At 67.9% G+C, this 111,731-nt stretch carries 100 protein-coding genes and 1 pseudogene (2 of these 101 only partly in view); 54 read left to right on the forward strand and 47 right to left on the reverse strand.

Annotated elements, in window-relative coordinates; genetic code table 11:
• Positions 1–856: the 5' end (the start) of a CapA family protein gene (locus tag ACSFA5_RS15920; RefSeq protein WP_435445008.1), read on the reverse strand. It extends 3,932 nt beyond the left edge of the window; the window shows 856 of its 4,788 coding nt (coding positions 1–856); the start codon lies at positions 854–856; its stop codon lies beyond the left edge, outside the window.
• Between the two features lie 148 nt (positions 857–1,004).
• Positions 1,005–1,886, reverse strand: a complete 882-nt coding sequence (locus tag ACSFA5_RS15925; protein WP_435445009.1) for a LysR family transcriptional regulator — start codon at positions 1,884–1,886, stop codon at positions 1,005–1,007.
• 135 nt (positions 1,887–2,021) lie between these two features.
• On the opposite strand from ACSFA5_RS15925, the gene ACSFA5_RS15930 reads away from it, so the two are divergent.
• Both ACSFA5_RS15930 and ACSFA5_RS15935 read left to right on the forward strand, forming a co-directional pair.
• On the forward strand, positions 2,022–3,005 hold the full coding sequence (locus ACSFA5_RS15930; RefSeq protein WP_435445010.1) for a DMT family transporter: 984 nt from the start codon (positions 2,022–2,024) through the stop codon (positions 3,003–3,005).
• A complete protein-coding gene (locus ACSFA5_RS15935) occupies positions 3,002–4,135 on the forward strand; it encodes an NADH:flavin oxidoreductase/NADH oxidase (RefSeq protein WP_435445011.1) in 1,134 nt (377 codons plus the stop codon). The genes ACSFA5_RS15930 and ACSFA5_RS15935 overlap by 4 nt, the downstream gene beginning before the upstream one ends.
• 6 nt (positions 4,136–4,141) lie before the next feature.
• Here the strand turns inward: ACSFA5_RS15935 and ACSFA5_RS15940 are convergent, their stop codons facing one another.
• From ACSFA5_RS15940 to ACSFA5_RS15950, 3 genes are read right to left on the reverse strand one after another with little or no spacing between them, the layout of a single operon-like run.
• Entirely contained in the window at positions 4,142–4,684 is a 543-nt protein-coding gene (locus tag ACSFA5_RS15940) for a GNAT family N-acetyltransferase (protein WP_435445012.1), read from the reverse strand.
• A complete protein-coding gene (locus ACSFA5_RS15945; RefSeq protein WP_435445013.1) occupies positions 4,681–5,292 on the reverse strand; it encodes a helix-turn-helix domain-containing protein in 612 nt (203 codons plus the stop codon). The genes ACSFA5_RS15940 and ACSFA5_RS15945 overlap by 4 nt, the downstream gene beginning before the upstream one ends.
• A 56-nt stretch (positions 5,293–5,348) precedes the next feature.
• Positions 5,349–6,386: a hypothetical protein gene (locus tag ACSFA5_RS15950; protein WP_435445014.1), complete on the reverse strand. Its 1,038-nt coding sequence runs from the start codon at positions 6,384–6,386 to the stop codon at positions 5,349–5,351.
• Between the two features lie 156 nt (positions 6,387–6,542).
• Here ACSFA5_RS15950 and putA point away from each other — a divergent pair, with 156 nt between their 5' ends.
• Entirely contained in the window at positions 6,543–10,280 is a 3,738-nt protein-coding gene (putA, locus tag ACSFA5_RS15955) for a trifunctional transcriptional regulator/proline dehydrogenase/L-glutamate gamma-semialdehyde dehydrogenase (RefSeq protein WP_435445015.1), read from the forward strand.
• 21 nt (positions 10,281–10,301) lie between these two features.
• On the opposite strand, the gene ACSFA5_RS15960 is transcribed toward putA, so the two are convergent.
• Positions 10,302–10,694: a carboxymuconolactone decarboxylase family protein gene (locus ACSFA5_RS15960; protein WP_435445016.1), complete on the reverse strand. Its 393-nt coding sequence runs from the start codon at positions 10,692–10,694 to the stop codon at positions 10,302–10,304.
• A 234-nt stretch (positions 10,695–10,928) separates the two neighbouring features.
• Here ACSFA5_RS15960 and ACSFA5_RS15965 point away from each other — a divergent pair, with 234 nt between their 5' ends.
• Positions 10,929–12,311: an NHL repeat-containing protein gene (locus tag ACSFA5_RS15965; protein ID WP_435445017.1), complete on the forward strand. Its 1,383-nt coding sequence runs from the start codon at positions 10,929–10,931 to the stop codon at positions 12,309–12,311.
• 351 nt (positions 12,312–12,662) lie between these two features.
• On the opposite strand, the gene ACSFA5_RS15970 is transcribed toward ACSFA5_RS15965, so the two are convergent.
• A complete protein-coding gene (locus ACSFA5_RS15970) occupies positions 12,663–13,595 on the reverse strand; it encodes a beta-1,6-N-acetylglucosaminyltransferase (RefSeq protein ID WP_435445018.1) in 933 nt (310 codons plus the stop codon).
• Between the two features lie 873 nt (positions 13,596–14,468).
• On the opposite strand from ACSFA5_RS15970, the gene ACSFA5_RS15975 reads away from it, so the two are divergent.
• Complete coding sequence (locus ACSFA5_RS15975; protein ID WP_435445019.1) at positions 14,469–15,107, forward strand: RNA polymerase sigma factor; 639 nt, start codon at positions 14,469–14,471, stop codon at positions 15,105–15,107.
• On the opposite strand, the gene ACSFA5_RS15980 is transcribed toward ACSFA5_RS15975, so the two are convergent.
• Positions 15,084–15,905, reverse strand: coding sequence for an alpha/beta fold hydrolase (locus ACSFA5_RS15980; RefSeq protein WP_435445020.1), 822 nt, complete (start codon positions 15,903–15,905; stop codon positions 15,084–15,086). The two genes, ACSFA5_RS15975 and ACSFA5_RS15980, sit on opposite strands and share 24 nt — an antisense overlap.
• A 101-nt stretch (positions 15,906–16,006) precedes the next feature.
• Positions 16,007–17,113, reverse strand: a complete 1,107-nt coding sequence (locus ACSFA5_RS15985; RefSeq protein ID WP_435445021.1) for an alpha/beta hydrolase — start codon at positions 17,111–17,113, stop codon at positions 16,007–16,009.
• A gap of 251 nt (positions 17,114–17,364) precedes the next feature.
• Here ACSFA5_RS15985 and ACSFA5_RS15990 point away from each other — a divergent pair, with 251 nt between their 5' ends.
• A complete protein-coding gene (locus ACSFA5_RS15990) occupies positions 17,365–17,700 on the forward strand; it encodes a proteophosphoglycan ppg4 (RefSeq protein ID WP_435445022.1) in 336 nt (111 codons plus the stop codon).
• 9 nt (positions 17,701–17,709) lie between these two features.
• The gene (locus ACSFA5_RS15995) at positions 17,710–18,327 is read left to right on the forward strand and encodes a L,D-transpeptidase (RefSeq protein ID WP_435445023.1); all 618 of its coding nucleotides are present in this window, start codon (positions 17,710–17,712) and stop codon (positions 18,325–18,327) included.
• Positions 18,328–18,427: 100 nt separating this feature from the next.
• Here ACSFA5_RS15995 and ACSFA5_RS16000 read toward each other — a convergent pair whose 3' ends face one another.
• Entirely contained in the window at positions 18,428–20,863 is a 2,436-nt protein-coding gene (locus ACSFA5_RS16000; RefSeq protein WP_435445024.1) for a catalase, read from the reverse strand.
• Between the two features lie 150 nt (positions 20,864–21,013).
• Between ACSFA5_RS16000 and ACSFA5_RS16005 the strand changes: the two genes are divergently transcribed.
• Positions 21,014–21,334 carry a DUF2934 domain-containing protein gene (locus tag ACSFA5_RS16005; RefSeq protein WP_435445025.1) on the forward strand — a complete coding sequence of 107 codons (321 nt, stop codon included), beginning with the start codon at positions 21,014–21,016 and terminating at the stop codon, positions 21,332–21,334.
• Positions 21,335–21,373: 39 nt separating this feature from the next.
• Here ACSFA5_RS16005 and ACSFA5_RS16010 read toward each other — a convergent pair whose 3' ends face one another.
• The gene (locus tag ACSFA5_RS16010) at positions 21,374–23,677 is read right to left on the reverse strand and encodes an FdhF/YdeP family oxidoreductase (RefSeq protein WP_435445026.1); all 2,304 of its coding nucleotides are present in this window, start codon (positions 23,675–23,677) and stop codon (positions 21,374–21,376) included.
• A gap of 138 nt (positions 23,678–23,815) precedes the next feature.
• Between ACSFA5_RS16010 and ACSFA5_RS16015 the strand changes: the two are divergent.
• A pseudogene (locus tag ACSFA5_RS16015) lies at positions 23,816–23,947 on the forward strand (DUF72 domain-containing protein); the annotation flags it as partial.
• A gap of 153 nt (positions 23,948–24,100) precedes the next feature.
• Here ACSFA5_RS16015 and glmS read toward each other — a convergent pair.
• Complete coding sequence (glmS, locus tag ACSFA5_RS16020; RefSeq protein ID WP_435445027.1) at positions 24,101–25,990, reverse strand: glutamine--fructose-6-phosphate transaminase (isomerizing); 1,890 nt, start codon at positions 25,988–25,990, stop codon at positions 24,101–24,103.
• Positions 25,991–26,128: 138 nt separating this feature from the next.
• On the opposite strand from glmS, the gene ACSFA5_RS16025 reads away from it, so the two are divergent.
• Positions 26,129–26,620, forward strand: coding sequence for an Lrp/AsnC family transcriptional regulator (locus tag ACSFA5_RS16025; protein WP_435445028.1), 492 nt, complete (start codon positions 26,129–26,131; stop codon positions 26,618–26,620).
• Positions 26,621–26,630: 10 nt separating this feature from the next.
• On the opposite strand, the gene glmU is transcribed toward ACSFA5_RS16025, so the two are convergent.
• Positions 26,631–28,085 carry a bifunctional UDP-N-acetylglucosamine diphosphorylase/glucosamine-1-phosphate N-acetyltransferase GlmU gene (gene glmU, locus ACSFA5_RS16030; RefSeq protein WP_435445029.1) on the reverse strand — a complete coding sequence of 485 codons (1,455 nt, stop codon included), beginning with the start codon at positions 28,083–28,085 and terminating at the stop codon, positions 26,631–26,633.
• Positions 28,086–28,116: 31 nt separating this feature from the next.
• Here glmU and ACSFA5_RS16035 point away from each other — a divergent pair, with 31 nt between their 5' ends.
• Positions 28,117–28,974, forward strand: coding sequence for a DUF6279 family lipoprotein (locus tag ACSFA5_RS16035; RefSeq protein WP_435445030.1), 858 nt, complete (start codon positions 28,117–28,119; stop codon positions 28,972–28,974).
• A 19-nt stretch (positions 28,975–28,993) separates the two neighbouring features.
• Here the strand turns inward: ACSFA5_RS16035 and ACSFA5_RS16040 are convergent, their stop codons facing one another.
• Positions 28,994–29,764 carry a Crp/Fnr family transcriptional regulator gene (locus tag ACSFA5_RS16040; RefSeq protein WP_435445031.1) on the reverse strand — a complete coding sequence of 257 codons (771 nt, stop codon included), beginning with the start codon at positions 29,762–29,764 and terminating at the stop codon, positions 28,994–28,996.
• Between the two features lie 88 nt (positions 29,765–29,852).
• On the opposite strand from ACSFA5_RS16040, the gene ACSFA5_RS16045 reads away from it, so the two are divergent.
• Complete coding sequence (locus tag ACSFA5_RS16045; RefSeq protein ID WP_435445032.1) at positions 29,853–30,257, forward strand: BLUF domain-containing protein; 405 nt, start codon at positions 29,853–29,855, stop codon at positions 30,255–30,257.
• A gap of 83 nt (positions 30,258–30,340) precedes the next feature.
• Here the strand turns inward: ACSFA5_RS16045 and ACSFA5_RS16050 are convergent, their stop codons facing one another.
• Positions 30,341–30,661: a DUF2917 domain-containing protein gene (locus ACSFA5_RS16050; RefSeq protein ID WP_435445033.1), complete on the reverse strand. Its 321-nt coding sequence runs from the start codon at positions 30,659–30,661 to the stop codon at positions 30,341–30,343.
• 183 nt (positions 30,662–30,844) lie between these two features.
• Here ACSFA5_RS16050 and ACSFA5_RS16055 point away from each other — a divergent pair, with 183 nt between their 5' ends.
• On the forward strand, positions 30,845–31,828 hold the full coding sequence (locus tag ACSFA5_RS16055) for a LysR substrate-binding domain-containing protein (protein WP_435445034.1): 984 nt from the start codon (positions 30,845–30,847) through the stop codon (positions 31,826–31,828).
• Positions 31,829–31,937: 109 nt separating this feature from the next.
• Here the strand turns inward: ACSFA5_RS16055 and ACSFA5_RS16060 are convergent, their stop codons facing one another.
• Positions 31,938–32,555, reverse strand: coding sequence for a 5-formyltetrahydrofolate cyclo-ligase (locus ACSFA5_RS16060; protein WP_435445035.1), 618 nt, complete (start codon positions 32,553–32,555; stop codon positions 31,938–31,940).
• Between the two features lie 9 nt (positions 32,556–32,564).
• Here ACSFA5_RS16060 and ACSFA5_RS16065 point away from each other — a divergent pair, with 9 nt between their 5' ends.
• From ACSFA5_RS16065 to ACSFA5_RS16075, 3 genes are all read left to right on the forward strand, one after another.
• Complete coding sequence (locus ACSFA5_RS16065; RefSeq protein WP_435445036.1) at positions 32,565–34,607, forward strand: lytic transglycosylase domain-containing protein; 2,043 nt, start codon at positions 32,565–32,567, stop codon at positions 34,605–34,607.
• On the forward strand, positions 34,604–35,170 hold the full coding sequence (locus tag ACSFA5_RS16070; protein WP_435445355.1) for an MgtC/SapB family protein: 567 nt from the start codon (positions 34,604–34,606) through the stop codon (positions 35,168–35,170). Before ACSFA5_RS16065 ends, ACSFA5_RS16070 begins: the two co-directional genes overlap by 4 nt.
• A 104-nt stretch (positions 35,171–35,274) precedes the next feature.
• On the forward strand, positions 35,275–35,958 hold the full coding sequence (locus ACSFA5_RS16075; protein WP_435445037.1) for a glutathione S-transferase family protein: 684 nt from the start codon (positions 35,275–35,277) through the stop codon (positions 35,956–35,958).
• A gap of 28 nt (positions 35,959–35,986) precedes the next feature.
• On the opposite strand, the gene ACSFA5_RS16080 is transcribed toward ACSFA5_RS16075, so the two are convergent.
• Positions 35,987–36,712, reverse strand: coding sequence for an OmpW/AlkL family protein (locus tag ACSFA5_RS16080; protein ID WP_435445038.1), 726 nt, complete (start codon positions 36,710–36,712; stop codon positions 35,987–35,989).
• A 163-nt stretch (positions 36,713–36,875) separates the two neighbouring features.
• Here ACSFA5_RS16080 and ACSFA5_RS16085 point away from each other — a divergent pair, with 163 nt between their 5' ends.
• The 4 genes from ACSFA5_RS16085 to otsA all read left to right on the forward strand — a co-directional run bounded on the left by ACSFA5_RS16085 (position 36,876) and on the right by otsA (position 42,349).
• Positions 36,876–38,057, forward strand: coding sequence for a multifunctional CCA addition/repair protein (locus ACSFA5_RS16085; protein ID WP_435445039.1), 1,182 nt, complete (start codon positions 36,876–36,878; stop codon positions 38,055–38,057).
• A 208-nt stretch (positions 38,058–38,265) separates the two neighbouring features.
• The gene (gene otsB, locus ACSFA5_RS16090; RefSeq protein WP_435445040.1) at positions 38,266–39,081 is read left to right on the forward strand and encodes a trehalose-phosphatase; all 816 of its coding nucleotides are present in this window, start codon (positions 38,266–38,268) and stop codon (positions 39,079–39,081) included.
• The gene (locus tag ACSFA5_RS16095; RefSeq protein WP_435445041.1) at positions 39,078–40,967 is read left to right on the forward strand and encodes a glycoside hydrolase family 15 protein; all 1,890 of its coding nucleotides are present in this window, start codon (positions 39,078–39,080) and stop codon (positions 40,965–40,967) included. The genes otsB and ACSFA5_RS16095 overlap by 4 nt, the downstream gene beginning before the upstream one ends.
• Complete coding sequence (gene otsA, locus ACSFA5_RS16100; RefSeq protein WP_435445042.1) at positions 40,964–42,349, forward strand: alpha,alpha-trehalose-phosphate synthase (UDP-forming); 1,386 nt, start codon at positions 40,964–40,966, stop codon at positions 42,347–42,349. The genes ACSFA5_RS16095 and otsA overlap by 4 nt, the downstream gene beginning before the upstream one ends.
• A gap of 40 nt (positions 42,350–42,389) precedes the next feature.
• Here the strand turns inward: otsA and ACSFA5_RS16105 are convergent, their stop codons facing one another.
• Entirely contained in the window at positions 42,390–42,728 is a 339-nt protein-coding gene (locus tag ACSFA5_RS16105; protein WP_435445043.1) for a hypothetical protein, read from the reverse strand.
• A gap of 171 nt (positions 42,729–42,899) precedes the next feature.
• Between ACSFA5_RS16105 and ACSFA5_RS16110 the strand changes: the two genes are divergently transcribed.
• Positions 42,900–44,345, forward strand: a complete 1,446-nt coding sequence (locus tag ACSFA5_RS16110) for an aminotransferase-like domain-containing protein (RefSeq protein WP_435445044.1) — start codon at positions 42,900–42,902, stop codon at positions 44,343–44,345.
• A 9-nt stretch (positions 44,346–44,354) separates the two neighbouring features.
• Here ACSFA5_RS16110 and ACSFA5_RS16115 read toward each other — a convergent pair whose 3' ends face one another.
• From ACSFA5_RS16115 to hisN, 5 genes are read right to left on the reverse strand one after another with little or no spacing between them, the layout of a single operon-like run.
• Positions 44,355–44,801, reverse strand: coding sequence for a DUF1877 family protein (locus tag ACSFA5_RS16115; RefSeq protein WP_435445045.1), 447 nt, complete (start codon positions 44,799–44,801; stop codon positions 44,355–44,357).
• Positions 44,798–46,306 (reverse strand): tetratricopeptide repeat protein, encoded by a 1,509-nt coding sequence (locus ACSFA5_RS16120; protein WP_435445046.1) that lies wholly within the window; start codon positions 46,304–46,306, stop codon positions 44,798–44,800. Before ACSFA5_RS16120 ends, ACSFA5_RS16115 begins: the two co-directional genes overlap by 4 nt.
• Before the next feature lie 35 nt (positions 46,307–46,341).
• Positions 46,342–47,268: an ROK family protein gene (locus ACSFA5_RS16125; RefSeq protein WP_435445047.1), complete on the reverse strand. Its 927-nt coding sequence runs from the start codon at positions 47,266–47,268 to the stop codon at positions 46,342–46,344.
• 16 nt (positions 47,269–47,284) lie between these two features.
• A complete protein-coding gene (locus ACSFA5_RS16130; RefSeq protein WP_435441313.1) occupies positions 47,285–47,479 on the reverse strand; it encodes a DUF2905 domain-containing protein in 195 nt (64 codons plus the stop codon).
• Positions 47,480–47,489: 10 nt separating this feature from the next.
• On the reverse strand, positions 47,490–48,293 hold the full coding sequence (gene hisN, locus ACSFA5_RS16135; protein ID WP_435445048.1) for a histidinol-phosphatase: 804 nt from the start codon (positions 48,291–48,293) through the stop codon (positions 47,490–47,492).
• Between the two features lie 113 nt (positions 48,294–48,406).
• Between hisN and ACSFA5_RS16140 the strand changes: the two genes are divergently transcribed.
• Positions 48,407–48,802: a DUF5329 family protein gene (locus tag ACSFA5_RS16140; protein ID WP_435445049.1), complete on the forward strand. Its 396-nt coding sequence runs from the start codon at positions 48,407–48,409 to the stop codon at positions 48,800–48,802.
• Positions 48,803–48,827: 25 nt separating this feature from the next.
• Here the strand turns inward: ACSFA5_RS16140 and ACSFA5_RS16145 are convergent, their stop codons facing one another.
• The 5 genes from ACSFA5_RS16145 to ACSFA5_RS16165 all read right to left on the reverse strand — a co-directional run bounded on the left by ACSFA5_RS16145 (position 48,828) and on the right by ACSFA5_RS16165 (position 53,901).
• On the reverse strand, positions 48,828–49,697 hold the full coding sequence (locus ACSFA5_RS16145; protein WP_435445050.1) for an ABC transporter permease: 870 nt from the start codon (positions 49,695–49,697) through the stop codon (positions 48,828–48,830).
• Positions 49,698–49,830: 133 nt separating this feature from the next.
• Positions 49,831–50,601, reverse strand: coding sequence for an ABC transporter ATP-binding protein (locus ACSFA5_RS16150; protein ID WP_435445356.1), 771 nt, complete (start codon positions 50,599–50,601; stop codon positions 49,831–49,833).
• Between the two features lie 150 nt (positions 50,602–50,751).
• Positions 50,752–51,762 carry an ABC transporter substrate-binding protein gene (locus ACSFA5_RS16155; RefSeq protein ID WP_435445051.1) on the reverse strand — a complete coding sequence of 337 codons (1,011 nt, stop codon included), beginning with the start codon at positions 51,760–51,762 and terminating at the stop codon, positions 50,752–50,754.
• 19 nt (positions 51,763–51,781) lie between these two features.
• Positions 51,782–52,678 carry a TauD/TfdA dioxygenase family protein gene (locus tag ACSFA5_RS16160; RefSeq protein ID WP_435445052.1) on the reverse strand — a complete coding sequence of 299 codons (897 nt, stop codon included), beginning with the start codon at positions 52,676–52,678 and terminating at the stop codon, positions 51,782–51,784.
• A gap of 107 nt (positions 52,679–52,785) precedes the next feature.
• Positions 52,786–53,901, reverse strand: a complete 1,116-nt coding sequence (locus ACSFA5_RS16165) for a class I SAM-dependent methyltransferase (protein ID WP_435445053.1) — start codon at positions 53,899–53,901, stop codon at positions 52,786–52,788.
• Between the two features lie 66 nt (positions 53,902–53,967).
• Here ACSFA5_RS16165 and ACSFA5_RS16170 point away from each other — a divergent pair, with 66 nt between their 5' ends.
• Positions 53,968–54,744, forward strand: a complete 777-nt coding sequence (locus ACSFA5_RS16170; protein ID WP_435445054.1) for an SDR family oxidoreductase — start codon at positions 53,968–53,970, stop codon at positions 54,742–54,744.
• Positions 54,745–54,752: 8 nt separating this feature from the next.
• Positions 54,753–55,142, forward strand: coding sequence for a dihydroneopterin aldolase (locus tag ACSFA5_RS16175; RefSeq protein WP_435441305.1), 390 nt, complete (start codon positions 54,753–54,755; stop codon positions 55,140–55,142).
• Between the two features lie 22 nt (positions 55,143–55,164).
• On the opposite strand, the gene ACSFA5_RS16180 is transcribed toward ACSFA5_RS16175, so the two are convergent.
• Positions 55,165–56,388 carry an MFS transporter gene (locus tag ACSFA5_RS16180; RefSeq protein WP_435445055.1) on the reverse strand — a complete coding sequence of 408 codons (1,224 nt, stop codon included), beginning with the start codon at positions 56,386–56,388 and terminating at the stop codon, positions 55,165–55,167.
• A gap of 100 nt (positions 56,389–56,488) precedes the next feature.
• Here ACSFA5_RS16180 and ACSFA5_RS16185 point away from each other — a divergent pair, with 100 nt between their 5' ends.
• The 5 genes from ACSFA5_RS16185 to ACSFA5_RS16205 all read left to right on the forward strand — a co-directional run bounded on the left by ACSFA5_RS16185 (position 56,489) and on the right by ACSFA5_RS16205 (position 60,507).
• The gene (locus ACSFA5_RS16185) at positions 56,489–57,421 is read left to right on the forward strand and encodes a LysR family transcriptional regulator (protein WP_435445056.1); all 933 of its coding nucleotides are present in this window, start codon (positions 56,489–56,491) and stop codon (positions 57,419–57,421) included.
• An 82-nt stretch (positions 57,422–57,503) separates the two neighbouring features.
• Positions 57,504–58,433 (forward strand): tRNA 2-thiocytidine(32) synthetase TtcA, encoded by a 930-nt coding sequence (ttcA, locus tag ACSFA5_RS16190; RefSeq protein ID WP_435445057.1) that lies wholly within the window; start codon positions 57,504–57,506, stop codon positions 58,431–58,433.
• A gap of 46 nt (positions 58,434–58,479) precedes the next feature.
• Positions 58,480–59,097: a DUF4136 domain-containing protein gene (locus ACSFA5_RS16195; protein ID WP_435445058.1), complete on the forward strand. Its 618-nt coding sequence runs from the start codon at positions 58,480–58,482 to the stop codon at positions 59,095–59,097.
• 19 nt (positions 59,098–59,116) lie between these two features.
• Complete coding sequence (locus ACSFA5_RS16200) at positions 59,117–59,761, forward strand: histidine phosphatase family protein (protein ID WP_435445059.1); 645 nt, start codon at positions 59,117–59,119, stop codon at positions 59,759–59,761.
• A gap of 53 nt (positions 59,762–59,814) precedes the next feature.
• Positions 59,815–60,507, forward strand: coding sequence for a Crp/Fnr family transcriptional regulator (locus ACSFA5_RS16205; protein WP_435445060.1), 693 nt, complete (start codon positions 59,815–59,817; stop codon positions 60,505–60,507).
• Between the two features lie 235 nt (positions 60,508–60,742).
• On the opposite strand, the gene ACSFA5_RS16210 is transcribed toward ACSFA5_RS16205, so the two are convergent.
• Both ACSFA5_RS16210 and ACSFA5_RS16215 read right to left on the reverse strand, forming a co-directional pair.
• Positions 60,743–63,907 (reverse strand): efflux RND transporter permease subunit, encoded by a 3,165-nt coding sequence (locus ACSFA5_RS16210; RefSeq protein ID WP_435445061.1) that lies wholly within the window; start codon positions 63,905–63,907, stop codon positions 60,743–60,745.
• A 55-nt stretch (positions 63,908–63,962) separates the two neighbouring features.
• Entirely contained in the window at positions 63,963–65,210 is a 1,248-nt protein-coding gene (locus ACSFA5_RS16215; protein WP_435445062.1) for an efflux RND transporter periplasmic adaptor subunit, read from the reverse strand.
• Positions 65,211–65,406: 196 nt separating this feature from the next.
• On the opposite strand from ACSFA5_RS16215, the gene ACSFA5_RS16220 reads away from it, so the two are divergent.
• The 7 genes from ACSFA5_RS16220 to mdoH all read left to right on the forward strand — a co-directional run bounded on the left by ACSFA5_RS16220 (position 65,407) and on the right by mdoH (position 73,304).
• Positions 65,407–65,865, forward strand: a complete 459-nt coding sequence (locus tag ACSFA5_RS16220; RefSeq protein ID WP_435445063.1) for a hypothetical protein — start codon at positions 65,407–65,409, stop codon at positions 65,863–65,865.
• Positions 65,866–65,937: 72 nt separating this feature from the next.
• Positions 65,938–67,323, forward strand: coding sequence for a tRNA (N6-isopentenyl adenosine(37)-C2)-methylthiotransferase MiaB (gene miaB, locus ACSFA5_RS16225; protein ID WP_435445064.1), 1,386 nt, complete (start codon positions 65,938–65,940; stop codon positions 67,321–67,323).
• Entirely contained in the window at positions 67,323–68,750 is a 1,428-nt protein-coding gene (locus tag ACSFA5_RS16230) for a sensor histidine kinase (RefSeq protein ID WP_435445065.1), read from the forward strand. The genes miaB and ACSFA5_RS16230 overlap by 1 nt, the downstream gene beginning before the upstream one ends.
• A gap of 108 nt (positions 68,751–68,858) precedes the next feature.
• Positions 68,859–69,488, forward strand: a complete 630-nt coding sequence (locus ACSFA5_RS16235; RefSeq protein ID WP_435445066.1) for a hypothetical protein — start codon at positions 68,859–68,861, stop codon at positions 69,486–69,488.
• Entirely contained in the window at positions 69,485–70,873 is a 1,389-nt protein-coding gene (locus ACSFA5_RS16240; RefSeq protein ID WP_435445067.1) for a sigma 54-interacting transcriptional regulator, read from the forward strand. Before ACSFA5_RS16235 ends, ACSFA5_RS16240 begins: the two co-directional genes overlap by 4 nt.
• A 193-nt stretch (positions 70,874–71,066) precedes the next feature.
• Complete coding sequence (locus ACSFA5_RS16245; RefSeq protein ID WP_056509013.1) at positions 71,067–71,270, forward strand: hypothetical protein; 204 nt, start codon at positions 71,067–71,069, stop codon at positions 71,268–71,270.
• Positions 71,271–71,276: 6 nt separating this feature from the next.
• Positions 71,277–73,304, forward strand: a complete 2,028-nt coding sequence (gene mdoH / locus ACSFA5_RS16250) for a glucans biosynthesis glucosyltransferase MdoH (protein ID WP_435445068.1) — start codon at positions 71,277–71,279, stop codon at positions 73,302–73,304.
• 180 nt (positions 73,305–73,484) lie between these two features.
• Here mdoH and ffh read toward each other — a convergent pair whose 3' ends face one another.
• Positions 73,485–74,864, reverse strand: coding sequence for a signal recognition particle protein (ffh, locus tag ACSFA5_RS16255; protein WP_435445069.1), 1,380 nt, complete (start codon positions 74,862–74,864; stop codon positions 73,485–73,487).
• A 115-nt stretch (positions 74,865–74,979) separates the two neighbouring features.
• Between ffh and ACSFA5_RS16260 the strand changes: the two genes are divergently transcribed.
• The 8 genes from ACSFA5_RS16260 to ACSFA5_RS16295 all read left to right on the forward strand — a co-directional run bounded on the left by ACSFA5_RS16260 (position 74,980) and on the right by ACSFA5_RS16295 (position 85,396).
• A complete protein-coding gene (locus ACSFA5_RS16260; RefSeq protein WP_435445070.1) occupies positions 74,980–75,792 on the forward strand; it encodes a cytochrome C assembly family protein in 813 nt (270 codons plus the stop codon).
• Positions 75,789–76,049, forward strand: coding sequence for a PP0621 family protein (locus ACSFA5_RS16265; protein ID WP_435445071.1), 261 nt, complete (start codon positions 75,789–75,791; stop codon positions 76,047–76,049). Before ACSFA5_RS16260 ends, ACSFA5_RS16265 begins: the two co-directional genes overlap by 4 nt.
• Positions 76,046–77,743 (forward strand): two-component system sensor histidine kinase NtrB, encoded by a 1,698-nt coding sequence (locus ACSFA5_RS16270; RefSeq protein ID WP_435445072.1) that lies wholly within the window; start codon positions 76,046–76,048, stop codon positions 77,741–77,743. The genes ACSFA5_RS16265 and ACSFA5_RS16270 overlap by 4 nt, the downstream gene beginning before the upstream one ends.
• Before the next feature lie 4 nt (positions 77,744–77,747).
• Positions 77,748–79,301, forward strand: a complete 1,554-nt coding sequence (locus tag ACSFA5_RS16275; RefSeq protein ID WP_435445073.1) for a sigma-54-dependent transcriptional regulator — start codon at positions 77,748–77,750, stop codon at positions 79,299–79,301.
• The gene (gene ampD / locus ACSFA5_RS16280; protein WP_435445074.1) at positions 79,288–79,902 is read left to right on the forward strand and encodes a 1,6-anhydro-N-acetylmuramyl-L-alanine amidase AmpD; all 615 of its coding nucleotides are present in this window, start codon (positions 79,288–79,290) and stop codon (positions 79,900–79,902) included. The genes ACSFA5_RS16275 and ampD overlap by 14 nt, the downstream gene beginning before the upstream one ends.
• Before the next feature lie 349 nt (positions 79,903–80,251).
• A complete protein-coding gene (locus tag ACSFA5_RS16285; protein ID WP_435445075.1) occupies positions 80,252–83,167 on the forward strand; it encodes a ribonucleoside-diphosphate reductase subunit alpha in 2,916 nt (971 codons plus the stop codon).
• A gap of 223 nt (positions 83,168–83,390) precedes the next feature.
• Entirely contained in the window at positions 83,391–84,617 is a 1,227-nt protein-coding gene (locus ACSFA5_RS16290; RefSeq protein ID WP_435445076.1) for a ribonucleotide-diphosphate reductase subunit beta, read from the forward strand.
• Between the two features lie 197 nt (positions 84,618–84,814).
• Positions 84,815–85,396: a histone H1-like DNA-binding protein gene (locus ACSFA5_RS16295; RefSeq protein ID WP_435445077.1), complete on the forward strand. Its 582-nt coding sequence runs from the start codon at positions 84,815–84,817 to the stop codon at positions 85,394–85,396.
• Between the two features lie 113 nt (positions 85,397–85,509).
• Here ACSFA5_RS16295 and ACSFA5_RS16300 read toward each other — a convergent pair whose 3' ends face one another.
• The 7 genes from ACSFA5_RS16300 to ACSFA5_RS16330 all read right to left on the reverse strand — a co-directional run bounded on the left by ACSFA5_RS16300 (position 85,510) and on the right by ACSFA5_RS16330 (position 91,908).
• The gene (locus ACSFA5_RS16300) at positions 85,510–86,412 is read right to left on the reverse strand and encodes a carbohydrate kinase family protein (RefSeq protein ID WP_435445078.1); all 903 of its coding nucleotides are present in this window, start codon (positions 86,410–86,412) and stop codon (positions 85,510–85,512) included.
• Positions 86,413–86,477: 65 nt separating this feature from the next.
• The gene (locus ACSFA5_RS16305; protein WP_435445079.1) at positions 86,478–87,878 is read right to left on the reverse strand and encodes a zinc-ribbon and DUF3426 domain-containing protein; all 1,401 of its coding nucleotides are present in this window, start codon (positions 87,876–87,878) and stop codon (positions 86,478–86,480) included.
• An 84-nt stretch (positions 87,879–87,962) separates the two neighbouring features.
• Entirely contained in the window at positions 87,963–88,847 is an 885-nt protein-coding gene (gene prmA, locus ACSFA5_RS16310) for a 50S ribosomal protein L11 methyltransferase (RefSeq protein WP_435445080.1), read from the reverse strand.
• Between the two features lie 15 nt (positions 88,848–88,862).
• The gene (gene accC / locus ACSFA5_RS16315) at positions 88,863–90,212 is read right to left on the reverse strand and encodes an acetyl-CoA carboxylase biotin carboxylase subunit (protein ID WP_435445081.1); all 1,350 of its coding nucleotides are present in this window, start codon (positions 90,210–90,212) and stop codon (positions 88,863–88,865) included.
• A 2-nt stretch (positions 90,213–90,214) separates the two neighbouring features.
• Complete coding sequence (gene accB / locus ACSFA5_RS16320; RefSeq protein WP_435445082.1) at positions 90,215–90,664, reverse strand: acetyl-CoA carboxylase biotin carboxyl carrier protein; 450 nt, start codon at positions 90,662–90,664, stop codon at positions 90,215–90,217.
• 101 nt (positions 90,665–90,765) lie between these two features.
• Positions 90,766–91,311: a TlpA family protein disulfide reductase gene (locus tag ACSFA5_RS16325; RefSeq protein ID WP_435445083.1), complete on the reverse strand. Its 546-nt coding sequence runs from the start codon at positions 91,309–91,311 to the stop codon at positions 90,766–90,768.
• Positions 91,312–91,908 (reverse strand): hypothetical protein, encoded by a 597-nt coding sequence (locus tag ACSFA5_RS16330; protein WP_435445084.1) that lies wholly within the window; start codon positions 91,906–91,908, stop codon positions 91,312–91,314.
• A 111-nt stretch (positions 91,909–92,019) separates the two neighbouring features.
• Here ACSFA5_RS16330 and mpl point away from each other — a divergent pair, with 111 nt between their 5' ends.
• Together mpl and ACSFA5_RS16340 are read left to right on the forward strand one after the other, a co-directional pair.
• On the forward strand, positions 92,020–93,432 hold the full coding sequence (gene mpl, locus ACSFA5_RS16335; RefSeq protein WP_435445085.1) for a UDP-N-acetylmuramate:L-alanyl-gamma-D-glutamyl-meso-diaminopimelate ligase: 1,413 nt from the start codon (positions 92,020–92,022) through the stop codon (positions 93,430–93,432).
• A 5-nt stretch (positions 93,433–93,437) separates the two neighbouring features.
• Positions 93,438–93,947, forward strand: coding sequence for a cupin domain-containing protein (locus tag ACSFA5_RS16340; protein WP_435445357.1), 510 nt, complete (start codon positions 93,438–93,440; stop codon positions 93,945–93,947).
• A gap of 19 nt (positions 93,948–93,966) precedes the next feature.
• On the opposite strand, the gene ACSFA5_RS16345 is transcribed toward ACSFA5_RS16340, so the two are convergent.
• From ACSFA5_RS16345 to ACSFA5_RS16370, 6 genes are all read right to left on the reverse strand, one after another.
• Positions 93,967–95,085, reverse strand: coding sequence for a 3-deoxy-7-phosphoheptulonate synthase (locus tag ACSFA5_RS16345; protein ID WP_435445086.1), 1,119 nt, complete (start codon positions 95,083–95,085; stop codon positions 93,967–93,969).
• Positions 95,086–95,317: 232 nt separating this feature from the next.
• Positions 95,318–95,851: a hypothetical protein gene (locus tag ACSFA5_RS16350; RefSeq protein ID WP_435445087.1), complete on the reverse strand. Its 534-nt coding sequence runs from the start codon at positions 95,849–95,851 to the stop codon at positions 95,318–95,320.
• A gap of 58 nt (positions 95,852–95,909) precedes the next feature.
• Positions 95,910–97,370, reverse strand: coding sequence for a metalloprotease TldD (gene tldD / locus ACSFA5_RS16355; RefSeq protein WP_435445088.1), 1,461 nt, complete (start codon positions 97,368–97,370; stop codon positions 95,910–95,912).
• 62 nt (positions 97,371–97,432) lie between these two features.
• Complete coding sequence (gene rodA / locus ACSFA5_RS16360; protein WP_435445089.1) at positions 97,433–98,587, reverse strand: rod shape-determining protein RodA; 1,155 nt, start codon at positions 98,585–98,587, stop codon at positions 97,433–97,435.
• Between the two features lie 32 nt (positions 98,588–98,619).
• Positions 98,620–100,467 carry a sensor histidine kinase gene (locus ACSFA5_RS16365; RefSeq protein WP_435445090.1) on the reverse strand — a complete coding sequence of 616 codons (1,848 nt, stop codon included), beginning with the start codon at positions 100,465–100,467 and terminating at the stop codon, positions 98,620–98,622.
• Positions 100,468–100,473: 6 nt separating this feature from the next.
• Entirely contained in the window at positions 100,474–101,229 is a 756-nt protein-coding gene (locus ACSFA5_RS16370) for a response regulator (RefSeq protein ID WP_435445091.1), read from the reverse strand.
• A gap of 406 nt (positions 101,230–101,635) precedes the next feature.
• Here ACSFA5_RS16370 and ACSFA5_RS16375 point away from each other — a divergent pair, with 406 nt between their 5' ends.
• Genes ACSFA5_RS16375 through ACSFA5_RS16395 form a run of 5 tightly spaced genes read left to right on the forward strand, consistent with a single transcriptional unit; the run spans position 101,636 to position 106,899 of the window.
• Positions 101,636–102,229: a YqiA/YcfP family alpha/beta fold hydrolase gene (locus ACSFA5_RS16375; protein ID WP_435445092.1), complete on the forward strand. Its 594-nt coding sequence runs from the start codon at positions 101,636–101,638 to the stop codon at positions 102,227–102,229.
• Positions 102,230–102,275: 46 nt separating this feature from the next.
• Positions 102,276–104,342, forward strand: coding sequence for a ribonuclease catalytic domain-containing protein (locus tag ACSFA5_RS16380; RefSeq protein WP_435445093.1), 2,067 nt, complete (start codon positions 102,276–102,278; stop codon positions 104,340–104,342).
• 49 nt (positions 104,343–104,391) lie between these two features.
• Positions 104,392–105,243, forward strand: coding sequence for an energy transducer TonB (locus ACSFA5_RS16385; protein WP_435445094.1), 852 nt, complete (start codon positions 104,392–104,394; stop codon positions 105,241–105,243).
• A gap of 49 nt (positions 105,244–105,292) precedes the next feature.
• The gene (gene aroE / locus ACSFA5_RS16390; protein WP_435445095.1) at positions 105,293–106,159 is read left to right on the forward strand and encodes a shikimate dehydrogenase; all 867 of its coding nucleotides are present in this window, start codon (positions 105,293–105,295) and stop codon (positions 106,157–106,159) included.
• Positions 106,156–106,899 carry a transglycosylase domain-containing protein gene (locus tag ACSFA5_RS16395; protein WP_435445096.1) on the forward strand — a complete coding sequence of 248 codons (744 nt, stop codon included), beginning with the start codon at positions 106,156–106,158 and terminating at the stop codon, positions 106,897–106,899. Before aroE ends, ACSFA5_RS16395 begins: the two co-directional genes overlap by 4 nt.
• Here the strand turns inward: ACSFA5_RS16395 and ACSFA5_RS16400 are convergent.
• Positions 106,865–107,281 carry a ribosomal maturation YjgA family protein gene (locus ACSFA5_RS16400; protein WP_435445358.1) on the reverse strand — a complete coding sequence of 139 codons (417 nt, stop codon included), beginning with the start codon at positions 107,279–107,281 and terminating at the stop codon, positions 106,865–106,867. The genes ACSFA5_RS16395 and ACSFA5_RS16400 overlap by 35 nt on opposite strands.
• A gap of 9 nt (positions 107,282–107,290) precedes the next feature.
• Here ACSFA5_RS16400 and ACSFA5_RS16405 point away from each other — a divergent pair, with 9 nt between their 5' ends.
• Positions 107,291–108,166, forward strand: a complete 876-nt coding sequence (locus ACSFA5_RS16405) for a 1-acyl-sn-glycerol-3-phosphate acyltransferase (protein ID WP_435445097.1) — start codon at positions 107,291–107,293, stop codon at positions 108,164–108,166.
• 1 nt (position 108,167) lies between these two features.
• Positions 108,168–109,157 carry a phosphatidate cytidylyltransferase gene (locus ACSFA5_RS16410; RefSeq protein ID WP_435445098.1) on the forward strand — a complete coding sequence of 330 codons (990 nt, stop codon included), beginning with the start codon at positions 108,168–108,170 and terminating at the stop codon, positions 109,155–109,157.
• A gap of 18 nt (positions 109,158–109,175) precedes the next feature.
• Here ACSFA5_RS16410 and ACSFA5_RS16415 read toward each other — a convergent pair whose 3' ends face one another.
• Positions 109,176–111,248 (reverse strand): ATP-binding protein, encoded by a 2,073-nt coding sequence (locus tag ACSFA5_RS16415; protein WP_435445099.1) that lies wholly within the window; start codon positions 111,246–111,248, stop codon positions 109,176–109,178.
• A 150-nt stretch (positions 111,249–111,398) separates the two neighbouring features.
• Here ACSFA5_RS16415 and ruvC point away from each other — a divergent pair, with 150 nt between their 5' ends.
• Positions 111,399–111,731 carry the 5' portion of a crossover junction endodeoxyribonuclease RuvC gene (gene ruvC, locus ACSFA5_RS16420; RefSeq protein ID WP_435445100.1) on the forward strand. The gene runs 216 nt beyond the window's last position, so only the first 333 of its 549 coding nucleotides appear in the window; it begins with the start codon at positions 111,399–111,401; the stop codon falls past the right edge of the window.

Genomic DNA, 111,731 nt, shown 5'->3' on the forward strand with positions numbered 1-111,731 from the left:
TGGCGGCCTTGAGCTTGTCTTGCGGCCCGTCTTGCTTCGGGTCTTTGCGCGTGAGCTCCCAGGCCTCCAGCATCGCGTAGGTCGAACTCGCGTGGCGCAGCGTGTTGTAGGTGGGAATGGTGCGGTCGAAGCAGGGAAACCAGCCGTAGTGGAACTCGCCGTTGGGCTTGACCTGCTCGGCCAGGTAGGCGCTGGCGTGGTCGACCAGTGCGTGGATCTGCGGCGCATGCCAGTCGCGCAGTTCGCGAAAGCCGGCGGCCTGCCCTTCGGCGGTGATCGGCCAGGCGCCCCGGGCGTCGACGTACACGGCGCGCGTGGTGAAGCACCACACGGGCGCGGCGTCGTCCGCCGGAAAGTCGATCTCGCGGCCGAAGCGGCGCTTGCAGTGCAGCCTGAGGTTGCCGGCGTTGGGCTCGGCATGGTCCACGTCGCCGTTGTAGAGGATGGCGCTGCCGTGCATTTCCTGCGCGAGCAGCGCCACCTCGAAGCCGGCGTCGAGCGCGATGCCCTGGTTGAAATAGTTGCGCTTGGTGCTCGCCAGCTTCGCTTTCAGCGCACCCCAGGTCATGGGCGTGACCTGGTCGACCAGTTCGGCGCGCAGGCGCTGCGGCCTGCCTTGCGCGCGCTGCACCTGGGCCGCCGCGGCATCGGTGGCACGGCGCCAGGCCGCGTCGATGTCGCTGCCGTGGCCCGAGACCACGCGGGCCCGGCTGCCGTCCTCGCCGAGGGCCAGGAACACGACGCAGCCCGAAGCCTCGGTGGCCGGCGGTACACGGGGCAGCCCACCCGATGGGTCCGACAGGGCTTGCCTGGCGCGGTTCGACAGATCGGAGAGAGGGTTCGGGTCTGGGTTCATGCAGCGGCGAATGATGACAGCGCATGCGGGGCCTTGTCACCCCGTAAACCCAGGGTTCTGGGGCCCCGTGGCTTCGGGGTGCGCCGTTCGTCGCTGGTCAGGGTGGGGTCAGTTTTTTGGCCGCCCACGACGCACCCTGGCGCGCACCTCAGGCCCAGGCCTCCATCACAGCGCTGCGAACAGCTTCGACCGCCACCGGCCGCTGCTTGCCCTCGGCCGGCGCAACCCAGCACAGCCAGGTGTGCGAACGCCAGCCCTTCCAGATGGCCAGTTCGCCGTTGCGCTCGCCCTGCTCCGCATAGTCGCTGCGCAGCAGGCCCGCGCCCATGCCGCTGGCGACCATGCTGCGGATGGCGCTCTCGCCGTCGGCGGTGCGGCCCGGGCGGTACTCGCGGCCCGCGCCGGCGAACAGTTTCTCCAGGTGCACGCGCAGGATGCACGAGGGCGGCGTGCCGACCCACGGCATGTCGGCGAGTTGTTCGAGCGACAGGTCGGGCTGCGCATCGGCCACCGACTTCGGCAGCGTCACCACCAGGTCCACCGCGCTCAGCCGCACCACCTCCAGCCCCTCGATCTGCGGGCTGTCGCTGAGCACATAGGCGCAGTCGAGTTCGCCGCGCTGCACGCCCGCAAGCGTTTCGTACGACAACCCCTGCTTGAGCTGCAGCGTCACCTGCGGATGCCGCTCGGCCAGCGTCACCAGCACCTCGCCCAGGCGCAGCGCCACCGGGTCGACCACCGTGCCGAAGCGCACCACGCCCTGCGCCGCGCCGCGCAGCTGCTCGGCCGCCGAGCGCATGCGCATGGCGGAGGCCAGCGTGCGTTCGGCCTCTTCCAGCAGGCTGACGCCCGCCTCGGTCGGCGACATGCCGCGCGGCGTGCGCTCGAACAGCTTCACGCCGAGTTCGTCTTCCAGCGCCTTGAGCTGCGCGCTGACCGCCGGCGCGCTGGTGAACACCCGCTCGGCCGCCCGGGTCAGGCTGCCTTCGCGGGCGATGGCGACGAAGGTCTTGAGTTGGTAGAGCTCCATGGGAGCGGATTGTGAGCGCGACGGGCGTTTCGGTCTGTTCGCTTTTTTGGAGGCCCCCGTCCAAAGAAGCGAATGGCATTCGCAGCCCCCAGCCCCGATTCTCGGGACATCGATTCATTGCAAGAGGCTTGTTCCATGTTCCATCGCCAACGTCTGCTCGGCATCGCCGCGCTGCTGCTCGCCACCTCCGGGTGGGGTGGCATGTTCCTGGTCAGCAAGGGCGTGCTGCACCACGTCGAGCCGGCGTGGTTCACGCTCATTCGCTACAGCATGTCCGCGCTGCTGTTCGTGCTGCTCATTCTTCCGCGCGGCGCCGCACCGTGGCGCAAGCTGCGCCGGCATGCCGGGCCGCTGGCGCTGCGCGGGTTCGCGGGCTTCGGCATCTTCAGCGTGATGCTGCTGGCGGGCCTGGCGCACTCGGTGCCCTCGCACGGCGCGGTCATCATGGCCACCACGCCCATGACCACGCAGCTGCTGCGCTGGGCGCTCGACGGCGTGCGGCCGACCCGCTCGACGCTGATGGTCACTGCGCTGTCGCTGCTGGGCGTGGCCATCGTTTCGGGGCTGGTGTTCGGCACGCCGCAGGCCGGCGAATCGACGCTCTTCGGCGACGCGGTGGCCTTTGTCGGCACGCTGGGCTGGGTCTGGTACACGCGGGGCACCACGCGCTTTCCGGAGCTCGACGTGATCGAGTACACCGCGCTCACGGTACTGGCCTCGTGGCCGCTGCTGCTGGGCGTGGCGGTCATCGGCACGCTGCTGGGCTGGACGCATGCGCCGAGCATGGAAGGCCTGCGCCTGTCGTGGCAGGCGCTGCTGTATGTCGGGCTGGTGTCTTCGGCCATCGCGGTGCTGGCTTTCAACTACGGCGTGCGCACGCTGGGCGCGGTGACGGGCACGGCCTTCATCAACTTCGTGCCGGTGTCGGCGCTGCTCATGAGCGCGGCGATGGGGCGGCTGCCCACGCTGAACGAAGCGGTGGGCATGGCGATGGTGGTCGGCGCGCTGCTGATCCATACCGCCCTGAGCCGCAAGGCTTCCGCGCCGGCCCCGGCACGGATCGCGCAGACCCCGCAGAATCCGCGCAACTACAGCACCTGCGGAGCCGCATCGTCATGAGCAACAGCGCCAGCAAGCCCCTTCTGTTCGAGCCCCTGCGGCTCGGCAACCTGCAGATCGACAACCGCATCGTCATCGCGCCGATGTGCCAGTACTCCGCCACCGAGGGCACGCCGGGCGACTGGCACCTGATTCACCTCGGCAGCCTGGCGCTCTCGGGCGCGGGGCTGCTCATCGTCGAGGCGACGGCGGTGGAGGCCGAAGGGCGCATCTCGCCCGGCGACCTGGGCCTGTATTCCGACGCGAACGAACAAGGCCTGGCGCGCGTGCTGCATGCGATGCGCGCGCATTCGCCCATCAAGATCGCCATGCAGCTGGGCCACGCGGGGCGCAAGGCATCCAGCCGCGCGCCGTGGAACGGTGGCAAGCAGATTCCCCTGACCGAGGCGGGCAGCTGGCAGTCTTTCGCCCCCTCGGCCGTGCCGCATTCGCCCGGCGAAGACCCGCCCACCGCGCTCGATGCGGCCGGCCTCGCCCGTGTGCGCAATGCCTTCGTGGCGGCGGCTAAGCGTGCGGCGCGGCTGGGGCTGGACGGCCTGGAGATCCACGCGGCGCACGGCTACCTGCTGCACCAGTTCCTGTCGCCCATCGCCAACCACCGCACCGACGCGTACGGCGGCAGCCTGGAGAACCGCCTGCGCTTTCCGCTCGAGGTGTTCGACGCGGTGCGCGAGGTGTTCCCGGCCGACAGGCCCGTGTGGGTGCGCGTGTCGGCCAGCGACTGGGTGCCCGGCGGCTGGGACCTCGACAGCACGGTGGCGTTCGGGCTGGCGCTCAAGGCGCGCGGCTGCGCGGCCATCCATGTGTCCAGCGGCGGGGTGTCGCCGCAGCAGGCCATTCCGCTGGGCGCGGGCTACCAGGTGCCGTTCGCCGAACGCGTGAAGGCCGAGGTCGGGCTGCCGACCATCGCCGTGGGACTGATCACCGAACCGGCGCACGCCGAAGCCATCCTCGCCAACGCACAGGCCGACGCGGTGTCGCTGGCCCGCGCGATGCTCTACGACCCGCGCTGGCCATGGCATGCGGCCGCAGAACTGGGCGCGCACGTGGCCGCGCCGCCGCAGTACTGGCGCTCGCAGCCGCGCGAGTTCAAGGACCTGTTCGAGAACGCGAGCTTCGGGGCGCGCTGAAGCGGTTCACCGCCCGGCGGCCAGCGCGCGATAGAAGAAGGTGGTGGCGCACGGCCCGCCTTCGGGCAGCAACGCGAAGCCGGGCACCGTGCCCACGCGCGTCCACCCGCTGCGCACATACAACCGCTCGGCCTCGGCGCTCGAGGTGTCGAGCACCAGCAGCGTCTTGCCGCGCTCGCGCGCCGCGGCTTCGGCGGCCTGCATCAGCAGCGCGCCGATGCCCCGGCGCCGCGCGCGGCGGTGCACCAGCATCTTGGAGACGTCGGCGCGGTGCGGCTGGTTCTCGGGCTGCGCCAGCACCACCTGCACGGTGCCCACGATGCCTTCTTCGTCCTCGGCCACCAGCAATGCACGCTCGCCGAGCGCCACGCCGCCGGCCACCTGGCGCCAGAACGCGAGCGCGCGGTCATTCGCCAGCGGCAGCATGAAGCTGACCGAGGCGCCGCCCTCGACGCAGTCTTTCAGCACATCGGCCAGGCCTTGCATTTGCGCATCCGTCACGCTTTGCAGAAGGTGGATGCGGGGGGTATCGGTCGTCGTCATGTTCATCTCGCTGGGTAAGAAAGTGCTGTCGCCACCGTCGCGATCACGACGGCGTAGCGCGTGGTCTTGCGCGAAGGGTTGTAGTAGCTCGTGGGGCGGTCGAGCACCATCGCCAGGCAGTCGCCCGTGGCAAGGCGGTGGCGCTCTTCGCCCACGGTGAGTTCGATGACGCCGTCGAGCACCCACACCTGCTGGTGGATGACGGGCTCGCGCGCCGCCGTTTCGTAGGCCACGCGGGCCTTGGGCGGAAACAGCACCTCGACGACCTGGATCGGCGACGCGAAGCCGCCGGGCGAGACGTTCCTTCGCACATAGCCGGAATGCGGGTCGCGCCACTGCAACTGGTCGGCAGCTCGGGAGACGGGTTCGGGCGCGGCTGCGGGCGCCGGTGCGTCGAACAGCGAGGCCAGCGACACGCCCAGGCCGGTGGCCAGCTTCTCCAGCAGCACGGCGGTGGGGCTGCTTTCGCCGCGCTCGATCAGCGAGATCATCGAGCGGCTCACGCCGCAGTGCGTGGCCAGTGCGTCGAGCGACAGGCCGCGCGCGGCACGCAGGTCGCGCACGCGCTGCGCGATGCGGTCGTTCAGGGAGGGTGGCGTTTCTATTTCTGTCATATTGGATGGAATATCCAATACAACGGAAATAGAGTCAAGCGGTCAGTGATGCGCCTTCAGCGCGAAGGGCCGAGCAAGGCGGCGCGCGCCGCCTCCGACGGAAACACGCAGGCCACGTCGTGCGCGCAGCCCGGCACCACCACGACCTCGCGCCGCTTGTCGGGTGCGAGCATCGTGCGGTCGTACTGCGCATAGGCCAGGCCGCGCTGCATGCGGTACGGGCCCTGCGCGGCGGCCGCGCACGACTTGTCGAGGATGCCGTAGTACGTGCCCTTGGCCTCGCTGCTGTCGAGCGCGCCTTCGAGGTAGCCGATGTCGGCGGCGGCATAGCGCTGGCGCGCCTGCGCGGCGCTGCGCCCGAGGTCGGCGGGCAACCCGTCGGTGCCGTACTTCCAGCGGTTCACGCCGGGGCAGGTGCCGTCGGCCGGCGGTTGCGGGCGCCAGGCGTCGAAGTAGAGCCAGGTGCCGGGGTCGGCGACCACATAGCGCACCGCGACCGAGGCCGCGCCGGCGCGCTCCTGGTCTGCGAAGCCGATGTAGTGCTGCACCATCTGCGCCCCGGCCGAGAAGCCCGCGATGGTGACGGTGCGCAGGCTGGGCCAGCGCCGCGCGAGCTCGGCCACCAGCGCGTCCATGGCCGCGAAGGAGGTGATGCGCGCGCCGTTGTCCGCGCGGCCGCCTTCGAGCCACGAGGCGCAGGTCCACAGCAGGTCGCCGGCCTGCGCCGCCGGCACGCCCGGCGCGCTGCACTTCGCGGCCTTGTCCGCGGCGACCTGGAACACCGGCGCGACGACCAGCGTGTCGGCGAGCGCGCCGGCGTTGCGCACGGCCTGCAGCGCCGCATCGAAGGTCTTGGCGGCATCGCGCGGATGGCCGTGCAGGGCGATGAGCGCCTGGGTGGGCCCGGCCGCATTGCCCGGTACGGGTGCGGGCACCAGCGACGCGAAGTAGTTCAGCGTGCCTTCGGCGCCGGGCGGCTGGAAGGCGCGGTAGCAATCGGGCTTGGCCGACGCGGCGCAACCGGAGGGCTCGGCCGCCGCATGCGCCGCCCCCAGCGCAAGGCACGCAGCCACCAGGCAAGACCATCTGTTCATCAAGAACTCCCCTGACATTGGCGTTCGCACGGTGAAAGCTGGATTCTCCCGCGCAACCGGAGCTGGTTTTTTATTCTGTGATGAGCCGAATCTTCGAACACAAATTCAGCAACAAGACGCAGATCATTCAGCATCTCACCAGCCCGAGCCCCTCTCATGAGCACTTTCAGCGCCGACCCCCTGCCCTCTTCCTTCACGGCGTTCGCGGACGGCCTGGCCGAGCCCTCGGCGCTGCGCGCCGCCATCACCGCCGCCTGCCGGCGCGCCGAGCCCGAGGCGCTGTCGCCGCTGCTCGCGCAGGCCCGCCTGCCGGCCGACCTGGCCGCGCAGGCGCACGCGCTTGCGCACCGCATTGCCGCGCAGCTGCGCAACCGCAAGAACGCGAGCGGACGCGCCGGCCTCGTGCAGGGCCTGCTGCAGGAATACGCGCTGTCGTCGCAGGAAGGCGTGGCGCTGATGTGCCTGGCCGAGGCGCTGCTGCGCATTCCCGACGCCGAAACGCGCAACGCGCTCATCCGCGACAAGATCGCGCACGGCCAGTGGCAGTCGCATGCGGGGCGCAGCCCCTCGGTTTTCGTCAACGCCGCCACCTGGGGCCTGCTGCTGACCGGCAAGCTGGTGGCGACGCACAGCGAAACGGGCTTGTCGAGCGTGCTCACGCGCCTCATCGGCAAGGGCGGCGAGCCGCTGATCCGCAAGGGCGTGGACATGGCGATGCGCATGATGGGCGAGCAGTTCGTCACCGGAGAAACCATTGCGCAGGCGCTGGGCCATGCGCGCGAACTCGAGGCGCAGGGCTTTCGCTACTCGTACGACATGCTGGGCGAAGCGGCGCTCACCGCGCACGACGCCAGGCGCTATCGCGTGGCCTACGAAGACGCCATCCACGCCATCGGCAAGGCCTCGGCGGGGCGCGGCGTGTACGAAGGCCCGGGCATCTCGATCAAGCTCTCGGCGCTGCACCCGCGCTACAGCCGCGCGCAACATGCGCGCGTGATGGCCGAGCTGTACCCGGTGCTGCGCGAACTCACGCTGCTGGCACAGCAGTACGACATCGGCCTGAACATCGACGCGGAAGAAGCCGACCGGCTCGAACTCTCGCTCGACCTGCTGGAGCGTCTGTGCTTCGAGCCGGCGCTGGCGGGCTGGAACGGCATCGGCTTCGTGATCCAGGCGTACCAGAAGCGCTGCCCGCACGTGATCGACTTCGTGGTCGACCTGGCACGGCGCAGCCGGCACCGGCTGATGGTGCGGCTGGTGAAGGGCGCCTACTGGGACAGCGAGATCAAGCGCGCGCAGGTCGACGGGCTGGACGGCTACCCGGTCTACACCCGCAAGGCCTACACCGACGTGTCGTACCTGGCCTGCGCCCGCCGACTGCTGGCCGCGCCCGAAGCGGTGTACCCGCAGTTCGCCACGCACAACGCGCACACGCTCGCTGCGATCTACACGATGGCCGACCCTGCGCGCTACGTGCCGGGGCAGTACGAGTTCCAGTGCCTGCACGGCATGGGCGAGCCGCTGTACGAGCAGGTGGTGGGGCCGCTGGGCCGGCCGTGCCGCATCTACGCGCCCGTGGGCACGCACGAGACGCTGCTGGCCTACCTGGTGCGCCGGCTGCTGGAGAACGGCGCCAACACCTCGTTCGTGAACCGCATCGCGGACCCGACGATTTCGCTCGATGTGCTGGTGGAAGACCCCGTGGCGACGGTGGAGCGCATGGGCGCGCTCGAAGGCGCCATCGGCCTGCCGCACCCGGCCATTGCGCTGCCGGTGGCGCTGTACGGCGCGCAGCGCGACAACTCGCGCGGGCTCGACCTGGCGAACGACGACAGCTTGCGTGCGCTGGGCCAGGCGTTGAGCGACAGCGCCGATGCGCGCTGGCACGCCTCGCCCCTTCTCGCCGAACCTGGCATCCGCCCGGACGACGCTCGCGACGGGGCCGAAGTGCTGAACCCGGCGGACCATCGCGACGTGGTGGGCCGCGTGCAGGAAGCCACGCTCGCCGATGTCGAACGCGCCATCGCGCAGGCGCAAGGCATCGCCGCTTCATGGGCCGCAACGCCGCCCACGGAACGCGCCGCCCTGCTCGACCGCGCGGCGGGCCTGCTCGAACAACGCATGCCCCGCCTGCTCGGCCTGCTGGCGCGCGAGGCCGGAAAGACCTTTGCCAACGCCATCGCCGAGGTGCGCGAGGCGGTCGACTTCCTGCGCTTCTATGCGGCGCAGGCGCGCGACGATTTCTCCAACGACACGCACTGCGCGCTCGGCCCGATGGTGTGCATCAGCCCGTGGAACTTTCCGCTGGCGATCTTCACCGGCCAGGTGGCCGCCGCGCTCGCGGCCGGCAACCCGGTGCTGGCCAAGCCTGCGGAGCAGACACCGCTGGTGGCGGCCGAGGCGGTGCGCGTGCTGTGGGAGGCCGGCGTGCCGCGCGCCGCGGTGCAACTGCTGCCCGGCCGGGGCGAGACCGTGGGGGCAGCGCTGGTGGCGGACGCGCGCGTGCAGGGCGTGATGTTCACCGGCTCGACGGAAGTCGCTCGCCTGCTGCAGAAGACGCTCTCGCAGCGCCTGGGTGCGCACGGCGCGCCCGTGCCGCTCATCGCCGAGACCGGCGGGCAGAACGCGATGGTCGTGGACTCGTCCGCGCTGGTGGAACAGGTCGTCATCGACGTCATGGCGTCGGCCTTCGACAGCGCCGGCCAGCGCTGCTCGGCGCTGCGCGTGCTGTGCGTGCAGGAAGAGGCGGCCGACCGGCTGGTGGAAATGCTCGAGGGCGCGATGGCCGAAGCCTGCATCGGCAACCCCGCGCGGCTGGCGGTGGACGTGGGGCCGGTGATCGACGCCGAAGCACGCGACGGCATCGAGCGCCACATCGAAGCCATGCGCGAGAAAGGCCACAAGGTCTTTCGCCAGGGCCGCGAGTACGCGCACGACATGCGCCACGGCACCTACGTGATGCCCACGCTGATCGAGCTGAACAGCATCGCCGAACTGCAGCGCGAGGTGTTCGGCCCGGTGCTGCACCTGGTGCGCTACCGCCGCCGCGACCTGGGCGCGCTGATCGGGCAGATCAACGGCACGGGCTACGGGCTCACGCTGGGCGTTCACACGCGCATCGACGAGACCATCACGCAGGTCGTCGAACACGCGAAGGCGGGCAACGTGTACGTGAACCGCAACATCGTCGGCGCGGTGGTGGGCGTGCAGCCCTTCGGCGGCGAAGGGCTGTCGGGCACGGGGCCGAAGGCCGGCGGGCCGCTGTACATGCTGCGCATGCTGTCGACACGGCCGAGCGATGCGATGGCGCACGCGGTGCCGGGCGACGCGCCTGCGCCGAGGGCTGCGTTGGCCGCGCTTTCTCGCTGGGCGGATGCGAACGATCGCACCGCGCTGGCCGCGCAGTGCGCGCGCTTTGCGGGGCAGTCGCGCGCGGGCAGTTCGCGCACGCTGACCAGCCCGACCGGCGAGCGCAACGTCTACACGCTGGTGCCGCGCGAGGCGGTGCTGTGCCTGGCCGGCGACGAGGCGGACCGGTTGACGCAACTGGCTGCCGTGCTGTCGGTGGGCAGCAGCGCGATCTGGCCCGCCGATGTGGGTGCCACGCAGGGCCTGCTCGCCTCGCTGCCGGCCGAGGTGCGGCAGTGCGTGGCCGTTGCGAACGACTGGACGTCGGACACGGTGGTGTTCGACGCCGCGCTGTACCACGGCGGCGCGCAAGGCCTGTCGGTCGTGATGCAGCGCCTAGCCGCGCGGCCGGGGCCCATCGTGGGCGTGCGCGCCTTCGCACCGGGCGACACCGGCATTCCGCTCGAAAGCCTGGTGGTGGAGCGCGCGCTGAGCATCAACACCGCGGCGGCCGGCGGCAACGCGAGCCTGATGACGATCGGCTGAGCGCCGGGCCGGCTTTGACCGTTATTTGTCGAACGCCGGATCGATCGGCACGCGGTAGCCGTTGACGAGCCGGTTGGTCTCGTTGGCCATGCCGACCACGCCCATCAGCTCGGCGAACATGGCCGGCGTCATGCCGGCCTTTTCCGCGCCCGCGTGGTGGCTGGCGATGCAGTAGCCGCAGTTGTTGGTCACGCTCACGGCGAGGTAGACCATTTCCTTCACGACCGGGTCGAGCGCGCCGGGCGCCATCACCTCCTTCAGGCTGGCCCAGGTGCGCCTGAGCGTGGCCGGGTCGTTGGCCAAGTACTTCCAGAAGTTGTTGACGTCGGGCACGTTGCGCGCGGTCTTGATGTCGTCGAAGACGGCCTTGACTTCGTCGGAGGCGGCCGCGTACTCGATGGGTTGGGGCTTCACTGAAGGTCTCCTTTGAGCTGCGATGTCCGATTGTCCGGCGCGGGCGCGCTCAGGCCGTGTCGCCCGACGGCGCGGGCGACAGGTCGATGTTCATGTCCGACCGCGAAAAATACCGAATTCTGGGGATACCGATGACACGATTGTTAACAACAATCGACATTTAGAAACCCCCTGCACGCCTGTCGGCTGGGGGTTTCTTTTTGTCGGGTCATACAACCATAAAGAGGGGTCAAGATGTTTCTCAGTCAAGCAAGTTCGGTCGCGCGAATGGGCGCCGTGGCCGGCGCGGTCATTTTGGTGGCGTCGTGCGGCGGGGGTGGAGGGGGGGGTGGTTTTCTGCCGGTGGTCGCAGCGAACCCTCCGGCCACCGTCCCGCCGGTCGTGAATCACTCCATTGGCGGCACGGTCACCGGCCTTGCCGGCCATCTGGTGCTGCAAAACAATGCCGGCGACGACCTCAAGCTGTCGGCCGATGGCAAGTTCACCTTTGCAACGACCCTGGTCGAGGGCTCGGGCTACAAGGTCAGCGTCCGTACGCAACCCCTGTGGCAGTTCTGCACCGTCACCAAGGACACCGGCACGGCCTCGGCCGACGTGAGCGACGTGACGGTGGCCTGCTCGGCCGCGGCGGCCAAGGTCGAGACGCTCGCCGGCACCGGCTCCTCTGGCACCACCGACGGCAAGGGTACGGCCGCATCGTTTTTCCTGCCTTACGGCATCGCCCTCACCAAGGATGGTGGCCTGCTCATCGGTGACTGGGGAAACAATATCGTGCGCAAGATTTCGCCCGACGCCGACGTCACCACGTTTGCCGGCGACGGAGGCTTTGCGACGGTGAACGCCAACGGCACAAAAGCATCGTTCGAAGACCTCGCCAGCCTCACCGTGGACGCGACCGGCAACGCCTTCGTCGCGGACGCCGGAGGCCATCGAATCCGCAAGATCACACCGGCGGCCGATGTGACCACGGTGGCGGGCAATGGCACGAACAGCACGACCGATGGCAACGGAATCGGCGCCACCTTCAGCAAGCCCGTGTCGGTGGCCGTGGATGCTGCCGGCAATCTGTACGTTCTGGAGTATGGCGGCGGCGTCGTTCGCAAGATCAACCCGGCCGGCGATGTCATCACGCTGGCCGGCAGCAGCCCGCAGGGCTTTGCCAACGGCACGGGAACCGCCGCGAAATTCGGGAGCGGCTACAACATTGCCATCGATGCGTCGGGCAACCTCTACGTCGCCGACAGCAGCAACCATCGAATTCGCAAGATCACCCCCACCGGGGTGGTCACGACCCTTGCAGGGACGGGGACGGCCGGTGCCGCCGATGGACCCGGGAGCTCCGCGACTTTCTCCGATCCCCGTGGCGTGGCTGTCGATGCGGACGGCAATGTCTACGTGGCCGATTTCGGGACCAGCCTGTTGCGCAGGATCACACCGGCAGGGGTGGTCTCCACGCTCGCCGGCCAAAAGGGTGTTATGGGTGGGCAGGACGGCATCGGCGCGGCTGCCACGTTCAATCAGCCGCAAGGGCTCACGATCAACGCAGCGGGCACGCTGTATGTCGCCGACACCTACGGCAATTTGATCCGCAAGGTCACGCCGGTTCAGGCGCCCTGATGCGTGCTGCGGCGCGCTGCGGCGACGTGCGCCGAGCGCGTCGCCGCGTGCAGGAAGCGCAGGCGGCCGCGCCGGCAAAGAAACCCGCGGCAAGACCACCGGCGAAAAAAACCGCACCGGTGCGCCGCGGTCGACCGCGAGGCCATCACATCGATGCCGGACCATGCCGGCTGGCACCTTGCGCGCGCGTCGATGGTGTTCCTTGCCATCAATGTCGCAGACAAGCTCACTCCATGAAAACGCTGCTGGCCAAGTAGAAGGGGCCGCAAGATGCGAGGCCTCCAGTGACCTGCATCAAGGTTCCACGCGCTCGGCGCCATAGGAGCCTGCGTTGATGTTGGAACGACAGGATCAGGTCGACGACGCGGCGTGTACCTGCGGCGTCATACGCGCGCTTCCGAGCCGTTGATCCAGGTCTTGGATGACGTCGAGTCGATCACACAGCTCGCTGGACATCGTTGTGCCAACTTTGCGAACAAACCAGCGGCCGGAATTCACGATTTCGTCGTAGTCCCATGCCTGAAACCAGCGGGACAACGAGGGGTCGATCAGATGCAGATTCGATGCGTCCCAGACACCCTCACCGCTTACAGACTCGGCGCCACGCTGAAGCGGCGAATTGGCAATCAAAGTGTGGAAGTAGATTTCGTCCGGCGCTTTCGAGTACCGGAGAAACCGCTTTACGACCGCCTCGTGCGGGTAGCTGGCGAGATAGTCGACTGCAGCAGGGGTCAACGCCCACCACTGCGAGCCGAAATACCACCGCGGAAATAGAGCGAACGAACGGCGTCCCAGCTTTCCCGCGAATTGCAACAAACCGCGCAAAAGGCGCGTCAACGACACCTTCCGGCCATCAACCGGGAGGTCTTCATAAAACCAAAAATGGCGCGTTCGCTGGCTCAGCTTGCGCGTGCCTGCCAAAGGGATGGTTTTGATGAAATTGGTAGACGAGTTCGACTGTGAGAACGAGCGAAATTCCTCGAGTGCTCGCACGGGATAGCAACTTCCCGAAAGGAGCACGAAGTGACTGACGCTTGCTGCCTCAAAGCGACGGAGCGCAGTGCGCATCAGGCTCAGCGTGCCATCGACCTGTGAGATGGCGCCCCAGCGCACATCAACCCGGTCCTCCACGTAAACGACATTCGGACTCTCGACCTTGAAAGCGAACTCGTCGACCTTGGCGTCCACATGCACCACGCACCGGCCAACCGACAGGAGCAGTCGGAGCAATCGCTTGACGTGCGTGGGGTCGCTGTGGACCAGCAAAAGGAAGACTGGGGTCATTTTTCGCCCTAAGGTCGCAGCGCAACTGCATTTCTCGTCTCACCCGCGCAGCTTGGCGTCGCGATCACGCGTGCGCTCAAACCTGCCCCCATGCGTCGTCCTCGAACAGATGCAAATTCCGTATGCGAAAACAGCCCCCTGTGGCCTGTGCGTGGATTTGCAACATTGGAAACTCATCTTCCTTTTTCATGGAGCGCGCACCAATGGCGCAGCCGTGCCTCGATAACTTCTGCTGCTGCACCCCGCTCGTTCAAACAGCGCAGCAACTCCAACGCAAACGCTCGAGTGCCATGCCACTCCTAGTTTCGGAAATAAAAGTATCTCGCCAGTGGCGCCCTTTAACAAGAGGGGCGGGTACCCCATTGCGAACTGCACCATTCCCAGCCGCTCTATCTGAAATCGATGCACTTGCAAAGTGGAGCGCCACGTAACAGGGGAAAAGACTACGCCTCGGCATGCAAACCGCTTACAAGCCGACTGCCTTCCAAGCGTAATTTGCGGATGCAGTTTTACTGATCAGACAAACGCTTTGAATCGGTTCGCAATACGCATCCAGCCGGTGCTGCGAGCGGTTGGGCGAGGCCGGGCGGCTCGCCAATCAAGCCACCGACATCGTGGTTTGACTTGGACTCATCAGCCTCCACGAATTGGGGGGCGATTCAGGTATGCCGACTGGATGACGACGACTCCCGACAACGTAACTCCCACTATCTCCGGAGATTCAAATGAAGACGATAGCCAAGCGAGCTCGGTACCGGAACTCCGCTGGCATTGGACCGAATCCTGTGAGCGCGAGTACGTCATGCCTGGGCGGGTGAACGCATTGACGCCACGCGCAGACTCGACCTCGTGGCCTGAGTCGAAGCTCATCGCATGAACGAGTCCGACCCGAACGCCGGCCTGATCGACCTGCTCCTGCGCATCGGTGACAAGGAGGAACTGGCTTTTCGACTTCTTTACGAGCGCACATCCTCCAAGCTCTTCGCTCTTGCCATGCGCGTTGTTCGGCAGCGCGAGTCGGCAGAAGACGCACTACAGGAGTGTTTCATCACCATCTGGAAAACCGCCGCAAGCTATCAAAGCTGCATGAGTCCGCCCTCCGCCTGGCTGGCGATGATTGTGAAAAGCCGGGCGCTTGATGCAATGCGCAAGCACACGTCCAAACGAGGCCCTCTGACTGACGAGTTCGATGAGTTGACGCCGTCTGAAGAATGCCAGACCAACTCGACAGACCCCATGGATGCGGCTGAGATCCGCGAAGAGGTGCTTGCTCTTCACGAGAGTCTGACTCGCTTGCCTCAAAGGCAGCGCAGCTTGATTTTCTTGGCCTTCTTGCAGGGTTTGACACACGCCGAAATTGCACGAATGCATGAGTTGCCCGTCGGGACAGTGAAATCCTCCATCCGGCATGGCCTTGCGAAACTCCGGCTGGACATGAATGAAGGCGGCGGGTCGCCAGCGGTTGTCGGCCGCGCCGATGCGCATGGCCTAACCCGACGTCATGGTCGTTGACGAAGCCACCTGCCGTGAGAACGTGTCGAGAATGAGCTGCGCGGTTTCATGCGGAGCATCCCAATGCGGGAAGTGGCCGCATCGTTCGAACCAGTGCATTTGCGCATCGGGAAACAGGGACAGTGCACGCTTCGCCTGGCGTGGCAAACAGACCTTGTCCTGGCGGCCCCAGCCGATCACGAGCGGTGCATCGATGCTGCCGCGGGGAGCGCCTTCCTGTTCTTCGCCATAAGCCAGGTGACGCAGCAACTCGTCAAAGGAGAGTGCGCGCGCATAGCTGCGCATTTCGTCAAGGACGACGGCGGGATCGAGCGCCCAAGGCCTTCTGGAAAACTGCGCCAGCAGCAGGGTGCGTGCAACCTTGTTGGCGGCGATGGCCGGCATGAGCGGCTGCAACATGCGCACGGCGCGAATCGAGAGCCAGATCGAGGAGAAGAAGGCGTGGCGCTCCCAGCCGCGCCAGAAGCCTCCGGGATCGAGGGAAACGACAGATCCCAGTACGCCGCCGCGGCGCGCCAACTCGAGCACGAGCCGGGCGCCCATCGAACTGCCGACTGCGTCCACGCCGCGCAGGCCCTGCATGTCGATGAACGAAGTGACTGCATCGCACAGCGAGCGAATCGAAGTTTCACCGCGCAAGGCTGGCGTGGCGCCGAAGCCGGGCAAGTCGACGGCAATGACGTCGTGGCGTGCAGCGAGTGGTTCCCAGATGGTGGACCAGGATCGGGCGCTGCCGCCCAGCCCGTGGATGAGCAACAGCGGCTTGCCTGTGCCCGACCGCAGATGATTCATCTTCATGGAATAAACCTTCTGTTGGAACCAAATCGCGAACTTGTCCGGATGCGCAGTGCTGACACGCAGCCGTGGGAAACCTGGCGGCTCCGATGACCGAGCTCAAGTCACTTCTTGAATGAAGCTTGCAGCGCTTTGCCGCCCATCTTCTCGGCGTCCCTGGCCTTCATGACGACCGCGCCCATCCCAAAGAATTCGTGCGTCACGCCGGAGTAGATCTTGCGGTCGACCTTCACCCCGGCCTTCTTGAGCGCGCTTTGCAACATGGCACCGTCCTCGCGCAACGGGTCGATTTGCGCATTGATGATCGTCACCGGCGGCAGACCCTTCAGGTCGGCATGCACGATGTCCAGGCGTGGGTTCGCCTTGTCTTCAGGCTTGGCCAGAAGCTTGTCAACGAACCAGCCGATCATCGGCTTGTTGAGCGGTTTGGCGGTTGCGCTGTCGACATAGGACTTGGTGTTGAGATCGCCAGTTTGAGCGACCGGGTACACGGCGAGCACGTGAGTAGGCATTTGCAGGCCGGCATCGCGCACAGCGACGGCCGTCGACACCGCGAGATTGCCGCCCGCGCTTTCACCGGCCAGCGCCATGCGCTTCGGGTCGCCCTTCATGGAGGCGGCGTTCTCGGACACCCACTTGTACGAGGCGAGCGCGTCGTCCCACGCAGCAGGAAATTTCGCTTCGGGCGATAGGCGGTAATCGACCGAGACCACGATCGCATTGGCCTGCTTGGCCAGGGCACGCGCGCCGCCGTCGTACACCTGCTTGTCGGCAATCACCCAGCCGCCGCCGTGAAAATACACGACGACCGGGAACGGGCCCGCACCATCGGGCGTGTAGACGCGCGCCGGCAGCTTGCCCACGGCACCTCCAACTTCGGTGTCGATGCTTGTGACGCCAGGCACCAGCGCGGTCGGTGACGTGTCCTTGCCCTGCTTCTTGAGCACGGCCATTACCGCATCCGTCGGCGTGGGCTGCTTGCGAGCTTCTTCAGGGGTCAGCGTCTCGATCGGTTTGCCTCCGAGGCCTGCCAACTCGGTCAGCACCATCTGCATGTCGCCGTCTGCCTTGAACTTGGTGCCGGTCGTACTCATGGTGTCGGCAGCCTGCGCAAGCGGTACGAATGCAGAAACGGAAATCGCCACGGCGCACGCAGCCGCTGCCTGCAGGGAGGGCCGACGCGGCGAGACGGAAAGGAAGATTTTGCTCATGACCAGATCCTGAAGGTGTTGTTGATCGATTCATTCCATTGGGGTTGATGACGCCAAGCTGACCGGACTTGTCCGGACCATGTGTAGGAACATGCCATGTGATGGACATCTCATGCTCTCCTACGAGGTGGCCCGCCAACCACCCACGCGAACCCGTTGGGCCCAGCCGAAAGGTGCGGAACCGGTCGGGTTTCGGCCGGCATCGCGGAAGCATCGAAGCATCCGTCCCTCGACCCTTCAGGAGATTCAGCATGATCAAGACATCCACCCTCATCGCCGCACTGGCACTCGCCGCTTCCGGCGCCGCTTTGGCACAGGGCACGCCGCCCAACACGTCCTCGCCGAACCCCGCCACCGCGGCCGGCACGCAGAACCCCACCGGCGGCCCCATGGGCACAACCGGCACGACGACGCAGAACAACTCGGGCTCGAGCATGAGCGGTGGCACGCAAGGCTCCGGCAACTCGGGCATGAGCAGTTCGAACAGCTCGGGTAGCTCTGGCAGCATGAGCACCGGCAGCACCAACGACACGAACGCCATGGCGTCCACCCAGTCGATGCGTCCGGCGCGCGCCGACCGCAACTGACCGACGCGCATGAGCCGAGGCGCGTCGATGTACGCCCGCGCTGCATGGTGCACCGCCCTGGCCGGTGTGCTGCTGGCTCCCCTGGCCAGCGGCGCGGCCCAGGGCGATGCGCAGCGGCTCGCCCACGCGGCGGTGGCCGCCAACGACAACAGGTCGGGGCCGTTCGCGGTCGTCGACAAGCAACTGGCGCGCGTGTTCGTGTTCAAGGGCGACGGTGTGCTGCTGGGTTCGTCGCCGGTGTTGCTGGGCCTGGCACACGGCGATGCATCGGTGCCGGGCATCGGTGAGCGAAAGATGTCCGAGATCCGGCCCGACGAACGCACCACGCCGGCGGGCCGCTTCGCCAGCGAGCCCGGGCGCAACCTGTCTGGCGAAGACATCGTGTGGGTCGACTACGACGCGGCCGTGTCGATGCACCGCGTGCGCCCCAACGTGAAGGCCGAACGTCGGCTGGAGCGCCTTGCCACCCCCACGCCCGACGACAACCGGATTACCTTCGGCTGCATCAACGTGCCGGCGGCTTTTTACGATGCCTATGTGAAGCCGGCGCTGGGCCATCGACAGGGTGTGGTCTATGTACTGCCCGAGACGACCACGGCGGGCAAGCCGCTTTTCAACTTCCCGTGATCGCCGCTCGGGCGGGTCGAAAAAAAGCAGCGGGTTCACCGCTGCAAAGACCATCGAATCGTTGACGGCACGCCGCGCGAGGCGGCGTTCCCTTCGTACCTCAGGCCTGGGGCGGATCGTTCTCGCGACCGAAGTGCCGATGGGCGCCCATGGCCGCGATGAAGGCCTCGATGGCTTCACCGGCGCCACCGGCATCGGCCAGGATGAGCCCCGGGTCCGCCGAACCGTCCGGCATCGTCATCGGGATCTGCGCCTCGGCCAGCAGTGCTTCCGAAGCGCCCAGTGCCAGGATGGTCTTGCAGTGCCAGTACTGGTCGCGCAAGAACTCCATCGTGTGCGCGTCGGCGTCGAGCGCCTCCACCGCCTGCGCGCCATCGGGCAGCACCAGCGCATCGAACAGGAAGCCGGGCGAATTCTCCATCGTCGCATCGACCGCGAATTTCTCGCCGCCCGCGCCAACGCACGTACCGAGCCGCGCACCGACCAGCCGCGGCACCGCACCCTCGGCCACCAGCGCCGACACCAGCTTCTGCAACGACGTGCCTTCGACACCGTTGGCCACCAGCACGGCCACCTTGCGCGTGCGGATGCCGCCGTCGCCGGGCCGGGCCATCAGCGACAGCGCTGGCGATTGCTCGACCTCCGGTGCCGCCGGTGTCTCCAGTGCCTTGGGCAGCGGAGCAGGCAGTTCCATGCCCAGGTCCTGCGCCAGCCGCTGCGCCAGTTCGGGCGACGCATTCAGCAAGCTGGCCACCACGCGCTCGCGAATGGCCGGCACCGTGACCTTGGAGAGCTCGAAGCGAAACGCGTTGCCGATATGCGCCTGTTCCACCGTGGTCTGGCTCTCGAAGAAGAGCCGGGCCTGCGTGTAGTGGTCGGCGAACTTCTCGGGCTTGATGCGCACCTTGTCCGCGCTTTCCTTGGCGTCGAGCCGCCTCGCGATGCTGGTGAAGCCCTGCGCCGCACCGGCTTGAAACGGGCAGCCGCCGGCCAGCGAATTCGGCTCGTAGGCCACGCGGCCCCGGTTGATCGCCTGGCGGTGCATGCCGTCGCGCTGGTTGTTGTGCACCTGCGCAATAGGCGCGTTGATCGGCAGCTCGTGAAAGTTCGGCCCGCCCAGGCGGCTGATCTGCGTGTCGACGTACGAATGAATGCGCCCTGCCAGCAACGGGTCGTTGGTGAAGTCGAGCCCCGGCACGATGTGCGCGGTGCAGAAGGCCACCTGCTCCGTTTCGGCGAAGAAGTTGTCGGGGTTGCGGTTGAGCACCATGCGCCCCACGATCTGCACCGGCACCAGTTCTTCGGGAATGAGCTTGGTCGCGTCGAGGATGTCGAAGCTGAACTGCTCGGCCTGCTCTTCAGTGAAAATCTGCAGCCCCAGCTCCCATTCGGGGTATTCGCCCGCATCGATGGCTTCCCACAGGTCGCGACGGTGGTAGTCCGGATCGGCGCCCGAAATCTTCACCGCCTCTTCCCACACCAGCGAGTGCGTGCCCAGCTTGGGCTGCCAATGGAACTTGACCAGAAAGCTCTCGCCCGCCTCGTTGACCAGGCGGAAGGTGTGCACGCCGAAGCCCTGCATCATGCGGTAGCTGCGCGGAATGGCACGGTCCGACATCTGCCACATGAGCATGTGGGTCGACTCGGGCATCAGCGACACGAAGTCCCAGAAAGTGTCGTGCGCGCTGGCGGCCTGCGGCATCTGGTGATGGGGCTCCGGCTTCACCGCGTGCACGAGGTCGGGGAACTTGATGGCGTCCTGAATGAAGAACACCGGCATGTTGTTGCCCACCAGGTCCCAGTTGCCTTCGTCGGTGTAGAACTTGACAGCGAAGCCGCGCACGTCGCGCGCAGTGTCCTTCGAGCCTCGCTCACCGGCCACGGTGGAAAAGCGCACGAACACCGGCGTGATCTTGCCGGCTTCCTTAAAGGGCGCGGCCTTGGTGTACTTCGTGAGCGGTTCGTAGGCCTCGAAGAAGCCGTGCGCGCCCGAGCCGCGCGCGTGCACGATGCGCTCTGGAATGCGCTCATGGTCGAAGTGCGTGATCTTCTCGCGCAGCACGAAGTCCTCGAGCAGCGCGGGGCCGCGCGCACCGGCCTTCAGCGAATTCTGGTTGTCGGCAACAGCCACGCCCTGGTTGGTGGTGAGCACCTGCCCGCTCGAGTCCACGCGCACGCGGTCGAGCGTGCCGATGGTGGCATTGACGCCCTCGGGTGCCACCGTGCCTGTTTTCTCGGAGCTGTTCTGTTCCGACAGCGTGCTCGCACCGGGCAGCCGCGACGGCGGCGTCACGGTCACGCCGGCCGGCGTGGCGCCTGCGTTGGCCTCGCCGTACTCCAACGGTTTGTTGTCGTTCGCCGGCATGCCGCTGGCGAGCGCCTGGGTGTCGATGGCTTTCTGCGCGGGTGCGTCGCCTTTGCCTGCGTCCGCAGGTGCGGGACTCGCCGGCCCGCTGTCGGTGTTGCGTGCGGCGGCGCGCGCCGCATCGATGCCGGCTGCGCTGGATGCCGCGATAGCAGGAGTCTTTTTGGCCATGGTGCCCTCTTGAAGTAAGCCGGCGATGCTGTGTACGGCACTGTGCCGTCGCTGTAGGAGGCCACCGCATGACGCAGCGCATGTGCGCTGACGTGCCGCCTTCCGCACGTTGTCCAGTCTGGCCCGATCAGAATCTTTCAAGGAGCCCCCATGAAGCAGAGCGCAAGCCGCAAGCAGATGTCACCGGTCAACATCGACCAGAACCGGGCAGTCGGTCAGGACAGCTTTGCCGAAGGCAGCGGCATGGGGCGCGAGACCAACAAGGCGCATGGCTTCCCCGGCGAAGCCGAGCAGAAGGCACATGTGGCTGAGGCCGCCGACGCTGCCGAATCGGCCAAGACACCGTCGCGCGAAGAAGCGATTCGCCATGCCGCGTACCAGGCCTACCAGCGCCGCGGCGGCGCGCCCGGCAGCGCGGCGGACGACTGGCTCGAAGCCGAGGCCGAGGTCGATCGGCAGCGCGGCTCCTGAACTTCTACGGCTGCTGCAGTCTTTGCGTCAGGCAGGAGATCAAGCCGACGTCGAGGGGCGCAAGCGAATCGGTATGGCCTTGGCCGCCGGCACCTTGCTTTTTTCGGCATGGTGCGCGAGCGGAATCAACGGGTTGCATTCGGGGTAGTAACCGCCTGCACACCCGGGCGGAATGTCGTAGCCCGTCACGCGCAGCGCCCGCACGCTGCGCGCGTGCCCGTCGTCGACAGCGGCGCTCACATCCACGTCGTCCCCCTCGGTCAAGCCCATGCGCTCGATGTCGTCGCGGTTCATCAGCAGCACACGGCGTGTGCCGTAGACACCGCGAAAGCGGTCGTCCAGGCTGTAGATGGTGGTGTTGAACTGGTCGTCGCTGCGCAGCGTCATCAGGCGCAGCACGTCGGGGCCTGTCTCGGGCGTGTCGGGGTCGGCGCGCAGGTTGCCGTAGCCCTTGAAATTCGCCTTGCCGTTCGGCGTCTTCCACACCCGCTCGCGGGCCGGCAACGGACGCGGAAATCCGCCGGGTGTCTTCAGGCGCTCGTTGAAGTCGTGAAAGATCTCGGGGAAGGCCTGCGCGATGTGGTCGCGCACCAGCGCGTAGTCCCCCACCCAGGCGTCCCACGGCACCTTCGCGTTCGGCGCCAGCGTGGCCTTTGCGATGCCCGCGACGATGGCGGGCTCCGACAGCAGCGTGTCCGCCGCGGGCTCGGCCACGCCGCGCGAGGCGTGCATGACGCCGGTCGAATCTTCCACGGCCACGGTCTGCTCGCCGCTGGCCTGGCGGTCGATCTCGATGCGGCCCTTGCAGGGCAGCAGGTACGACACCTTCCCATGCACGAGGTGGCTGCGATTGAGCTTGGTGGCGATGTGCACGGTCAGCTGCAGCTCGCGCCAGGCGGGCTCGAGCCGGTCGGAATCGGGCACGGCGCGCACGAAGTTGCCGCCGAAGCCGACGAACGCGCGCACGCGGCCCGCCAGCACGCCCTCGCAGGTCTCCACCGTGTTCAGGCCCTTCTCGCGCGGCGGCTCGAAGCCGTACAGCGCGGCGAGCTTGTCCAGCGGCGCAAGCTCGGGCTTCTCGGTGATGCCCACGGTGCGCTGGCCCTGCACGTTCGAGTGTCCGCGCACGGGGCAGATGCCGGCGCCCGGCTTGCCGATGTGGCCGCCGAGCAGCAGCAGGTTGCAGACCATCTGCACGTTCTCGACGCCCTTGCGATGCTGCGTGAGCCCCATGCCGTAGATGCCGATCACGGCCTTCGCCTTCGCGAACGTGGCCGCGGCGGTTTCAAGCTGCTCGCGCGTGAGGCCCGATTCGGACTCGATCGCTTCCCACGCGGTCTCGCGCAGCGAAGCAGCGAAGCCCTCGAAGCCTTCGGTGTGCTCGGCGATGAACGCCGTGTCGAGCACGCGGGCGCGGCCTTCGGCGCGCGCACTGTCGTCGGCGGCAACAAGCGCCTTGCACATGCCCGTGAGCGCGCCCAGGTCGCCGCCGTTCTTCACCTGCAGGTACTGGGTGCTGATTTGCGTGTGCGCGGGCGTGAGCATCTCGGTGGGCGACTGCGGGTTGACGAACTCGACCAGCCCGCGCTCGCGCAGCGGGTTGAAGGTGACGATCGGAACGCCGCGCTTGCGGGCGTCCTGCAGCTGGTGCAGCATGCGCGGGCTGTTCACGCCCGTGTTCTGGCCGAAGATGAAGATGGCGTCGCACAGCTCGAAGTCGTCCAGCCGCACGGTACCGACCGGCGTGCCGATGGTCTCGGGAAGCGCCACCGACGTGCTCTCGTGGCACATGTTCGAGCTGTCGGGCAGGTTGTTGTTGCCATACAGGCGTGCCAGCAACTGGTACATGTAGCTGGACTCCAGCGAGGCCCGGCCCGACGCATAGAACACCACCGAGGCGGGGTCCTGCGCGGCCAGCGAGCGCAGCTGCGCGCCGATGCCGGCAAACGCCTCGTCCCAGCCGACTTCGATGTAGCGGTCGCACTCCGCGTCCCACTTCATCGGCACTGTGAGCCGCCCGCCCTCTTCCAGCGCGTGGTCGCTCCAGCCGAGCAGCTCGGTCACGGTGTGTTCGAGAAAGAAGGCCGCGGGCAGGCGCTTGGCCGTCAGCTCCCACGCCGTGGCCTTGGCGCCGTTCTCGCAGAACTCCGCAGCGTGCGGGTGCTCCGGCTTGGCCCAGGCGCAACTCACGCAGGCGAAGCCGTCGGGCTTGTTCTGCTTCCAGAGCGCCTGCGCGCCGACGATGGGAATGCGCTCGCGCAGCAGGTAGCTGCCGACGGCTTTCAGCGAGCCCCAGCCACCGGCCGAGTGGGTGTACGGCTCGAATCGCGTTGTGTCGCTCACGTGGTGCTCCGGCTTTGTGATGTGAAGGCAAGGTAGGCCTTCGGCGAAGCAGGCCTGTAGGCCGCTGCCGAGCCGCGGCGTCGGACGCACGGGCTTCGGCGCAACCGCGGCAGCGTTCGCACTGGCACGCGCTGGGCGCTGCCCGCCGATTGGCTGGCATCGCCGGTGCCTGCGCGGCCGGGTCCACGCGACGTGTTTTGCTACTTCGACAACGATGCGAAGGTGCATGCCCCGGGCGACGCGATCCGGCTGGCGAGGCGCCTGGGCGTGGCCGTCGCTGGGTGAGTGCTTGGGGCTCTCGGCCACTCGCGTAGCCCGCCGTTCGAGCGCCGCGCCCCTCTTGCACTCAGGGGCGTTTACGCCTCTATTTAACGTTTACGACTTTATCGAGCGAGATCAGCTGCAAACCTCGCATTGTCGAGCTCACTCCACCGTCACGCTCTTGGCCAGGTTGCGCGGCTTGTCCACGTCGGTGCCGCGCGCCACTGCGGTGTGATACGCCAGCAGCTGCAGCGGCACCACGTGCAGGATCGGCGAGAGCGCGCCGTAGTGCTCGGGCATGCGGATCACGTGCAGCCCCTCGCTGCTCTTGATCTGCGTGTCGCCGTCGGCGAGCACATACAGCACACCGCCGCGCGCGCGCACTTCCTGCAGGTTGCTCTTGAGCTTTTCGAGCAGCGCGTCGTTGGGCGCCACGGCCACCACGGGCATCTCGCTCGTCACCAGCGCGAGCGGGCCGTGCTTGAGCTCGCCGGCGGCGTAGGCCTCGGCGTGGATGTAGGTCACTTCCTTGAGCTTGAGCGCGCCTTCGAGCGCAATCGGGTAGTGCAGGCCGCGCCCCAGGAACAGCGCGTTTTCCTTGCGCGCGAAGTCCTCGGCCCAGCCGATGATCTGCGGCTCGAGCGCCAGCACCGACTGCAGCGCGACCGGCAGGTGGCGCATTTCCTTCAGGTAGCGCGCCTCGTCGGCATCGCTCAAATGGCCCTTGGCCTGCGCGACGGCGAGCGTGAGCAGAAAGAGGCCCGCCAGCTGCGTGGTGAAGGCCTTGGTCGACGCCACGCCGATTTCCACGCCGGCGCGCGTGATGTACGCCAGCTTGCACTCGCGCACCATCGCGCTGGTGGCCACGTTGCAGATGGTCAGCGTCTGCTCCATGCCGAGCGAGCGGGCGTGCTTCAGCGCGGCCAGCGTGTCGGCGGTTTCGCCCGACTGGCTGATGGTGACCACCAGCATCTTGGGGTCGGGCACGGAGTCGCGGTAGCGGTACTCGCTGGCGATCTCGACCTGGGTGGAGATCTTGGCGATGCCTTCGAGCCAGTACTTGGCGGTGCAGCCGCTGTAGTAGCTGGTGCCGCAGGCCAGGATGAGGATCTTGTCGATGTCCTGGAACACGCGGTGCGCGCTCGCCCCCGTGGCACCGTCCTGCCCGATGCCGTCGAACAGCTCGGGCACGATGCCCTCCACGCCTTCGAGCGTGTCGCCGATGGCGCGCGGCTGCTCGAAGATTTCCTTCTGCATGTAGTGCCGGTAGGGGCCCAGTTCGGCGGCGCCGCTGTGGGCGTGCACGGTGCGCACCGGGCGCTGTTCTGCGGACAGGGGCTTGTGGTTCTTGTCGACGATCCAGTACTTGCCCGGCTGCAGGTCGACCACGTCGCCCTCTTCCAGGTAGACGATCTGGTCGGTCACGCCGGCCAGGGCCATGGCGTCGCTGGCGAGGAAGTTCTCGCCTCCGTCCTTGCCCGCGCCCAGGATCAGCGGCGAGCCGGCGCGCGCACCGACCACGCGCTGGGGCTCGTCGCGGCAGATCACGGCAATGGCGTAGGCGCCGTGCAGTTGCAGCACGGCGGCCTTCACGGCGTCGAACAGGTCGCCGTCGTAGAGGCTGTCGACCAGGTGGGCGATGACCTCGGTGTCGGTCTGGCTCTCGAACACGTAGCCCTTGGCTTCGAGCGCGGCACGCAATGTTTCGTGGTTCTCGATGATGCCGTTGTGCACGAGCGCGATGCGCCCGGGGCGCGCGCCTTGCGCATCGACGCCGGGGCCGTGGCTGAAGTGCGGGTGCGCGTTGTGCACGGCCGGCGCGCCGTGCGTGGCCCAGCGCGTGTGGGCGATGCCGGTGAGGCCTTCGACCTTGTCGTCGTGCACCTGCGTCACGAGGTCCGCCACGCGCGAGGTGGTGCGCGCGCGCGTCAGGCCGCCGGCATGCACCGCCACGCCGCACGAGTCATACCCACGGTATTCGAGCCGCTGAAGACCCTGGACCAGGACCGGAACGATGTTGCGATGGGACGCTGCCCCGACGATGCCGCACATGGTGAGCTGCCTTTGAATGAAGAAGAGACCGAATGGTAGGGAGACGCGAAAGAAATATGTTTTCTAAGTTCGATTGATTTCGGACTTTTATTTCTTCATTTCTCTCATTTGGATTTTTATTCCATAATTTATCAATATATGGAATTAATATCCCTCGATTCAACAGACCTGCGCCTGCTCGATGCGCTGCAGCGCGATGCTTCGCACACCAACCAGCGCCTCGCCTCGGACATCGGCATCTCGCCCCCGACCTGCCTGCGCCGCGTGCAGCGCCTGCGTGAACTCGGGTTGATCGAGCGCCAGGTGGCGCTGCTGTCGCCCGACCGGCTCGCCGCGGTGCTGGGCCACGGTTTGCAGGCGGTGGTCGAAATCTCGCTGGACCGGCAGGACGCGGCCTCGCTCGACGCCTTCGAAACCCGCGTGATCGCCGACGACGCGGTGCAGCAGTGCTGGCGTGTGTCGCCGGGGCCGGACTTCGTGCTGGTGGTCGCGGCGCGCGACATGCCGGACTACGGGGCGCTCACGCAGCGCCTGTTCACGGCGGACGCGAACGTGCGCAATGTGAAGGCCTTCTTCAGCCTCAAGCGGGCGAAGTTCGAGCCTCGGGTGCCGCTGTCGCCCGCCGCCTGAGGAGACTCGCTCAGGCCTTGGGCTTTTTCTGAGGCCGCTTCCAGTTGGCGAAGCTCACCTGCTTGCCCCGCGCCACGGTCAGCGCGCCCGGCTCGGTCGACTTGTTGACGGTCGACCCACCGCCGATGGTGCCGCCCGCACCGATGGTGATCGGGGCCACCAGCACGCAGTTGCTGCCCACGTGCACGTCGTCGCCGATCACGGTGCGGTGCTTGTTGGCGCCGTCGTAGTTGGCGGTGATGCTGCCCGCGCCGTAGTTCACGCGCTCGCCCACGGTCGCGTCGCCCAGGTAGGCCAGGTGGTTGGCCTTGGCGCCGGCGGCCAGCGTCGAATTCTTCACCTCGACGAAATTGCCGATGTGCACCTCGGCACCCAGTTGCGCGCCCGGCCGCAGCCGTGCGAACGGGCCGATGAGCGAGCCCGCGCCCACGCTCACGCCGGCCTTCTCGCCTTCGATGTGGGTGAACGGATGGATCACCGCGCCCGCCTCGATGCGCGCATTGGCAATGACGCAGTTCGCGCCGATGCGCACACCCTCGCCCAGCGACACCGCGCCTTCGAAGATGCAGTTGACGTCGATCTCCACGTCGGTGCCGCACGCGAGCGTGCCGCGCAGGTCGAATCGTGCCGGGTCGGCCAGGCGCACGCCCTGCGCCATCAGCGCGTCGGCCTGGCGAAGTTGCCAGGCGCGCTCGAGCGCCGCGAGCTGGGCCGGGCTGTTGATGCCGGCCACCTGCAAGGCATCGGTGGTGATGTGCGCGACCACGGGCACGCCGTCGGCGGCGGCGAACTTCACCACGTCGGTCAGGTAGTACTCGCCCTGCGCGTTCTTGTTGTCCAGCCGCGCGAGCCAGCCCTTGAGCAGCCGCGCGGGCACGGCCATCACGCCGCTGTAGATCTCGCGCACGGCGCGCTGGGCGTCGGTGGCGTCCTTGTGCTCGACGACGGCGGTCACTTCGCCCCCGGCGGCCGAACGGATCACGCGGCCGTAGCCGCTCGGGTCGTCGAATTCGATGGTCAGCAGCGCCAGGCACCCGCCGGCACTGCCTGAACTGCCGGCGCTGGCCGCGATGAGCGCGCGCAGCGTGTCTTCGCCGATCAGCGGCACGTCGCCCGACAGCACGACCACCGTGCCGTCGTCCGCCAGCAGCGGCGCGGCCTGCTGCACCGCGTGGCCGGTGCCCAGTTGAGGCTCCTGGCGCACGAAGCGTTGTGTCGCGCCCGGCATGCCCCCTGCGAAAGCGGCCATGGCGGCTTCCACTTCGGCCGCGCCGTGCCCGGTCACGAACACCACGTTGCGCGCGCCGATGCGCGCGGCGGTGCCGGCCACATGGGCCAGCAATGCGCGCCCGCCCAATCGATGCAACACTTTGGGCAGCTTGCTCTTCATGCGCGTGCCCTTGCCGGCCGCCATGATGACGACGTCGACCGGCCCCTGGTTGTCTTGATGCGGAGTCTGATTCATGCGTTTTTCTTCCCGATTTCGTTGCGCTGCGGTGGCGCGAATTATCGGCGTGCTGCTGCTGGCCGCGGCCCTGGGCGCCTGCAGCGCGATCAAGCTGGCCTACAACAACCTGCCCACGGTGAGCTACTGGTGGCTCGACGGCTACCTGGATTTCGACAGCGAACAAAGCCCCAGGGTGCGCGACGAGCTGGCGCAACTGCTGGCCTGGCACCGCCAGAACGAGCTGCCGCGCCTGGGCGCGCTGCTGCAGGACGCGCAGGCGCTGGCACCCGGCGAGGTGACGCCCGAGCAGGTCTGCGCCACGGCAGAGCGCATTCGCGAGCGCCTGCTGGCCGTGACCGAACGCGCCGAGCCCGCCGGCACCGAGCTGGCGCTGAGCCTGACCGGTGCCCAGCTGCAGCAGCTGGAGCGCAAGTACGCCAAGAACAACGCCGACTACCGCAAGGACTGGCTGGACCGCACCCCGGCGCAGGTGCACGAGAAGCGCTACGACCAGTTCCTGGACCGCGCCGAGGACTTCTACGGGCGGCTGACCCCGGAGCAGCGCGACCTGCTGAAGGCGCAGGTGGCGCAGTCGGTGTTCGACCCGCGCCTGGCGGACGCCGAGCGCCGCAAGCGCCAGCAGGAGGCGCTGGTGCTGCTGCGCGGCTTCGTCGCCGGCAAGCCCGCACTTGGCGAGGCGCGCGCCGCGCTGCACGCCTACATCCAGCGCATCGCCGAACCGCCGCCCGGGCCCTGGCGCGACCAGCAGCAGGCCCTGATTCAGGAAGGCTGCCGCAACACGGCCGCGTTGCACAACGGCACCACCGCGAGCCAGCGCGCACAGGCGGTGCGCCGGCTGCAGGCCTACCAGGACGACCTGCGGCAACTGGTGGCGGCGGCGCGCTGAGCCGCCCGGGGCGCCGGAGTCAGATGAGGGGAGTCGGGCGCATCGGGCGCTCGAAGTAGTCGCCCAGCGTTTCGAGCGCGTGCGGCTCCAGGATGCGCAGCCAGCCCGTGTCGATCTTGTAGAGGCCCAGGCGCTGCAGCCGCCGCAGCGTCTTGTTGGTGTGCACCAGCGAAAGCCCCAGCGCGTCGGCGATGTGCTGCTGGTTGAACGGAAACTCCACCCAGCCGTCGCGCACCAGGCCCACGCGCTCGGCGCGGCGGTAGAGCTGCATCAGCAGCATGGCCACGCGCTCGCTGGCATTGCGCCGGCCGGTGGTGACGAGGTTGTCGTCCATCATCTTTTCCTCGCGCGCGGCGAGCCAGGTGATGTCGTAGCCGAGCTTGGGCTGGGCGTGGAACAGGCCCCAGAGCCGGTCACGCGAAAAAGCGCACAGCGTGACGTCGGTCACGGCCTCGACGCCGTGCGTCTGGCCGTCGGCAAATTCGTCCTGCAGGCCGATGAAGTCGCCGGGCAACAAAAAACTCAATATCTGCCGCCGGCCGTCGCTCAGCGTCTTGTAGCGGAAGGCCCAGCCCGAGTAGATCGTGAACAGCTGCGGGCTGCGGCGGTGCTCGTCGACGATCGAGCCGCCCGATTCGATGCGCCGGGCGCCGACGCGAAACGACTGGATGGTCTTGAGTTCTTCCTCGGAAGACGGAAGAAAAGCTTCCAGCTTGCGCAACGCGCAGTCGTCGCACGGATTGACGCCCTGGGGCGGCGGGGCAGCAGCGGGGTAGTCCTCGAATTTCACGCGCCACTATAGGCGTTTCGGCTGTGTCTTTTTACATTTCGCCGTGCCGCAGGGGTGCCTAAACTGCGCTCCGATTCCCCAAAGACGCATGACAGAAGCCCAACCGTTCTACGAAGTCCTCTACTGCAGCACGCTCGCAGCGGACCTGCCCCCGACCACCGTGGGCGCCATCGCCACCCGTGCCCGCGCCCGCAATGCCGAGCGCGGCATCACGGGCTTGCTGGTGTTCGACGGCATGCGCTTCTGCCAGCACCTGGAAGGCCCGCACGAGGCGGTCGATGCGCTGATGCAGCACATCGGGGACGACCCGCGCCACACCGACATCCGCGTGGTGTACGAGGCGCCGCTGTCGGTGCGCCGCTACACCGGCTTCGGCATGGGCCTGGCCGAGAGCGAAGGCCCCGACCTCATGGCCGGCGTGCACGCGCTGGACGGCGAGGTGGCCTTGCGGCACTTCCTGGCGCTGCTGCCGAGCTTCGACATCAACGGCTGAACGGCACCGGCCGTTCGCTGGAAGAAGCTTCAAAAAGAAAAAGGCGGCCGAGGCCGCCGTTTGAGCTGCTGGAAGCCGAACAATCAGGCGTTGTCCCAGCTGTAGGTCGCGCCGTAGCCGTCCCACGCCTCCATCACGATGCGCTGGCCCGCAGCCACCGCCAGCGATTCGCCCGGTGCGAGCACCAGGTCTTCGCTGGGGTTGGCGAGCGTGGCGTCGGGCGTGATCCATACCCGGCCCTGCTTCACGCGCAACACGCTGGCCGCGCGCGCCTTCAGGCTCATCGCCTCGCCGGGCGCGATCTGCCAGGCGCCGCGGCGAACGGCCGGCGGAATGGCGGCGGTGGTGCGGGCGGTGGCGGACAGGGGCGAGAGCGATTCGGTGGTGCAGACGGCGGTGGACATGTTGAAACTCCTTGGGGCTCCGGAAGCGCCGGCCGGTCAGACAGAGACGGAGGCAATAGCGCAGTTCGGGAATGAATGATCGTTTCCAAGGCGCCTTGAGTCCAATGAAAACGAGGTAGGCTACTGATGCGATTCCCGCATCAATGGACCAGAACGCGGATTCGCCCACTCCAAGTCACACCCATGCAACATTCGCAAACCCATCTGCGCTCCCGCCCGATCTCGGCCGGCCACCTGCGCGCCTTCGAGGCCGTGGCCCGGCACCTGAATTTCCGCGCCGCCGCCGAGGAGATGGCGCTGACCCAGTCGGCCGTGAGCCGCCAGATCCAGTCGCTCGAGGAAGAGGTGGGCGTGGGGCTGTTCCTGCGCCACACGCGGGCCGTGGAGCTCACCAGCGCCGGGGCGCTGCTGCTGCTGGCGGTGCAGCAGTCGCTGCCGCGCATCGACACGGCGGTGCGCCAGATCCGCCAGAGCGCGGGACGCCAGAGCGTGTCGCTGACCACCTTTGCGTCGTTCGCCTCGATGTGGCTCATTCCGCGGCTGGAGGCCTTCCAGCGCGACAACCCCGAGATCGACATCCGCATCGACGCCAGCGACGTGGCGGTCGACCTCGAAGTGGCCGACGTGGACATCGCGCTGCGCTACGGCCCGCGCGAGTCCATGCCGGCCGCCGCCGTGCGCCTGTTCGGCGAAACGCTGACGCCGGTGGCCAGCCCGTGGCTGCTGAAGAGCAACCCGCCCATCAAGACGCCCGCCGACATCACCCGCTTCACGCTGATCGAGGCCGGCGACGCCCACCGCACCCACCTGGAATGGCTGACCTGGCGGCGCTGGTTCGAGGTGAACGGACTGGAGCGGGCGCAACCCAAGCGCTGGCTCTACTTCAACTACGCCTACCAGATGGTGCAGGCCGCGCTGACCGGCCAGGGCATCACGCTGGCGCGCAGCTCGCTGATTGCCGAGAGCCTGGCCAACGGCGACCTGGTGGAGGTGCTGCCGCAGCACCGCATGGATTCGCCGATGGCCTACTGGCTCATCGCAGGGCCGCGCAATGCGCTGCGGCCCGAGATCCGGGCTTTCTGGGACTGGCTGCAGCTGCAGGCCGTCACCACCCGCGAGACCATCGGCGAGGTGCCCGACCCGGACACGGTCGACGACATCGACTGACTATGCCAACCTCAGGAACACCGCGGAACCGGCTTTGCCGGGCCGCAGGTGTTGCCCCCGGCGAGGGGGGAGGAGAAGCGACACGAAGTGCGCGAAGCCTGGGGGAGTGTCAAGCGAAGGGCCAGACGACGCCGTTGTCGTTGAGGATGGCGTCCAGCGGCAGGTCGTGCGCCTCGGGCTCGAAGTCTTCCAGGAAGCCGTGGGTGAACCCTAGCCCCACCGTGAACGGCCGCGGCTCCAGGGCCGCCAGCGTGCGGTCGTAGAAGCCGCCGCCGTAGCCCAGCCGGTAGCCGCCGGCGCTGTAGCCCACGCAGGGCACGAACAGCAGGGTCGGCACGATGAGCTCGGTGTCCTTGGGCTTGGGAATGCCGTAGGCGTCTTCTTCCATCTGGCAGCCCGGGTACCAGGCATGGAAGGTCAGCGTCTTGTGAACTTTGTTGATTACCGGCAGTCCGATGCGGCGCCGCTGGGTTTCTTCCATGAGCTCGCCGTCTTCCTTCCAACGATGCAACGCAGGCAGCGGATCGAACTCGCCCTTGATCGGCCAGTAGGCGCCGATGACGGTGTCGGGCCGCCCGACCAGCCAGATCCGCATGACGCGCTGCAGCAGGTCCGCGCGTGTCAGCCGGTCCGGCATTGCCAGGCGTTGTTCGATCAATGCCTTGCGCAGTTGATCCTTCAGAAAACTCGCCGTCGCCGAGGTGTCGGCATCCTTTGACTTGTCCATAATCCCCCGATGCAGTTCCCAAGCATTTTGGCACCCCAGCGCACCAGCCACCGCACTCACCAGCGCAGCGCAGCACCGGCACTGGTTTTTTCCGCCGTCCTGGCCTTCGCCGCGTTGCTTTCACAGCAACCCGCCGCCGCACAGAACAACACCAACGACGACGTGCTCGTCCAGATGAAGCAGGCCTTCCAGCGCGGCGACAAGGCCCGCCTGAGCGGCCTGCTGCCGCAAGCACGCGGCCATGCCCTCGAACCTTGGGCCGCCTACTGGGAACTCAAGGCGCGGCTGCAGGAAGCCGCCCCCACCGAAGTGCAAGACTTTTTTGCGCGCTACCCCGGCACCTACCAGGAAGACCGCCTGCGCAACGACTGGCTGCTTCTCACGGGCCAGCGCCGCGACTGGGACAACTTCTCCGCCGCCGTGGCCGGCTTTCGCATGGGCGACGACGCGCAGGTGCGCTGCTACGCCGTGCTGGCCGACACGCTGCGCACCGGCACCGCCACGCAGGCCCAGGCCGACCAGGTGCGCCGCGACTGGCTCGGCCAGAAGGACGCCGACGACGGCTGCCTCACCGCCGCCGACCGCATGTTCGCGGCCCGCCTGCTGGCCCCCAACGACGTCTGGAAGAAGGCGCGCCTGGCCATCGAGGCCAACCGCCCGCAGGCCGCGCGCGCCGCCGTCACCATCGCCGCGCCCGACGCGCTGCCGCTGTTCGAGGAAATGAACGCCAGCTCGGCCAAGTTCCTGACCGGGCGCGCCTTCGTGGCCGCCAAGTCGCGCAAGGAGCTGGTGGTGCTGGCGCTCGTCAAGGTCGCCATCGCCGACCCCGAGCAGGCCGCCACGCAGCTCGACAGCAAGTGGGGCCCGATGCTCTCGGCCGAAGAGCGCAACTGGCTCTGGGGCACCATCGGGCGCGCCGCCGCGCTCAAGCTCTGGCCGCAGGCCGGCACCTACTTCGGCAACGTCACCAAGAACAGCGACCTGTCCGACGACATGCTCGGCTGGCGCGTGCGCGCCGCCCTGCGCGCCGGCCAGTGGAAAGAGGTGGCGCCCGCCATCAATGCCATGAGCGACACCGCCCAGCTCGACCCCACCTGGGTCTACTGGAAGGCCCGCGCGCTGGCCACCGAGCGCAGCGAAGAGCGCCGCGCCCAGGCGCGCGAGCTCTACCAGAGCATTGCCGGCTCGCGCGGCTTCTACGAGATGCTGGCGCTCGAAGAACTGGGCCAGCGCACCGCGGTCGCCACCCGCCCCGCGCCGCTCACGCCCGAGGAAAAGGCCGCCGCGCGCGCCAACCCGGGGCTGGCACGCGGCCTGTACGCCATTGCCATCGGCCTGCGCTCCGAAGGCACGCGCGAGTGGAACTACGCCACCAACCTGCACGACAAGGGCGGCATGGACGACCGCGCCCTGCTGGCCGCGGCCGACTTCGCCTGCCAGCGCGAGGTGTGGGACCGCTGCATCAACACCAGCGAGCGCACCAAGGGCGTGGTCGACGTCGATCAGCGCTTCCCCATGCCCTTTCACGACACGGTGCTGCGCAAGGCGCAGGACATCGGCCTGGACCCGGCCTACGTGTACGGCCTGATCCGCCAGGAAAGCCGCTTCATCATGGACGCGCGCTCCGGAGTGGGCGCCTCGGGCCTGATGCAGGTCATGCCCGCCACCGCGCGCTGGACCGCCCGCAAGATCGGCCTGGCCGACTTCACGCCCGGCCAGATCAACGACCGCGAGACCAACATCACCATCGGCACCAACTACCTGAAGCTGGCGCTCGACGACTTCGACGGTTCCATGGCGCTGGCCGCCGCGGCCTACAACGCCGGCCCCGGCCGCCCGCGCAGCTGGCGCAACGGCCCGGTCGTCGAGGCCGCCATCTGGGCGGAGAACGTGCCCTTCAACGAGACGCGCGACTACGTGAAGAAGGTGCTGGCCAACACCACCAACTACGCCGCCATCATCAGCGGCAAGCCGCAGTCGCTGAAGGAGCGACTGGGCCGCGTGGGGCCGCGCGACGCGGCCGAGCCGGAACCGAACAAGGACCTGCCCTGAGCTGGCGCGACGAAGTCCTGGACACCATCGCGTCCGAGTTCTCGGACGTGACCGACGTCGCGCAGCTCACGCGCATCGTGCTGCGCCTGACGCTGGCCGCGGTGCTGGGCTTCGTGCTCGGCTTCGAGCGCGAGCAGCAGGGCAAGGCAGCCGGCGTGCGCACGCACATGCTGGTGGCCATCGGCTCGGCGATGTTCGTGCTGATTCCGCAGCAGACCGGCATCGTGCCGGCCGACATGAGCCGCGTGATCCAGGGGCTGGTGGCGGGCGTGGGCTTCCTGTGCGCCGGCACCATCCTGAAGCAGGGCAAGGACGAGACGCATGTGCAGGGCCTGACCACCGCGGCCGGCCTGTGGATGACCGCCGCCATCGGCATGGCCTGCGGACTCGGCCGCGAGACCACCGCGGTGCTGAGCGCGCTGCTGGCGCTGGCAGTGCTGTCGCTGGTGCCGCGCCTGGTGGGCGTGATCGAGCGCACGTTCGGCAACGGCAACCAGGCCGACGACGCAGCCAGGTCGACCGCCCGGGTCATCGCCTCGCCGGACGACGCCCCCCGCCGCTGAGCGCGGGCGCATCAATGCGCGCTGCGTTGGGCATCAATGGCGCACCGGCGCACGGCTAGCATCCAAGGCTTTGTTTCACCCGCAACGAACCCGAGGCCCCTCTCATGCGCAAGCTCTACATCGGCAACAAGAATTACTCGTCATGGTCGATGCGCCCCTGGGTGCTCATGAAGCAGGCCGGCATCGACTTCGAAGAGGTGATGGTGCGCTTCGACTCCTTCGAGGCCGACTCGACGTTCAAGAGCGTCATCGCGCCCCTCAACCCGGTGGCCAAGGTGCCATTGCTGGTCGACGGCGACCTCGTCGTGTGGGACACGCTGGCCATTGCCGAATACCTGGCCGAGACCTTCCCCGGCAAGCAACTCTGGCCCGCGGCGGCCGCCGACCGGGCACGCGCGCGCAGCGTCTGCGCCGAGATGCATTCGGGCTTCGGCGGCCTGCGCGGCCATTGCGGCATGAACATCGAGGCCTCGCTGCCTGAAGTGGGCGCCCGGTTGCTGAAGGAACAGCCCGCGGTCGCCGCCGACCTCGCGCGCATCGTGCAGATGTGGAGCGGCCTGCTCGACGCGCACGGGGGCCCGATGCTGTTCGGCGACTTCAGCATTGCCGACGCCTACTTCACGCCCATCGGCACGCGCATCAAGACCTTCGGGCTGCCGGTGCCGCCGCAGCTCACGGCCTACATCGAGCGCGTGCAGGCGCTGCCTGGCGTCAAGGCCTGGATCGACGGCGCACTGGCGGAAAAGGATTTCCTGCAGTTCGAAGAGCCCTACCGCACGGGGCGGTAAGGCTTTCGCTCTTTCGAACGGGAGGGGGTCAGAACCTGTAGGTCGCCGCCACGTACGTGACGATCGGGTTCAGCTTCAGGCTGGCCTCGCTCGTGGCCACGGGTGTGCCGTAGATCGAGGTGGTCGTCAGCTTGGCCTTGGTCTTCAGCGGGATGTAGGACACCGAGAACGACACGCCCCAGTGCTTGTCGAACTGGTAGGCCGCGCCCACGTTGATGACCGGTGCGAACGAGCTGTCGAGCTTGGCCGTGGTGTTCACCGCGAGCGGCGACTGGCGGAACTGGCTGGCCAGCGCGCCCTGCAGGTTCGAGGTCAGCTTGACGTCGCTGTACCAGACATAGGTCGCGCCCAGCCCGACGAAGGGACGGAAGGCGTCGGTGCCCTCGTTGAAGAAATACTTGCCCAGGATGGTCGGGCTCCACTGGCGCGCCTGGCCCAGCTCGCCCACGCGGCCCAGCGTGCCGGTGCCGTTGAGCTTGAACTTGGGCGGCACGCCGAACACCCCTTCCACGGCCCAATGGCTGTCCAGGAAGTACGTGGCGTTCAGGCCCAGGGTGTCGGAGTCGCTCACGCTCGCGCCGGAGCCGGCGAGCACCGCGGGGAACGGCGAGGTCACGGTCAGCGGCTTGCTGGAATCCTGAGGTGACAGATGAAACCAGCCTGCGCCAACGACCAGGTCGCCGGCCTGCTGCGCCACGGCGCTTCCGGACGCGAGCGCGCCCAGAGCCGCCAGCGCAATCATTGTTTTCTTCATGATGTGAATTGCTCCTTTGGTTGAAAGACTCCCTGCGAATTCGGGCGATGGCTTGTGATTGCCGCTTGAAACCCTTCGTTCGACGAACGATTGCCCGGTTCGCGGCGCGATTATCGAACGACCGTTCTTTTTTACGAGTGCGGACTATCCCTACACTGCGCCGATGCATATTTTTCTCGTCGGCGGCGCACTGCGCGACCGCCTGCTGGGGCGCCCCGTTTCCGACCACGACTGGCTGGTGGTGGGCGCCACGCCCGAAGAAATGACGGCCCGCGGCTACCTGCCGGTGGGGCGCGACTTTCCGGTGTTCCTGCATCCGCGCACGCGCGAGGAATACGCGCTGGCCCGCACCGAGCGCAAGAGCGCGCCTGGCTACCGCGGCTTCACCGTGCACGCCGCGCCCGACGTCACGCTCGAGCAAGACCTGGCCCGCCGCGACCTCACCGTCAACGCCATTGCGCTGCCGGCCGAACACGTGAGTGCCGACGGCCGCTTCGACCCCACGCCCGAGCACCTGGCCGACCCCTTCCACGGCCAGCGCGACCTGCGCGACAAGGTGCTGCGCCACGTGACCGACGCCTTCCGCGAAGACCCGGTGCGCATCCTGCGCGTGGCGCGTTTCGCCGCCCGCTTCGACGACTTCACCGTGGCGCCCGAGACCCTGGCGCTGATGCGCGAGATGGTGGCGGCCGGCGAGGTCGACGCGCTGGTGCCCGAGCGCGTGTGGCAGGAGCTGTCGCGCGGGCTGATGGAAACACGCCCCTCGCGCATGCTCGAGGTGCTGCGCGACTGCGGCGCGCTGGCCGTGCTGCTGCCGGAGATCGACACCGGCGCGCACCTGATGGCGGTGGTCGACACCGGCGCGCGGCTGCAGGGCTCGCTGGCCGTGCGCTTCGCCTGCCTGGTGAACGACCTCGGCAAGGGCGCCGCACCGGACTTTCAGCCGCTGCACGCGGTGTGCGACCGATGGCGGGTGCCGGTGGACATCCGCGAACTGGCCGAGGCGGTGGCGCGCGAGCAGGCGCACATCCACGGCAGCGACACGCTCGACGCCACGGGGCTGGTGCGCCTGCTGGAGCGCTGCGACGCGTTCCGAAAGCCCGCGCGTTTCGCCGAAGTGCTGCTGGCCTGCGAGTGCGATGCGCGCGGCCGTCTCGGCGTCGAACCCACCGCACTCACCGCATACAGGCCGCGCCCTCGGCTGTTGGCCGTGTTGGCAACGGCCGCGGCCGTGCCCACCGACGTGGTGGCGCGCGCGGCCCAGCAGGCCGGTGCGACGGGGCCGAAGATCGGCGAGGCGATCCACCGGGCGCGCGTGGACGCCGTGGCTGTGTCACTGGCCTGAGGCTTCAGGTCTTGCTCCTTCCCCTCCCGGGGGAAGGCTGGGATGGGGGCAGGCCTTCGATCAGGCGCCGCTTGTTTTTTGAGAGGCCGTCGTGCCCCCACCCCAACCCTCCCCCGGGAGGGGAGGGAGCAATGCAATGGCTGCAAAGCGCAGCTTCCGGTCTTGGCCGACATGCAATTCCAACGACGCGTGTTATGGTTTTTCCCCAATGCCAAAGTCCACCAGCAACCTGCAGTTGCCTCCTCCGTTGGGCCGGGATGCAGCCCTCTTTCTCGACTTCGACGGAACGCTCGTCGGCCTTGCGCCCACGCCCGAAGCCATCGAGATTCCCCCTGCCCTTGTCGCCCTCCTCAGCGATCTGAGCGACCTGCTCGGCGGCGCGCTCGCCGTGGTGTCGGGTCGCCAGATCGATTCCATCGACCGCTTCCTTGCGCCGCTGCGCCTGCCCGCCGCCGGGGAGCACGGCGTGCAGCGTCGCGACGCCAAGGGCCATACGCAGGAACAGCGCGCGCCCGACCTCGTGCCCATCCTCGAGGTGGCCAACGAGCTCGCGCGCGTGCACGAAGGCCTGCTGGTGGAGCGCAAGCACGCCGCCATCGCCCTGCACTACCGCCTGGCACCACAGCTCGAGGCGGTGTGCCGCGACGCGATGTCGCGTGCCATTGCCCACGACCCGCAGTTCGAATTGATGCACGGCAAATTCGTGTTCGAGGTGAAGCCCGCGGGCATCAACAAGGGCATCGCCATCGATGCCTTCATGACCGAGGCCCCGTTCGCCGGGCGCACCCCGGTCTTCCTGGGCGACGACACCACCGACGAAAGCGGCTTTGCCGTGGTGCAGCCGCGCGGCGGCATCGCCGTGAAGGTGGGTTCCGGGCCCAGCCTGGCGCTGCACCGCCTCGAATCGCCGCGCGCCGTCTACGAATGGCTGGTGCAGGCGCGCGACCAGCTGGCGGGCCCGAAGACAGCGCAGACAGAGCCAGAACCGCCCCCCGCCACAGAATCACCGAGGAGCCCCGAATGAGCGAAGAACAACTGGCGACGGCTACCGAAGACCGCGCAGCAGCCGACGCATCCATGCATGCCAAGGCCGCCGCCCCCGGCGCACGCGGCTTCGCGCCGCCGGCCGAACCCTCGCTCAATGTCGGCGTGATCGGCAACTGCGCCTACAGCGCGCTCATCGATGCGCGCGGGCGCGCCGTGTGGTGCTGCCTGCCGCGCTTCGACGGCGACCCGATCTTCAACGCCCTGCTGCACCCCGGCGAAGAAGCGGGCGCCTGGGCCATCGAGATCGAGGACTTCGCGCAAGCCAAGCAGTGGTACGAGCCGAACACCGCCGTGCTGCGCACCCAGCTGTTCGACAGCGCGGGCCAGGGCATCGAGATCACCGACTTCGCGCCGCGCTTTTTCAGCCGCTCGCGCTACTTCCGCCCGCTGATGATGGTGCGCCGCGTGCGCCCCATTGCCGGCGCGCCGCGCGTTCGCGTGTCGCTGGACCCGCGCTTCCAGTGGGGCGCCTCGGCGCCGGTGGAGGTGACGCGCGGCAGCAACCACATCCGCTACGTCGGGCCCGACGTCACGCTGCGGCTGAACACCGACGCGTCCATTTCGCACATCCTTTCGCGCCAGCCCTTCGTGCTCTCGCGCGAATACAACTTCATGTTCGGCGTGGACGAGACGCTGAGCGACGGCATTGCCGACACCGCGCGCAAGTTCGAGCAGGAGACCCTCTCCTACTGGCGCACCTGGAGCAAGCGCCTGGCGATTCCCTTCGAGTACCAGGAAGCGGTGATCCGCGCGGCCATCACGCTGAAGCTCTCGCTGTACGAGGACACCGGCGCCATCGTCGCGGCCATGACCACCAGCATCCCCGAGGCGCCGGGCAGCCAGCGCAACTGGGACTACCGCTACTGCTGGCTGCGCGACGCCTTCTTCGTGGTGCGCGCGCTCAATTCGCTGAGCGAAGTGGGCACCATGGAAGACTACCTGCGCTGGCTGGGCAACGTGGTGATCGGCTCGCACGGCGAGCACATCCAGCCGCTGTACGGCATCGGCCTGGAGCGCGACCTGCCCGAGTCCTTCGTCGAAGGCCTGCCCGGCTACCGCGGCATGGGGCCGGTGCGCGTGGGCAACCAGGCGCAGGAGCATTTTCAGCACGACGTGTACGGCAACATCGTGCTCGGCGCGGCGCAGGCTTTCCATGACCACCGGCTGCTGAGCCGCGCGGGCGTGGCGGAGTTTCCGCATCTCGAAGCGGTGGGCGAGCAGGCGGTGCGCGTCTACGGCACGCCCGACGCCGGCATGTGGGAGCTGCGCACGCGCGCACGCGTGCACACCAGTTCGGCGCTGATGAGCTGGGCCGCCTGCGACCGGCTTTCCAAGATCGCGCGCACGCTGGAGTTGCCTGATCGCGCCGCCTACTGGCACGGCCATGCCGCGCGCATGAAGGAAGAAATTCTCGCCAAGTCGTGGTGCGAAGAGCGCCAGGCCTTTGCCGAAAGCTTCGGCGGCCACGAGCTCGACGCGAGCATCCTGCTGATGGTCGAGGTGGGGCTGATCGACGCGCGCGACCCGCGCTTCATCTCCACCGTGGACGCGATGGAAAAGTCGCTGTGCGACGGCCCCTACATGCGCCGCTACGAAGCAGCCGACGACTTCGGCAAGCCCGAGACCGCCTTCAACATCTGCACCTTCTGGCGCATCGACGCGCTCGCCAAGATCGGCCGCAAGGCCGAGGCGCGCCAGATCTTCGAGACCATGCTGGCGGCGCGCAATCCGCTGGGCCTGCTGTCGGAAGACACGCACCCCGAGACGGGCGAGATGTGGGGCAACTTTCCGCAGACCTATTCGATGGTCGGCATCATCAACGCGGCCGTGCGCCTGTCCGCTCCCTGGGATTCGGCGATATGAGCCGCCTCGTCGTCGTTTCCAACCGCGTGGCCGATCCACGCAAGCCCGCAGCCGGCGGCCTGGCCGTGGCACTCGGTGAATCGCTGCAGCAGACGGGCGGCCTGTGGTTCGGCTGGAGCGGCCATGTCGTCGAGGGCGGCCCCACGGGCGAAGGCGAGCTGCACAAGCAGCAGGCCGGCAAGGTGACGCTGGCCACCATCGACCTGAGCCGCGAGGACCACGACAGCTACTACCTGGGCTACAGCAACGACGTGCTGTGGCCGGTGTTCCACAACCGCCTGGACCTGGCGCATTTCGAGGCCGGCTTCATCGGCGGCTACCGGCGCGTGAACCAGCTGTTCGCGCGCAAGCTGATGCCGATGCTGAAGGACGACGACATCATCTGGATCCACGACTACCACCTGATGCCGCTGGCCGCCGAGCTGCGCGCCATGGGCTGCAAGCAGCGCATCGGCTTCTTCCTGCACATTCCGCTGCCGCCGCAGATCATCATCGCGGCCATTCCGCAGCACGAGTGGCTGATGCGCTCGCTGTTCGCCTACGACCTGATCGGCTTCCAGGCCCAGCAGGACGTGCAGCACTTCGAGCACTACGTGCGCAACGAGGCGCGCGGCGAGTACCTGGGCAACGACATGTACCGCGCCTACGGGCAGACGGTGCGCTGCAGCGCCTTCCCGATCGGCATCGACGTGGACGAGTTCTCGGCGCTCACGCATGCCAAGGAAGCGCGCGACATGTACGACACGATGAAGCGCGAGTACTCGAGCCGCCGGCTGCTGCTGGGCATCGACCGGCTCGACTACTCCAAGGGCATTCCGCAGCGCGTGCGGGCGTTCCGCGAGCTGCTGGCCAACTACCCGGAGAACCGGCGCAGCGCCACGCTGATCCAGATCGCCTCGCCCACGCGCGAGACGGTGGACGCGTACGGCGACATCCGGCGCGAGCTGGAGTCGCTGTGCGGCGCCATCAACGGCGACTACGGCGAGCTCGACTGGATGCCGGTGCGCTACATCCACCGCATGGTGGCGCGCAAGCGCGTGCCAGGCTTGTGCCGCGCGGCGGCCGTGGGGCTGGTGACGCCCTTGCGCGACGGCATGAACCTGGTCGCCAAGGAATACATCGCGGCGCAAGACCCGGCGGACCCGGGCGTGCTGGTGCTGTCGCGCTTCGCCGGTGCGGCGGAGCAGCTGAAAGAAGCGCTGCTGGTGAACCCGTACGACACGCACGGCACGGCAGAGACGGTGCAACAGGCACTGCACATGCCGCTGGAAGAGCGGCGCGAGCGGCACCAGAAGCTGCTGTCGCGCATTCGCGAGCAGGACATCCATTGGTGGCGGCGCAGCTTTCTGGATGCGTTGCGTGAGGCTGCCAGCGAGCGCTGAGTTCCTTCGGGCCGAGCGCGCGCTGTTGTCCAGGGCGCGCTCACCATCCGGTGAGCAGGCGCACGAAGCGCATCACAGGCCGTGCCTCGACGGGCGCAACGGCCCTCGAAGGCGCGGCCAGCGGCGCATGCAGTCGCAAATGCACCGGCGTCAGCGCGTGCACCTCGATCCAGCCACCGTGCGGCAGCCGATGCACATCGCCTTCGCCGAGCAGCGTTTCCTTCATGAACACCGTCTCGCCCAACCAGCCGGGTGGGGACACCATGCGGGCGCGCCCCTCGGCCACCTGAATCCAGGACCCGGCTTCGACCGAGGTACGCAGCGACTGGCCGGGTTCGAGAACGATGGAATCGGGCGCTTGGGAGAGGGTAGTGAGCATGGCGAACCTCAGGTGAATGAGGCTTCATCGTAGGAATTCCGCCGCCCAAAAAACAGGCACACACCGTGGCTATTGCGACCGGAACAGGCGGGCCGCAAAGGCATCTGTTATGGTCTTTTTCCCGACCAACTGCATCTGTTTTCAGATGCCCGATGCGGGGAACATCGACCCATGGACTCGCTACCGCTCTACCGCCAGATCTCCGCGCACTACGTGGACGCGATCCACACCGGCTCGCTCAAGCAGGGCGACAAGCTGCCCTCGCTGCGCACCCTGATGCGGCTGCACGACATCAGCCTGTCGACCGCGCTGCAGGTCTGCCGCGCCATGGAAAGCGACGGCTGGGTCGAGGCGCGGGACCGCTCGGGCTACTTCGTGCGCCGGCCGCAGCGCCTGACCATTGCGCCCATGGAAGAACCGCTGGCCGACGTGCCGCCCGACCCGGCGCAGCTCGTGAGCATGCGCACGCGCATGGCCAACTTCATGGCGCGCGGGCGGCACACGGGCGTGAAGCTCAACTTCGCCATTGCCCGCGCCGCCCCCGAGCTCTACCCCGCCGAGGCCCTGCGCAACTCGATGACCCGCGCGCTGCGCCAGCGGCCCGAGCTGCTGACCACCTCCTCGTCGCAACGCGGCCACGAACAATTCCGCGAGGCCTTGGCGCAACGCAACCTGCGCATCGGCATGACGGTGGCGCCCGACGACGTGCTGGTCACCAACGGCTGCATCGAGGCGCTGAACCTCGCGCTGCGCGCCGTCGCCAAGCCCGGCGACACCGTGGCCGTGGAGTCGCCCACCTTCTACGGCCTGCTGCAGGTGCTCGAAAGCCTGGGCCTGCGCGCGCTGGAAATTCCGACCAGCCCGCAGACCGGCATGTCGCTGGAGGCGCTCGACCTGGCCATCCACACCTACGACGACATCAAGGCCGTGGTGGTGGTGCCCCACCTGCAGAACCCCATCGGCAGCGTGATGCCCGACGCCCACAAGCAGCGCCTGGTGCACCTGTGCGAGAGCCACGGCATCGCACTGGTCGAAGACGACACCTACAGCGACCTGGTGGAAGCCGACACGCCGCTGCGCGCCATGAAGTCGTGGGACCGCACGGGCAACGTGATCTATTGCGCCTCGCTGCACAAGGTGCTGGCGCCCGGGCTGCGGCTGGGCTGGATCACCGCCGGGCGCTGGCATGCGCAGGTCGAAATGCTCAAGTACGCGCAGACCCGCAACAACGAGGCGCTGGCGCAGATTGCCGCGGGCGAGTTCATCGCCAGCGGCGGCTACGACCGGCACCTGCGCCGGCTGCGCGAGCGGCTGCACGTGCAGCGCGACCAGACGGCCGACGCCATCGCCAGGTACTTTCCGCCGGGCACGCGGCTGAACCTGCCGCGCGGCGGGCTGCAGCTGTGGGTGGAGCTGCCCGAACAGCGCTCGTCGGTGAAGGTGTTCGAGGCCGCGCTGCGCGAGCACATGCTGGTGGCACCGGGCGCGCAGTTCTCCAACTCGGGGCGCTTCGACAACTACATGCGCCTGAACTGCGGCTGGCCGTATTCGAAGGCCGTCGATGCGGGGTTGCAGCGGCTGGGCGAGATCGTGGCGGCCGTGCGGCCACCGGGTTAGCCCGAGCCTTCAGGCGATGTAGAAGACGACGGCGTCGCGCCGCTCGGCAGCGCCCGCGAAGAAGCGCTTCACGCCTTCCAGGAACCCCGTGAGTTCCTTTGCACCGTCTTGCCACACCTGGGCCCAGTACAGCCCGGCGAACATCGCCGGCTGGCCGGTGAAGCGGGCCACCAGCGCCTGCACGTCGCACTGTGCGAGCCGCGCCGCCGCGCGCTCGACATGGGCCGCCGTGAGGTAGATGCAGCCCAGCCCGTCGGTGCCGTCCAGCGTCTCGCCGTCCACCGCCTCGGGCAGCAGCGCGCGCACCACGTCCCAGGCCTGCTCGACCGTCTGGCTTTCGTGCGGCCCGCCTTGCGTGGCCGGCGAATTCACGAAGCCCGAGACCGTCGACGGATCGATCACCAGCGCGCGCAGGCGGTAGCGGTCCAGCGCGTGGAAGGCCGCGCCGATGCTCATGTGCTGGGCTCCATGCGCGCGGCGCGGGCGACGGTGGCCAGCACCATGCTCACGCTGTCGATGCTGCGCTGCGCGCTGTCGATGTTCTTGAAGTGATCGGGCGTGCAGATCTGGTTGAGCAGCAGCGTGCGCTTGAAGTGCATCAACGCCTGGCGCAGGTCGCCCTCGTCCTGGGCGATCAGGCCCAGGTCGTTGTGGGCGTTGGCCGCGGCGGTCGAAATGCCGCGACAGCTGCGTTGCTGGATGGCCAGCGAGCGCTCGTACAGCGGCCGCGCGCGGTCGAAGTCGCGCCGCGCCATCAGCAGGGCGGCGAAGTTGTTCAGCATGTGCGAGTGCAGTTCGGCGTCGCCCTCGCTGCCTGCGCCGCCCTGGCCCTGGCTCAGCTTGTCCAGATGCACCAGCGCGCGGGCGTAGCAGAGCTCGGCCTTCTCGCCCTGGCCCGACCCGGCATACAGGAACGCCAGGTTGTTGAAGGCGCGCAGCACGCTGTCGCTGGAGCCGCCCCTGGCTTCGGCGACGGCCATGGCAATGGTCTTCTTGTAGAGCGCCTCCGCCTCGCCGGCCCGCCCGGCCGCGGCATGCAGCAGCGCCAGCGTGTTGGTCGGCCCGCGCCGCCAGCCGTCGTCCAGCCCGAGCTGCCCGGCCATGGCCAGGGCCTCGTGGGCCGAGGCCTCGGCCTTGTCGTTCCACTGCAGCCGGCGGCACAGCTCCGCGTAGGCGGCGAGCTGGCGCACCGCGGCCTTGCCCGGGCCGCCGCACAGGTCGCGGGCGGCGGCCACGGCCTCGGCGCCGAAGCGTTCGGCGCGCGGCAGGTCGCCCTGGGCCAGCGCGGCGTGGCAGCGCAGTTCGCGGTCTTCGAGCAGGTTCATCAGCACGGCGTCCCGGTCGGATGCGGCGCCGCGTGCGTTGCGCTCGCCGATGGCCGACAGCGTGAGGGACAGCGCCTTGCGGGTGATGTCCATGTCTTCCGCCGGCATGCCGGTCTTCAGGCCGATGGCCAGGCTTTCCTCGAGCGCCGGCAGGGCCCTGTCGAGCGCCTTGAGCTGGTAGCAGGCCTGGCCGAACATGCACAGCGACATCGCCAGGTTGGGGTGCGGGCCCTTGAAGACGCCGCGCGCGGTGACGACGATCTGCTCGCCGGTGGCAACGGCGCTGGCCCAGTCCTGTGCCTCGGCGGCAGCGAAGAATTGCGCCTGCAACCGGTTGGCCTCGGCCAGGTCGGCGGGGTCGTAAGTTCCGGCATCCGCGCCGCCTGCGGCCGGTGCGGGGGGCGGGCGAACACTGCGGGTTCGACGCTGCACCCAGTAGATGTCGAACAGCAACCATGCCAGCAGCGCCCCCAGGCCGAGCCTCGACCCCGGGTAGCCGCTGAGCCCGAACAGCAGCAGCGCCAATTGCGCCGCGCCGCCCACGTAGCTGCCGAGGTAGAAGCGGTGCGCACCGAGCCAGCCGCCCACGAGCAGCAGCAGGTAGGCGAAACCGGGGCGGCGGGGCGACGCGTTCATGGTGCGCCGTGTTGTGGCGGGGGTGGCGCGCCTGCTCAGTCGAGCAGCGCCAGCGCGGCGTAGTCGCCGACCTTGTCGCCCAGGCCCGCGGGCACCAGTTGCACGCCGCGCGTGAGCGGCGGCAGCTTGCCGTCGATGTGCGATTGCAGGCGCGGCAGCACGAAATCGCGGTGGTGCCAGAACACGCTGCCGCCCAGGCTGATGCGCTCCAGGTCGAGCGTGATCACCAGGTTGTAGAGCATGCGGCCCAGCACGCGGCACAGGGCCTCGGCGGTTTCGAGCGCTTTGGGTTCACCCGCGGCCGCAGCGGTGAAAAGATCGGCCGCGGATTGGCCGAAGCGGTGGCCGATGGAATTGCCTCCCACCAGCGCTTCCACGTCGCCGTGGTTGCCGCAACCGCACAGCGCACCGCTGGCGTCGTCGACCACGAAGCTGTGGCCCGCATGGCCCGCGTTGCCGTTCTTGCCGCGCAAGGCCCGCCCGTCGACGCACAGGCCCACGCCCACGCCGGTGCTCCAGGTGGCGTAGGCACAGTTGTCGAAGCCTTTCAGGGCACCCCAGTGGCGCTCGGCCTCCAGCGCGGCAACGGCGTCGTTCTCGACACGCACGCTGCCGAAGCGCTTGGCCAGCGGCGCCTCGATCACGGCCGTCATCCAGGAATTGGGCAGGCCGCGCGAGGGGCCTGCGATACCGCCGCAGATATTGGGCGTGGCCAGCTCGACCAGGCCCTCGCGCAATTCGAACGGCCCGGTCGACGACACGCCCACGCGGTCGATGGTGGATGCGTCCACGCCCTGCTCGGCGCAGACCTCGTCGATCATCCGCAGGATCTGCACCGCCACGGCGTCGTTGTCGCCGGTCTTGGCCGTGGGCTCGCTGCGCCGGCCGACGAGCGGCGTATCGCTCGAAGCGGAAAGGCTCACGGCCACCTTGGTGCCACCGATGTCTACGCAGGCTCTCATTGCGGATTTTTCTTTTCTACAAAAGGCGTGCGACCAGCGCCGCGATCATGCTCAGCAGCACCGTGCTGGCAATCGGCAACTGCCATTCGCGGCCGAAGGCGCGGAACTCGAAATCGCCGGGCAGCCGTCCGAAGCCGAAGCGGCGCAGCCAGGCGGTCAGCCCGCTCATGAGCACCAGGGCAAGGACAACGACGATCAGCCAGCGGAACATGAGCGACAGTCTAGGCCGAGAGCACGGCCATCGCTTGTCGGTGAAGTTCGTGCGTTGCGGCGGCAATCACCCGTCCGTCGGACTTCAGGCCCAGCGGCTGGCCCTGCCAGTCGGTGATGACGCCGCCGGCGGCCTCGATCAGCCCGGCCGGGCCCAGGTAGTCGTAGGGTTGCAGGCCGGTCTCGACCACGAGGTCGATGGTGCCGCCCGCCAGCTGGGCATAGCCGTAGCAGTCGCCACCGAAGCGGCGCATGGCGCACTGGCGGCTCAGCCGGTCGAAGGCCTGCCAGTCGGCGGGCGCGAAGATGTCGGGCGAGGTGGTGACGATGCGGGCCTTGGCCACCTCGGTACAGCCGCTCACGCGCACGGGCTGGCCGTCGCGCGTGGCGAGCCGGCCCTCGGCGGTGTTCAGGCCGATCCAGCGTTCCTTGAGCACCGGCATGTCGACCATGCCCAGCACCACGCGACCGCCCTGCAGCACGCCGATGAGCGTGCCCCACAGCGGCGAGCCGGTGATGAAGCTGCGCGTGCCGTCGATCGGGTCGAGCACCCAGACGCGTTCGGCCTCGAGCCGCTCGGGGCCGTGCTCCTCGCCGTAGATGCCGTCGGCGGGGACCCGCGCGCCGAGGATCTCGCGCATGGCCGTCTCGGCGGCGCGGTCGGCCAGCGTGACGGGGCTTTCGTCGGCCTTGGTGATGATGTCCAGCGGCGTGCGGAAATAGTGCATCGACTTCGCGGCGGCGGCATCGGCCAGGGCCTGGGCGATCGAGGAGAGGTCGGAGATCGCGGGGGCGACGAGAGGAGAAGAGCTCATGGAGAGAGGAGAACGCGTGCCAAAACCTGCAATTAGACCCGAGCCGGGCCGGGTTTGACAGGGCATGGCCCGGGGGCCTAGCATGGCCCGGAAATTGCCAGCAAACACGAACCATGGCTCACTTCAAACCCTTGCGCGCCGCGCTGCTGACCGTCGTGCTCGGCGCGTCGGCCCTGCTGGCCCACGCCACCCCTTCGGCCACCGAGGACAGGCTGATCGACACGCTGATCCAGCGCGTGGCGAAGATGTCGTCGATGGTCTTCCTGCGCAACGGCAGCGAATACAAGGCCGCCGACGCCGCCAAGCACATGCAGGCGAAGTACGACCACTTCAAAAAGGAACTGGTCACGGCCGAAGACTTCATCGCGCGCTGCGCATCGCGCTCGGAGATGACCGGACAGGCCTACAAGGTGAAGCTGGACGATGGTGCGGTGCGCGACGCCGGCGAGTTCCTCAACGGCGAATTGCGCGCGCTGCGCCAGAACTCGCAGAAGCCGTCGAACGGCTGATGCGCCCTCGCCTTTTTCATCGCTGCTACCGCTGCTGCCCCCAGCGCCGCACCGTCAGCCGCTCCAGCGTCTTGAAGCCCAGGCTCTCGACCAGCAGGCCGATCAGCACCACCATCGCCAGGCCTGCGAACACACGGTCGGTGTAGAGCTCGTTGCGGTTCTGGAAGATGTACCAGCCCAGCCCTCCCTTGCCCGACGACGCACCGAACACCAGCTCGGCCGCGATCAGCGTGCGCCACGCGAAGGCCCAGCCGATCTTCAGCCCCGACAAAATCGACGGCAGCGCGGCCGGCACCAGAATCTGCAGCACGTAGCGCAGGCCCTTGAGCCCGTAGTTGCGCCCCGCCATGCGCAGTGTTTCAGGCACGCCCTGAAAGCCGGCGTAGGTGTTGAGCGCCAGCGGCCACAGCACCGAATGGATCAGCACGAACACCAGGCTGCCCCGGCCCAGCCCGAACCACAGCAGCGCCAGCGGCAGCAGCGCGATGGCGGGCAGCGGGTTGAACATGGAGGTGAGCGTGTCCAGCAGGTCGCGCCCGATCTGCGTGGACACCGCCAGCGTGGTGAGCGCAAAGGCCAGCACCACGCCGGCGATGTAGCCCTGCAGCAGCACGGCCAGCGAGATGCGCACCTTCTCGACCAGCTCGCCGCTGGCCAGCCCTTCGACCAGCGCGCGCGCGGTGGCGGTGAAGGTGGGCAGCAGCAGGTCGTTGTCCTGCCAGCGCGCCGCGAGCTCCCACAGCACGGCGATGACGACGAGGATCAGGCCCTTGCGCAGCCAGGCCTGCGACCAGATGCGCGTGCCCAGCGGGAGCGTGCGTTCGACGGGCAGCTCGGTGAAGGGCTCGAGCGTGCGTTCGTACTCGGGGCGGATGGGGGGCGTGAGGGTGCTCATGGGGTATGGCTCCTTCCCCTTCCGGGGGAAGGCTGGGATGGGGGCAAGCGGCGGTGGATGGGCCGGCAACGATGGATGCGCCGCGAGCCCCCACCCCTGCCCTCCCCCAGAGGGGGAGGGAGAAAGACCGGGGTCATGGCACCGGCGCCGCTTCGGGCTCTTCCTCGAACAGCATGTCGTGAATGCGCTGCGCCGTGCCCTGGAACTCCGCACCGCCCAGGCTCGCCATCGAGAAGCCGTGGCTGTTGATCTCCGCCCGCATGCGCCCCGGGTGCGGCGACAGCAGCGCGATGCGGTTGCCCACCACCAGCGCCTCTTCGATCGAGTGCGTGACGAACAGCAGCGTGAAGCGCACCTCGTCCCAAAGTTCGAGCAGCTCCTGCTGCATCTTGCGGCGCGTGAGCGCGTCCAGCGCGGCGAAGGGCTCGTCCATCAGCAACACCCGCGGCTGCATCGCGAGCGCACGCGCAATCGCCACGCGCTGCTTCATGCCGCCCGAGAGCTGGTGCGGATGCACGTCGGCGAACTTGGCCAGGCCCACCTTGTCGAGGTAGTGCAGCGCGCGCTCGGCCGCTTCCTTTCTGCCGAGCGTGCGCGAGGCCAGCAGCGGGAACATGACGTTCTGCTTGACCGTTTTCCACGGCGGCAGCTGGTCGAACTCCTGGAACACGACGATGCGATCCGGACCGGGCTGCGTCACGCGCCGGCCGTCGAGGCGAATCTCGCCTTCGACCGGTGGAATGAAACCCGCCACCGCCTTCAGCAGCGTGGACTTGCCGCAGCCCGAGGGGCCCAGCAGCACGAAGCGGTCGGCAGCGTGCACGTCGAAGCTCACGCGGTGCGTGGCGCGCACGACGCGCTCGGGGGTGCGGTATTCGAGGCTGACGGCGTCGACTTGCAGCAGCGGCGCGCTGTTGTATTGCCCCCTCTCCCGCTCGCGGGAGAGGGTTGGGGTGAGGGCTGGTGACGATGCCAGAGGCTCCCCCCTCACCCCCGCCCTCTCCCGATGGGAGAGGGAGTCAATCCCTGAAGGCAAGACGACCGCGTTGGTCACTCAGTTCCCCGACGTGTTCTGCGCATCGTCGAAGAAGTAATCCTTCACCGAAGCCGGCTTGTTCTTGATCGCGCCCACCCGGTGCATGAACTCCGCCAGCGGGTACGTGTTCTGCGGCGTGATCTTGAACTGCACCTCGGGGTTCTTGATGATCTTCAGCAGCAGCTCGCGGTCGAGCTTGGCGTTGCTCACCTTCAGGTAGATGTCGGCCGCCTTCTCGGGGTTGGCCGTGACGAACTTCGCCGCTTCGTCGAGCGCATCGACGAAGGCCTTGTAGGTCTTGGGGTTCTCGTTGCGGAATTTCTCGGTGGCGTAGAGCACCGTGGCAGACGACGGCCCGCCCAGCACCTGGTAGGAGTTCAGCACGATGTGCGCATTCGGATTGCCCGCGAGCTCCTGCTCCTGGAACGGCGGGTTGCCGAAGTGGCCCGTGATCTCGGTGCCGCCCTTGATGATGGCCGCGGCCGCGTCGGGGTGCGGCAGCGCCACGCTGATCTTGTCGAGCCGGTTGAATTCCTTGTCGCCCCACAGCTTGGCCGAGGCGAACTGCAGCACGCGCGACTGCACCGACACGCCCACGGCGGGCAGTGCGATGCGGTCCTTCTCGGTGAAGTCGGCAATGGTCTTCACGTTCGGTTTGTTGCTTACCAGGTAGTACGGAAAGTTGCCCAGCGAGGCCACGCCCTTCACGTTCTGCTTGCCCTTGGTGCGGTCCCACAGCGTGAGCAGCGGACCCACGCCGGCGCCCGCGATCTCGATGTTGCCGGACAGCAGCGCGTCGTTCACCGCCGAGCCGCCCGAAAGCTTGATCCACTCGACCTTGGCGTCGACGCCCGCGGCCTTGGCGTGTTTCTCGACGAGCTTCTGCTCCTGCGCCACGTTGAGCAGCAGGTAGACGATGCCGAACTGCTCGGCGATGCGGATCTGGCCTTCGGCATGCGCAGCGAGGCTGCCGGCCAGGAGGCCGAAGCCGGTGACGAGGGCGGCGGCTGTGCGGGAGAAACGGTTCATGGGGTGTCCGGAAGAAAGATCAGAAAGGCGTGTCGCCCACGACGGTGGTGCGGTTCAGGCGGCGGCGAAGTTCGTCGGGCGTACCGGCCGCCAGATGCATCAGCGAACGGTTGTCCCAGAACACCAGGTCGTGCGGTGCCCATGTGTGTCGGTACACGAACTCGGGCTTCACGCTGTGCGCGAACAGCTCGGCCAGCAGCGCGTCGCTTTCGTCCTGCGGCAGGCCGACGATGCGCGTCGTGAAATGCTCGCTGACGAACAGCGCCTTGCGGCCGGTTTCGGGGTGCGTGCGCACCACCGGCTGCACGGCGGGCGCGACCTGGTCGATCTGCGCCTGCGACAGCTTGGGACGCCAGGGGTTCTTCGAACGCAGCTCCTCGTACTTGGCGAGGTAGCTGTGCTCGGCCTTCAGCGGCAGCACGCGCTGCTGCAGTTCGGGGCTCAGCGATTCCCAGGCGAGGTGCTGGTCGGCGAAGAGCGTGTCGCCACCTTCGCTGGGCAGCTCCTGCGCATGCAGCAGCGAGCCGAGGCTGGGCTTGGGCTTGTAAGAGATGTCGGAGTGCCAGTAGACGCCCGCGTCGCCCAGGCCGATGGGCTCGCCGTTCTCCTTGATGTTGGAAACGATGAGGATCTCGGGGTGGTTCTTCAGCTGGAACTGGTGCAGCACGTGGATTTCGAGCGGGCCGAAGCGGCGGCTGAAATCGATGTGGGCTTGAGGGGTGACCTGCTGGTCGCGGAACACCACCACATGGTGGTCGAGGTGCGCCTTGTGGATGCGCCGGAAGTCTTCGGCGTTGATCGGCTTGGAGATGTCGAGGCCGACGATTTCTGCGCCGACCGGCGCGGCGAAGGGACGTACTTCGAAGTGTTGCGGTGGCGCTTCGGCCTCTGGCGCGTGGGAAAGAACGGCTGTCATGCCCGGAATGTAGGGGCGGGTATGCGGTTCCCCAACGAACTCTTAGTTGCTAGCTTATGCCTTCTCTTTCGGAGGCCCCGGCTGCGGGAAGCCGACCCGCCAGCGGCTCACAGCGTGTGGCTGCGATCGCCTTCGGCAAAGCCCATCGCATCCCAGGCCTCGCCGACGGTGAAGCCCACGACCTTGAACAGCTCGCCCATTTCGTGCTCATGAACGAGCCGCGCCGCCATTGCCCGCTCGGCGACAGACCCGGCCTCCATGCGCGCCAGCAGGCCGCAATTCAGCAGAAAGCGCGCCTGGCTCGTGTAGCCCAGCACCTCGAGCCCCGCATCCTGCCCCGCCAGCGCGATGCCGGTGAAGTCCACATGCGCGGTGATGTCCTTGTAGCCCACGTCGGACAACGGATCGCCGTCGGCCTGGTGCGCGCGGTGGCACATCACGGTGCCCATGTGGCGCTGCGGGTGGTAGTACTCGCCTTCGGGGAAGCCGTAGTCGACGAGAAAGACCGCGCCCTTCTTCAGCCGGTCCGCCAGCGTGGCGATGAAAGCCCGTGCCTGCGGATGAATCTCCGTCAGGTAGTCATGCGCGCCGAGCACTTCCGCCGGCGGCCGAAGTTCGGTCGCGCGGTCGGCCCAGGTCCAGCCGTCGTTGCCGGCGTTGCGCACCACGCCGCGCTCGAACCACTGCCCGCCCACGCGCGCCAGCAGTTGCACCGGCATGGCATCGAGCACCTCGTTGCCGACCACCACGCCCTCCATCGATTCGGGCAATTCGTCGAGCCATTCGACACGGTCCGCATAGCGCACCAGCGCCTGCTGCTGCCGCTCGCGCAGCGTGCCCGACAGGTCGACGATGCGGTAGCGCACGCCGGTGCGGCCCATCTCGTCGAGCGCATGCAGCAACTGCACCGCCAGCGCCCCCGAGCCCGCGCCGAATTCCCACACCGTGTCGGTGCCCGTCTTCTCCAGCGCCTGCGCCACCTGCGCGGCCAGCGTCTGGCCGAACATCGGCGTCAATTCAGGGGCGGTGACGAAGTCGCTGCCCGAAGACGGCATGTGCCCGAACTTGGCGGACGTGTTGGCGTAATAGCCCAGGCCGGGCGCATACAGCGCGAGCGCCATGAAGCGGTCGAACCCGATCCATCCGCCCGCGCGTTCGACGGAACGCGCGATGAGGTGGTCGAGGGCGGTGGGTAAACTGCTGGGGGTGGTCTGGGTCGTCACCACGCAATTGTCTCTCTCCTCCCCCTTTCCTCCCTTTCCTCCCTTTCCTCCCTCCCCTCCTTTCGCATGAGCACCGCATCCCCCTCCCGCGCCCCTCGCACCGTTCTCGTCACGGGCGCGGGCCGCCGGCTGGGCCGCGAGATCGCGCTGGGCCTGGCCGCGGGCGGCTGGCAGGTGGCGGTGCACTACCGCAGTTCGCGCGCCGAGGCCGAGCAGACGGTGGCCGACTGCGCGGCGCTCTCGGGCGATTCGGCGCTCTTCGCGGCCGACCTGGAAGACGAGGCCGCCACGCGCGCGCTGCTGCCCCGCGTGGTCGCGCGCTTTCGCGGCATCGACGCCGTGGTGCACAGCGCGGCCCTGTTCGAGCACGACGAGGCCGCCACCTTCAGCTATGCGCTCATGGAACGCCATGCGCGCAGCAACACCGGCGCGGCCATCCTGCTGGCGCAGGCGCTGCACGAGCACCTGGCCGCGCGCGACGCGCACGGCGCAGTGGTGCACCTGCTCGACCAGAAGCTGTGGAACCCGAACCCCGACTTCCTGAGCTACACGCTGTCGAAGGCCGCCCTGGAAGCCGCCACGCCCATGCTGGCGCTGGCATTGGCCCCGCGCGTGCGCGTGGTCGGCGTGGCGCCCGGCCTCACGCTGGCGAGCCACATGCTGGACGACGACACCTTCGCGCGGCTGCACAAGCTGTCGCCGCTGGGCCGTTCTTCCACCCCGGCCGACGTGGTCGTCGCGGTGAAGTTCGCGTTGGAAAACAGCTCGATCACCGGCACCACGCTGCTGGTGGACGGCGGCCAGCACCTGATGAAATTCGAGCGCGATTTCTCGCTCATGTGAGCAGCACCATGTCTACCCCCTCCACGCCCTCGCCCACCCAGGGCCGCCAGACCCTCACCCTGCAGGGCCTGCGCTTCGACGCCAACCTGGGCATCCTCGACCACGAGAAGACGGCGCCGCAACCCATCCTGGTGGACGCCGAACTCAGCCTGGGCCCGCAGCCGCTGCTGCCGCAGGACGACGACATCTTTCACGTGCTCGACTACCGCAAGGTGCGCCGCATCATCATCGAGGAGTGCACGGCCGAGCACGTCAACCTGCTGGAGAGCCTGATCGGCAAGCTGGTGCAGCGCCTGCTGCAACTGCCCGGCGTGGTGGGCGTGCGCGTGAAAATCGCCAAGCTCGAGATCTTCGACGATTGCGAGGTGGCGATCCGCATGGAAGCCGGCGAATGGTGAGAGGCTGAGGCTCACGCCAGATTCACGCCGCTGAACCGCAGGCCACGGCGGGCTCGGCGCCTGCCGGCCACAGCCGCACACCGAGCGCACCCAGGGCCGACAACGCAGCCGTCAGCGCCACGCCCGACCAGCCCCACTGCGCGAGCACCAGGGCACCGAGCGCCGAGCCCGTCGCCATGCCGACGAACACGCCCGTGAAGAACACTGCATTGAGCCGGCTGCGCGCACCGGGGTCGATGCCGTAGACCACCGTCTGGTGCGCGATCAGCGCGGCCTGCAGGCCGAAGTCGAAGCCGATCGCACTGGCCACGATGAGCCCCAGCCGCGCGGCGGGCGCCATCAGCGGCGCGAACAGCATCGCGGCGAAAGACACCACCACCAGCGCCGCCCCCATGCGGATCACCAGTTCGGGCCCGCGACGGTCGGCCAGCCGCCCGGCGATGGGAGCGGCCAGCGCACCGGCCGCTCCGGCCAGGCCGAAGGCACCAGCCGCCGCGCTGCCCAGGTGAAACGGCGCGCCGTGCAGCATGACCGCCAGCGTCGACCAGAAGGCGCTGAAACCGACCGACAGCAAGGCCTGCGCGAGCGTGGCGCGGCGCAGCGCACCGTGGCGCCGCCACAGCTTGCCGAGCGAGCCCAGCAAGGCGCCGTAGCCCAGTTGCGTGGTCGGGCGCAGGTGCGGCAGGCCGCGCGCCGCGGCAACGCCGATGAGCGCGATGCTGGCGGCCGCCACCACGAACATCGCGCGCCAGCCGAAGTGCTCGGCCACGAAGCCGCTCAGCACGCGCGACAGCAAAATGCCCAGCAGCAGCCCGGTCATCACCGTGCCGACGATCTTGCCGCGGTGCGCCTCGGGCGCCAGCGCGGCGGCGGCCGGCACCACGTCCTGCGCCAGGGTGGCGGCCAGGCCGATGACGAGGCTGGCCACGAGCAGCGGGCCGACCGACGGCGAGAACGCCGCGCCGAGCAGCGCCAGCACCAGCACCGTGGCCTTCGCCAGGATGATGCGGCGCCGGTCGAAGCGGTCGCCCAGCGGCGCCAGCAGCAGGATGCCGAGCGCGTAGCCCAGTTGCGTGAGCGTGGGCACGAAGCCCACCGAGCGGGCCGAGGCGCCGATGTCCGGGCCCAGCACGCCCAGCATGGGCTGGCTGTAGTAGAGCGCGGCCACGCCGAAACCCGCGCTGGCGGCCAGCAGCAGGATCAGCGAGTTCGGCAGCCTCTCATGCGTTGATTGAATGGAAGACATGGTGTTTACCCTTGGATGCGAAGACAGGGGCTGGAGTTTGCGCGCCGCAGCCAGGTCGAAGGTAGCCCCGTGCCTCGAACAATTGATATACGCTGAACGTATGGCCACACCGCTTCCATCCACTGCTTCCGCCGACCGCATCGAGTTGATGCAGACCTTCGTTCGCATCGTCGAGTCCGGCAGCCTGTCGGCCGCGGCCGCGCAGATGGGCACCACCCAGCCCACCGTGAGCCGCCGCCTGCAGGCGCTGGAGCGTTCGCTGGGCGTGCGCCTGCTGCAGCGCTCCACCCACGCGATGAAGCTCACCGAGGACGGCGAGCGCTGCTTCGAGCGCGCCCGGGAGCTGATCCTGAGCTGGAACGCCTTCGAGGCCGAGGTGCGCGGCGCGGTCGACCAGCCCGAGGGGCGGCTGCGCGTGGTGGCGCCGCATGTGTTCGGCCAGCAACTGCTGGTCGGGCCGCTGGCCGCCTACCTGCACGCCTACCCGCAGATGACCGTCGAATGGCTGTTGCACGACGGCCCGCAGGACCGCACGCCCGACTTCATCGCCGAGGGCGTGGACTGCGCGATTCGCGTGGGCGAAGTGACCGACCCTTCGGTGGTGGCCATCCGGCTCTCAGAGGTGCCGCGCATCGCGGTGGGCGCGCCCTCGCTGTTCACGCACGCGTCGCTGCCCGTGCACGCCCGCGACCTGGAGGCGCTGCCCTGGCTGGCCGCGAAGAACTTCTACCGCACCGAGGTCGCGCTGACCCACGAAACCAGCGGCGAGGTGTACCGCGTGCAGATTCGCCCGCGCATGATCACCGACAGCCTGAACGCGCTGCGCAGCGCGGCCGTGCTGGGCGTGGGCGTGGGGGTGCTGTCGACCTGGATGCTGGCCGAGGCGCTGGAGGCCGGGCAGCTGGTGCACCTGGCGCCGCAGTGGCAGGCAGCCCATGCGCCGGTGTACGTCGTGTACCCGTACGCGCGCTTCTACCCGGCCAAGCTGCGCCGCTTCGTCGACGCGATGCGCACGGCGTTTCCGGCGGCATGACCCGCAAAAAACGCCGGGATGGCAGGCCAAAGGATGTTCGGGGACAATCGCACCCTCCCCCGACTCCCCGAAGTAGCCCGCCATGAACGCCGTCTGGATCGACGAGGCGCCCGCCGCCGCCGACGCCACCCACTCCCTGAAGATCGAACGCGAAACCCACAAGCTCGAAAAGCGCCTGTGCCGCCAGGTCGGGCAGGCCATCGTCGACTACAACATGATCGAAGAGGGCGACAAGGTCATGGTGTGCGTCTCGGGCGGCAAGGACAGCTACGCGCTGCTCGACATCCTGCTCAAGATGAAGGCGCGCGCGCCCATCCACTTCGACATCGTGGCGGTCAACCTCGACCAGAAGCAGCCGGGCTTCCCCGAAGACGTGCTGCCCAGGTACCTGAGCGACCTGGGGGTGGACTTCCACATCGAGAACCAGGACACCTACAGCATCGTCAAGCGCGTGATCCCCGAGGGCAAGACCACCTGCGGCCTGTGCAGCCGGCTGCGGCGCGGCATCCTGTACCGCGTGGCCGACGAGCTGGGTGCCACCAAGGTCGCGCTGGGCCACCACCGCGACGACATGCTGCAGACCTTCTTCCTCAACATGTTCTTCGCCGGCAAGTTGAAGAGCATGCCGCCCAAGCTGGTGAGCGACGACGGCAAGCACGTGGTGATCCGCCCGCTGGCCTACGTGGCCGAAAAGGACACCGTGCGCTGGGCGCAGCATCGCGAGTTCCCGATCATTCCGTGCACGCTGTGCGGCAGCCAGGAAAACCTGCAGCGCAAGCAGGTCGGCGAAATGCTGCGCGAGTGGGACAAGAAATACCCCGGCCGCGTGGAGAACATGTTCACCGCCATGCAGAACGTGGTGCCGTCCCACCTGCTGGACGGAACGCTGCACGACTTCAAGGGTCTCAAGGCGACGGGCGTGGCGGACGAGAACGGCGACACCGCCTTCGACACGCCCTCCTTCGACCTGCTCTCCCAGGCACCCTCGGCCCTGCGCATCGTCCAGGGCTGACCGGGCAACCCAGGGGAATTTGGGGCTTTTCAGCCCGGAGACCCTTATGAAACGTGCGTTTCCCGCTCTCTTTCTGATAGCAAGCCTGACCGGCTGCGCCACCTCCTGGGTGGTCGACAGCAACGTGAACAGCTTCGCCTCGCCCGGCACCGTGGCGCCCGGCGCCACCTACCGCTTCGAGCGCCTGCCTTCGCAGCAGGCCGACGGCGCCCGGCAGGCATCGCTCGAAGCCATGGCAGGCGCGGCGCTCGACAAGGCCGGACTGCGCCGCGACGACACCCAGCCCCGGTACACCGCGCAGATCGGCGCGCGCGTCTCGGCCGGGCTGTCGCCGTGGGCCGATCCGTGGCTCTACAACGGCCCCTGGGGTTACGGTTACGGCGGCTACGGCTACTACGGCCGGCGCTGGCATGGCGGCGGCTGGTACGGCGGCCCGGCGTTCGCGCCGCCGGCCAACCCCTGGTACGAGCGCGAGGTGAGCATCGTGCTGCGCGAGGCAGGCTCCAACCGCGTGGTCTACGAGACCCGCGCGCGCAACGACGGGCCCTACACCTCGAGCGCGGCGATCCTGCCGGTGATGTTCGAGGCCGCCCTGCAGGGCTTTCCCGATCCGCCGCAGGGCGAGCGCCGGGTGGACATCGCGTTGCCGACGGCGCAAAAGTAGCGCTTCTAGAATCCCGCGGATGGAAGAACCCACCCGCCTGATCGCCGTTCGCCACGGAGAAACCGCCTGGAACGTCGACACCCGCATCCAGGGCCAGCTCGACATCGGGCTCAACGCCACCGGCGTCTGGCAAGCGCAGCGCGCCGGCGGGGCGCTGGCGGAAGAGCCCGTCGGCGTCGTCTACGCCAGCGACCTGTCGCGTGCCTGGCAGACCGCCGAGGAAATCGCCAGGCCCCACGGCCTGCCCGTACAGCCCGAGCCGCGCCTGCGCGAGCGGGCCTTCGGCACCTTCGAGGGCATGAGCTTCGCCGAGATCGAGGCCACGCTGCCCGAGCAGGCCAAGCGCTGGCGCGAGCGCGACCCGGAGTTCGAGCCCGAAGGCGGCGAAAGCCTGCTGGTGTTCCGCGACCGCGTGACGGGCGTCGCCGCCGAACTGGCGGCGCGCCATCCGGGCGAGCTGGTGGTGCTGGTCGCGCACGGCGGGGTGATGGACGTGCTGTACCGCGCCGCCACCCGGCAGGCGCTGCAGGCGCCGCGCACCTGGCAGCTGGGCAATGCGGCCATCAACCGCATGCTGTGGACGCCCGAGGGCTTCAGCCTCGTGGGCTGGAGCGACACCGCCCACCTGGCGGCGGACACGCCGCTCGATGAGCCCACGACCTAGCGCGACGGCACGATGGGCCGCTTGCCTTTCTCCGATCCGGGCAAGACGCTGCCATGAAAAGAACAAATTCGCCTCCCTCGGCGTACGCCAGCTGGGATGCATCCCAGACGCTGTCTGCGCCGTGGACCGACGCCACGCATCTGGGAAGCTTCGTCACCCTGGAGGCCGGCGACACCATCGCGCGCGAGGGCGAACGGCACGGCTACTTCTATCTTTTGCGATCGGGGTTCGTTCACTCCACGATCCAGCGAAGCAACGGCTCGGAGTTCCTGCTCGAGATCTTCGGACCGGGTGCGATTTTTGGCGAAGGCCCGGCGTTCGCCGACAGTCCCCGGCCCACGACGACCAAGGCGGTCGCGCCGGCGATTCTCAGCCGATATCGCCCGGCAGATGTCGCGCGGCAATTTTCGGAGCTTCCCGAGCTCGCGACCTCGCTGATCCAGCTGCTCGGCTTCAAGAATCACATGATCGTCGCCAAGCTTGCCGGGGTGGCCTCGGCGGCGCCCAAGGAGCGGATCATCGATTTGCTGCTGCGTGTGGCACGCCTGCCATCGGCGCAGGCATCGAAACAACTCACCGTCGATCTGACGCATGAGCAGATCGGCGCCATGACGGCATTGAGCCGCGTCACCGTCACCCGCACGTTGAATGCGCTGGCGGGACACGGGCTCATTGAAACGCGGGCCCGGCAGGTCGGCATTCCGAATGCGCCGGCCTTGCGGCGTTTCCGCGATGCGTCACCGTAAGAAAAAAGCCCGCTTCGTGTATCGCTGGATACCGTCGAGACCTTCACCCATCGCCATCATTCATCCCGTCACACACATGGATGGGAAGAGCGGAGGAGGGAACGGGAGGAGCCGTTGAAGAAGAGGCCCGCCTTCGGTCGGCGACGGCCCGGGTGTGACGTTTCGCAGGACTGCCGAAGTCCTTTCCGGCCGGGTGGCTCGCGCTCATGGCCATCCGGCATCTTTTGGATCGCCGTCAGGCGTGCGAGGCGGCGTGACCGCCCGCCGCAGCTTCGTCCTTGGCCTCCCCCGGCAGATCGACCATCGGCCCGGTGCCGCTGTAGCGGTCCAGCGCCAGGTAGATGGCAGGCGTGATGTACAGCGTGATCACCTGCGAGAAGATCAGCCCGCCCACCACCGCCACGCCCAGCGGCTGACGCAGCTCGGCGCCGGCGCCCAGGCCCAGTGCCAGCGGCAGCGCGCCCATCAGCGCGGCCAGCGTGGTCATCAGGATCGGGCGGAAGCGCAGCCGGCAGGCCTCGCGAATCGCGTCCACCGGCTTCATGCCCTCGGTGCGCTGCGCGTCCAGCGCGAAGTCGATCAGCATGATCGCGTTCTTCTTCACGATGCCGATCAGCAGCAGGATGCCGATGGTGGCGATCAGCGTCAGGTCGAAGCCGAAGATCTTCAGCGACAGCAGCGCGCCCACCGCCGCCGAGGGCAGCCCGGCCAGGATGGTCAGCGGGTGGATGTAGCTCTCGTACAGCACGCCCAGCAACACGTAAATGACCAGCACCGCCAGCACCAGCAGCACCGCCTGGCTCGACTGCGAACTCTGGAACACCGCCGCATCGCCGCCGTAGGTGGTGATGATCGACTGCGGCATCTTCAGCTCGTCCTTGAACCGGTCGATCTTCGCGGTCGCGTTGCCCAGCGGCACGTCGGGCCCGAGGTTGAACGACACCGTCACCGCCTGCAGTTGCCCCTGGTGGTTCACCGAGGTCGGCCCGACGGTGCGGTTGATGGTGGAGAAGGCCGACAGCGGCACCAGCCGGCCGGTGGTGCTGCGCACCGACAGGCGCGACACGTCGTCCTCGAACTGGCGGTCGCTGTCGGCGGCCGACAAGATCACCTGGTAGGTGTTGCTCGCCGCGTAGATGCTGCCGATCTGCCGGTCGCCGTAGGCGTTGTAGAGCGCGGTGCGCAGGTCGCCCACCGCCACGCCGAGCACGCCGGCCTTGTCGCGGTCGATGTCGAGCGTGGCCTGCAGGCCGCGGTTCTGCGAGTCGCTGGTCACGTCGCGGAACGCAGGGTCGGCGCGCATGCGCTCCATGAGCTTGGTGGCCCACGGCACCATCTCGCCCGCGTTCACGCTCTGCAGCGTGTACTGGAAGCGCGCCTTGCTCTGGCGCCCGCCCAGGCGCAGGTTCTGCACCGGCTGCATGTAGACGGCCACGCCCGGAATCTCGCGAAAGCGCTGGCGCAGCGACTCCAGCACCTTGGCCATCTGCGGGCGCTCGCTGCGCGACTTGAGCACCGCGAACAGCCGGCCGGAATTCTGCGTGGCGGTCGGGCCGCCCACGCCGACGAAGGAGCTCACGTAGTCCACGCTCGGGTCGGCCTGAATGGCGTCGGACACGCGCGCCTGCAGCGCCTTCATGGCGGTGAACGAAATGTCTTCGGCCGCCTCGGTGGTGATCTGGATCTGGCCGATGTCTTCCTCGGGGAAGAAGCCCTTGGGAATGGTGGCGAACAGCCAGCCGGTGACCACGAAGGTCAGGCCCGCGATCGCCAGCATCACCTTGCGGTGCCCCAGCGTCCAGTCGAGCGAGCGCATGTAGCCGCCGTGCACCGCGCGGTAGCCGCGCTCGAAGGCACGCCCGATGGCGGTGCCGGGTTCGGGGTGCTGCTCTTCATGGTCCATCGCGCCCTCGGGCCGCGGCACGTGCTTGAGCAGCCGGCTCGCCAGCATCGGCACCAGCGTGAGCGACACCACGGCCGACACCAGCACCGCCAGCGCCACCACCACCGCGAACTCGTGGAACAGCAGGCCGATCACGCCCGGCATGAAGAAGATCGGAATGAACACCGCCACCAGCGAGATGGAGATCGACACGATGGTGAAGCCCACCTCGCGCGCCCCGCGCAGCGCCGCCGCGTAAGGCTCCATGCCCTTCTCGACGTAGCGCATGATGTTCTCGAGCACCACGATGGCGTCGTCCACCACCAGGCCCACGGCCAGCGTGATGCCCAGCAGCGACACGTTGTCCAGGCTATAGCCGAAGGCGTAGAGCAGCGCCACCGCGCCGATCAGCGAAATGGGGATGGTGGCCGCCGGAATCAGCGTGGCCACCAGCCGGTGCAGGAACAGGAAGATCACCAGCACCACCAGCGCGATGGTGCCCAGCAGCGTGAGCTGCACGTCGTGCACGGCCTCGCGAATCGACAGCGAGCGGTCGTTCACCATCTGGATCTCGACCGACTGCGGCAACTCCGCCTTGAAGCGCGGAATGAGCGCGCGCACCGCGTCCACCACCTGCACGGTGTTGGCATTGGGCTGGCGCTGCACGGCCAGCGAAATGGAGTCCTGCCCGTTGAAGCTGCTCGACGTCTTGACCGACTCGAAGCTGTCCTCGATGGTGGCCACCTCGTCGAGCCGCACCGGTGCGCCGTTGCGCTGGCCGATGATGAGTTTCGCGAAATCGGCCGCCTTCACGAGCTGGCGGTTGGCCTGGATCGTGAGCGTCTGGCGCGGGCCGTCGAGCACGCCGACCGGCGTGTTGGCGTTGGCCGAGTTCACCGCCTTGGCGAGCTCGTCGAGCGTGATGTTGCGCGCGTTGAGCAGGTCGGCGTTGGCCTTGATGCGCACCGCGAAGGCCTTGCGCCCGTACACACCCACCTGCGCCACGCCGTCGATGGTCGAGAGCGTGGGCGAGATCAGGTTCTCGGCGTAGTCGTTGAGCTCGGCCGGGTTCATCGACGGCGAGATCAGCGCGATGAACAGCACCGGCGCGTCGGCCGGGTTCACCTTGCGGTACGAGGGCAGTTGCGTGAGCTCCTGCGGCAGCTGGCGCTGCGCGCGCAGCAGCGCGGCCTGCACGTCGACCGCGGCGGCGTCGATGTCGCGGCTGCTGACGAATTCGAGCGTGAGCGAGGTCACGCCCTGCGTGTTCACCGAGCTGATGGTCTGCAGGCCGGGAATGGTGGAGAACTGCTTTTCGAGCGGCAGCGCGACCGAGCTCGCCATGGTGTCGGGGCTCGCGCCGGGCAGCTGCGCGTTGACGTTGATGACCGGCGTGTTGTAGCTGGGCAGCGCGGCCACGGGGATGCTGAAGTACGCAAAGATGCCGATCACCACCACGGCGGCCGACAGCAGCACCGTCATCGCCGGACGGCGGATGCAGAGCTCGGAAATGTTCATGGGGAAACCTCCGCGCTGCGCGCTGCGGTGTTCGCCTTGGGAGCGGCCCGGCGGCTCATGCGCGTTCCTGCTTCGGCGGCTTGATGTCCGTGCCGTCGGAAGACGCGGCACTGCCGGGCGTGACACCGGTGGTGCCGTTGGTCGGCGTGGCCGGTGCGGCCGGCGCTCCCGGCGCGGCAGCCGGCGCCTTGGCGTCCACGCGCACCTTGCCGCCCGGGCGCACGTTCTGGCTGCCCTCGATCACCACCTGCTCGCCCGGCTCCACGCCGCTCACCGCGACCTGGGTGCCGAAGGTGTGCAGTGCCTTCACCTTGCGCCGCGTGGCGGTCTTCGCCTCGTCCACCACGTAGAGCGAGGTGCCGTCGGCCAGCATCATCAGCGCCGCGGCCGGCACCACCGTGGCGCCCTCCAGCGTGCGCACCGTGATGCGCGTGCCGACGAACTGCCCCGGCCACAGGCCCTGGTCGGCATTGGCGAACACGGCCTTGGCGCGCACCGTGCCGATCTGCGGATCGACGGTGTTGTCGACGAAGTCGAGCGTGCCGCTCAGCGGCGCCTTGCGCCCGCTGACGAGGGCCTCGACCTTCGCGCGGGTGCGCGCGGCGGCCAGCAGGTCTTGCAGGTTGCCCTCGGGCACCGGGAAGCTCACGGCAATGGGGTCGAGCTGGGTGATGGTGACCAGCGACAGCGTCGGCTGCACCAGCGTGCCCGGGTAGATGTTGACGGCGCCGATGCGCCCGGCAATCGGCGCGCGCAGCGTGGCATAGCCCAGCGCCACCTGCGCGCTTTGCACGGCAGCGCGGTCGGCGGCCACGGCGGCGCGCTGCGCCTCCAGCTGCGAGAGCGTGGCATCGGCCGCGCTCTTGGCAATGAAGTTCTGCGCCACCAGGTCCTGGCTGCGCTTGTACTGGCGGTCCAGGTCGGCCATGGTGGCCTCGTCCTTCTGCTGCTGCGCCCTTGCGCGCGCCAGGTTGGCCTGGTCGTTGCGGTCGTCCAGCGTGAAGAGCAACTGGCCCGACTTGACGAACTGGCCTTCCTTCACGTGCACCGCGCTCACCGTGTTGGTCACCTGCGGACGCAGGTCGACGCTGTTGAGGGACACCACGCTGCCGTTGACCTGCACGGTGACCGGCACGTCCTGCTTCTGCGCCGTGGCCAGCGTGACCAGTGCGGGTGCGCCGCCCGCGGGGACCGGCGCCTTGGCGGTTTTTACTTCGGTCTTGCCGCCGGACATGCTCCACCACCCGCCCACGGCAGCTACGATCAACACGCCCACGAGGGCTACGGCAACATTTTTTTTCATGGGGTTTTGTGCACTTTGGGCTGACAGCGGCTATTGAATCAGTGGCCGACGCGCAGTGTTCACCACTCCTGTAAAGAAATGTAAAGCAAAGCAGGCCGACGCCTGTGCACCTCTCGCCGTGGACGGCCTGCAGGAACGCCCCCTTGGACGCACCCCCTCGCTAAAATCCCCGCTCCACAGCCTCTGGATATACCCCATGAACCGCTGCAAGACACCCACGAACCCCATTCCCTTCCTTGCGCTGTGCGCAGCCGCCGCCGGCATTGCCGGCCTGTTCTCCCTGCCGGCCACCGCCCAGGACGACGTGCCCCGCCCGCAGACCCAGAACGAATCTCTGGTCGGCGGGCGCACTTTCCCCATCGGCGCCCTGCGCGGCAAGTTCATGGTGGTCGACGGCAACGACGTGCAGCTCGACGGCAACCCGGCCCGGTTGTCGCCCGGCGCGCGCATCCGCAACCAGCAGAACCTGCTGCAGCTGACCGGCGCGCTGGTCGGCCAGCTCTACCTCGTCAACTACACGCGCGACGCGGCCGGGTTGCTGAAGGAAGTGTGGATCCTCACGCCCGACGAAGCCTCGGCCCCGCGCGAGGCCATGAACAAGCCGTTCCTGAACATCTGGCCGTTCACCTCGAACGACACCGTCAACACGCAATAACCGCGCGGCGCGCCCCGTGCGCCAGCGCCTGAAAGTGCCCTCCACCCTCGGAGGGCAGACAGAGATCTCCCCATGAAAAAAGTATTCATCAAGACCTTCGGCTGCCAGATGAACGAGTACGACTCGGACAAGATGGCCGACGTGCTGCACGCCGCGCAGGGCTACGAGCCCACGCAGAACGTGGACGAGGCCGACCTCATCCTGTTCAACACCTGCTCGGTGCGCGAGAAGGCGCAGGAAAAAGTGTTCTCCGACCTCGGCCGCGTGAAGCACCTGAAGGCCAAGGGCGTGAAGATCGGCGTGGGCGGCTGCGTGGCCAGCCAGGAAGGCGCGGCCATCATCGCGCGCGCGCCCTACGTCGACATCGTGTTCGGCCCGCAGACGCTGCACCGCCTGCCCGAGATGCTCAACGACAGCGTGCGCCTGAACCGCCCGCAGGTGGACATCAGCTTTCCCGAGATCGAGAAATTCGACCACCTGCCGCCCGCGCGCGTCGAGGGTTCGACGGCGTTCGTGTCGATCATGGAAGGCTGCAGCAAATACTGCAGCTACTGCGTGGTGCCCTACACCCGCGGCGAGGAAGTGAACCGCCCGCTGGACGACGTGCTGGTCGAAATTGCCGGCCTGGCCGACCAGGGCGTGCGCGAGATCACGCTGCTGGGCCAGAACGTGAACGCCTACCGCGGCAGGATGGGCGACACCTCTGAAATCGCCGACTTCGCGCTGCTCATCGAATACGTGGCCGAGATTCCCGGCATCGAGCGCATCCGCTACACCACCAGCCACCCGAACGAGTTCACGCCGCGGCTCATCGAGGCCTACGCCAAGGTGCCTCAACTGGTGAGCCACCTGCACCTGCCGGTGCAGCACGGCAGCGACCGCATCCTGATGGCCATGAAGCGCGGCTACACCGCCATGGAATACAAGAGCACGGTGCGCAAGCTGCGCGCCATCCGCCCCGAGCTGGCCCTCTCCAGCGACTTCATCGTCGGCTTCCCCGGCGAGACCGACGAAGACTTCGCGAAGATGATGAAGCTCATCGACGACTGCCAGTTCGACAACAGCTTCAGCTTCATCTTCAGCCCGCGCCCCGGCACGCCGGCCGCCGCGCTGCACGACGACACGCCGCACGCTGTGAAGCTTGCGCGCCTGCACACGCTGCAGGCGGCCATCGACACCAACGTCAAGCGCTTCGGCCAGGCGCTGGTGGGCAGCACGCAGCGCGTGCTGGTGGAAGGGGCCTCGCGCAAGGATGCGAACGAGCTCATGGGCCGCACGGCCTGCAACCGGGTGGTCAACTTCGAGGGTGATGCCCGCCTGGTCGGCCAGATGACCGACCTGCGCATCACCCGCTCGCTGTCGTACACGCTGCGCGGCGAAGTGCCCACGCGTGAATCGGGTGAAACGGGCGGACCGGAAGATTCGGCCCTGGCCGCCGCAGCGGCGCTCGCCCACTGATGGCGAAGCGGCCTTCCATCCGGGGCTCGTTCCAGCAGCTGCTGCTGTTTGCGTTCCTGCTGATCACCGCGCTGCTGGTCGGCGTGGCCTTGCGCTCGGTGCTGCAGTACGACGTGCTCATGACGCAAAGCCGCGACGCCGCGGCGCGCGCGCTGCGGCTATCCGGCGCGGCCCAGTCGCTGGCCGAACGCAGCGCTGCCATGGAGCGCGCCGGGCGCCAGTCGCTGGTGCTCAACGACGCGGTGCTGCGCCGGCGCTTCGACGACGCCGCGCGCGAAGCCCACCAGGTGCTCGAACGCATGGAGAACAACGGCCTGGCGCCCGCCGGCATCGAGATGTGGCGCACCCAGCTCGGTGTGATCGAGGGCCTGATGAGCGGCAACGCCGACAGCGCCCTCGCCCGCGAAAGCACCATGGCCATGCAGTTCCGCGAGCTCGACGCGCTCAACACCAACCTGGCGCAGCAGGCGCAGTTCCTGATCGAAACGCAGAACGATGCGCTGGCCCAGCGCATCGAGAACGCGAGGCGCCGGCTGATGCGCGAGGTGGTGGCCGCCAGCGTGCTGGCCGTGTCGCTGGCGCTGGCCTTCGGCATCTGGCTGGCGCGGCCGTTCAAGCGGCTGGAGCACGCCATCGTGGGCCTGGGGCAGAACCGGCTGGACGAACCCATCGACATCCGCGGCCCGGCCGACGTGCGGCGCGTGTCGCAGCAGCTCGAATGGCTGCGGCTTCGCCTGACCGAGCTGGACGCCGACAAGGCGCGCTTTCTGCGCCATGTGTCGCACGAACTGAAGACGCCGCTGGCGGCGCTGCGCGAAGGCGTGTCGCTGCTGGAAGACGGTGTGCCCGGCCCGATGAATGCGGCGCAGCTCGAAGTGGCGCACATCCTTCAGCAGAACACCATTTCGCTGCAGGGGCAGATCGAGGCGCTGCTGCGCTTCAACGCCGCGGCGTTCGAGGCGCGCGAACTGCGCCGCGAGCGCACCGAGCTGCTGCCGCTGATCGAAGAGCAGATCGAGGCCCAGCGCCTGCAGTGGCAGTCGCACGGCCTGCGCGTGCGCGCCGAGGGCCAGCCCATCGCGATCACGGTGGACCGCACCAAGCTCGGCACGGCCATTGCCAACCTGTTGAGCAACGCCATTCGCTTTTCGGTAACCGGCGGTGTCATCACCCTGGCGGTGTCGGGGACGCCGGAAGCGGTCTACATCGACGTGAACGACGCCGGGCCGGGCATCGCGCAAGGCGACCGCGACCGGATCTTCGAACCTTTCTTCCGCGGCGAACGCCAGCCCGAGCACACGGTGAAAGGCACCGGCATCGGACTTTCCATCGTGCAGGAGTACATTGCAGCCCACGGGGGCCGCATCACCCTGCAGCCTGACGGACCCGGTGCTCGTTTTCGCATCGAACTGCCGCGCACGGCCTGACAACGCCGGCTCCCCCTCTCCCCTATCGCAACACCGCCTCACCGCATCGCGTCCTTTCTTCGACCCATGTTTTTCCCGTTCGTCCGCCGTTCCTCCTTTGCCGGGGCGATGACCGTGCCTTTCGTCCTGCTGCTTGCCGCCTGCGCCAGCCAGCCCAAGCCGCCCGCGGAGGCCGACGCGCTGCCGCCGCCGCCGCCGGCGGTGCCGCGCGTGATGCCGGTCGAGGCCGAGCCCCGCGCGCCGGCCACGCAGCCGGCCTCGCTCTTCACGCTGGCCACGCAGGGGCCGGTGGCCGCCATGCTGTCGTACGCCGACAAGATGCGCTCGCTCAACGGCGCCGACCTGGGCATGGAAATCTCGCGCATCGGCGACCCCGGCGACTCGCCAACCACCCAGATGCAGCTGGCGCTGCTGCTCTCGCAGACCCGCGTGCCGGCCGACCTCGCGCGTGCGCTGGGGCTGCTGCAGCGCGTCGCTTCCAACCCCTCCCCCGAGGCGCAACCCCTGCAGCCGCTCGCGCGCGCCCTGGCCGCGCGCTACGTGGAGCAGCGCCGCGTGGAAGACGACCGCGACAAGCAGGTGCAGCAGCTGCGCGACAGCCAGCGCCGCATCGACCAGCTGAACGACCGCATCGAAGCCCTGCGCGCCATCGAGCGCAGCTTCGCGCGGCCCAACATGGCGCCGGCCGCACCGGCCAGTCCGGCCGCGGCGCCCAACGGAACGAAACAAAGCCCATGAGCAACACCGGTGCCCGCCTTCTCGTGGTCGACGACGACCCGGACATGCTCCGCCTTCTCTCGATGCGGCTGAGTTCGGCGGGCTACCAGGTCACGGCCGTGACCTCGGCCGAGACCGCGCTCACGCAGCTCGAAATAGAGCATCCGCAACTCGTGCTGAGCGACGTGCGCCTGCCCGGGCGCGATGGCCTGCAGCTGTTCGACGAGATCCGCAAGCGCCATCCCTCGCTGCCGGTCATCTTGCTCACCGCGCACGGCACCATTCCCGACGCGGTCGAGGCCACGGCGCGCGGTGTGTTCACCTACCTCACCAAGCCCTACGACGGCCGCGAGCTGCTCGAGAAGATCGCCCAGGCGCTGGCGCTCGGCGCCCCCGCCACCACGCCGAGCAAGGCCGGCGACGAAAGCTGGCGCTCCGAAATCGTGAGCCGCAGCAACCGCATGGCCGAGCTGCTGGCCGAGGCGCGCATGGTGGCCAAGTCGGACGCGTCCGTGCTGCTGCGCGGCGACTCCGGTGCCGGCAAGGAACTGCTGGCGCGCGCCATCCACAAGGCCAGCGCGCGCGCCGACAAGCCCTTCGTGGCGGTCAACTGCGGCGCCATTCCGGAAGCGCTGCTCGAGTCGGAGCTGTTCGGCCACATGAAGGGCGCCTTCACCGACGCCCATGCCAACCACAAGGGCCTGTTCCAGCAGGCCGACGGCGGCACCCTGCTGCTCGACGAAATCGGGGACATGCCGCCCGCACTGCAGGTCAAGCTGCTGCGCGTGCTGCAGGAGCGCGCGGTGCGCCCGCTGGGTGCGAGCCAGTCGATCGAGGTCGACGTGCGCATCGTCTCGGCCACCCACCGCGACCTTGACGCGGCCATGGAGGCCGGCCAGTTTCGCGAAGACCTGTACTACCGCCTGAACGTGGTGACGCTCACGCTGCCGCCGCTGTCGGCGCGGCGCGAAGACATCCCCCTGCTGGCCAACCACTTCCTGCAGCGCCTCTCGACCAAGTACGGCAAGCGGCTGTCGGGCTTTGCGCCCGAGGCGCTGAAGGCGCTGACCACGGCCGCCTGGCCGGGCAACGTGCGACAACTGTTCAACGTGGTGGAACAGGTGTGCGCGCTGTCGAGCTCGCCGCTGATTCCGCTGGCGCTGGTGCAGCGCGCGCTGCGCGTGCCCAGCGTCGAGGTCCAGACCTATGCCGACGCCAAGCAGCGTTTCGAGCGCGATTACCTGGTCGGCCTGCTGAAACTGACCGACGGCAATGTGGCCGACGCGGCCCGCCTGGCCGACCGCAACCGCACGGAGTTCTACCGCTTGTTGCAGAAGCACGAGCTCACGCCGGGCCACTTCAAGGCCGACCCTGTCGCGAATGGCAGCGACCCTGTCGCCGAGTAGCGACGCACCTAAGTCGTTGATTCATATAGCCATTCCCCGCCAGCCCCAAAGGCTTGTCGGGATTCGGCGACAAAAAGAGGGGTTTGGAGGCCTTCCAGCAGCCTCCACTCCTGAAAAACCACTCCGGATCGACGCAAGCCGTTGATCTGAAAGCGTTTTTCCAGCCTGGCACAGGGTTTGCCCCTGTACTGGCATGACAGCACTTACCAGCCCATCTTTCGCACTGCGTCAGCAGCGCGACGGCCTGCGTCAAAAGCAGTTTTCCTCCTCGCGGCCCCGTGCCGCGGGTCATTCGCTGGCCGCGCTCGCAAGCGCAGGCGGCGCCGAACCGGATTGCGTGATCAAGCGCTTTCCTGCCATTGGCGACACCCCTTCCCTCGACAAGCAACGTTGGTAAATCACCATGAAGCCAAACGACTTCTCGCAACTGAATGTTCTGGCCGAGGCCGACTTTTCGCACCGCAGCGCGGTGCGTGAAGAACGCCATCCCAACGCGGTGACCGCACCGCCGGTCAACCGTGGCTCCATGACGCCCCGCCCGTGGCGCGGTTTCTGGAACAGCCTGGGCACCGCCTTCCTGGTGAAGCTGGGTGCCGGCCGCTCGGGCGGCAACGCCGCCGATACCGCCAGCGCCGAATCGGCCCAGCAGGTCAAGCAACCCTGGCAGCGCGCCGCCGCCCAGCGCCGCTTCGCCTTCATGATGCTCACCCTGCTGAGCACCGTGATCGCGTCGTCGCTGTTCGCCAGCGTGCAACCCGACTACAACAACGTCTGGCTCGAATACGGCCAGATCGGCCTGTACGGCCTGCTCTCGGGCTGGGTCGTGACCGGCTTCGTGACGGCGCTCATGGGCTTCTACGTCTCGGTGCGGGGCGACAAGCATGCGCTGTCGGTGAAGCAGGTGGCCAACCACCCGATGAACTCCGAAGCCCGCACCGCGATCATCATGCCGATCTGCAACGAGGACGTGGCCACCGTGTTCGCCGGCCTGCGCGCCACCTGCGAATCGGTCGCGGCCACCGGCCATGCCAAGCAGTTCGACGTGTTCGTGCTGTCCGACAGCTACGCGCCCGAGACCGCCGCCGCCGAGCGCGCCGCCTGGGAAGACCTTCGCGCCGCCCTGGCCGAAAGCCCGAACCAGCCGCAGGTCGAGGTGTACTACCGCCTGCGCACCCGCCGCACGCACCGCAAGGCCGGCAACGTGGCCGACTTCTGCCGCCGCTGGGGCAAGGACTACCGCTACATGGTCGTGCTCGACGCCGACTCGGTGATGAGCGGCGACTGCCTGACCTCGATGGTCAAGCTGATGGAAGCCAACCCCACCGCCGGCATCATCCAGACCGCGACGCAGGCCATCGGCCACGTCACGCTGCATGCCCGCGCACAACAATTCGCTTCCCGCGTGACGGGCCGCCTGTTCACGCTGGGCATGCAGTTCTGGCAACTGGGCGAATCGCACTACTGGGGCCACAACGCCATCATCCGCGTCGAACCCTTCATGAAGCATTGCGCGCTGGCCCCGATCAAGGGCACCGGCGGCATGTCGGGCGGCATCATGTCGCACGACTTCGTCGAAGCCGCGCTGATGCGCCGTGCCGGCTACAACGTGTGGCTGGTGTCCGACCTGGTCGGCAGCTACGAACAGCAACCGCCCGACCTGCTGGCCGAGCTGCAACGCGACCGCCGCTGGTGCCAGGGCAACCTGCAGAACGCCCGCCTGATGGCCGAGCCCGGCATTCATTCCGTGCACCGCGCCATGTTCGTGACCGGCACCATGGCCTACGCCTCGGCGCCGCTGTGGCTTGCGTTCCTGACGCTGGGCACGGCCCTGTGGCTGAGCGGCTCGAGCCTGGTGTCGAACTGGAGCGTGCTGCCCGCCGAACTGGCCGGCCTGTGGATCTGGACCCTGTGCCTGCTGTTCCTGCCGCGCGTGCTGGGCATCGCCGCCGTGCTGATGCGCGGCGAGCAACGCCAATACGGCGGTGTGTGGGGCCTGGTGAAGAGCTCGGTGCTCGAAAGCGGCCTGGCCATCGTGCAAGCTCCGGTTCGCATGCTGGCCCACTCGCTGTTCGTGGTCGTTGCCCTCACCGGCATCAAGCTCGACTGGAAGTCGCCCCCGCGTGAAGCCGCTGCCGTGCCGTGGAAGATCGCTGCCGCGCAACTGGCCCCCATGACCGTGGTGATCGCCATGCTGGCCGTCGGTGTCGCCATGATCGACCCGAGCGCGCTGATCTGGCTGATGCCTGTGGGCCTGCCGCTGCTGCTGGCGATTCCGCTGACCGTGCTGACCAGCCAGATCGCGCTGGGCACTACGCTGCGTGACCGCGGCTTCCTGCTGATTCCCGAGGAATCGCGCTCGCCGGCCGTGCTGCGCCGCGCCTGGATGCACGCGGTGCGCCTGGCCCGCCCGGCCGCGCTGGCCACCGCGTGATGCACGGCTGAGTTTTCAGCCTCACCCGAAGAGCCGGCCATTGCGCCGGCTTTTTTCATGGCGCGCGAGACGGTCCAAGCAATCCTGCAGACCGGATTCAGACCTGAAAGCAGGAAGGCCCGCCGGTGCGAACCGGCGGGCCTTCCTCTTTCTGTATGTGCGCAGTGACGCAGCGTTCGCCTAGAACGGCAGCTTGGGACCGCCGGGGCCGCCCATGCCCTTCATGCCGCCCATCTTCTTCATCATCTTCATGAGGCCGCCGCCCTTCATCTTCTTCATCATCCCCTGCATCTGCTCGAACTCGTTGAGCAGGCGGTTCACTTCCTGAACCTGCACGCCGGCGCCGGCCGCGATGCGGCGCTTGCGCGTGGCCTTGAGCAGCTCGGGCTTGCGGCGCTCCAGCGGCGTCATGCTCTGGATGATCCCTTCCTTGCGGCGGATGTCGCGCTCGGCGCGGTTCATGTCGACCTCGGTCGCCTTGGCGGCCATCTGCGCGGGCAGCTTGTCCATCAGGCTGGACAGGCCGCCCATCTGCTTCATCTGCTGCAACTGGCCGAGAAAGTCGTTCAGGTCGAAGCCCGCGCCGCTCTTGACCTTGGCCGCGAGCTTTTGCGCCGCCGCCACGTCGACACCGGCGGTGACTTGCTCGACCAGCGCGAGGATGTCGCCCATGCCCAGGATGCGGCCCGCATGGCGCTCGGCGTCGAACACCTCCAGGCCGTCGATCTTCTCGCTGGTGCCGGCGAACTTGATGGGCACGCCCGTGACCTGGCGCACCGACAGCGCCGCGCCGCCGCGCGAGTCGCCGTCGGTCTTGGTCAGGATGATGCCGGTGAGCGGCAGCGCGTCCTTGAAGGCCTTGGCGGTGTTGATGGCGTCCTGGCCCTGCATGGCGTCGACCACGAACAGGGTTTCGACCGGGTCGAGCGCCGCATGCAGCTCCTTGATTTCGGTCATCAGCACTTCGTCGATCGCCAGGCGGCCGGCCGTGTCGACCAGCAGCACGTCGAAGTAGTGGCGCTTGGCGTGGTCGAGCGCGGCGCGCGCGATGTCCAGCGGCTTCTGGTCGGGCGTGCTCGGGAACCATTCGGCACCGGCCTGCTTGGTGACGGTCTTGAGCTGCTCGATGGCGGCCGGCCGATACACGTCGCCCGACACCGTGAGCACCTTCTTCTTGCGCTTCTCGATCAGGTGCTTGGCCAGCTTGGCGGTGGTGGTGGTCTTGCCGGCGCCTTGCAGGCCGGCCATGAGGATCACCGCCGGCGGTTGCGCCGCGAGGTTGATGTCCGAGATGCCCTCGCCCATGGTGGCGGCGAGTTCGCGGTTGACGATGCCCACCAGCGCCTGGCCCGGCTTGAGCGAGCCCAGCACTTCCTGGCCGAGCGACTTTTCTTTCACGCGGGCAACGAAGTCGCGCACCACGGGCAGCGCCACGTCGGCTTCGAGCAGCGCCATGCGCACTTCGCGCAGCATGTCCTGCACGTTGCTTTCGGTGATGCGGGCCTGGCCGCTCATCGTCTTGACGAGGCGGGAGAACTTTTCTGTGAGGGCGGTGGCCATGAGCGGATGCCTTGCTGAGCGCTGCGGCGCGGGTCGGATGGGAAGTCTCGAAGACGAGGGGCGAACTTGAAGTCGGGCGCTGGGAACGCAAGGGCGAGACGCTAAACTCCGACCGATGATTTTAGCGATCCCCTCTCCACTCGGCGTGGCGCTGGGCATCGCCACCGCCGTGGCCTATGGTTTTGCCGCTGCTGCAGGCGCAAGACTGAGTCGTCAATCGACCCAATGGGCGCTCGGCGTCGCATGGCTTTTGCACGCCGCCGTGCTGGCCCACGGCCTCATCGGCAGCGAGCCGCGCTTCGGTTTCGCGCCCGCCCTGTCGGTCACCGCGTGGCTGGTGCTCACGGTCTACGCCATCGAAAGCCGCATGTATCCCCAGCTGAAGGTGCGCCGCGCGCTCGCCTGGCTGGGCGCGGCGGCCGTGCTGCTGGCCATTGTGTTTCCCGGCACGCCGCTGCACGTCATGGCCTCGCCGTGGCTGCCGCTGCATCTGGCGCTGGGCATCGCCTCGTACGGCCTGTTCGGCGCGGCCGTGGTGCACGCCTGGCTGATCACCCGCGCCGAAAAGCAGATCCGCCTGGCCACCGCCGAGCCGCAGGGCGGCGTGCCGTTGCTCACGCTCGAACGCCTCACCTTTCGCTTCGTCACCGCCGGCTTCGTGCTGCTGTCGGCCACGCTGCTCGCCGGCCTGCTGTTCAGCGAGCAGCTCTACGGCGCCGCCGGCCGTGCATGGAAGTGGGACCACAAGACCACCTTCTCGGTGCTCGCCTGGATCACCTTCGCGGTGCTGCTGATCGGCCGGGCCCGCTTCGGCTGGCGCGGGCGCACCGCGCGCCGCGTGCTGTACGCCGGCTCTGCCCTGCTGCTGCTGGCCTACGTGGGCTCGCGCTTCGTGCTCGAAGTGGTGCTGGCGCGTCCTCCCGTATGAAATACCTCCTCGTTCTCGCGGTCCTGTGGATCGCGATCTGGCTCTGGCGCAAGAACCGGCGCGAAGAAATGCGCGACGCGATGCGCGAACGCGCGGCCAAGGCCCAGCAGCGCCCGCCCACGCAGGTCGCGGCGCCGCAGGCCATGGTGCGCTGCGCCCACTGCGGACTGCACCTGCCGGCGACCGACGCCATCGGCGGTCCGGGCGGCACGGTCTACTGCAGCACCGCGCACCGCGAAGCCGCCGCGGCGCGATGAGCTCGCCCCTGCCGTCGCGCGGCGATCCCGTCACCGACTGGGACCTGCTCGACCTCGGCCCCGGCGAAAGCAGCGCGCTGACCCGCCTGTGGCGCGGCTTCATGGGCGCGCGCTGTTTCGTCGCGCTGGTGCTGGTGGTGCTGCAGGGCGTGGCCTTCGCGCTCGGACAGCCGATGCAGCCGGCGGCCATGGCCATCTCGGCGTTGTACGTGGTCGCCAGCTGGCTGGGCATGCGCTACACGCGCTTTCAGCCGCCGATCCGCGGCTTCACCGCGCTCTGGCTGCTGACCATCGGCATCGACCTGGGCGCCTTCACCGCCTTGCAGGTGCTGCAGGGCGGCAGCGTCAACTACACGCCGCTGTTCGCGCTGCCGGTGCTCATGAGCGCGGTGCTCGGCACCATGATCGTGAGCCTGGGCACCACGGCCGGCGTCACCTTGCTGCTGCTGGCCGACGCGGGCTGGCACTGGCTGCAGCAACCGGTCGACTCCTCGGGCCGCTTCGTGCAGGCCGCGCTCACCGGCACCGGCCTGTTCGTGGTGGCGCTGCTCGCGCACGAACTCGCTCGCCGGCTGGCGCGCGAAGAAACGATGGCCCAGCGCAACCGCAGCAGCGCGCAGATGCAGGCGCAGGTCAACGTGCTGGTGATCGAGACGCTGAGCGAAGGCGTGCTGGTGATCGACGCCGAAGGCCTGGTGCACGCCGCCAACCCGGCCGCCGACGCCATATTGGGCCAGGGCCTGGCGAAGCTGGCGTTGCCGTTCCCGCTGCATGCGCAGCCCGCCTGGCACGCGCTGGCCGCGCTGGCGCGCCAGACCTTCGCGCGCCGGGCGCCGCAGACCGAGGAAATTCCGGTGGCGCAGGCGCGCGGCGCGGCGCGCGAAGTGCGCGTGCGCACGCGGCTCACGCCCACCAGCGAGCAGCGCGCCGACAGCCTGTGCGTGATGTTCCTGCAGGACCTGCGCGAACTCGAGGCACGCATCCGCACCGAGAAGCTCGCCGCCATGGGCCGCATGTCGGCCGCGGTGGCGCATGAAATCCGCAACCCGCTGGCCGCCATCACGCAGGCCAGCGCACTGCTCAACGAAGACCTGACCGACCCCGCGCACCGCAAGCTCACGAGCATGGTGCAGCACAACGCGCAGCGCCTGGCGCGCATCGTGGACGACGTGCTCGACGTGTCGCGCGCCCGCCAGCAGCGCGTGCTGTCGCTCGGCGAGCAGGTGGTGCTCGACCCCGCGGTGCAGGTGCTGGCCGAGGAATGGGTGCGCCAGACGCAGCGCCAGGGCGTGCTGGTGTCGCTCGACGCGCCGGGCAGCGACGTGCGCTTCGACGCCGAACACCTGCGCCGCCTGATCGTCAACCTGCTGGACAACGCGGCGCGCTACGCCAGCACGCGCAACGGCGCGATCCAGGTGCTGACCACGCTGCAACGCGGCGCCCCCGCTCGCCCCAGCCTGATGGTGTGGAGCGACGGCGCGCCGCTGGAGCCGGCGGTGCAGCGGCACCTGTTCGAGCCCTTCTTTTCTTCCGAGAGCCGATCGAGCGGGCTCGGCCTGTTCCTGTGCCGCGAGCTGTGCCGCCGTCACGGCGCCACCATCGGCTACGAACGGCGCGCGCTGGTGCCGGGCGGACCCGAGGGCAACGAATTCTTCGTCAGCTTCGCCGTGAGCGAAAACCGGCTGACACAATAGCGCCGTGAGCATTCCACCCTCCTCCACCCCGCGGCCGGCGCAGATTCTGGTCATCGACGACGAACCCGACCTGCGCACACTGTACGAGCTGACCCTGCTGCGCGAGGGCTATCGCGTCGAGGCGGCGGGCAGCGTGTCGGAGGCGTGGCAGTACCTGGAGGCCGGGCGCTTCGACGCGGTGATCACCGACATGCGGCTGCCCGACGGCCAGGGCATGGAGATCATCCATCGCATCCAGAAAGACCAGCGCAGCGAGCGCTGCGTGGTCATGACGGCCTACGGCTCGGCCGAGAACGCGGTGGAAGCACTGAAGGCAGGCGCCTTCGACTACCTCACCAAGCCGGTCGACCTGAAGCAGTTTCGCGCCGTTGTCGCGTCCGCCGTGCAGGCGCGCCAGGCCATGCCTGCGCCGGTCCGCTCCGCGCAGGCGGCGCCCGTCGGCGCCCACGATGCGCCGGTGATGGCCTCGGGCACCGGCGTCGCCGCGCTCGAGCGCCTCGTGGGCGATTCGCAACCCATGCGCCTCGTCAAGTCGCGCATCGCCAAAGTGGCGCGCGGCATGGCGCCGGTGCTGGTACGCGGCGAATCGGGCACCGGCAAGGAACTGGTGGCGCGCGCGGTGCATGCCTGCAGCCAGCGCAGCGAAGGCCCGTTCGTGGCGGTGAACTGCGGCGCCATTCCGGAGAACCTGCTGGAGGCTGAATTCTTCGGCGCGCGCAAGGGCTCGTACACCGGTTCGTCGCAGGACCGCGACGGCTACTTCCAGGCCGCGCGGGGCGGCACGCTGTTTCTCGACGAAATCGGCGACCTGCCGCTGGCCATGCAATCGAAACTGTTGCGCGCCATCCAGGAGCGCAGCGTGCGCTCGATCGGCTCGACGCAGGAAGACGCGGTCGACGTGCGCATCGTGAGCGCCACCCACAAGGACCTGCACGCCGAAGTGCAGGCCGGGCGTTTCCGGCAAGACCTGTTCTACCGACTCAACGTGATCGAGATCGCGGTGCCCGCGCTGCGCGAGCGCCGCGAAGACCTGCCCGCGCTGTGTGCCGCGCTGCTCTCGCGCATCGCGCAGGACGGCGGGTTGCCGGTGCCGCACCTGTCGCACGACCTGCTGCGCCGGCTGTCGCTGCATCCGCTGGACGGCAACGTGCGCGAGCTCGAAAACCTGCTGCACCGCGCGGTGGCATTGAACGACGGCGACGAGCTGCACCTGGACCTGATGGGCGGCTTCACCGCCGCCGCCGAGGCCGCGGCGTCCGCGCCGGCACCGCTGCTGCCGGCGTTCGACGCGCCGTCGCCGGTCGCACCCGCGGCTTCCGCCGCGCTGGCCGCATCCGCCAAGGCCGCGCCGCAGCCGCTGCCGTCCGACCTGCAGGCCTACCTCGACCAGCAGGAACGCGAGATCCTCGTGCGCGCGCTGCACGAAAGCGGCTTCAACCGCACCGCGGCCGCCGCGCGGCTCGGCATGAGCCTGCGGCAGATCCGCTACCGCATCGCGCGGCTGGGCATCACCACACCCAACGGCGACGATGGCGCGAGCAGCCATGCCGAGGACTGACGCCCCTGCGCAGGCCCCCGCCGACGACGGCCTCTGGCAAGCCGGCTGGTACCGCTTCGCGAAGGTGCTGCGCTCGCCCAACTTCGGACCCCGCCCTGCGCTCGCGCAGACCGACCTCGTCGTGCTGCACTCCATCAGCCTGCCGCCCGGCGAGTACGGCGGCGACGCGGTGCAGCAGCTCTTCACCAACCGGCTCGACTGGGACGCGCACCCCTACTTCCAGTCGATCCGCGGGCTCGCGGTGTCCTCGCACTTCTTCGTGCGGCGCAACGGCGAGCTCTGGCAGTTCGTGAGCTGCGACGACCGCGCCTGGCACGCCGGCGTGTCGTCGTGGCGCGGGCGCGGCAACTGCAACGACGACTCCATCGGCATCGAGCTCGAAGGCCTGGAAGGCCAGCCGTTCGACGAGCCGCAGTACGAAACGCTCGCGAGCCTGTGCGCCGCCATCGCGCAGCACTACGCCATCGCGTACATCGCCGGTCACGAGCACATCGCGCCGGGGCGCAAACACGACCCGGGCGCCGGCTTCGACTGGCGGCTGTTGCGCAAACAACTCGGCTGGAATCCACAGATGTTTCCGGCGCAGGTGGTGCAGCGCTAATTTTTTCAATCGCGTGACGCGGCGCGATGCGCCTCGCTCGACGTGCATCGACACGCGGATTGCAAGCGCTCCACCCAGCAACCATGCGGGCTGCAAGCCCAAATCGGCCCGCAAGCCAAGCGCCATGCGGGTTGGGACACCATAGGCCAGTGTTCACGCGGTATCGCTGGCGTTGTTCCTTGCCGAACGAAATTCCGGCGGCACCTGTATCCGCCGGAAAACACTACCTGTAGTGGCTTGTAGGGTGCCGACACCCCAGATATAGTGTCTTCCGTCCGGTCATCCACACCGGCGCGACGCCGACCCAGGCATCGCCGACCAACAAGAATTGCCAACCGAGAGGAAGCGAATGCAAACAGCCCTGAACCCCCAATCGACCCCCCGCGCCGTTCCCTCGACGCCGCCGCAGCAGCAACGCGACACCGCCGGCTCGCACACGAGCGAGAACCTCGCGCACTACCAGATCATTCGCCGCAACGGCGCGGTCGTGCCCTTCGAGCCGAACAAGATCGCCATCGCGATGATGAAAGCCTTCCTGGCCGTGCACGGCACCCAGGGCGCGGCTTCGGCCAGCGTGCGCGAAACGGTCGACACCCTCACCCAGGCGGTCATTCGCGCCATGGTGCGTTCGCGTCCGGGTGGCGGCACCTTCCACATCGAGGACGTGCAGGACCAGGTCGAGCTCGGCCTGATGCGCGGCGGCCACCACGAAATCGCGCGTGCCTACGTGCTGTACCGCGAACGCCGCACGCAGGAGCGTTCCAAGCAAAGCGAGCATGAAATGCCGGCCCAGCAGACGCTGCACGTGCTGGACAACGGCGAGCGCGTCGAGCTCGACCTGAACCAGCTCAAGGGCCTGATCGAATCTGCCTGCGAGAACCTGGGCGACAGCATCACCGCCGCGCCGATCCAGGCCGAGACGATGCGCAACCTGTACGACGGCGTGCCGCTCGACGAGGTCTACAAGGCGTCCATCCTGGCGGCCCGCACGCTGATCGAGAAAGACCCCGACTACACCTTCGCCACCGCGCGCCTGCTGCTGCACACGATCTTCAAGGAGATCATCGGCCGCGAAGTGATGCCGGCCGACCGTGCCACCGCCTACGCCGACTACTTTCCGCACTTCATCAAGAAGGGCGTGGACAACGAGCTGCTCGACGAGAAGCTGCTGCAGTACGACCTGCCGCGCCTGGGCGCCGCCCTGAAGGCCGAGCGCGACAACCAGTTCGACTACCTCGGCCTGCAGACGCTGTACGACCGCTACTTCCTGCATGTGCGCAAGTCGCGCATCGAGCTGCCGCAAGCCTTCTTCATGCGCGTGGCCATGGGCCTGTCGCTCGGCGAGATCGACCGTGAAGCGCGCGCCATCGAGTTCTACGAGGTGCTGTCGTCGTTCGACTTCATGTCGAGCACGCCCACCCTGTTCAACGCCGGCACGCTGCGCTCGCAGCTCTCCAGCTGCTACCTGACCACCGTGCCCGACGACCTGGACGGCATCTACGAGTCGATCAAGGAAAACGCGCTGCTCTCGAAGTTCGCGGGCGGCCTGGGCAACGACTGGACCCGCGTGCGCGCGCTGGGCAGCCACATCAAGGGCACCAACGGCGAATCGCAAGGCGTGGTGCCTTTCCTGAAGGTGGTGAACGACACCGCCGTGGCCGTGAACCAGGGCGGCAAGCGCAAGGGCGCCGTCTGCACGTACCTGGAAACCTGGCACCTCGACATCGAGGAGTTCCTGGAGCTGCGCAAGAACACCGGCGACGACCGCCGCCGCACGCACGACATGAACACGGCCAACTGGATCCCCGACCTGTTCATGCGCCGCGTGATGGAAAAGGGCACCTGGACGCTGTTCTCGCCCTCCAACGTGCCTGACCTGCACGACCTGTTCGGCGCCGACTTCGAAAAGGCGTACGTCGCCTACGAAGAGAAGGCCGCCCGCGGCGAGATCAAGCCCGCGCGCACGCTGCAGGCCTCGGACCTGTGGCGCAAGATGCTCACGATGCTGTTCGAGACCGGCCACCCCTGGATCACGTTCAAGGACGCCTGCAACGTGCGCTCGCCGCAGCAGCACGCCGGCGTGGTGCACTCGTCGAACCTGTGCACCGAGATCACGCTGAACACCAGCGACACCGAAACCGCGGTGTGCAACCTGGGTTCGGTGAACCTGCTGCAGCATCTGAAGGACGGCAAGGTCGACCAGGAAAAGCTGAAGAAGACGATCTCCACGGCGATGCGCATGCTCGACAACGTGATCGACATCAACTACTACGCCGTGAAGAAGGCGCGCGACTCGAACCTGCGCCACCGTCCGGTCGGCCTGGGCCTGATGGGCTTCCAGGACGCGCTGTACGAACTGCGCATTCCGTACGCCTCGCAGGAAGCCGTGCAGTTCGCCGACGAGTCGATGGAAGCCATCTGCTACCACGCCTACTCGGCATCGGCCGACCTGGCACGCGAGCGCGGCAAGTACTCGAGCTACAAGGGCTCGCTGTGGGACAAGGGCATCCTGCCGATCGACACGCTCGACCTGCTCGAAAAAGCACGCGGCGGCTACGTCGAGGTCGACCGTTCGTCCACGCTCGACTGGGATGCGCTGCGCCAGAAGATCAAGGCGCAGGGCATGCGCAACTCCAACTGCGTGGCCATCGCACCCACGGCGACCATCTCGAACATCATCGGCGTGGACGCCTCGATCGAACCCTGCTTCGGCAACCTGTCGGTCAAGTCGAACCTGTCGGGCGAGTTCACGGTGATCAACCACTACCTGGTGCGCGACCTGAAGCGCCTGGGCCTGTGGGACGACGTGATGGTCATGGACCTGAAGCACTTCGACGGTTCGCTGCGTCCGATCGACCGCGTGCCGCAAGACATCAAGGCGCTCTACGCCACCGCGTTCGAAGTGGAAACCACCTGGCTGGTCGAAGCCGCCTCGCGTCGCCAGAAGTGGATCGACCAGGCGCAGTCGCTGAACATCTACATGGCCGGCGCATCGGGCAAGAAGCTCGACGACACGTACAAGCTCGCATGGCTGCGCGGCCTGAAGACCACGTACTACCTGCGCACGCAGAGCGCGACGCACGCTGAAAAGTCGACGGTGCAATCGGGCCGTCTCAACGCGGTGTCGTCGGGCAACGACGCACCCTCGGGCATGAGCGCACTCGAAGCCGCCGCGGCTGCCGCGAAGGCACAGATGAGCGCGATGCCCGCCACCGACATCGCGTTCTGCGGTGTGGACGATCCGACCTGCGAAGCCTGCCAGTGATGTGCAAGTGAAGCGTCGCGCGATGCATTCGAAATGCACGCGACGCTTCAGTGAAATCGGTGAGGTGCATGCGAAAGACGCGCGACGTTCACTCAATGGCGGCATTGACTGACATCGCGCGATGCATGCGAGCAACATAACAACCACATAAATGGCGTGCGATGTGAACGAGCACTTTGCAACTCACATCGTTACTCCGATAATTTGAGCATTGGATTTTTCTATGTTGACCTGGGACGAAGAAGTCAAGCCCTCCTTATCAAAGGATATGCAACAAGGATTGCAGCACCACAACGCATCGACCCTCGGCTCGTCCGCAGGTCGTTCCGTGGATGCTCCGACTTCGTCGATTGCACAACCTGCAGCGCGCTCGTTCGATGACGGCGCCGCGCCGTTGCGTTCGGTTGCCGCCGCGGCAACACCCGCTGTCGCCCAACGCGTCAAGGCTTCCGACAAGCGCATCATCAACGGCCAGACCGACGTCAACCAACTGGTGCCGTTCAAGTACAAGTGGGCCTGGGAAAAGTACCTCGCCACCTGCGCCAACCACTGGATGCCGCAGGAAGTGAACATGACGCGCGACATCGCGTTGTGGAAAGACCCGAACGGCCTGACCGAAGACGAACGCCGCATCGTCAAGCGCAACCTCGGCTTCTTCGTGACCGCCGATTCGCTGGCCGCCAACAACATCGTGCTGGGCACCTACCGCCACATCACGGCCCCCGAATGCCGCCAGTTCCTGCTGCGCCAGGCCTTCGAGGAAGCCATCCACACGCACGCGTACCAGTACATCGTCGAGTCGCTCGGCCTGGACGAGAGCGAGATCTTCAACGCCTACAACGAAGTGCAGTCGATCCGCGAGAAGGATCAGTTCCTGCTCCCGTTCATCGACGCCATCAGCGACCCCCACTTCAAGACCGGCACGCACGAGACCGACCAGACGCTGCTCAAGTCGCTCATCGTGTTCGCCTGCCTGATGGAAGGCCTGTTCTTCTACGTCGGGTTCACGCAAATCCTTGCGCTGGGCCGCCAGAACAAGATGACCGGCGCCGCCGAGCAGTACCAGTACATCCTGCGCGACGAGTCGATGCACTGCAACTTCGGCATCGACCTGATCAACCAGCTCAAGCTCGAGAACCCCGGCCTCTGGACTGCAGAGTTCAAGGCCGAGATCAAGGACCTCTTCATGAAGGCCGTCGAGCTCGAGTACAAATACGCCGAAGACACGATGCCGCGTGGCGTTCTCGGCATGAACGCCTCCATGTTCAAGGGCTACCTGCGGTACATCGCCAATCGGCGTGCACAGCAGATCGGCCTCGAAACGCTCTTCCCGAACGAGGAAAACCCGTTTCCCTGGATGAGCGAAATGATTGACCTGAAGAAAGAACGCAACTTTTTCGAGACGCGCGTGATCGAGTACCAATCGGGCGGCGCGCTCTCGTGGGATTGAACCTTTCGACAAGAATGAGTGAATTCAAGAATTGCCCTTGCCACCGACTGCGCCAAAGAGCGCGGCATGGATGAGGGCTCAGGTGTTCATGGTGCTGGAGCTCAGATTCCAACGCCATGAATCACTTCACGCTACCCAACGTGCGTGGAGTGCTTCAATAGGTTGATTTTTTTCAACTTGATCAAGGAGAAATAGAAATGGCAACTGCAAAGAAAGCGCCGACCAAGAAGGTCGCTGCAAAGAAGGCTCCGGCAAAGAAGGTCGTGGCTGCTAAGAAGGCTCCGGCCAAGAAGGTAGCCGCCAAGAAGGCAGCACCGGCCAAGAAGGTCGCTGCGAAGAAGGTAGCCGCCAAGAAGGCAGCGCCGGCGAAGAAGGTTGCGGCCAAGAAGGCAGCACCGGCCAAGAAGGCCGCCGCCAAGAAGGCGCCTGCGAAGAAGGTAGCCGCCAAGAAGGCAGCACCGGCCAAGAAGGCCGCTGCGAAGAAGGCTCCGGCGAAGAAGGCCGCTGCCAAGAAGGCGCCTGCGAAGAAGGCTGCTGCGAAGAAGGCTCCGGCGAAAAAGGCTGCGGCCAAGAAAGCCGCGAAAAAGCCCGCTGCCGCCAAGCCTGCCGCTGCTGCTGCTGCTGCAAAGCCTGCGCCTGCCGCCAAGAAGCCTGCTGCAAAGAAGGCTCCCAAGGCAGCAGCGCCCGCCAAGGCAGCTGCCGTAGCGCCCGCTCCCGCGGCGCAAACGACGCTGAACCCTCAGGCAGCCTGGCCGTTCCCCACTGCCAGCAAGCCCTGAGTTTTCTCAGCGGCCTAGACGGCGCAAAGCCCGGCACCTCACGGTGTCGGGCTTTTTTCATGGGCGCTCGATGAACGAGCGCAGGCCGGAGAACCGGCGCGGGAAGGTGACGCTCAGAGGCCCAGGGCCTTGCGATCGATCTCGTAGTTCTGCGGGCCACGTTGTGCGATCTTGATCGCGCCGACCTTGTTGCCCAGCGCCGCGCACTGCGCCAACGACCAGCCCTTTTCCAGGCCGAACAGCAGCGCGCCGCGCCATGCGTCGCCGCAGCCCGTGGGCTCGACCACCTCGGTCGCCACCACGCCGGGCACATGCTTGCGCTCGCCGTTGACCCACACCTCGCAGCCCTCGCCCGCCAGCGTGACCACCAGGCCGCGCACGCGCTGCGAGATCTCGGCCAGGCTCCAGCCGGTACGCTGCGAGAGCATCTTGCCTTCGTAGTCGTTCACCACCACCCAGCTCGCGAGCTCGACGAAATGGCGCAGCGCCTCGCCGTCGAACATCGGCAGGCCCTGGCCCGGATCGAACACGAAGGGGATCTTCGCCGCGGCGAACTGCTCCGCGTGCTGCAGCATCGCGTCGCGGCCGTCGGGCGCGATGATGCCGAGCTTGATGTCGTCGCGCGCGCTCACCTTCGTGATGTGCGCCTGCTGCATCGCGCCGGGGTGGAAGGCGGTGATCTGGTTGTTGTCGACGTCGCTCATGATCATCGCCTGCGCGGTGTAGGTGTCGTCGAGCTGGCGCACGAACCCGGTATCGATGCCCAGCGTGCGCAGGCGCTCCACGTACGAGGCGCCGTCGTTGCCGAGCGTGGCCATGGGCAATGCCGTGCCACCCAGCGCGTTGAGGCTGTAGGCGATGTTGCCGGCGCAGCCACCGAAGTCACGCCGCAGCGTCGGCACCAGAAACGACACGTTGAGGATGTGCAGCTGGTCCGGAAGGATCTGGTCGGCGAACCGGCCCTCGAAAGTCATGATGGTGTCGAACGCGAGAGAACCGCAAATCACTGCTGCCATGGGTGAACCGTTAGTTGAAGGTAGATGAATGAAGGACGAGAACGGGACGCATGAAAGTACCCCGCTCAGGGATAGAAGGCTTCGACGCGGTAGCCCGCGATGGGCGGCAAGGCCGCGGCCTCCGAGGCCGACAGGCTCAGGGGCAACGAGGCCGCGCGGTCGGTGCGCGCCTGCAGCACCGCCGGTGCGCCGTAGTCGGCGGGCATCAGCACGCGGCGCACCACGGCACGCTCCTGCGTGTCGAGCAGCGAGAGTTCGACGGCCGGCATGGCCAGCGGCACGGTGGCACCGTTGCGCAGGGTGAAGCTCAGCCGGTAGTCGTTGACGCCGGTCTTCTCGCGCGCGAAGGCCGCGCCTTCGATCACGATGTCGCCGATCTGGCGCAGCGCCGCGAGTTCGCAGCCGGTGTACTGGCACAGCACGGCGAGCACGGCACGCAGGTTGGGCTGGCGCGCGGCAATGCCGTCGCGGTTGTGGCGCAACACCTGCGCGGCGAGCAGCAGCACGGCAAGCAACGCCAGCACGATCAGCAGCATGCGCACGCCCGTGCGGTGCCAGAAGCCCGGTGGGGTGTGGGCGTGTCCGTCCTCGTCGGCAAGGGGATGACCCACCGGCGGCTCGAAGGCCGAAGACAGCGAATAGTCAGGCTCGCTCGCCACCTGCACCACCGCCCCATCGGTGGACTTGGCAGCCTTGGCGGCTGCGCGCTCATCCCGTGCCTTGGCGCCCGCGATCTTGGCCGACTTGGTGCGGGCGCGGCGCAGCGCCTTCTGCATCTGCACCTGGTCGTGGTCTTTTTCTTCCTGCTCGCGCTCCCCTTCCCCGTCGTCGCTTGCGCGCTCGATGAGGGCACGCGCCTTGATGCGGGACACGACCGGCAATGGCGGCGCGGGCGGGCGCGAGGCGGGTGGCGGCGACGCGAGGTTCAGGTCGATGTTCGGAAACGGTGGCAGCGTGCTCGCCGGCGGCTTCCACGCAGGCTCGGTGACATCGAGGTCGGACCAGGGCTCGTCTGCGGCGATGCCGTGGTCGGGCAATGCGAGGGAGAAGGCGGGAGGCGTTGCGGACTCGATGGACTCGGGAACCGGCACCGGCACCGGCGCTGGCGGCGTGTGCTCCGCACGAGATGGCAGTTCGAGCTCTTCATCGAAGAAGTCTGCGTCCTCCGGTTGCGGCGCAGGCGCCTGGAGGTCAGGCTCGGGCTCGGGTTCGGGCGCCGGTGGCGGGGGGACTTCAGGCACCACCGGCACCTGGGCCTTGGGTTCACCCGAAGGATCGACCAACCCGGGCATGTAGCCGCCCTGCACCGGCGGCGGTGCGCCATCGGGTGCCTCGTGCAGGTCGAGCGTGGCGTCGAACACATGGCTGCATCGGCCGCAGCGCACCCACCCGTCGGAGATGCGAAGCTGGTCGCGCACCACCTTGAAGGTGGTGGTGCAGGCGGGGCAGCGCGTGACGAGGCTCATGACCGGGCGATTGTAGGGTTGGGCCCTCGCCGCCTGAGGGATGCGACGCGGCGCGAACCACCGGCCGCGCGCTCCATCCGCAACTCAGCAGCGCGCAGTCATGAGGATCCAGCCGTCCTCGGTGTCGCTGACCTCGAGCGCGGCGTACGGCGCGTAGGCTTCTTTCAGTTCGTCGGCCTGGCGCGCGAGGATGCCGGCCAGCACCAGCGATCCGCCGGTCTTCACATGGCTGCGCAGCAGCGGTGCCAGCACCTTGAGCGGCGTGGCCAGGATGTTGGCGAGCACGGTGTCGTACGCGCCCTTGGCGGCTTCAGGCAGCCCGGCCTTCAATTGCACCGCGTTGGCCTCGGCGTTGAGCACGGTCGAGGAAACCGCGGCTTCGTCGATGTCGACAGCGTCGATGTCGGTGGCGCCGAACTTGGCCGCGCCGATCGCGAGGATGCCGGAGCCGCAGCCATAGTCGAGCACGCGCTGGTTGCCGAGCGCGCCCTGTGTCGCGATCCAGCGCAGGCACATGCGCGTGGTGGGATGCGTGCCGGTGCCGAAGGCCAGGCCCGGGTCGAGCCGGATCACCTGCTTCGCCTGCGCGGGCGGTTCGTGCCAAGTGGGCACGATCCAGAACTCGGGCGTGATCTCGACCGGCGCGAACTGCGATTGCGTGAGCCGCACCCAGTCCTGTTCGGGCACGGACGCGATGCCCAGCACCTCGCAGCCTTCGAAGAAGTCCTGCAGCGCGAGCACCGACGCAGCCTCTTTCGCGAGCGCTTCGTCGGCGAACAGCGCGATCACGCGCGAACGCTGCCAGCCCTCCTTGGGCGGGGGCATGCCGGGCTCGCCGAACAACGCCTGCTCGGCGTCGGTCTGCGCGTCGGCGTCTTCCACCGAAACGCTCAACGCGTCGAGTGCGTCGAGCGCATCGCTGAGCGTTTCGACCCGGTCTTCCGGCGCCATCAGGCGGAGTTCAAACATCGCGGCGCTCCCGGGTCAGCGCTTGTGCGCAGCCAGCCACTCTTCGAGGTAGTGGATGTTGGTGCCGCCGGTCATGAACTTGGAGTCGACCATCAGTTCGCGGTGCAGCGGAATGTTGGTCTGGATGCCTTCGATCACGGTCTCGTTCAGCGCCGTGCGCATGCGGGCCATGGCCTGCTCGCGCGTGTCGCCGTAGACGATGATCTTGCCGATCATCGAGTCGTAGTTCGGCGGCACGAAGTAGTTGGTGTACGCGTGCGAATCGACGCGCACGCCCGGGCCGCCAGGCGGATGCCACATGGTGATGCGGCCCGGCGACGGCGTGAACTTCCACGCGTCTTCGGCGTTGATGCGAACTTCGATGGCATGGCCACGCATCTCGATCTGGCGCTGGGTGAACGGCAGCTTTTCGCCGGCCGCGACCATGATCTGCGTCTTGACGATGTCGATGCCGGTGGTGAACTCGGTCACCGGATGCTCCACCTGCACGCGCGTGTTCATCTCGATGAAGTAGAACTCGCCGTTTTCGTAGAGGAACTCAAAGGTGCCGGCGCCGCGGTAACCGATCTTCTTGCAGGCCGCCGCGCAACGCTCGCCGATCTTCTCGATCAGCTTGCGCGGAATGCCCGGCGCGGGCGATTCCTCGATCACCTTCTGGTGGCGGCGCTGCATGGAGCAGTCGCGCTCGCCCAGGTAGACCGCGTTCTTGTGCTTGTCCGCGAGGATCTGGATCTCGATGTGGCGCGGGTTCTGGAGGTACTTCTCCATGTACACGGCCGAATTGCTGAAGGCCGCGCCGGCTTCCGCCTTGGTCATCTGGATCGCATTGACCAGCGCCGCCTCGGTGTGCACCACGCGCATGCCGCGGCCACCGCCGCCGCCTGCCGCCTTGATGATGACCGGGTAGCCAATGGCACGCGCAATGCGCTTGTTGGTGGCAGCGTCGTCCGAGAGCTCACCTTCCGAGCCCGGCACGCAGGGCACGCCGGCCTTGATCATGGACTGCTTGGCCGACACCTTGTCGCCCATCGTGCGGATGTTGTCGGGCGTCGGGCCGATGAACTGGAAACCGCTCTGCTCCACGCGCTCGGCGAAGTTCGCGTTCTCGCTCAGGAAGCCGTAGCCCGGGTGAATGGCCTCGGCGTCCGTCACTTCGGCCGCCGAAATGATCGCCGGCATGTTGAGGTAGCTCAGCGCCGACGGGGCCGGGCCGATGCACACGGCCTCCTCGGCGAGCTTGACGTACTTGGCGTCGCGATCGGCTTCGGAATAGACCATGACGGCCTTGATGCCCATCTCGCTGCAGGCACGCTGAATCCGGAGGGCAATCTCCCCCCGGTTTGCAACCAGGATCTTCTTGAACATGGTCACTCGATGATGAACAGCGGCTGGCCGTATTCGACCGCCTGCCCGTTTTCGCCGAGGATCTGGGTGACCGTGCCGGACTTGTCGGCCTCGATTTCATTGAGGATCTTCATCGCTTCGATGATGCAGATCGTGTCGCCCTCGTTGACCTTGCTGCCGATCTCGACGAATGCGGCAGCGCCTGGGCTCGACGAACGGTAGAAAGTGCCGACCATTGGCGACTTCACCGCGTGGCCCGCCGGTGCGGCTTCGACCGCGGGTGCGGCGGCCACGCCGGCCGCGGCCGGTGCGGCGGCGGCTTGAGGCGCCGCCAGGGTTTGAACGTACTGCACCGGTGCGGCGCCGCCGCCCTTGACGATGCGGACTTTGCCTTCGGTCTCGGTGATTTCCAGTTCGGAAATATTCGATTCGGACACCAGGTCGATCAGTGTCTTGAGTTTGCGCAGGTCCATGGGACTCCAGTGCCGGCTTGGCCGGTCTTCAGGATATAACTTGTTCGAAAATCGTTGATTTTCGGCGTTTGGCGTCTAACGCCAGCGGAAGGGGGCTGATTCTAACCATGAACAAGTTCACGCCGCCAAGTGTCCAGGTCGGACGGTTCGAGCTTGCCCATTTTACGAGCTGCCACCGAGCCACTTCCATTCAGGACCAGGGTGAAGGGTAAGCCACCGCCGGTGTTGCCGAGATTCTTGACCAGTTCCGTGCCCTGCAGGCCCGCGAGCCCGGTCGGATAGGTGACCGGCGTACGCTGCAGGAACTTGCGCACGGCGCTAGGCTGATCGATGGCCAATCCAACCACTTGCCAGCCGTTGCCGCCATGTTCGCGAAAAAAAGCATCGATCATCGGCATTTCCTCGACGCAGGGCGGGCACCACGTAGCCCAGAAGTTGAGCAGCAGGGGCTTGCCCCGCAAGCTCGACATCGCCAAGTCGCCGCCCTCCGGTCGCTCGAAGCTTTGCGCCCAGAAAGCCGCATCGAGCATCTCACCACCCGCGCCGCTTCCGCGGTCCTTCCACCAAGCGCCAGCGAGCCCGGCGGCCGCAGCCGCTGCCGCCACGCCGGCATAGAGCATGCCGCGACGGGTAGGCGAAGAAGTCATTCACTGGTCCTTTTCTTGTTCAATCAGTCGGCGCAACGCCGCCAGATCGCCGCGCGGCGTGCGCCCATTGGCGTCAGGCTTCAGGGCCCCGCGCAGGTCGTCAAAGTCGTAGACCAGCAGGTGCACGCCGATTTCCTCGCCGAGCGCACGGCTCGGGGCGTGCACGCTCAAGGCCTCTACCTGCTCGCCATGGAAACCGGTCACCATGCGCGGCTCGTAATCCACGTGGTGATCGATCAGGGCGATTTCGGCGGACTTGGAATCGTCGCAGAACAACTGAATATAAATGTCCGACAAACGGGTGGCCGTGCCGTGCCACACGGCGCCGCCCACATGCGGGCGGAACACCGCCATGCGCTCCATCCATTCGAGCGCCAGCATGCGCAATGCATGCAATTCCCGCGGTTGGGTGTCGGCACAGAACAGCTCGATGTACTCACGCACCTCGGCCTCGACTTCGTCGTTGTTCGGCAGCGCCGTGCGCGCCGACAGCCCCAGGTCACGCAGTGCCCGGCGCTTGGCCGGACCGTATTCCAGTCCCTCCTCGACGACGAGGCGGGCTGCAGTGGCGGCAATTTCACGCTTTGACGTGTCCATCGGGGCATTTTGCCCGCTGAAGACATCCTTCACATGAACATCAGTACGAAGCACGGGACAAACGCGCGCCGGCTCGCCTGGACGCGCAGGTCGCGTCCCTAGAATCGCCCGATGCACATTCATATTCTGGGTATCTGCGGCACATTCATGGGCGGCGTGGCCGCCCTGGCGCGTGAAGCAGGCCACCGGGTCACGGGCTGCGACGCCGGCGTGTACCCGCCCATGAGCGACCAGCTGCGCGCCCTGGGCATCGACCTGATCGAGGGCTTCGGCCCAGACCAGCTCTCCCTTTCACCCGACATGTTCGTGGTCGGCAACGTGGTGTCCCGCGCGCGCCTGCCCGACGGCAGCCCCAAGTTCCCGCTGATGGAGGCCATCCTGGATGCCGGGAAGCCCTACACCAGCGGCCCGCAGTGGCTGGCAGAGCATGTGCTGTTCGGCCGCCACGTGCTGGCGGTGGCCGGCACGCACGGCAAGACGACGACCACGTCGATGCTGGCCTGGGTCATGGAGCAAGGGGGCAAGGCCCCGGGGTTCCTGGTGGGCGGCGTGCCGCTCGACTTCGGCGTTTCGGCGCGGCTGGGCGACGGGCCGGCCTTCGTCATAGAGGCGGACGAGTACGACACGGCCTTCTTCGACAAGCGCAGCAAGTTCGTGCACTACCGGCCGCGTACCGCCGTGTTGAACAACCTCGAGTTCGATCACGCAGACATCTTCGACGACCTTGCCGCCATCGAACGCCAGTTTCATCACCTTGTGCGCACGGTGCCGAGCACGGGAAGACTGGTGGTGAATGCGACCGAAGACAGCCTGGAGCGCGTGCTGGCGCAGGGCTGCTGGAGCGAACTGGCACGCTTCGGCGCTGCCAGCCCGAACGCGCAATGGCAGGCGCGGGGCGCGCATGACGCCTTCGACGTGCTGCATCGCGGCGAGGTGGTCGGGCGGGTTGAATGGGAACTCTCGGGCCTGCACAACCAGATGAACGCCCTGGCAGCCATCGCCGCGGCCGAGCATGTCGGCGTGCCGCCGGCCGATGCGGCGCGCGCGCTGGGCAGCTTTCGCAACGTGAGACGCCGCATGGAAACGCGTGGCACGGTGGAGCGCGCGGGCGGTGCCATCACGGTGTACGACGACTTCGCGCACCATCCGACCGCCATTCGCACCACGCTCGACGGACTGCGCGCCAAGCTGGACGCCGCCGGCAAGCAAAGTGAGCGCATCCTCGCGGCCTTCGAGCCGCGCAGCAACACGATGAAGCTGGGCGTCATGGCGGCGCAGCTGCCCTGGAGTCTGGAATCCGCCGACCTGTCGTTCTGCCATACGGCCGGGCTCGACTGGGACGCTGCCGCGGCGCTCGCGCCGATGGGCGATCGGGCGCAAGCAGCGGGTGCCATAGAGCCGCTGGTCCGGCAGGTCGTGGCCGCAGCGCGGCCGGGCGATCACATCGTCTGCATGAGCAACGGCGGCTTCGGCGGTGTGCACGACAAACTGCTTGCGGCGCTGCGCGCGACGGCGGCATCATGAGCGCCATGCCCGTCCCACGCGCACGCGAGCTGATCGACACCCTGAAGCTGCAGCCCCATCCCGAGGGCGGCTGGTACAGCGAAGTTTTCCGTTCGGCCACAAGCGTCACACCCACCGACGGCCGCGCAACGCGCAGCGCGCTGACCAGCATCTACTTCCTGCTCGAGGCAGGCCAGCATTCGCGCTGGCACCGGGTACTGTCCGACGAGGTCTGGGTCCATCTGGAAGGCGTGCCGCTGGCACTGTGGACCTGCGACGCCGCGATGCGCACCGCGCCGGCCCATGTGCGGCTTGGCCCTGTCGATGCCCACGGCACCCGCCCTCAGCACGTGGTGCCAGCCGGCCAGTGGCAGGCCGCCCAGCCGATCCAGGGCCACACCGCCGGCGACTACACGCTGGTCGCCTGCATGGTCGGGCCGGGCTTCGACTTCGCCGATTTCTCCCTGGTGCCGCCCGACAGCGACGAGGCTGCGTCGATGCGGCACCACTGGCCCGACCTGGCCGGGATGCTCTAGAAGCCTGCCTCGGCGCCGGTCAGCCCCGGCGCCGCTTGACGGCCTGCGAGAGCGTGTCGAGCACCTGCGCCGAATCGTCCCAGCCGATGCACGCATCGGTGATGCTCTTGCCGTACTCGAGACCCGACAGCTCGTCCTTGCCCGGCGTGAACTTCTGCGCGCCGGCCTGCAGGTGGCTTTCGACCATGACCCCGAACACGCGTTTCGAGCCGCCGGCGATCTGCGCGGCGATGTCCGCGGCCACCTCGATCTGCTTCTGGTGCTGCTTGGAACTGTTGGCGTGACTGCAGTCGACCATCAGCGTGGGCGGCAGCTTGGCGGCTTCGAGGTCCTTGCAGGCGGCTTCGACGCTGGCCGCGTCGTAGTTGGGCGCCCTGCCGCCGCGCAGGATCACGTGGCAGTCGGGGTTGCCGTTGGTCTGCACGATGGCGACCTGGCCGTTCTTGTGCACCGACAGGAAGTGATGCCCGCGCGCCGCCGCCTGGATGGCGTCGGTGGCAATGCGGATGTTGCCGTCGGTGCCGTTCTTGAAACCGATGGGGGCCGACAGGCCTGAGGCCAGTTCACGGTGCACCTGGCTTTCGGTGGTGCGCGCGCCGATGGCGCCCCAGGAAATCAGGTCGCCGATGTACTGCGGCGAGATCACGTCGAGGAACTCGCTGCCCGCCGGCAGGCCCAGGCGGTTGATGTCGATCAGCAATTGGCGCGCGATGCGCAGGCCTTCGTCGATGCGGAAGCTCTCATCGAGGTACGGGTCGTTGATGAGCCCCTTCCAGCCGACCGTGGTGCGCGGCTTCTCGAAGTACACGCGCATGACGATTTCGAGCGTGCCGGCGTACTTCTCGCGCTCGACCTTCAGGCGGCGGGCGTATTCGAGCGCCGCGGCCGGGTCGTGGATGGAGCACGGCCCCATGATCACCAGCAACCGATCGTCCTTGCCCGCCATGATGTTGTGGATGCTGCGGCGCGTGCCTTCGATCAGCGTCTCGACGGGCGTGCCGCGGATCGGGAAGAAGCGGATCAGATGTTCGGGAGGGGGGAGCACGTTGATGTCCTTGATGCGTTCGTCGTCGGTCTTGCTGGTTTTTTCGACGCTCGCATACCAGCTGTCGCTGGCGGGGGCAGTGTTCGTGCTCATGGTTTCGGTTCCTTGTTGGTGTGAATATCGTCAGGGCATAAAAAAACCGCCGGGGGCTTGAGAGCCACCGGCGGTTTTGGGAGGGTGTTCGTTTGCTTTACGCGCTCGCCTCTCGTCCGCCGGAAACCGGGAACCAAAAGTAGGCAAAGAAATAAGAGCGCAGGGCGTGCATGTGGGCGGAATGTAGCACGGAAAAAGAAAGTCCGGCTCAGAGGCCGGGCGATCGTTGTTTTTACCGGTAACCCGATTCGTTGGCGTTGTGAATGACCCAGATCAGGTTGCCGCCGGAGTAGTCGCCCATGCCGCCGCCCGCGAAGATGAGGCGGCCCTGGCCCTTGTAGGACATCTCGAACCGGTGGCGGTCGCTGCCGAAATAGAACGGAATGAACGCCTTGCCGGTCACATAGGCGCCCTGGTCGGTCGGCTGGCCTGCAAGGTCGGTAACCTGCCTGGCGCTCATGCCGATCTGCAGCTTCGTGAACTTGCTGTTGCGCGCGGGGTTGCCGGTGATCTCGCCTTCGTAGCCGTTCAGGCCCTTGACGGTGCGGCCGCTCCCAGCCTCGATCTTCGACGAGTCGACCACGTTGCCCTGGGCGTCCATGCCGGCCTTCGGGCCACCACGCGCGGGTGCGGCAGGGGCCGCAGCGGACGCTGCCGCAGGCTCGCTGCCACCGGAACCGCCGCGCGATGCGCAACCCGCGCCCATCAATGCCACCACGGCAGTCACGGCCAGCAATGCCGCGGACGAATTGATCCTGATCCTCATCGGAACGCTCCTTGTTTGAAAAACGACGGAGCGCAGCTTAACAAGGCCGGGCAGGCGCTCAGGCGGTGCCGCCCACCGTCAAACCATCGATGCGCAGGGTGGGTTGGCCCACGCCCACAGGCACGCTCTGGCCTTCCTTGCCGCAAGTGCCCACGCCCGAGTCGAGCGCCATGTCGTCGCCGATCATGGTCACGCGGGTCAGCGCGTCGGGGCCGTTGCCCACGATGGTCGCGCCCTTGACCGGGTACTGGATCTTGCCGTTCTCGACCCAGTAAGCCTCGCTGGCCGAGAACACGAACTTGCCGCTGGTGATGTCGACCTGCCCACCGCCGAAGTTGGTGGCGTACAGGCCCTTCTTGATGCTGGCGACGATTTCCTCGGGGTCCTTGTCGCCGCCGAGCATGTAGGTGTTTGTCATGCGCGGCATCGGCACGTGCGCGTAGCTCTCGCGGCGACCGTTGCCGGTGGGCTTGACCTTCATGAGGCGCGCGTTCATCGAGTCCTGGATGTAGCCCTTGAGGATGCCGTCTTCGATGAGCACGTTGCGCTGGCTGGCGTTGCCCTCGTCGTCCACGTTGAGCGAGCCGCGGCGGTCGGCGATGGTGCCGTCGTCGAGCACGGTGACACCCTTGGCCGCCACGCGCTGGCCGATGCGGCCCGAGAAAGCGCTCGAACCCTTGCGGTTGAAATCGCCCTCCAGCCCGTGGCCGATGGCCTCGTGCAGCAGGATGCCGGGCCAGCCGGAGCCGAGCACCACGGTCATTTCGCCGGCCGGGGCCGGGCGGGCGTCGAGGTTGGTCAGGGCCGCTTTCACGGCGTGGTCGACGTACTCAGCGATCTGCTCGTCGTTGAAATAAGCCAGGCCGAAGCGCCCGCCGCCGCCGCCGGAGCCGACTTCGCGGCGGCCGTTCTGCTCGGCAATGACCGTGACCGACAGGCGCACCAGCGGGCGAACGTCGGCGGCCAACGTGCCGTCGGCGCGCGCCACGAGCACCACGTCGTACTCGCTCGCCAGGCCGGCCATGACCTGCGCCACGCGCGGGTCGCGCGAACGGGCCAGCTTTTCGACCTTCTCGAGCAGCTTCACCTTGGCCGTGCTGTCGAGCGTGGAAATGGGGTCGACCCCGTCGTAGAGCGACCGGCTCGAGGCGATCTTGCGGGCCGGCGTCTTCACGCGGCCGGTGCGCCCGGCGGAGGAAATGGAGCGCACCGTGCGGGCCGCATCGAGCAGCGAAGCCTCGGAAATGTCGTCCGAGTAGGCGAAGGCGGTTTTCTCGCCGCTGACCGCGCGCACGCCGACGCCCTGGTCGATGCTGAAGCTGCCGGTCTTGACGATGCCCTCTTCGAGGCTCCAGCCTTCGCTGCGCGTGTATTGGAAGTAAAGGTCGGCGTCGTCCACCTTGTGGGAGGCGATCTCGGCCAGGGCCTTGCTCAGGTGCGATTCGTCGAGGCCGAACGGCGTGAGGAGCAGTTGTTGCGCCGTGGCGAGGCGCTCGATGGTGGGTTCGCGAGAGATCATCCCGACATTCTAGGCAGCCACCCTCTTCCGCGCAGCCCCAAAGGGCACTCGGCGCGCCAACGCTAGTTCTGCGCCAGCTTCCTCGCCCGGGCGATCGACATCAGGATGCCCAGCCCCAGCCCCAGCGTCACCATGGCCGTGCCGCCATAGCTGATGAACGGCAGCGGCACGCCCACCACCGGCAGGATGCCGCTCACCATGCCCATGTTCACGAAGGCGTAGGTGAAGAAGATCATGGTCACGGCGCCCGCCAGCAGGCGCGAGAACAGCGTCGTGGCGTTGGCCGCGATGGTCAGCCCGCGGAAGATCAGCAGGATGAAGGACGCGATCAGCGCCAGGTTGCCCACCAGCCCGAACTCTTCGGAGTAGGCGGCGAAGATGAAGTCGGTGGTGCGCTCGGGAATGAATTCGAGGTGCGTCTGCGTGCCCTGCATGAAGCCCTTGCCGCCCACGCCGCCCGAACCGATGGCGATCATCCCCTGGATGATGTGGAAGCCCTTGCCCAACGGGTCCTTGCTCGGGTCGAGCAGCGTGCACACGCGCTGCTTCTGGTAATCGTGCAGCACCCGCCAGTCGACGCCGTCGGCGCACAGCTGCGGCTCGAAGCCCACGATCAGCGCGACGGCCACCGCGCCGAGCAACACCGGCGGCACGATCAGCTTCCAGGGCAGCCCGGCGAAGAAGATCACCGCCATGCCGGCCGCCAGCACCAGCAGCGAGGTGCCCAGGTCGGGCTGCTTCATGATGAGGCCGACCGGCACCGCCAGCAGCACCGTGGCCACAACGAAGTCGAGCGGGCGCAGCTGCCCTTCACGCCGCTGGAACCACCACGCCAGCATCAGCGGCATGGCGATCTTCAGGATTTCGCTGGGCTGGATCACCACGCCCAGGTTGATCCAGCGCTGCGCGCCTTTCTTGGTGATGCCGAACAGCGCCACCGCCACCAGCAGCGCCACGCCCATCGAATAGAGCGGCACGGCGGCCACCATCAGGCGCTGCGGCGGCACCTGCGCCACCACGAACATGATGAAGCCGGCCAGCAGCATGTTGCGGCCGTGGTCGATGAAACGGGAGCCGTGGTCGTACCCTGAGGAATACATGGTCAGCAAGCCGGCGAAGGCGAGCAGCAGCACGGCGAAGGCCAGAAAGCCGTCGAAGCCCTGGAAGATGGGCGCGATGCGACGCGCCAGGGAGGGCTGATTGAACACGGCAGACATGGGGGAAGATTATCCGCGCCCCGCCGGACTACTCAATCGAAAGTGAGTTGAACGACCGTGCGCCCCGGTCGGCTTTCGACCGCCAGGCTGGCGCCGATGGCCCCCGCGCGCTCCGACAGCGCCCGCGGCGCACGCGCGGCGTCGAAGCCCTTGCCGTTGTCGATCACGCGCAACAGCAGCGTGCCGCCCTGCATGGCGGCCTCGATGCGCAGCACGCTGGCCTGGGCGTGCTGCAGCACGTTCGAGATCGCCTCGAACAGCAGGAACTGAAGCTGTCGCATGGCCTGCGCATCGAGCCGCACCACCGGCACCAGCTCGTCCACCGCCCATTCGAGCTCGATGCCCGCCGCCGCCAGCCGGGGCTCCAGCCGGTAGCGCGCCGCTGCCAGCAGGGCACCCACGTCGCCCGGGGGCAGGTGGATGGAGTCGATCGACAGCTTGAGCTGGTCGAGCGAATCGCGCAGCGTGCGCAGCAGGTCGCCTGAACTGGTCTGGCCCGACTGCAGTTGCCGGATGGCCGAGCTGATGTGCGAACCCACGCCGTCGTGCATGTCGCGCAGGATGCGTTCGCGCTCGTGGGTGCGCGCCTGGTCGCGCGCCACTGTCTCTAGCTCCGCGTAGGTGGCCGCCAGTTCACGCTCGCGTTGTGCCACGCGGTCGCCCAGCGCGGTGACCCAGCCGCGCGTCTGGACCGTTGCGGCATGAAAGCGCCGCAGCACGATGAGCAGCAGCGCCACGCCGAAGAACACCGACGAATAGCGCACCCACGTGGTTTCGCCATAGGCGTCGCTCAGCCGGATCACGAGCCAGTCGCGCACGCCGAACGCCACCGACACCAGCGCCGCACCGGCCACCAGCCACTGCTCGGTGCGCGGCCGGCGCGCCGTGGCCACCAGGAACGCGCCCACGAAGCCCGCGACGAACACGATCTCCACGGCGAGCCAGCCGGTGAGCCACAGCGGCTCCTCGCGATGCAGCGCCAGCGAACTCGCCGCCACGGTGCCGGCCACCACCGCGAACACAGGCCAGCGCAGCCAACGCAGGCGCGGGTCGCGAGCCCATCCCGAGAGGTGAAAGCAGAACATCATGGCCGAGGCGGTCCAGCCCGCGTAGCAGGCGGCCATGAGCACGCCCCAGACACCCCAGGGCAGAGGCGGCTCGGGGATCACGCCATCGGCCACGCGCACCGCCCAGCAGAACTCGGCCAATGCGGCCCACAGGTAGATGCCGTCGCGCCGGCTTCCCCCGTTGCCCCGGGCGTCCACCTGCGTGAGCCAAAGCCCCAGCGCGATGCCACCCACGACCAGGCTGAAAGCGGTCAGCAGCACCGAGCCGGTGAAGCGCCATGCGTAGGCGCTCTCGAAAAGTTCGGTGCGCACCGGTGCCGCCGGGCCGATCACCACGCGCGACAGGCCCGCGCGACGGGCGGTGTCGGCGCGCAGCCGGATCTGCAGGAGGTTGTCGCCCTGCTTGAGAAGCCGCCCGGGCACGGGCACGTAGAGGGGCGCCTTGGCATAGTCGGCGTCGTTGCCGCGCTCCAGGTCGCCATAGACCTGCAGCAGCGCGCCATTGAGCTGCACCTCGAAGACATTGCCGACGCGCGGAATGAAGATGCCCCACGGCGTCTGCGGCGCGGCGTCGAGGCTGAACGGCAGGTCGAACCGCGCAAAGCCCGGGCGCCCTTGGTGCAGGCGGTCCCAGTGGTACGACAACTCGACCGGCTCGGTGCGCATCACGCCGTCGACCACGGTGGTCACGGTGCCGCGACGCAGTTCGACGGGCACCTCTGCCGCCGCCGCTGTTGCTGTCGCGGCGCACGCACCACCGGCCACGAGCAACGCCAGCCACAGCACCAGCAGCGACACCAGCCTCGGCCGCATCTGGCGTCAGCCCGGGTGGGACAGCAGGCCGAGCCGCGTCGCTTCGAACACCGCCTCGCTCTTGGAGTGCACCGCGAGCTTGCCGTAGAGGTTCTTGATGTGGGTCTGCACCGTGTGCACGCTCAGGCCCTTGAGCCGTGCGATTTCCGCATAGGAGAAGCCGCGTGCGATGAGCGTGAGCACCTCGTGCTCGCGCGCCGACAGCAAGCCGCGGTCGGACTCCTCGGCAACCGCCTCGAGGGCGGCGCCCGCCACGGCGCCGGATGCGCCAGGCAAGGCGGCCGATTGCAGGCTGCGGTACTTGGCCAGCACGCGCCGCGCGATCATGGGCGAGATCGGCGAGGCGCCGGCCTTCATCTCCACGATGGTCTGCGCGATGTCCTCCGGCGCGGCGTCCTTGTGGATGTAGCCGACGGCACCGGCCTCGATGCTCGCGAGCACGTTCTCCTCGTCGCCGAAGACCGACACCACCAGCGGCTCGCAGCCGGGAAAGCGCGCCACGGCATCGCGGATCACGTCCAGGCCGGTGCCGTCGGGCATGCCGAGGTCGACCAGCAGCACATCGGGAATCGTGGTGGTGTGGGCCAGCCAGGCCAGCGCCTCCTGCACCGTGCCGGCACTGCCGAGCCAGTAGAGCCGCGGGCTGCGTTGCACGCTGGCTTCGAAGAATGCGCGCGCACGACTGTCGTCTTCGACAACGAGCACGCCCCAGCGGCGTGGCATGGCGTCGTGCTGAGTCTCGGTGTTCATGGGCACAAGCATAAGCCGCGCGGTGCACCGCACATCCCGGCGAGCCTCACCCGTTCATGGGATGCGCGCAACAACCGTCGCCGTGACACTTGCGCCGCTTTCAGCGGCGTGAACAGCGCAATGGCACACCCTCGGGTGCCAGGCTTCACGCAGACGAAGTAGCCCGAACGTAGACCAATTCAAGCTTCCATGGCTGCGCTCTGAATACTTTTGAATTCCTTGCACGCAGCACACCCGGCAAGGGTGCACGCAGGATGCCCGAGCACCCCTGGCAACGGTAAGCTGTGTCTTTACCGAAGAACCCTGCACGGCAGGGTTTTTGTACGTTGGAAGCGGCCTCGCGAGATCAGACCTCATGCAAAATTACCCGCTTCCGGCAAGTGGGGTGCAACGTCGGCACCCACCGTTCTTTCCTCGCATGGATCCGCAAACCACTCACCTGTTGTACCTGCACGGCTTTCGCTCTTCGCCCCGTTCGACCAAGGCTCGAATCATGGCCGAGCGCGTGGCGCAACGCCACCCGGACCTGCAGTGGTGGTGCCCGCAACTGCCGCCGTCGCCGCATGACGCGATCGACATGGTGATGAAGGGCATCGCGCACTGGCCGCGCAAGTCGATGGCGGTGGTCGGCTCGTCGCTCGGCGGTTTCTACGCCACCTACGTGGCAGGCATGACGCGCTGCCGCGCCGTGCTGCTCAACCCCGCGGTGCATCCGGCGCGCGACCTCACGCGCTACATCGGCGACCAGACGGTGTGGCACGACCCGTCCGAGCACTTCTACTTCCGCGCCGAGTACATCCACGAGCTGCGCGCGATGGAAGTCGGCCAGCTCACTCGGCCCGAGCGCGTGTTCGCCATCATCGCCAAGGGCGACGAGGCGCTCGACTGGCACGAGATGTCGGCGCGCTACCCCGACAGCAACATCAAGCTGCTCGAAGGCAGCGACCACGCCCTGTCGGATTTCGATAAAGGCCATCTCGACGATGTGATGGCGTTCATCAACCCCGTCTGAACACGGCGGGCCGGGCGGCGCCCTCCTGCGTGGGAGAATCCCGCCCATGTTTGTATTGTTTGAAGAAGCCGGCAAGTACCTCGGTGGCCGCGTACTGTCGGAGGCCGAAGCGTCGGCGCAGGTCGAGCTCGACACGGGCAAGCGTGTCAAGGTCAAGAGCGCCAACATCGTGCTTCGGTTCGAGAAACCGTCGCCCGCCGACCTGATCGCCGAGGCGCGCACCCTCGCCGCCACCATGGACCTCGACCTCGCCTGGGAATTCGCGGCCGAGGGGGAATTCGGCTTTGCCGACCTCGCGGCCGACTACTTCAGCGACAAGCCCACGCTCGCGCAGCAGGCCGCGGCATTGTTCGCGCTGTTCGAGGCGCCGCACTATTTCCGCCGCGCGGGCAAGGGGCGTTTCAAGAAAGCGCCGGCCGAGATCGTGCAGCAGGCGCTGGCCGCCATCGAGAAGAAGAAGCTCGTGCAGGCGCAGATCGTCGAATGGGCCGGGCAGTTGGCCGAGGGCGTGTGCCCGCCGCCGATCCGCGAACAGCTCTTCAAGATCCTGTTCAAGCCCGACAAGAACGCCCCCGAATACAAGGCCGTGGTCGACGCCTCGCGCGCCACGCAACGCGCGCCGCTCGACCTGCTGGAACGCGCCGGAGCCATCGACTCGCCCTACCAGTTCCACTGGCGCCGCTTCCTGTTCGAGAACTTCCCCAAGGGCACCGGCTTCCCCGCGCTCGCGGCGCCGGCCATCGTGGACGACCTGCCCGTGGCCGCCGGCGTGCAGGCCTTCTCGATCGACGATTCGCAGACCACCGAAATCGACGATGCGCTGTCGGTGCAGGGTCTGGGCAGCGGCACCGTCACCGTAGGCATCCACATCGCGGCGCCGGCCCTGGCGCTCACGCCCGGCGGCGCCATCGACAACGTGGCGCGTGCGCGCATGTCGACGGTCTACATGCCCGGCTACAAGATCACGATGCTGCCCGACGAGGTGGTCGACACCTACACGCTGCTCGAAGGCGGCGACCGCCCGGCCGTGTCGCTCTATGCGCGTTTCGACGAAGCCACGCTCGAGTTGCAGGGCACCGAAACCAGGCTGGAGCGCGTGCCCATCGTGGCCAACCTGCGGCACGACCAGCTCGACGCCGTCGTCACGCAGCCCTGGCTCGAAGACGCGTCTTTCCAGAGCGACAACACGCCCGACGCTGCGGCCAACCTGCGCGCCCCGCTCTCCTTCCTGTTCCGCCTGGCGAAGCAGCTGAAGGCGCAGCGCGAAGTGGTGCGTGGCAAGCCCGAGAACTTCAACCGGCCCGACTACAACTTCCGCCTCGTGGGCAACGACGGCAAGGAGCCTGTCGGCAGCGAGCAGGTGCAGATCAGCACGCGCCAGCGCGGCGCGCCGCTCGACCTGATCGTGTCCGAGGCCATGATCCTGGCCAACAGCACCTGGGGCAGCTGGCTGGGCGAACTCGGCGTGCCAGGCCTCTACCGCAGCCAGGCCAGCCTGGCGCCCGGCATCAAGGTGCGCATGGGCACGCGCGCGCTGCCGCATGCGGGCCTGGGCGTGAAGAGCTACGCCTGGAGCACCTCGCCCCTGCGCCGCTACACCGACCTGGTGAACCAGTGGCAGATCATCGCGGCCGCGCGCCATGGCAAGACCGCCGCGCTGGCCGCGCCGTTCAAGCCGAAGGACGCCGACCTGTTCTCGATCCTCTCGGGTTTCGACGCGGCCTATGCGACCTACAACGCCTACCAGGGCGGCATGGAGCGCTTCTGGACGCTGAAGTACCTGCAGCAGCAGGGCATCACCGAGCTGGAAGCCACCGTCATCAAGGACCTGCCCAACGGCGCGCTGGTGCGTGCCGAGGCGCTGCCGCTGGTGTTCCCCGTGGCCGGCCAGCAGGAGCGCGGCGCGCGCCTGCGCGTGAAGCTCGGCGAAATCGACGAGATTGCGCTCGACGTCACCGGCACGGTGCTCGAACGCCTCGACACGCCTCGAACCGACGCAGCCGATGCGGCCGCCGGCGAAGAGGGTGACGACGACGAAGTGGTCGCTGGCCCGATCGCCATTGCCGTCGACCTGACAGACAACGAGGCCGCGCCCGAAAACACGCCTGCATGAACGCCGGCGGACCGTCCGGAGAAATGCGCCCCTGGAGGAGTTTTCAGCAATGAACTTCAAGGACCTCAGCACGCTGCAGATCGCTCTGGGCGTGTCGGTCATTGCGCACGTCGCGCTGCTCGCGGTGCGCTTCGTCGACCCTGAGTCGTTCAACAAGGTCTTCAGCGAAACGCCGCTCGAAGTGATCCTGGTCAACAGCAAGACCAACGACAAGCCCGATGCGAGCGCGCGCGTGATGGCGCAGACCTCGCTCGCGGGCGGCGGCGATCTTGAAAGGGGCCGCGCGACCAGTCCGCTGCCGCCGTCGAGCTTCACCGCGATGGGCGATTCGTTCGAGGATTCGCGTCGCCAGGTCGAGGCGCTGCAGGCCCAGCAGATCCAGATGCTCGCGCAGATCAAGCGCGAGCTGGCCGCCATGCCGGTGCCCGATCCGCGCAGCGCGGGCGAGCCGACCGAGGCAGCCGCGCGCGAAGAAAAGCGCCGCCAGATGGTCGAGCTGGTCGCCGAAATCGAGCGCCGCGTGAACGAGGAAAACGCCCGCCCCAAGAAGCGCTACCTGAGCCCCGCCACGCGCGAGGTCGCCTATGCGATCTATGTGGACACCCTGCGCCGCCGCATCGAACTGAAGGGCACCGAGAACTTTCCGTCGGCCGCCGGCAAGAAGCTCTACGGCGAGCTGAAGATGACCATCACCGTCAACTTCGACGGCCAGGTGCTCGACACCTCCGTCGACGAAAGCTCGGGCGACGTCACGCTCGACCGGCGTGCGCAGGCCATCGTGCGCAGCGTGGGCAATTTCGGCAAGTTCACCGACGCCATGCGCAGGCAGAGCGACCAGATCGTGCTGCAGTCGCGCTTCAAGTTCACGCGCGACGAGACCATCGAGCTCTCGTCCCAGTAACCCGTCAACACGACAAGACAACGCCACCGGCGGCAGCGGAGAGAAGGCCATGGACCTGTACTGTGTAGTGGGCAACCCCGTCGAGCACAGCCGCTCGCCGCGCATCCACGCGCGCTTTGCCGAACTTTGCGGCCAGCAGATGGACTACGGCCGGCGGCTGGTGCCCCTCGGCGCCTTCGCAGAAGGCATCGCGGCCTTTCGCCGGGAAGCCGCCGAGCGCGGCGACAGCGCGCGCGGCTGCAACGTCACCGTGCCCTTCAAGTTCGACGCCGCCGCGCTCGCGCAGCACGTCAGCGAACGCGCCTCGCTCGCGCAGGCGGTGAACACGCTGCGCTTCGCGGACGACGGCAGCATCCACGCGGACAACACCGACGGCATCGGCCTGGTCGCCGACATCGTGCACAACGCCGCGGTGCCGCTGCAGGGCAAGTCGCTGCTGCTGATCGGCGCGGGCGGCGCGGCTGCGGGCGTGCTCGGCCCGCTGCTCGACGCGGGCGCGTCGCGGGTCGTGGTGGCCAACCGCACGGTGGGCAAGGCCGTGGCGCTGGTGCGCCGTCATGCGGCCATCGCGCTGCGCCACGGCGCCGCGCTGGAAGCCTGGGCGCTCGACGAGGTGCCGGGCAGCTTCGACGTGGTGGTCAACGCCACGGCCTCCAGCCTCGCGGGCGATGCGGTGCCGGTGAACGCCCGCGTGCTGCGTGCCGGCGGGCTCGCGGTCGACATGATGTACGGCCCGGCGGCCGCAGGCTTCATGGCGTGGGCGCAGGCGCACGGCTCGGTCGCGCGCGACGGGCTCGGCATGCTGGTCGAGCAGGCGGCCGAGGCCTTCGAGCTCTGGCGCGGCGTGCGCCCGCCCTCGGCGCAGGTGCTGGCGGAAGTGCGCGCATCGCTCGCGCCGGTGCAGGCGAAACCATGAAGGCCGTGCTGCGCCTGATCGCCTGCCTCGTGGTGGCGGGCGTGGCACTCGAGCTGTTCTTCGTGGTGCGCATCGCCACGATGGCCGTGGTAGATCCGCAGAGCACCGCCTTCCAGCGCTCCGAGGCCTGGCAGATCGCCGTTCACCAGGGCCGCGGCGCGGGCTGGCGGCAGGAGTGGGTGCCGTATGCGCAGATCAACGACACGCTCAAGCGCGCTGTCATCGCGAGCGAGGATGCCGGCTTCGTGGACCACAACGGCGTGGAGTGGGAGGCCATAGAACGCGCGCGCCAGCGCAACGCCAAGGCCGAGGAACTGGCCGCCAAGCGCACCGCGCGCGGCTTGGCGCGCGGCAGGCCGGTGCAGCCGGTGCGCCTGCGCGGCGGCTCCACCATCACGCAGCAGCTCGCCAAGAACCTGCTGCTGTCGGGGGAGCGCACCATGCTGCGCAAGGGCCAGGAGCTGGTGCTCGCCACGCTGCTCGAGGTTTTCCTCGGCAAGCAGCGCATCCTGGCGCTGTACCTCAACAACGTCGAGTGGGGCGAAGGCGTGTTCGGCGCCGAAGCGGCGTCGCAGTACTACTTCAAAAAGCCCGCGTCGCGCCTGAGCGCCAACGAGGCCGCGCGCCTCGCGGTGATGCTGCCGAGCCCCAAGTTCTTCGAGCGCCGGCCAAGCTCGCCCTACCTGAGCGGGCGGGCGTCGACGGTCATGGCGCGGATGTCTTCGGCCGAACTGCCCTGAGCAAATTGCGCAGGCTTTCGAGCGCCAGAACGCACGCAAAGCCGATCACGTAGGCCGCCACGTCCCACCAGTCGGCCGTGCTGCCGAGCACGATGCGCAGCGCGCGGTTCGAAATGCGCAGGTGCCACACCGATGCCAGGTACTGCCCGAATTCGACGGCGCAACCCACGCCCAGCGCGGCCAGCGCCAGCGGCCACACGCGCGCGCCGATCGCCGTCCTGAACACGAAGTAGACCCACACCACGGCCAGCACGTCGCCGAAGAAACTGCGCACCCAGCCCCATCGCGCGCCGACGGTGGCCAGCAGCACGAGCAGGATGAAAAGGGCCACCGCCCATGCCAGGGAAAGAGGATCGAAACGCCATCGCATGGCCCGTATCATCGCGCCCATATGCTGGCTAAGCTCACAGGTTGGTTGTTGTTGGGAATCGTCCGGTTGCTCACGGGCGCGCAAGCGCGCTGGTACGGGTGTCCGCCGAAGGCCGAGCAACGCATCTATTTCGCCAACCACCAGAGCCACGCCGACCTCGTGATGATCTGGGCGGCACTGCCCGAGGAATTGCGCAGCATCACGCGGCCGATCGCGGCGCGCGACTACTGGGCCAACACGCCGTTCAAGCGCTGGATCACGACAGAGGTGTTCAACGCGGTGTATGTGGAGCGCGCCGCCGCGGCACCTGCCGCACCGGCAGCCGCCGAAGCCCCACCGCCGCCGGTGCCAGCACCGCGCGCTGTCGTTGCACCACCCGCCGAGCGCATCGAGCCGTCGATGGAGCCGCTGCTTCCGATGTCACCGCCCTTCGCCGACACGCCCGAGGAAGTCGTGAACGACGTGCAGGGCCGGCTCGACCTTCCCGCCCCGCCGCCTCCACCGCCGCGCGCGCCTGAACCACCGGCAATACCAGCGCAGCCCGAGCCGCCAGCGGCCGACGCACCGCCCGCCCCCGACCCTTTGGCCCCGCTCATCGAAGCCCTGCGCAGCGGCGACTCGATCATCATCTTTCCCGAAGGCACGCGCGGCCACACGGGCGAGCCGCAGAAGTTCAAGTCGGGCCTCTATGCGCTTGCGACGATGTTCCCCGACGTGGTGCTGGTGCCGGCCTGGATCGACAACGTGCAGCGCGTCATGCCCAAGGGCGAGATCGTGCCGGTGCCCATTCTTTGCTCCGTGACCTTCGGTGCGCCGCTTCGCGTGGAAGAAGGCGAAGAGCGCCGCCCCTTCCTCGATCGCGCGCGTGCCGCCGTGATCGCATTGCGCGACGTCTGACATGAACCAATTCTTGCGCAACCTCACCCCGACCCAGCAGGTCGCGGCCCTCTTCCTCATCGTCTTCGGCGTGCTCGTGATCGTGAGCACCACGGCCTTCTTCCTGACCTTCAGGGAGCGCCGCAACCCCGTGCACGACGCCACCTGGCAAGCCGAGCTCGCGCACTTCCGCGCACTGCTGGGCACGACGTGGTTCATGGTGATCATCTTCTGGGTCGGCTGGGCGCTCGGCGAGACCGTGGCCACGGTGCTGTTCGCGCTGATCTCCTTCTTCGCGCTGCGCGAGTTCATCACGCTCTCGCCCACGCGGCGCGGCGACCACCGCAGCCTGATCCTCGCGTTCTTCGTGGTGCTGCCGATCCAGTTCTGGCTGGTGGCCACGGCGCGCTTCGACCTGTTCACCGTGTTCATTCCGGTGTACGTGTTCCTGGCCATTCCGGTGGCCAGCGCGCTGTCGAACGACGCCAGCCAGTTCCTCGAGCGCAACGCCAAGCTGCAGTGGGGCATCATGGTCTGCGTCTACGGCATGAGCCACGTGCCGGCGCTGCTGCTGCTGAGCTTTCCGGGCTACGAAGGCAAGAGCGCGTTCCTCGTGTTCTTCCTGGTGTTCGTGGTGCAGACCTCGGTGCTGGTGCAGCACCTGATCTCGCGCCGCACGCAACGCGCGCCGTTCGCGCCCAACGTGAGCCGCAGCTTCAACTGGACCAGCTGGGGCATCGGCATCGTGGTGGCCAGCCTGGTGGGCGCGCTGTTCTCGTTCATCACGCCGTTCAAGTTCGGCCAGGCGCTGGCCGTGTCGGTCATCGCCTGCATCGCGGGGTCGATGGGGCACCTGGTGATGAAGGCCCTCAAGCGCGACCGGGGCATTCCCAACTGGGGCAAGAAGGGCGTGGGCGTGACCGGCGCGAACGGCCTGCTCGACCGCGTCGACGCCCTCTGCTTCGCCGCACCGATCTTTTTCCACTCGATCCGCTGGTACTTCAACGCATGAAGCACCACCGCAAGGCGCTCAGGCCTTGCGGCGCACCACGCGGTCGAAGGCCTGCTTCGCCATGCGGCCGAGGGCCTTCGCCTTCACGGCCTGCAGTTCGCGCGACATGCGCGTGCGCTGCTCCGCGGACAAGGCCGTGCCGAAGCGGCCCAGGGCCAGCTCGAGCGCCGTGCGCTGCGCCTCCCCACGCCCCTGCTGCCCTTCCGCTTCGGCCAGCCATTCGCAGGCGTTGGCCACGCGCTCGCGCAGCGCCGCATCGCCCGACTCGCCGAAGCGCGCGATGAGCACGCGGTACGCCTTGGCCTGCCCCACCGGGTCGCCGAGCTTTTTCAGCACCTTGGCCTTGTTGATCATCGACTTGGCCGCCCACAATTGCAGCGCGCTCTCGCGGGCCCCCGCGGTGCGCGTGACCACCTCGTCGTAGCAGGCGACGGCTTCGGCAAGCCGCCCTGCCTGGCGCAAGGCGGCGCCCTTGCGGAACAGGGCACCGGCCACGCGCGCGCGCAGGTCGGGCAGCTCGGAGTTGCCCCAGCGCGCGACGATCTGGTCATGCACCCGCATCTCTTCGTCGCGCTGGCCGAGGCGGTCCAGTGCCGTGCTCTTGTATTGAAGGCACAGCGCCACCTGCTCCTGCATGGCCGTCGAGGCATCGGCGCCGTAGCTGGCGTCCATCGCGTCGGCGGCGGCCACGACCTCGCCGAAGCGCTCGAGCGCGATCAGGCAGAAGGCCTTGTGCACCAGCGCCCGCGCGCATTGGCGGCGCAGTTCGGGGTGCGTCGATGCGCCATGCGCGGCAATCACTTCGTCGAAGCGCGCGACCGCCTCCAGCGACTCGCCCGTATCGCCGTGCTTGCGGCCTTGCCTGACCTGGTCGCGGACCTCTTCGCGCAGCTCGGCGGACAGCTCGCCGGCATCGGCCGGGCCCGTGCGGCGCAGCCGCCTCAGGCACGCCGCGCGGCCCGCCGCGGCCTTGCCCCGCATTTCCTGCAGTTCAGGTGTGCCGGCATCGCGCAGGTCGACCATGAGTTGCTCGTACACCGCAAGCGCATCCTCGGCACGGCCCCGCAGTTCGAGCAGCACGAAGCCCTTGTTGAGCAGCGCGCTCGCCAGCGTGCGCCGCACCGCGGCATCGGCGTCGCCGGCGAAGGTGCCCAGCAAGCGGTCGCAGGCGTCCAGCGCCGCTGCACCGTCGCCCTGGTCGCGCAGCCCCACCGCCCAGTCGTAGGCGCGCACCGCCGCCATGCGGCGCACCTGCGACGACGCATCGCGGCCATAGCGCTCCAGCAGCCAGCCGACGAGCTCGGCCCGCCGCGCCTGCTCGTCGAGACCCAGACCGTCGAAGAACAGGGTCAACGCACGCACGCCCTCCACGCGCAGTTCGGGTGCCGCATCGGCAAGGCCGGCCTCGATCTGGTCGGCCACCTGCAGGCACAGCACCTGGGCCTGCGTGTGCTGCGCCAGCTCACGCAGGTTCAGCACCGAGGCCAGGCGCGCCCGCGCCACGCGCAGCACCACGCCGGGGTCGGTGCTGGCGTCGAAGCGCTCGATGGCGGCGTCCAGCGTGGCCAGCGCGTCCTGCGGCAAGCCGCGGTGGTGTTCGGTGTCGGCCTTCAGCAACCGGGCTTCCACGCGCCACGCGTCGAGCACGGCGTCGGCCTGCGCGTCGAGCAGTTCGCTCATGGCATCGCACGCCGCGCAGCGGGCCGCGGGCTCGTCGATGAGCCAGGTGCGCTGGAACAGCGCGTCGGCGATGTGCGCGCGGATCTCAGGTTCGCTGCGGTGCCCGTGCGCGGCAACCAGGCGGTCGAGCGTGGTCAGCGCGTCGGCGGGGCGGTGCATCTGGCGCAGCATGTGCGCCAGCAGGCGCAGCGCCTGGCAGCAAGGCACCACCACGCCGTGCGCGGGCTGGCCCGCGAACTCTTCGAGCAGCCGGCTGCAGGCGGCCAGCGCCTCGCCGCGGCGGCCCAGTTCATCGAGCAACTCGGCCTGCCTGAAGCTGGCGGCGGCGCGTTCGGCAGGGTGCTGCGCGCGTTCGAGCAGGGCCCGGGCTTCGTCCAGTTGCCGCTGCGCGGAGGACTCGACTACATTCACATTCGCTTCCTTGTGTGGCGCGCCCTGCGAGAAGCGGGGCGGACGGTCCGAGTCGGCTCGGATTCTGCCCGCGATCGCACGGCTTTCCTGCGTGGCTTCGCACCTCTTTCGCCTCTCTTTACCCGGGCTTAGGCCTTAACGTTTCCTTTCATGCGCATTCTTGGCATCGACCCCGGCTTGCAGACCACCGGCTTCGGCGTGGTCGACGCGGACGGCCATGCGCTGCGCTACGTGGCCAGCGGCACCATCAGCACCCGGCACCTCGGCAGCGGCAACCTGCCGGCGCGCCTGAAGGTGCTGTTCGACGGCATCGCGGAAATTACCGCGCGCTACCAGCCCGATGCGTCGGCGGTGGAAATCATCTTCGTGAACGTCAACCCGCAGTCGACGCTGTTGCTGGGGCAGGCACGCGGCGCCTGCGTGACGGCACTGGTCACCAACAACCTTTCAGTGGCCGAGTACACCGCGCTGCAGATGAAGAAG

The organism is Variovorax monticola (genome assembly GCF_051216855.1).
In the GTDB taxonomy this organism is placed as follows: domain Bacteria; phylum Pseudomonadota; class Gammaproteobacteria; order Burkholderiales; family Burkholderiaceae_C; genus Variovorax.

Bases quoted from the DNA above. Each gene is read 5' to 3' on its own strand.
- otsA (WP_435445042.1), top strand. From the start codon at position 40,964: ATGAGCCGCCTCGTCGTCGTTTCCAACCGCGTGGCCGATCCACGCAAG.
- ACSFA5_RS16205 (WP_435445060.1), top strand. From the start codon at position 59,815: ATGAAAAGAACAAATTCGCCTCCCTCGGCGTACGCCAGCTGGGATGCA.
- ACSFA5_RS16145 (WP_435445050.1), bottom strand. From the start codon at position 49,697: ATGAGCACCCTCACGCCCCCCATCCGCCCCGAGTACGAACGCACGCTC.
- ACSFA5_RS16295 (WP_435445077.1), top strand. From the start codon at position 84,815: ATGGCAACTGCAAAGAAAGCGCCGACCAAGAAGGTCGCTGCAAAGAAG.
- ACSFA5_RS16305 (WP_435445079.1), bottom strand. From the start codon at position 87,878: ATGAGCCTCGTCACGCGCTGCCCCGCCTGCACCACCACCTTCAAGGTG.
- miaB (WP_435445064.1), top strand. From the start codon at position 65,938: ATGAAAAAAGTATTCATCAAGACCTTCGGCTGCCAGATGAACGAGTAC.
- ACSFA5_RS16230 (WP_435445065.1), top strand. From the start codon at position 67,323: ATGGCGAAGCGGCCTTCCATCCGGGGCTCGTTCCAGCAGCTGCTGCTG.
- accC (WP_435445081.1), bottom strand. From the start codon at position 90,212: ATGTTCAAGAAGATCCTGGTTGCAAACCGGGGGGAGATTGCCCTCCGG.
- ACSFA5_RS16260 (WP_435445070.1), top strand. From the start codon at position 74,980: ATGATTTTAGCGATCCCCTCTCCACTCGGCGTGGCGCTGGGCATCGCC.
- ACSFA5_RS16160 (WP_435445052.1), bottom strand. From the start codon at position 52,678: ATGACAGCCGTTCTTTCCCACGCGCCAGAGGCCGAAGCGCCACCGCAA.
- ACSFA5_RS15980 (WP_435445020.1), bottom strand. From the start codon at position 15,905: ATGAAGATGAATCATCTGCGGTCGGGCACAGGCAAGCCGCTGTTGCTC.
- ACSFA5_RS16285 (WP_435445075.1), top strand. From the start codon at position 80,252: ATGCAAACAGCCCTGAACCCCCAATCGACCCCCCGCGCCGTTCCCTCG.
- ACSFA5_RS16370 (WP_435445091.1), bottom strand. From the start codon at position 101,229: ATGCTTGTGCCCATGAACACCGAGACTCAGCACGACGCCATGCCACGC.
- ACSFA5_RS16155 (WP_435445051.1), bottom strand. From the start codon at position 51,762: ATGAACCGTTTCTCCCGCACAGCCGCCGCCCTCGTCACCGGCTTCGGC.
- ACSFA5_RS15930 (WP_435445010.1), top strand. From the start codon at position 2,022: ATGTTCCATCGCCAACGTCTGCTCGGCATCGCCGCGCTGCTGCTCGCC.
- ACSFA5_RS16365 (WP_435445090.1), bottom strand. From the start codon at position 100,467: ATGCGGCCGAGGCTGGTGTCGCTGCTGGTGCTGTGGCTGGCGTTGCTC.
- ACSFA5_RS16175 (WP_435441305.1), top strand. From the start codon at position 54,753: ATGTCTACCCCCTCCACGCCCTCGCCCACCCAGGGCCGCCAGACCCTC.
- ACSFA5_RS15940 (WP_435445012.1), bottom strand. From the start codon at position 4,684: ATGAACATGACGACGACCGATACCCCCCGCATCCACCTTCTGCAAAGC.
- ACSFA5_RS16350 (WP_435445087.1), bottom strand. From the start codon at position 95,851: ATGAGGATCAGGATCAATTCGTCCGCGGCATTGCTGGCCGTGACTGCC.
- ACSFA5_RS16170 (WP_435445054.1), top strand. From the start codon at position 53,968: ATGAGCACCGCATCCCCCTCCCGCGCCCCTCGCACCGTTCTCGTCACG.
- ACSFA5_RS16215 (WP_435445062.1), bottom strand. From the start codon at position 65,210: ATGAAAAAAAATGTTGCCGTAGCCCTCGTGGGCGTGTTGATCGTAGCT.
- ACSFA5_RS16375 (WP_435445092.1), top strand. From the start codon at position 101,636: ATGGATCCGCAAACCACTCACCTGTTGTACCTGCACGGCTTTCGCTCT.
- ACSFA5_RS16045 (WP_435445032.1), top strand. From the start codon at position 29,853: ATGACAGAAGCCCAACCGTTCTACGAAGTCCTCTACTGCAGCACGCTC.
- ACSFA5_RS16345 (WP_435445086.1), bottom strand. From the start codon at position 95,085: ATGAGCACGAACACTGCCCCCGCCAGCGACAGCTGGTATGCGAGCGTC.
- ACSFA5_RS15965 (WP_435445017.1), top strand. From the start codon at position 10,929: ATGTTTCTCAGTCAAGCAAGTTCGGTCGCGCGAATGGGCGCCGTGGCC.
- ACSFA5_RS16265 (WP_435445071.1), top strand. From the start codon at position 75,789: ATGAAATACCTCCTCGTTCTCGCGGTCCTGTGGATCGCGATCTGGCTC.
- ACSFA5_RS16410 (WP_435445098.1), top strand. From the start codon at position 108,168: ATGAACCAATTCTTGCGCAACCTCACCCCGACCCAGCAGGTCGCGGCC.
- ACSFA5_RS16395 (WP_435445096.1), top strand. From the start codon at position 106,156: ATGAAGGCCGTGCTGCGCCTGATCGCCTGCCTCGTGGTGGCGGGCGTG.
- ACSFA5_RS16075 (WP_435445037.1), top strand. From the start codon at position 35,275: ATGCGCAAGCTCTACATCGGCAACAAGAATTACTCGTCATGGTCGATG.
- ACSFA5_RS15935 (WP_435445011.1), top strand. From the start codon at position 3,002: ATGAGCAACAGCGCCAGCAAGCCCCTTCTGTTCGAGCCCCTGCGGCTC.
- ACSFA5_RS16120 (WP_435445046.1), bottom strand. From the start codon at position 46,306: ATGAACGCGTCGCCCCGCCGCCCCGGTTTCGCCTACCTGCTGCTGCTC.
- ACSFA5_RS16005 (WP_435445025.1), top strand. From the start codon at position 21,014: ATGAAGCAGAGCGCAAGCCGCAAGCAGATGTCACCGGTCAACATCGAC.
- ACSFA5_RS16060 (WP_435445035.1), bottom strand. From the start codon at position 32,555: ATGGACAAGTCAAAGGATGCCGACACCTCGGCGACGGCGAGTTTTCTG.
- ACSFA5_RS16065 (WP_435445036.1), top strand. From the start codon at position 32,565: ATGCAGTTCCCAAGCATTTTGGCACCCCAGCGCACCAGCCACCGCACT.
- ACSFA5_RS16330 (WP_435445084.1), bottom strand. From the start codon at position 91,908: ATGGACACGTCAAAGCGTGAAATTGCCGCCACTGCAGCCCGCCTCGTC.
- ACSFA5_RS16050 (WP_435445033.1), bottom strand. From the start codon at position 30,661: ATGTCCACCGCCGTCTGCACCACCGAATCGCTCTCGCCCCTGTCCGCC.
- ACSFA5_RS16380 (WP_435445093.1), top strand. From the start codon at position 102,276: ATGTTTGTATTGTTTGAAGAAGCCGGCAAGTACCTCGGTGGCCGCGTA.
- ACSFA5_RS16180 (WP_435445055.1), bottom strand. From the start codon at position 56,388: ATGTCTTCCATTCAATCAACGCATGAGAGGCTGCCGAACTCGCTGATC.
- ACSFA5_RS16210 (WP_435445061.1), bottom strand. From the start codon at position 63,907: ATGAACATTTCCGAGCTCTGCATCCGCCGTCCGGCGATGACGGTGCTG.
- ACSFA5_RS15925 (WP_435445009.1), bottom strand. From the start codon at position 1,886: ATGGAGCTCTACCAACTCAAGACCTTCGTCGCCATCGCCCGCGAAGGC.
- glmS (WP_435445027.1), bottom strand. From the start codon at position 25,990: ATGTGCGGCATCGTCGGGGCAGCGTCCCATCGCAACATCGTTCCGGTC.
- ACSFA5_RS16235 (WP_435445066.1), top strand. From the start codon at position 68,859: ATGACCGTGCCTTTCGTCCTGCTGCTTGCCGCCTGCGCCAGCCAGCCC.
- accB (WP_435445082.1), bottom strand. From the start codon at position 90,664: ATGGACCTGCGCAAACTCAAGACACTGATCGACCTGGTGTCCGAATCG.
- ACSFA5_RS15985 (WP_435445021.1), bottom strand. From the start codon at position 17,113: ATGAGCAAAATCTTCCTTTCCGTCTCGCCGCGTCGGCCCTCCCTGCAG.
- ACSFA5_RS16290 (WP_435445076.1), top strand. From the start codon at position 83,391: ATGTTGACCTGGGACGAAGAAGTCAAGCCCTCCTTATCAAAGGATATG.
- ACSFA5_RS16130 (WP_435441313.1), bottom strand. From the start codon at position 47,479: ATGTTCCGCTGGCTGATCGTCGTTGTCCTTGCCCTGGTGCTCATGAGC.
- ACSFA5_RS16080 (WP_435445038.1), bottom strand. From the start codon at position 36,712: ATGAAGAAAACAATGATTGCGCTGGCGGCTCTGGGCGCGCTCGCGTCC.
- ACSFA5_RS16220 (WP_435445063.1), top strand. From the start codon at position 65,407: ATGAACCGCTGCAAGACACCCACGAACCCCATTCCCTTCCTTGCGCTG.
- putA (WP_435445015.1), top strand. From the start codon at position 6,543: ATGAGCACTTTCAGCGCCGACCCCCTGCCCTCTTCCTTCACGGCGTTC.
- ACSFA5_RS16085 (WP_435445039.1), top strand. From the start codon at position 36,876: ATGCATATTTTTCTCGTCGGCGGCGCACTGCGCGACCGCCTGCTGGGG.
- hisN (WP_435445048.1), bottom strand. From the start codon at position 48,293: ATGAGCTCTTCTCCTCTCGTCGCCCCCGCGATCTCCGACCTCTCCTCG.
- ACSFA5_RS16300 (WP_435445078.1), bottom strand. From the start codon at position 86,412: ATGGCAGCAGTGATTTGCGGTTCTCTCGCGTTCGACACCATCATGACT.
- tldD (WP_435445088.1), bottom strand. From the start codon at position 97,370: ATGATCTCTCGCGAACCCACCATCGAGCGCCTCGCCACGGCGCAACAA.
- ACSFA5_RS15950 (WP_435445014.1), bottom strand. From the start codon at position 6,386: ATGAACAGATGGTCTTGCCTGGTGGCTGCGTGCCTTGCGCTGGGGGCG.
- ACSFA5_RS16240 (WP_435445067.1), top strand. From the start codon at position 69,485: ATGAGCAACACCGGTGCCCGCCTTCTCGTGGTCGACGACGACCCGGAC.
- glmU (WP_435445029.1), bottom strand. From the start codon at position 28,085: ATGAATCAGACTCCGCATCAAGACAACCAGGGGCCGGTCGACGTCGTC.
- mpl (WP_435445085.1), top strand. From the start codon at position 92,020: ATGCACATTCATATTCTGGGTATCTGCGGCACATTCATGGGCGGCGTG.
- ACSFA5_RS15945 (WP_435445013.1), bottom strand. From the start codon at position 5,292: ATGACAGAAATAGAAACGCCACCCTCCCTGAACGACCGCATCGCGCAG.
- ACSFA5_RS16245 (WP_056509013.1), top strand. From the start codon at position 71,067: ATGACAGCACTTACCAGCCCATCTTTCGCACTGCGTCAGCAGCGCGAC.
- ACSFA5_RS16385 (WP_435445094.1), top strand. From the start codon at position 104,392: ATGAACTTCAAGGACCTCAGCACGCTGCAGATCGCTCTGGGCGTGTCG.
- ACSFA5_RS16000 (WP_435445024.1), bottom strand. From the start codon at position 20,863: ATGGCCAAAAAGACTCCTGCTATCGCGGCATCCAGCGCAGCCGGCATC.
- ampD (WP_435445074.1), top strand. From the start codon at position 79,288: ATGCCGAGGACTGACGCCCCTGCGCAGGCCCCCGCCGACGACGGCCTC.
- ttcA (WP_435445057.1), top strand. From the start codon at position 57,504: ATGAACGCCGTCTGGATCGACGAGGCGCCCGCCGCCGCCGACGCCACC.
- ACSFA5_RS16140 (WP_435445049.1), top strand. From the start codon at position 48,407: ATGGCTCACTTCAAACCCTTGCGCGCCGCGCTGCTGACCGTCGTGCTC.
- ACSFA5_RS16115 (WP_435445045.1), bottom strand. From the start codon at position 44,801: ATGAGCATCGGCGCGGCCTTCCACGCGCTGGACCGCTACCGCCTGCGC.
- ACSFA5_RS16095 (WP_435445041.1), top strand. From the start codon at position 39,078: ATGAGCGAAGAACAACTGGCGACGGCTACCGAAGACCGCGCAGCAGCC.
- prmA (WP_435445080.1), bottom strand. From the start codon at position 88,847: ATGTTTGAACTCCGCCTGATGGCGCCGGAAGACCGGGTCGAAACGCTC.
- ACSFA5_RS15990 (WP_435445022.1), top strand. From the start codon at position 17,365: ATGATCAAGACATCCACCCTCATCGCCGCACTGGCACTCGCCGCTTCC.
- ACSFA5_RS15975 (WP_435445019.1), top strand. From the start codon at position 14,469: ATGAACGAGTCCGACCCGAACGCCGGCCTGATCGACCTGCTCCTGCGC.
- ACSFA5_RS16125 (WP_435445047.1), bottom strand. From the start codon at position 47,268: ATGAGAGCCTGCGTAGACATCGGTGGCACCAAGGTGGCCGTGAGCCTT.
- rodA (WP_435445089.1), bottom strand. From the start codon at position 98,587: ATGTCTGCCGTGTTCAATCAGCCCTCCCTGGCGCGTCGCATCGCGCCC.
- ACSFA5_RS16400 (WP_435445358.1), bottom strand. From the start codon at position 107,281: ATGATACGGGCCATGCGATGGCGTTTCGATCCTCTTTCCCTGGCATGG.
- aroE (WP_435445095.1), top strand. From the start codon at position 105,293: ATGGACCTGTACTGTGTAGTGGGCAACCCCGTCGAGCACAGCCGCTCG.
- ffh (WP_435445069.1), bottom strand. From the start codon at position 74,864: ATGGCCACCGCCCTCACAGAAAAGTTCTCCCGCCTCGTCAAGACGATG.
- ACSFA5_RS15970 (WP_435445018.1), bottom strand. From the start codon at position 13,595: ATGACCCCAGTCTTCCTTTTGCTGGTCCACAGCGACCCCACGCACGTC.
- mdoH (WP_435445068.1), top strand. From the start codon at position 71,277: ATGAAGCCAAACGACTTCTCGCAACTGAATGTTCTGGCCGAGGCCGAC.
- ACSFA5_RS15995 (WP_435445023.1), top strand. From the start codon at position 17,710: ATGAGCCGAGGCGCGTCGATGTACGCCCGCGCTGCATGGTGCACCGCC.
- otsB (WP_435445040.1), top strand. From the start codon at position 38,266: ATGCCAAAGTCCACCAGCAACCTGCAGTTGCCTCCTCCGTTGGGCCGG.
- ACSFA5_RS16200 (WP_435445059.1), top strand. From the start codon at position 59,117: ATGGAAGAACCCACCCGCCTGATCGCCGTTCGCCACGGAGAAACCGCC.
- ACSFA5_RS16270 (WP_435445072.1), top strand. From the start codon at position 76,046: ATGAGCTCGCCCCTGCCGTCGCGCGGCGATCCCGTCACCGACTGGGAC.
- ACSFA5_RS16110 (WP_435445044.1), top strand. From the start codon at position 42,900: ATGGACTCGCTACCGCTCTACCGCCAGATCTCCGCGCACTACGTGGAC.
- ACSFA5_RS16340 (WP_435445357.1), top strand. From the start codon at position 93,438: ATGCCCGTCCCACGCGCACGCGAGCTGATCGACACCCTGAAGCTGCAG.
- ACSFA5_RS16105 (WP_435445043.1), bottom strand. From the start codon at position 42,728: ATGCTCACTACCCTCTCCCAAGCGCCCGATTCCATCGTTCTCGAACCC.
- ACSFA5_RS16025 (WP_435445028.1), top strand. From the start codon at position 26,129: ATGGAATTAATATCCCTCGATTCAACAGACCTGCGCCTGCTCGATGCG.
- ACSFA5_RS16325 (WP_435445083.1), bottom strand. From the start codon at position 91,311: ATGACTTCTTCGCCTACCCGTCGCGGCATGCTCTATGCCGGCGTGGCG.
- ACSFA5_RS16405 (WP_435445097.1), top strand. From the start codon at position 107,291: ATGCTGGCTAAGCTCACAGGTTGGTTGTTGTTGGGAATCGTCCGGTTG.
- ACSFA5_RS16055 (WP_435445034.1), top strand. From the start codon at position 30,845: ATGCAACATTCGCAAACCCATCTGCGCTCCCGCCCGATCTCGGCCGGC.
- ACSFA5_RS16195 (WP_435445058.1), top strand. From the start codon at position 58,480: ATGAAACGTGCGTTTCCCGCTCTCTTTCTGATAGCAAGCCTGACCGGC.
- ACSFA5_RS16185 (WP_435445056.1), top strand. From the start codon at position 56,489: ATGGCCACACCGCTTCCATCCACTGCTTCCGCCGACCGCATCGAGTTG.